At 71.3% G+C, this 113,122-nt stretch carries 99 protein-coding genes and 4 pseudogenes (2 of these 103 only partly in view); 48 read left to right on the top strand and 55 right to left on the bottom strand.

Annotated elements, in window-relative coordinates; genetic code table 11:
- A protein-coding gene (locus ACZ58V_RS21065; RefSeq protein ID WP_471291354.1) for a hypothetical protein crosses the window boundary here: on the bottom strand, positions 1-325 show its 5' portion. It extends 866 nt beyond the left edge of the window; the window shows 325 of its 1,191 coding nt (coding positions 1-325); it begins with the start codon at positions 323-325; its stop codon lies beyond the left edge, outside the window.
- A 384-nt stretch (positions 326-709) separates the two neighbouring features.
- Between ACZ58V_RS21065 and ACZ58V_RS21060 the strand changes: the two genes are divergently transcribed.
- A complete protein-coding gene (locus tag ACZ58V_RS21060; protein ID WP_468196203.1) occupies positions 710-1,165 on the top strand; it encodes a group II truncated hemoglobin in 456 nt (151 codons plus the stop codon).
- 370 nt (positions 1,166-1,535) lie between these two features.
- Here ACZ58V_RS21060 and ACZ58V_RS21055 read toward each other — a convergent pair whose 3' ends face one another.
- Entirely contained in the window at positions 1,536-2,405 is an 870-nt protein-coding gene (locus ACZ58V_RS21055; protein ID WP_471291351.1) for an NAD-dependent epimerase/dehydratase family protein, read from the bottom strand.
- Positions 2,406-2,770: 365 nt separating this feature from the next.
- Between ACZ58V_RS21055 and ACZ58V_RS21050 the strand changes: the two genes are divergently transcribed.
- The gene (locus ACZ58V_RS21050) at positions 2,771-2,959 is read left to right on the top strand and encodes a hypothetical protein (protein ID WP_471291349.1); all 189 of its coding nucleotides are present in this window, start codon (positions 2,771-2,773) and stop codon (positions 2,957-2,959) included.
- 86 nt (positions 2,960-3,045) lie between these two features.
- Complete coding sequence (locus ACZ58V_RS21045; protein ID WP_471291347.1) at positions 3,046-3,630, top strand: S1 RNA-binding domain-containing protein; 585 nt, start codon at positions 3,046-3,048, stop codon at positions 3,628-3,630.
- Between the two features lie 274 nt (positions 3,631-3,904).
- Here ACZ58V_RS21045 and ACZ58V_RS21040 read toward each other — a convergent pair whose 3' ends face one another.
- Positions 3,905-5,041 carry a PP2C family protein-serine/threonine phosphatase gene (locus ACZ58V_RS21040; RefSeq protein ID WP_471291345.1) on the bottom strand — a complete coding sequence of 379 codons (1,137 nt, stop codon included), beginning with the start codon at positions 5,039-5,041 and terminating at the stop codon, positions 3,905-3,907.
- 185 nt (positions 5,042-5,226) lie between these two features.
- Here ACZ58V_RS21040 and ACZ58V_RS21035 point away from each other — a divergent pair, with 185 nt between their 5' ends.
- Positions 5,227-7,968, top strand: coding sequence for a SpoIIE family protein phosphatase (locus ACZ58V_RS21035; RefSeq protein ID WP_471291343.1), 2,742 nt, complete (start codon positions 5,227-5,229; stop codon positions 7,966-7,968).
- 158 nt (positions 7,969-8,126) lie between these two features.
- Here ACZ58V_RS21035 and ACZ58V_RS21030 read toward each other — a convergent pair whose 3' ends face one another.
- A complete protein-coding gene (locus ACZ58V_RS21030; RefSeq protein WP_471291341.1) occupies positions 8,127-9,371 on the bottom strand; it encodes a PucR family transcriptional regulator in 1,245 nt (414 codons plus the stop codon).
- Positions 9,372-9,685: 314 nt separating this feature from the next.
- On the opposite strand from ACZ58V_RS21030, the gene ACZ58V_RS21025 reads away from it, so the two are divergent.
- On the top strand, positions 9,686-10,534 hold the full coding sequence (locus ACZ58V_RS21025) for a DUF4394 domain-containing protein (RefSeq protein ID WP_468196602.1): 849 nt from the start codon (positions 9,686-9,688) through the stop codon (positions 10,532-10,534).
- A gap of 84 nt (positions 10,535-10,618) precedes the next feature.
- Here the strand turns inward: ACZ58V_RS21025 and ACZ58V_RS21020 are convergent.
- Both ACZ58V_RS21020 and ACZ58V_RS21015 read right to left on the bottom strand, forming a co-directional pair.
- Positions 10,619-11,046: pseudogene (locus ACZ58V_RS21020) on the bottom strand (transposase); the annotation flags it as partial.
- 160 nt (positions 11,047-11,206) lie between these two features.
- On the bottom strand, positions 11,207-11,611 hold the full coding sequence (locus ACZ58V_RS21015) for a type II toxin-antitoxin system PemK/MazF family toxin (RefSeq protein ID WP_031080431.1): 405 nt from the start codon (positions 11,609-11,611) through the stop codon (positions 11,207-11,209).
- Between the two features lie 209 nt (positions 11,612-11,820).
- Here ACZ58V_RS21015 and ACZ58V_RS21010 point away from each other — a divergent pair.
- Positions 11,821-12,547, top strand: a pseudogene (locus tag ACZ58V_RS21010) (transposase family protein); the annotation flags it as partial.
- 112 nt (positions 12,548-12,659) lie between these two features.
- Here ACZ58V_RS21010 and ACZ58V_RS21005 read toward each other — a convergent pair.
- Both ACZ58V_RS21005 and ACZ58V_RS21000 read right to left on the bottom strand, forming a co-directional pair.
- Positions 12,660-13,490, bottom strand: coding sequence for a nucleotidyltransferase domain-containing protein (locus tag ACZ58V_RS21005; protein ID WP_471291339.1), 831 nt, complete (start codon positions 13,488-13,490; stop codon positions 12,660-12,662).
- A gap of 132 nt (positions 13,491-13,622) precedes the next feature.
- Positions 13,623-14,424: pseudogene (locus ACZ58V_RS21000) on the bottom strand (IS5 family transposase).
- 209 nt (positions 14,425-14,633) lie between these two features.
- Between ACZ58V_RS21000 and ACZ58V_RS20995 the strand changes: the two are divergent.
- Entirely contained in the window at positions 14,634-15,536 is a 903-nt protein-coding gene (locus ACZ58V_RS20995) for a DUF5134 domain-containing protein (protein WP_468196184.1), read from the top strand.
- Between the two features lie 194 nt (positions 15,537-15,730).
- Here ACZ58V_RS20995 and ACZ58V_RS20990 read toward each other — a convergent pair whose 3' ends face one another.
- The 3 genes from ACZ58V_RS20990 to ACZ58V_RS20980 form a co-directional block, all read right to left on the bottom strand.
- Positions 15,731-16,594 carry a F510_1955 family glycosylhydrolase gene (locus ACZ58V_RS20990; RefSeq protein WP_468196182.1) on the bottom strand — a complete coding sequence of 288 codons (864 nt, stop codon included), beginning with the start codon at positions 16,592-16,594 and terminating at the stop codon, positions 15,731-15,733.
- A 130-nt stretch (positions 16,595-16,724) separates the two neighbouring features.
- Positions 16,725-18,161: an MFS transporter gene (locus ACZ58V_RS20985; RefSeq protein WP_471291336.1), complete on the bottom strand. Its 1,437-nt coding sequence runs from the start codon at positions 18,159-18,161 to the stop codon at positions 16,725-16,727.
- On the bottom strand, positions 18,158-19,651 hold the full coding sequence (locus ACZ58V_RS20980; protein WP_471291334.1) for a DHA2 family efflux MFS transporter permease subunit: 1,494 nt from the start codon (positions 19,649-19,651) through the stop codon (positions 18,158-18,160). Before ACZ58V_RS20980 ends, ACZ58V_RS20985 begins: the two co-directional genes overlap by 4 nt.
- A 194-nt stretch (positions 19,652-19,845) precedes the next feature.
- Here ACZ58V_RS20980 and ACZ58V_RS20975 point away from each other — a divergent pair, with 194 nt between their 5' ends.
- Positions 19,846-20,493 (top strand): TetR/AcrR family transcriptional regulator, encoded by a 648-nt coding sequence (locus tag ACZ58V_RS20975; protein ID WP_468196174.1) that lies wholly within the window; start codon positions 19,846-19,848, stop codon positions 20,491-20,493.
- Between the two features lie 32 nt (positions 20,494-20,525).
- Here ACZ58V_RS20975 and ACZ58V_RS20970 read toward each other — a convergent pair whose 3' ends face one another.
- The 6 genes from ACZ58V_RS20970 to ACZ58V_RS20945 form a co-directional block, all read right to left on the bottom strand.
- Complete coding sequence (locus tag ACZ58V_RS20970; protein ID WP_471291332.1) at positions 20,526-21,746, bottom strand: DUF1015 family protein; 1,221 nt, start codon at positions 21,744-21,746, stop codon at positions 20,526-20,528.
- Positions 21,747-21,828: 82 nt separating this feature from the next.
- Positions 21,829-23,127 carry an MFS transporter gene (locus ACZ58V_RS20965; protein ID WP_471291330.1) on the bottom strand — a complete coding sequence of 433 codons (1,299 nt, stop codon included), beginning with the start codon at positions 23,125-23,127 and terminating at the stop codon, positions 21,829-21,831.
- A complete protein-coding gene (locus tag ACZ58V_RS20960) occupies positions 23,124-24,251 on the bottom strand; it encodes a PLP-dependent cysteine synthase family protein (RefSeq protein ID WP_184842211.1) in 1,128 nt (375 codons plus the stop codon). Before ACZ58V_RS20960 ends, ACZ58V_RS20965 begins: the two co-directional genes overlap by 4 nt.
- A gap of 136 nt (positions 24,252-24,387) precedes the next feature.
- Positions 24,388-24,816, bottom strand: coding sequence for a hypothetical protein (locus tag ACZ58V_RS20955; protein WP_468196168.1), 429 nt, complete (start codon positions 24,814-24,816; stop codon positions 24,388-24,390).
- 800 nt (positions 24,817-25,616) lie between these two features.
- Entirely contained in the window at positions 25,617-25,763 is a 147-nt protein-coding gene (locus ACZ58V_RS20950; protein ID WP_468196630.1) for a hypothetical protein, read from the bottom strand.
- A 29-nt stretch (positions 25,764-25,792) separates the two neighbouring features.
- Complete coding sequence (locus ACZ58V_RS20945) at positions 25,793-26,734, bottom strand: alpha/beta hydrolase family protein (RefSeq protein WP_468196600.1); 942 nt, start codon at positions 26,732-26,734, stop codon at positions 25,793-25,795.
- 142 nt (positions 26,735-26,876) lie between these two features.
- Here ACZ58V_RS20945 and ACZ58V_RS20940 point away from each other — a divergent pair, with 142 nt between their 5' ends.
- The 5 genes from ACZ58V_RS20940 to ACZ58V_RS20920 all read left to right on the top strand — a co-directional run bounded on the left by ACZ58V_RS20940 (position 26,877) and on the right by ACZ58V_RS20920 (position 32,650).
- Positions 26,877-27,269 carry a MerR family transcriptional regulator gene (locus ACZ58V_RS20940; protein WP_471291327.1) on the top strand — a complete coding sequence of 131 codons (393 nt, stop codon included), beginning with the start codon at positions 26,877-26,879 and terminating at the stop codon, positions 27,267-27,269.
- 615 nt (positions 27,270-27,884) lie between these two features.
- Positions 27,885-28,736, top strand: coding sequence for a hypothetical protein (locus tag ACZ58V_RS20935; RefSeq protein ID WP_471291325.1), 852 nt, complete (start codon positions 27,885-27,887; stop codon positions 28,734-28,736).
- Positions 28,737-28,949: 213 nt separating this feature from the next.
- Positions 28,950-29,372, top strand: a complete 423-nt coding sequence (locus ACZ58V_RS20930; RefSeq protein WP_471291323.1) for a carboxymuconolactone decarboxylase family protein — start codon at positions 28,950-28,952, stop codon at positions 29,370-29,372.
- 81 nt (positions 29,373-29,453) lie between these two features.
- The gene (locus ACZ58V_RS20925; RefSeq protein ID WP_471291321.1) at positions 29,454-30,728 is read left to right on the top strand and encodes an MFS transporter; all 1,275 of its coding nucleotides are present in this window, start codon (positions 29,454-29,456) and stop codon (positions 30,726-30,728) included.
- Between the two features lie 533 nt (positions 30,729-31,261).
- Complete coding sequence (locus ACZ58V_RS20920) at positions 31,262-32,650, top strand: MFS transporter (RefSeq protein WP_471291319.1); 1,389 nt, start codon at positions 31,262-31,264, stop codon at positions 32,648-32,650.
- Between the two features lie 57 nt (positions 32,651-32,707).
- Here ACZ58V_RS20920 and ACZ58V_RS20915 read toward each other — a convergent pair whose 3' ends face one another.
- The 4 genes from ACZ58V_RS20915 to lnt all read right to left on the bottom strand — a co-directional run bounded on the left by ACZ58V_RS20915 (position 32,708) and on the right by lnt (position 37,743).
- Positions 32,708-34,654 (bottom strand): helix-turn-helix domain-containing protein, encoded by a 1,947-nt coding sequence (locus ACZ58V_RS20915; RefSeq protein WP_471291317.1) that lies wholly within the window; start codon positions 34,652-34,654, stop codon positions 32,708-32,710.
- Between the two features lie 79 nt (positions 34,655-34,733).
- Complete coding sequence (locus tag ACZ58V_RS20910) at positions 34,734-35,534, bottom strand: 3-hydroxybutyrate dehydrogenase (protein WP_471291316.1); 801 nt, start codon at positions 35,532-35,534, stop codon at positions 34,734-34,736.
- Between the two features lie 54 nt (positions 35,535-35,588).
- Entirely contained in the window at positions 35,589-36,068 is a 480-nt protein-coding gene (locus ACZ58V_RS20905; protein WP_468196151.1) for an NUDIX hydrolase, read from the bottom strand.
- Positions 36,069-36,135: 67 nt separating this feature from the next.
- Positions 36,136-37,743: an apolipoprotein N-acyltransferase gene (lnt, locus tag ACZ58V_RS20900; protein WP_471291314.1), complete on the bottom strand. Its 1,608-nt coding sequence runs from the start codon at positions 37,741-37,743 to the stop codon at positions 36,136-36,138.
- A 311-nt stretch (positions 37,744-38,054) separates the two neighbouring features.
- On the opposite strand from lnt, the gene ACZ58V_RS20895 reads away from it, so the two are divergent.
- On the top strand, positions 38,055-39,083 hold the full coding sequence (locus tag ACZ58V_RS20895) for an O-antigen ligase family protein (RefSeq protein WP_468196598.1): 1,029 nt from the start codon (positions 38,055-38,057) through the stop codon (positions 39,081-39,083).
- A gap of 39 nt (positions 39,084-39,122) precedes the next feature.
- Here the strand turns inward: ACZ58V_RS20895 and ACZ58V_RS20890 are convergent, their stop codons facing one another.
- Together ACZ58V_RS20890 and ACZ58V_RS20885 are read right to left on the bottom strand one after the other, a co-directional pair.
- Complete coding sequence (locus ACZ58V_RS20890) at positions 39,123-39,674, bottom strand: hypothetical protein (protein WP_468196147.1); 552 nt, start codon at positions 39,672-39,674, stop codon at positions 39,123-39,125.
- Between the two features lie 112 nt (positions 39,675-39,786).
- Complete coding sequence (locus ACZ58V_RS20885) at positions 39,787-40,572, bottom strand: glutamate racemase (protein ID WP_468196145.1); 786 nt, start codon at positions 40,570-40,572, stop codon at positions 39,787-39,789.
- Positions 40,573-40,611: 39 nt separating this feature from the next.
- On the opposite strand from ACZ58V_RS20885, the gene ACZ58V_RS20880 reads away from it, so the two are divergent.
- Complete coding sequence (locus ACZ58V_RS20880) at positions 40,612-41,805, top strand: glycosyltransferase (RefSeq protein ID WP_471291311.1); 1,194 nt, start codon at positions 40,612-40,614, stop codon at positions 41,803-41,805.
- Between the two features lie 22 nt (positions 41,806-41,827).
- On the opposite strand, the gene ACZ58V_RS20875 is transcribed toward ACZ58V_RS20880, so the two are convergent.
- Entirely contained in the window at positions 41,828-43,108 is a 1,281-nt protein-coding gene (locus tag ACZ58V_RS20875; protein ID WP_471291309.1) for a TerD family protein, read from the bottom strand.
- Positions 43,109-43,404: 296 nt separating this feature from the next.
- On the opposite strand from ACZ58V_RS20875, the gene ACZ58V_RS20870 reads away from it, so the two are divergent.
- The 4 genes from ACZ58V_RS20870 to ACZ58V_RS20855 all read left to right on the top strand — a co-directional run bounded on the left by ACZ58V_RS20870 (position 43,405) and on the right by ACZ58V_RS20855 (position 48,153).
- Entirely contained in the window at positions 43,405-43,836 is a 432-nt protein-coding gene (locus tag ACZ58V_RS20870; RefSeq protein WP_189730607.1) for a DUF6643 family protein, read from the top strand.
- 42 nt (positions 43,837-43,878) lie between these two features.
- Positions 43,879-44,772: an MOSC domain-containing protein gene (locus ACZ58V_RS20865; RefSeq protein WP_471291307.1), complete on the top strand. Its 894-nt coding sequence runs from the start codon at positions 43,879-43,881 to the stop codon at positions 44,770-44,772.
- Positions 44,773-44,879: 107 nt separating this feature from the next.
- On the top strand, positions 44,880-45,485 hold the full coding sequence (locus tag ACZ58V_RS20860) for an Rv1733c family protein (protein ID WP_471291305.1): 606 nt from the start codon (positions 44,880-44,882) through the stop codon (positions 45,483-45,485).
- A 232-nt stretch (positions 45,486-45,717) separates the two neighbouring features.
- Entirely contained in the window at positions 45,718-48,153 is a 2,436-nt protein-coding gene (locus tag ACZ58V_RS20855; protein ID WP_468196131.1) for a right-handed parallel beta-helix repeat-containing protein, read from the top strand.
- On the opposite strand, the gene ACZ58V_RS20850 is transcribed toward ACZ58V_RS20855, so the two are convergent.
- Entirely contained in the window at positions 48,123-50,513 is a 2,391-nt protein-coding gene (locus tag ACZ58V_RS20850) for a hypothetical protein (protein WP_471291303.1), read from the bottom strand. The two genes, ACZ58V_RS20855 and ACZ58V_RS20850, sit on opposite strands and share 31 nt — an antisense overlap.
- A gap of 291 nt (positions 50,514-50,804) precedes the next feature.
- Between ACZ58V_RS20850 and ACZ58V_RS20845 the strand changes: the two genes are divergently transcribed.
- Together ACZ58V_RS20845 and ACZ58V_RS20840 are read left to right on the top strand one after the other, a co-directional pair.
- A complete protein-coding gene (locus ACZ58V_RS20845; RefSeq protein ID WP_471291301.1) occupies positions 50,805-51,635 on the top strand; it encodes a DeoR/GlpR family DNA-binding transcription regulator in 831 nt (276 codons plus the stop codon).
- A 63-nt stretch (positions 51,636-51,698) separates the two neighbouring features.
- Entirely contained in the window at positions 51,699-52,166 is a 468-nt protein-coding gene (locus ACZ58V_RS20840; RefSeq protein WP_468196125.1) for an SRPBCC family protein, read from the top strand.
- Between the two features lie 16 nt (positions 52,167-52,182).
- Here the strand turns inward: ACZ58V_RS20840 and cds1 are convergent, their stop codons facing one another.
- Positions 52,183-53,307: an L-cysteine desulfhydrase Cds1 gene (gene cds1, locus ACZ58V_RS20835; RefSeq protein WP_468196122.1), complete on the bottom strand. Its 1,125-nt coding sequence runs from the start codon at positions 53,305-53,307 to the stop codon at positions 52,183-52,185.
- Positions 53,308-53,703: 396 nt separating this feature from the next.
- On the opposite strand from cds1, the gene ACZ58V_RS20830 reads away from it, so the two are divergent.
- Together ACZ58V_RS20830 and ACZ58V_RS20825 are read left to right on the top strand one after the other, a co-directional pair.
- On the top strand, positions 53,704-54,027 hold the full coding sequence (locus ACZ58V_RS20830; RefSeq protein ID WP_189730591.1) for a hypothetical protein: 324 nt from the start codon (positions 53,704-53,706) through the stop codon (positions 54,025-54,027).
- A 183-nt stretch (positions 54,028-54,210) separates the two neighbouring features.
- Positions 54,211-54,753: an ATP-binding protein gene (locus tag ACZ58V_RS20825; protein WP_468196119.1), complete on the top strand. Its 543-nt coding sequence runs from the start codon at positions 54,211-54,213 to the stop codon at positions 54,751-54,753.
- A gap of 61 nt (positions 54,754-54,814) precedes the next feature.
- On the opposite strand, the gene ACZ58V_RS20820 is transcribed toward ACZ58V_RS20825, so the two are convergent.
- Complete coding sequence (locus tag ACZ58V_RS20820) at positions 54,815-55,105, bottom strand: SHOCT domain-containing protein (protein ID WP_468196117.1); 291 nt, start codon at positions 55,103-55,105, stop codon at positions 54,815-54,817.
- A 160-nt stretch (positions 55,106-55,265) separates the two neighbouring features.
- Here ACZ58V_RS20820 and ACZ58V_RS20815 point away from each other — a divergent pair, with 160 nt between their 5' ends.
- From ACZ58V_RS20815 to ACZ58V_RS20805, 3 genes are read left to right on the top strand one after another with little or no spacing between them, the layout of a single operon-like run.
- Complete coding sequence (locus ACZ58V_RS20815; protein WP_468196114.1) at positions 55,266-55,829, top strand: TetR/AcrR family transcriptional regulator; 564 nt, start codon at positions 55,266-55,268, stop codon at positions 55,827-55,829.
- Positions 55,830-55,839: 10 nt separating this feature from the next.
- Positions 55,840-56,418, top strand: coding sequence for a DUF4865 family protein (locus tag ACZ58V_RS20810; protein WP_468196112.1), 579 nt, complete (start codon positions 55,840-55,842; stop codon positions 56,416-56,418).
- Entirely contained in the window at positions 56,415-57,323 is a 909-nt protein-coding gene (locus ACZ58V_RS20805) for a phosphotriesterase family protein (protein WP_468196110.1), read from the top strand. Before ACZ58V_RS20810 ends, ACZ58V_RS20805 begins: the two co-directional genes overlap by 4 nt.
- A gap of 18 nt (positions 57,324-57,341) precedes the next feature.
- Here the strand turns inward: ACZ58V_RS20805 and ACZ58V_RS20800 are convergent, their stop codons facing one another.
- From ACZ58V_RS20800 to ACZ58V_RS20785, 4 genes are all read right to left on the bottom strand, one after another.
- Positions 57,342-57,764, bottom strand: a complete 423-nt coding sequence (locus ACZ58V_RS20800) for a PPOX class F420-dependent oxidoreductase (protein WP_468196108.1) — start codon at positions 57,762-57,764, stop codon at positions 57,342-57,344.
- Positions 57,765-57,776: 12 nt separating this feature from the next.
- Positions 57,777-58,667: an NAD(P)-dependent oxidoreductase gene (locus tag ACZ58V_RS20795; RefSeq protein WP_468196106.1), complete on the bottom strand. Its 891-nt coding sequence runs from the start codon at positions 58,665-58,667 to the stop codon at positions 57,777-57,779.
- A gap of 116 nt (positions 58,668-58,783) precedes the next feature.
- Positions 58,784-60,022 (bottom strand): ROK family protein, encoded by a 1,239-nt coding sequence (locus ACZ58V_RS20790; protein WP_471291297.1) that lies wholly within the window; start codon positions 60,020-60,022, stop codon positions 58,784-58,786.
- Between the two features lie 36 nt (positions 60,023-60,058).
- On the bottom strand, positions 60,059-60,703 hold the full coding sequence (locus tag ACZ58V_RS20785) for an alpha-ketoglutarate-dependent dioxygenase AlkB family protein (protein ID WP_468196099.1): 645 nt from the start codon (positions 60,701-60,703) through the stop codon (positions 60,059-60,061).
- 68 nt (positions 60,704-60,771) lie between these two features.
- On the opposite strand from ACZ58V_RS20785, the gene ACZ58V_RS20780 reads away from it, so the two are divergent.
- Complete coding sequence (locus ACZ58V_RS20780; protein ID WP_468196595.1) at positions 60,772-61,902, top strand: methyltransferase; 1,131 nt, start codon at positions 60,772-60,774, stop codon at positions 61,900-61,902.
- Here ACZ58V_RS20780 and ACZ58V_RS20775 read toward each other — a convergent pair.
- Together ACZ58V_RS20775 and ACZ58V_RS20770 are read right to left on the bottom strand one after the other, a co-directional pair.
- Positions 61,892-62,752 (bottom strand): class II fructose-bisphosphate aldolase, encoded by an 861-nt coding sequence (locus ACZ58V_RS20775; protein WP_471291295.1) that lies wholly within the window; start codon positions 62,750-62,752, stop codon positions 61,892-61,894. The genes ACZ58V_RS20780 and ACZ58V_RS20775 overlap by 11 nt on opposite strands.
- 36 nt (positions 62,753-62,788) lie before the next feature.
- Positions 62,789-63,670, bottom strand: coding sequence for an SIS domain-containing protein (locus ACZ58V_RS20770; protein WP_468196094.1), 882 nt, complete (start codon positions 63,668-63,670; stop codon positions 62,789-62,791).
- Positions 63,671-63,787: 117 nt separating this feature from the next.
- Here ACZ58V_RS20770 and ACZ58V_RS20765 point away from each other — a divergent pair, with 117 nt between their 5' ends.
- Together ACZ58V_RS20765 and ACZ58V_RS20760 are read left to right on the top strand one after the other, a co-directional pair.
- The gene (locus ACZ58V_RS20765; protein WP_382829843.1) at positions 63,788-64,567 is read left to right on the top strand and encodes a DeoR/GlpR family DNA-binding transcription regulator; all 780 of its coding nucleotides are present in this window, start codon (positions 63,788-63,790) and stop codon (positions 64,565-64,567) included.
- A gap of 69 nt (positions 64,568-64,636) precedes the next feature.
- A complete protein-coding gene (locus tag ACZ58V_RS20760; RefSeq protein ID WP_468196092.1) occupies positions 64,637-66,454 on the top strand; it encodes a glycoside hydrolase family 15 protein in 1,818 nt (605 codons plus the stop codon).
- A 3-nt stretch (positions 66,455-66,457) separates the two neighbouring features.
- Here the strand turns inward: ACZ58V_RS20760 and ACZ58V_RS20755 are convergent, their stop codons facing one another.
- Entirely contained in the window at positions 66,458-67,420 is a 963-nt protein-coding gene (locus ACZ58V_RS20755) for a hypothetical protein (protein ID WP_471291293.1), read from the bottom strand.
- 190 nt (positions 67,421-67,610) lie between these two features.
- On the opposite strand from ACZ58V_RS20755, the gene ACZ58V_RS20750 reads away from it, so the two are divergent.
- Both ACZ58V_RS20750 and ACZ58V_RS20745 read left to right on the top strand, forming a co-directional pair.
- Entirely contained in the window at positions 67,611-67,823 is a 213-nt protein-coding gene (locus ACZ58V_RS20750; protein WP_189730559.1) for a heavy-metal-associated domain-containing protein, read from the top strand.
- Positions 67,824-67,825: 2 nt separating this feature from the next.
- On the top strand, positions 67,826-70,081 hold the full coding sequence (locus ACZ58V_RS20745) for a heavy metal translocating P-type ATPase (RefSeq protein ID WP_471291290.1): 2,256 nt from the start codon (positions 67,826-67,828) through the stop codon (positions 70,079-70,081).
- A 9-nt stretch (positions 70,082-70,090) separates the two neighbouring features.
- Here the strand turns inward: ACZ58V_RS20745 and ACZ58V_RS20740 are convergent, their stop codons facing one another.
- Entirely contained in the window at positions 70,091-70,747 is a 657-nt protein-coding gene (locus ACZ58V_RS20740) for a class I SAM-dependent methyltransferase (RefSeq protein ID WP_468196083.1), read from the bottom strand.
- 163 nt (positions 70,748-70,910) lie between these two features.
- On the opposite strand from ACZ58V_RS20740, the gene ACZ58V_RS20735 reads away from it, so the two are divergent.
- On the top strand, positions 70,911-71,609 hold the full coding sequence (locus ACZ58V_RS20735) for a phosphatase PAP2 family protein (protein WP_468196080.1): 699 nt from the start codon (positions 70,911-70,913) through the stop codon (positions 71,607-71,609).
- A gap of 61 nt (positions 71,610-71,670) precedes the next feature.
- Here the strand turns inward: ACZ58V_RS20735 and ACZ58V_RS20730 are convergent, their stop codons facing one another.
- The 8 genes from ACZ58V_RS20730 to ACZ58V_RS20695 form a co-directional block, all read right to left on the bottom strand.
- On the bottom strand, positions 71,671-72,123 hold the full coding sequence (locus tag ACZ58V_RS20730) for a phospholipase (RefSeq protein ID WP_468196078.1): 453 nt from the start codon (positions 72,121-72,123) through the stop codon (positions 71,671-71,673).
- A 116-nt stretch (positions 72,124-72,239) separates the two neighbouring features.
- Positions 72,240-72,833: a hypothetical protein gene (locus ACZ58V_RS20725; protein WP_468196075.1), complete on the bottom strand. Its 594-nt coding sequence runs from the start codon at positions 72,831-72,833 to the stop codon at positions 72,240-72,242.
- A gap of 5 nt (positions 72,834-72,838) precedes the next feature.
- Positions 72,839-73,699: a carbohydrate ABC transporter permease gene (locus tag ACZ58V_RS20720; protein WP_468196073.1), complete on the bottom strand. Its 861-nt coding sequence runs from the start codon at positions 73,697-73,699 to the stop codon at positions 72,839-72,841.
- Entirely contained in the window at positions 73,696-74,634 is a 939-nt protein-coding gene (locus tag ACZ58V_RS20715; protein ID WP_471291287.1) for a carbohydrate ABC transporter permease, read from the bottom strand. The genes ACZ58V_RS20720 and ACZ58V_RS20715 overlap by 4 nt, the downstream gene beginning before the upstream one ends.
- Positions 74,631-75,914, bottom strand: coding sequence for an ABC transporter substrate-binding protein (locus tag ACZ58V_RS20710; protein ID WP_471291285.1), 1,284 nt, complete (start codon positions 75,912-75,914; stop codon positions 74,631-74,633). Before ACZ58V_RS20710 ends, ACZ58V_RS20715 begins: the two co-directional genes overlap by 4 nt.
- A gap of 62 nt (positions 75,915-75,976) precedes the next feature.
- Positions 75,977-76,738: a cupin domain-containing protein gene (locus ACZ58V_RS20705; protein ID WP_471291283.1), complete on the bottom strand. Its 762-nt coding sequence runs from the start codon at positions 76,736-76,738 to the stop codon at positions 75,977-75,979.
- Positions 76,732-77,658: a DUF6807 domain-containing protein gene (locus ACZ58V_RS20700; RefSeq protein ID WP_189730539.1), complete on the bottom strand. Its 927-nt coding sequence runs from the start codon at positions 77,656-77,658 to the stop codon at positions 76,732-76,734. The genes ACZ58V_RS20705 and ACZ58V_RS20700 overlap by 7 nt, the downstream gene beginning before the upstream one ends.
- Complete coding sequence (locus ACZ58V_RS20695) at positions 77,655-78,779, bottom strand: Gfo/Idh/MocA family protein (protein WP_471291281.1); 1,125 nt, start codon at positions 78,777-78,779, stop codon at positions 77,655-77,657. Before ACZ58V_RS20695 ends, ACZ58V_RS20700 begins: the two co-directional genes overlap by 4 nt.
- A 340-nt stretch (positions 78,780-79,119) precedes the next feature.
- Between ACZ58V_RS20695 and ACZ58V_RS20690 the strand changes: the two genes are divergently transcribed.
- Positions 79,120-80,661 (top strand): alpha/beta hydrolase, encoded by a 1,542-nt coding sequence (locus ACZ58V_RS20690; protein ID WP_471291280.1) that lies wholly within the window; start codon positions 79,120-79,122, stop codon positions 80,659-80,661.
- 274 nt (positions 80,662-80,935) lie between these two features.
- On the opposite strand, the gene ACZ58V_RS20685 is transcribed toward ACZ58V_RS20690, so the two are convergent.
- Positions 80,936-81,685: a response regulator gene (locus ACZ58V_RS20685; RefSeq protein ID WP_468196059.1), complete on the bottom strand. Its 750-nt coding sequence runs from the start codon at positions 81,683-81,685 to the stop codon at positions 80,936-80,938.
- Between the two features lie 250 nt (positions 81,686-81,935).
- On the opposite strand from ACZ58V_RS20685, the gene ACZ58V_RS20680 reads away from it, so the two are divergent.
- From ACZ58V_RS20680 to ACZ58V_RS20670, 3 genes are read left to right on the top strand one after another with little or no spacing between them, the layout of a single operon-like run.
- Positions 81,936-82,919 (top strand): Bug family tripartite tricarboxylate transporter substrate binding protein, encoded by a 984-nt coding sequence (locus ACZ58V_RS20680; RefSeq protein WP_382830263.1) that lies wholly within the window; start codon positions 81,936-81,938, stop codon positions 82,917-82,919.
- The gene (locus tag ACZ58V_RS20675) at positions 82,916-83,455 is read left to right on the top strand and encodes a tripartite tricarboxylate transporter TctB family protein (RefSeq protein WP_468196057.1); all 540 of its coding nucleotides are present in this window, start codon (positions 82,916-82,918) and stop codon (positions 83,453-83,455) included. Before ACZ58V_RS20680 ends, ACZ58V_RS20675 begins: the two co-directional genes overlap by 4 nt.
- A 1-nt stretch (position 83,456) precedes the next feature.
- On the top strand, positions 83,457-84,950 hold the full coding sequence (locus ACZ58V_RS20670) for a tripartite tricarboxylate transporter permease (protein WP_468196054.1): 1,494 nt from the start codon (positions 83,457-83,459) through the stop codon (positions 84,948-84,950).
- A 79-nt stretch (positions 84,951-85,029) separates the two neighbouring features.
- Here ACZ58V_RS20670 and ACZ58V_RS20665 read toward each other — a convergent pair whose 3' ends face one another.
- The 7 genes from ACZ58V_RS20665 to efeU all read right to left on the bottom strand — a co-directional run bounded on the left by ACZ58V_RS20665 (position 85,030) and on the right by efeU (position 95,085).
- Positions 85,030-86,955: a DUF2264 domain-containing protein gene (locus ACZ58V_RS20665; protein WP_471291277.1), complete on the bottom strand. Its 1,926-nt coding sequence runs from the start codon at positions 86,953-86,955 to the stop codon at positions 85,030-85,032.
- 22 nt (positions 86,956-86,977) lie between these two features.
- Positions 86,978-88,045, bottom strand: a complete 1,068-nt coding sequence (locus ACZ58V_RS20660) for a LacI family DNA-binding transcriptional regulator (RefSeq protein ID WP_471291275.1) — start codon at positions 88,043-88,045, stop codon at positions 86,978-86,980.
- Between the two features lie 31 nt (positions 88,046-88,076).
- Positions 88,077-89,726, bottom strand: a complete 1,650-nt coding sequence (locus tag ACZ58V_RS20655) for an extracellular solute-binding protein (protein WP_471291273.1) — start codon at positions 89,724-89,726, stop codon at positions 88,077-88,079.
- 27 nt (positions 89,727-89,753) lie between these two features.
- Positions 89,754-90,641: a carbohydrate ABC transporter permease gene (locus ACZ58V_RS20650; protein WP_468196045.1), complete on the bottom strand. Its 888-nt coding sequence runs from the start codon at positions 90,639-90,641 to the stop codon at positions 89,754-89,756.
- Positions 90,638-91,492 (bottom strand): ABC transporter permease, encoded by an 855-nt coding sequence (locus tag ACZ58V_RS20645; protein ID WP_471291271.1) that lies wholly within the window; start codon positions 91,490-91,492, stop codon positions 90,638-90,640. The genes ACZ58V_RS20650 and ACZ58V_RS20645 overlap by 4 nt, the downstream gene beginning before the upstream one ends.
- 231 nt (positions 91,493-91,723) lie before the next feature.
- Entirely contained in the window at positions 91,724-92,995 is a 1,272-nt protein-coding gene (gene efeB / locus ACZ58V_RS20640) for an iron uptake transporter deferrochelatase/peroxidase subunit (RefSeq protein ID WP_471291748.1), read from the bottom strand.
- Positions 92,996-93,045: 50 nt separating this feature from the next.
- Positions 93,046-95,085: an iron uptake transporter permease EfeU gene (gene efeU / locus ACZ58V_RS20635; protein WP_471291269.1), complete on the bottom strand. Its 2,040-nt coding sequence runs from the start codon at positions 95,083-95,085 to the stop codon at positions 93,046-93,048.
- 199 nt (positions 95,086-95,284) lie between these two features.
- On the opposite strand from efeU, the gene ACZ58V_RS20630 reads away from it, so the two are divergent.
- The 6 genes from ACZ58V_RS20630 (at position 95,285) to ACZ58V_RS20605 (ending at position 103,649) form a co-directional block, all read left to right on the top strand.
- Positions 95,285-98,548 carry a CHAT domain-containing protein gene (locus tag ACZ58V_RS20630; protein ID WP_468196039.1) on the top strand — a complete coding sequence of 1,088 codons (3,264 nt, stop codon included), beginning with the start codon at positions 95,285-95,287 and terminating at the stop codon, positions 98,546-98,548.
- 4 nt (positions 98,549-98,552) lie between these two features.
- On the top strand, positions 98,553-99,176 hold the full coding sequence (locus ACZ58V_RS20625) for a DUF6338 family protein (RefSeq protein WP_468196037.1): 624 nt from the start codon (positions 98,553-98,555) through the stop codon (positions 99,174-99,176).
- The gene (locus tag ACZ58V_RS20620) at positions 99,173-99,358 is read left to right on the top strand and encodes a hypothetical protein (RefSeq protein WP_468196034.1); all 186 of its coding nucleotides are present in this window, start codon (positions 99,173-99,175) and stop codon (positions 99,356-99,358) included. Before ACZ58V_RS20625 ends, ACZ58V_RS20620 begins: the two co-directional genes overlap by 4 nt.
- A 131-nt stretch (positions 99,359-99,489) precedes the next feature.
- A complete protein-coding gene (locus ACZ58V_RS20615) occupies positions 99,490-100,599 on the top strand; it encodes a GDSL-type esterase/lipase family protein (protein ID WP_471291267.1) in 1,110 nt (369 codons plus the stop codon).
- Positions 100,600-100,649: 50 nt separating this feature from the next.
- A complete protein-coding gene (locus ACZ58V_RS20610; protein WP_471291265.1) occupies positions 100,650-102,281 on the top strand; it encodes a cellulase family glycosylhydrolase in 1,632 nt (543 codons plus the stop codon).
- Positions 102,282-102,497: 216 nt separating this feature from the next.
- Positions 102,498-103,649 (top strand): acyltransferase family protein, encoded by a 1,152-nt coding sequence (locus ACZ58V_RS20605; protein WP_471291264.1) that lies wholly within the window; start codon positions 102,498-102,500, stop codon positions 103,647-103,649.
- A 33-nt stretch (positions 103,650-103,682) separates the two neighbouring features.
- Here ACZ58V_RS20605 and ACZ58V_RS20600 read toward each other — a convergent pair whose 3' ends face one another.
- Complete coding sequence (locus ACZ58V_RS20600; RefSeq protein ID WP_471291262.1) at positions 103,683-104,270, bottom strand: XRE family transcriptional regulator; 588 nt, start codon at positions 104,268-104,270, stop codon at positions 103,683-103,685.
- 87 nt (positions 104,271-104,357) lie between these two features.
- Here ACZ58V_RS20600 and ACZ58V_RS20595 point away from each other — a divergent pair, with 87 nt between their 5' ends.
- The 3 genes from ACZ58V_RS20595 (at position 104,358) to ACZ58V_RS20585 (ending at position 106,446) form a co-directional block, all read left to right on the top strand.
- On the top strand, positions 104,358-104,984 hold the full coding sequence (locus ACZ58V_RS20595; RefSeq protein ID WP_471291260.1) for an SAM-dependent methyltransferase: 627 nt from the start codon (positions 104,358-104,360) through the stop codon (positions 104,982-104,984).
- A gap of 22 nt (positions 104,985-105,006) precedes the next feature.
- Complete coding sequence (locus ACZ58V_RS20590) at positions 105,007-105,504, top strand: DinB family protein (protein ID WP_468196022.1); 498 nt, start codon at positions 105,007-105,009, stop codon at positions 105,502-105,504.
- Positions 105,505-105,996: 492 nt separating this feature from the next.
- Positions 105,997-106,446, top strand: a complete 450-nt coding sequence (locus ACZ58V_RS20585; RefSeq protein ID WP_468196021.1) for an SRPBCC family protein — start codon at positions 105,997-105,999, stop codon at positions 106,444-106,446.
- A 52-nt stretch (positions 106,447-106,498) separates the two neighbouring features.
- Here ACZ58V_RS20585 and ACZ58V_RS20580 read toward each other — a convergent pair whose 3' ends face one another.
- The 3 genes and pseudogenes from ACZ58V_RS20580 to ACZ58V_RS20570 all read right to left on the bottom strand — a co-directional run bounded on the left by ACZ58V_RS20580 (position 106,499) and on the right by ACZ58V_RS20570 (position 110,203).
- Positions 106,499-106,915 carry a diadenosine tetraphosphate hydrolase gene (locus ACZ58V_RS20580; RefSeq protein ID WP_468196591.1) on the bottom strand — a complete coding sequence of 139 codons (417 nt, stop codon included), beginning with the start codon at positions 106,913-106,915 and terminating at the stop codon, positions 106,499-106,501.
- Positions 106,916-107,021: 106 nt separating this feature from the next.
- A pseudogene (locus ACZ58V_RS20575) lies at positions 107,022-108,025 on the bottom strand (IS5 family transposase).
- Positions 108,026-108,097: 72 nt separating this feature from the next.
- The gene (locus ACZ58V_RS20570; RefSeq protein WP_471291746.1) at positions 108,098-110,203 is read right to left on the bottom strand and encodes an alpha-galactosidase; all 2,106 of its coding nucleotides are present in this window, start codon (positions 110,201-110,203) and stop codon (positions 108,098-108,100) included.
- A 133-nt stretch (positions 110,204-110,336) separates the two neighbouring features.
- Here ACZ58V_RS20570 and ACZ58V_RS20565 point away from each other — a divergent pair, with 133 nt between their 5' ends.
- The 3 genes from ACZ58V_RS20565 to ACZ58V_RS20555 form a co-directional block, all read left to right on the top strand.
- The gene (locus ACZ58V_RS20565) at positions 110,337-111,374 is read left to right on the top strand and encodes a LacI family DNA-binding transcriptional regulator (protein ID WP_359895592.1); all 1,038 of its coding nucleotides are present in this window, start codon (positions 110,337-110,339) and stop codon (positions 111,372-111,374) included.
- Between the two features lie 73 nt (positions 111,375-111,447).
- Positions 111,448-112,779: an ABC transporter substrate-binding protein gene (locus ACZ58V_RS20560; RefSeq protein WP_471291258.1), complete on the top strand. Its 1,332-nt coding sequence runs from the start codon at positions 111,448-111,450 to the stop codon at positions 112,777-112,779.
- A gap of 2 nt (positions 112,780-112,781) precedes the next feature.
- Positions 112,782-113,122, top strand: partial view of a carbohydrate ABC transporter permease gene (locus ACZ58V_RS20555; RefSeq protein WP_471291257.1) — the 5' portion only. Its footprint extends 580 nt past the window's final position; only the first 341 of its 921 coding nucleotides appear in the window; it begins with the start codon at positions 112,782-112,784; the stop codon falls past the right edge of the window.

Raw genomic sequence — 113,122 nt, 5'->3', positions numbered from 1 at the left:
CGAACGGACGGTACAGCAGCACCGGACGGTTCGCCCGGGCGCGCTCCCGGCTGATCAGGTCGGAGGCCGGCTGGCCGGAGGGGAAGACGACGTCGTATCCCTCGTAGTCCTGCTTGGCGATCTCACGCGAGCCCATGTTGGTGATGTGCACGCGGAAGCCGTGCTTCATCAGCAGCCGCTCGACCACGGGGTCCTGGAAGAAGTCCCTCTTCGAGGCCATCTTGGCCTCGATGGTGACCACCTGCCGCAACGGCAGCAGCAGGTTCCCGGAGGACACGAGCAGGACCAGCCCGACGACCGGGACGGGCAGCGCCGACGCCAGCACTCTGCGCAGGCGTCGGCGCGGGGGTCTGGTGACGGTTAACCGCGGCTCTTCGGCAGCCGGTCTGTTCGCGGGTCTGTTCGCGGGCACCTGCGTCTCCCCCCGTGACACCTGCGTTCTCCCCCCGTGGGCCCGGGCCAGGATCGTCGGTGTTGCCGGTGTACCCCGAACGGTCCTTCCCGGAACGTCGGTTGACCCGATCCGCCAACTCCCGAGTACACGCCGTCTCCGTCGCCCTTCAAGACCGCCTCACCCCCGAACAGCGCCACCTTCCTACCTCTTGATCCCGAACGCGTAGTACGGATGTTCGGACACACACCGAGGTGGGGTGCGAGCATGGGACACGTTGGTCTGACCGGCGTGACGCTATCGACGGGGATGAGTGGCATGAGCGAGCGCACTGGATCTTTGAGCGAGGCCATCGGTGGGACGGAGGTCCTTCGCCGGGTGAGCAACACCTTCTACGACCGGGTCCTGGCCGACCCGCTGCTGGCGCCGGTCTTCGCCGATTTCACCCGCACTCACATCGAGCACGTGGCCATCTGGCTGGACGAGGTCTTCGGCGGCCCAGAGGCGTTCACCCAGGAACTGGGCGGCCATCAGGCCCTGCTCCGCTCCCACCTCGGACTGGCGATCACCGAAGAACAGCGCCTGCGGTGGATGGAGCTGATGACAGAGGCCGTCGACAAGGAACTCCCCGACGACGACCTGCTGCGGCAGCAAGTGATGGCGTACTTCGACTGGGGCACGAAGATCGCCCGATCCGTCTCGGCCGACCCCGACGACACCGACCTGGGCGACCCCGGTCCCACTCCCCGCTGGGGCTGGAAGGGACTGTCCTAGCAGCAGTGCGCGTCCTCGGCGGGCGCGAGCCACTGGGCCGGCGAGGGGCACCATGTGGTCGATTTCCAAACCGGGCCTCTGGATGAGGACTTCAGCGCGCGTGTTGCAGCCGTGGGACGGGTTGTTGCCGGCGTTCCAGCGGCGGAACGCGGGACTCGGTCCCAGCGGCAGGCTGTCGACGGCATCGGACAAGGGCCGTGTCTCCTCGGGTGGGCCCCGGCTGGGCTCGTGCGGATGCCGACGGTGCGCCTGTTGCTCGTCGGCGCGACGGCATCGGGCCTGCTCCTGCATCGCCAACCGGCGGAAGCGCACCAGTCACGGGCCGAGGAAAGGGCGTCCCAGGCCTGCTCCACCGGTGAAGGGAGAGTGGTCAGCCGGCCGTGCGGGCCTCTGCCATCAGTGCCGTCACCCCGCGGCGGGGGCGATAGCCGAGGACCGCGCCCGCCCGCTCCGACACGTACACCCGGTCGATCGACGTCGGCAAGGTCCATCCGTGCCGGCCGAACCCGGCTGCCACCTCAGGGGCCCGCCGCGTGATGAGCGCGGCCGGATCGTGCCGCAGCCGCCCACGGTCCTCGATCCGCCACGGATACGGGCCGGCGATGTTCAGGACCCCGGCCGCCTCCTGGGGGCCCAGGACGGCGAGCAGGTGAGCCTCTGTCACATCGGCTAGGTCGACCCCCCGGTGGAGCCGGTGCCTGGCCTGGACCGCCGGCGGTTCGGGGAAACACCGGGCGATGCGCAGACACACCGTGCGCATCGCGCCCGCCGCGGAGAGCACCAGGTCTTCGGCCGCGAGTTTTGTCTCGTCGTAGATGTCGCGCGGCCGGCAGGCGACGTCCTCGGTGACCCAGACCGCCTCGTCCACCGGCTCCAGCGCGTACCCGTACACCGAGGTCGAGCTGGTGTAGACGAAACGGCGCACGCCCGCAGCGGACGACGCGTCCAGCAGGTCCCGGGTCGCCCCGACGTTGATCTCGCGGAACTCGTCGTCCGGGCGCACACCGACGTGAGGCGCGTGCAGGGCCGCCGTGTGGACGACCGCCCCGGCCCCGGACAGTGCGTGGCTCCACGCCCCAGGGTCACGCAGGTCCGCCACCACGGACGTGTCGGGCGACGGCAGACGATCGACACCGACGACCGAGCGGCCCGCAGCCCTGAGGCGGCGCACGATGGCCGAACCGACCAACCCCGCGGCCCCGGTCACCACGACATGCCTCGACTGCTGCGACTTGAACACCTCCCCTGGCCGAGCTGGACGGCACGGCACACCGCCTTGAGCGTAGGCCCTTCACGGTGCGGCTTCGCCCCCACCCGGGCCTGGGACCAGCCAGTAAAATGCCGGTAGCCGATTGCGGGTGAAGCAGGTGGCCAGCTGCCCGCCCGCGACGCCGCCTCGGACGGCATCACGATCCTGCTTCTCCTTGGGGGATCCGCGTACCGTGCACGCGGCGATGCCCTGGTGGAGCAGCAGGCCGAGCTGGCCGGGCCGGACAGCTGGACGTGGACGAGCCGGCTCGCCACGATCCGGGCGGAGCAGGGCCGGGTGCGGGAGGCACAGGGAGTGGCCGAGCATGCGCTGGGGCCCTGTACCCCCGCTCCGGTGTGGCGGCGCACGCCGAGCACGAGCTGGGCACCGGCCGCTCGGCCGTCGACTTCCTGGACCGGTGGCTTGCGGCCGACCCGCAGGCGCTGCAGTTGCGGCACCTGAACTGGCATGCCGGTCCGGGCAGCCACACGCGTCACCGTCGGCACCGACCGCGCCAGGGCGGCGACGTCCAGGCGGGGCCGTGACGGAGCACGACAGACCGCGAGTGGAGCGCGCCGACCTGCGAGTCGTACGTCCATCGAACTCCGTGATACCGGGTTAGGCTCCGCCCATGTCCGAGTCCGCCCCCGATCCTCGTCTGCAGTCTCTGCTCAACAACCTCCGGCCGGGTCCCGTGAGGAGCGTGACGGTCGCTGGGTTCGACCGAGCAGACGTCCTTGTTCTCCTCGGGGAGCCGGGCGAAGAGGGCAGCGAAGTCGGCCGCATTCCCCAACATGAGGTGTCGATCCGTCGCGCTGACCATCCGTCTGAGATCTTCAAGGTGGGCCAGCAGATCGAGGCCGAGGAGATCGGACGCTGGCGAGGGCAGTTGAACTTCTCGGCCCGTGCCTGCGAGAACCCAGAGCTACGCACCTTCCTGGTGGCCATTCAGCCTGGACAGATCGTCTCCGGGACGGTGTCGGGGGTTCACGACTTCGGAGTCTTCGTCCATCTCGACGGCGAGCCCGACCGGCTCTGCACTGGATTCATCCGCGTGCCCGACCTGACGTGGTCCCGAATCGATCACCCCTCGGATGCGGTCGAGGCCGGTCAGCGGATCACCGGTGAGGTGATCGTCTCTGAGACGCGTAGTGGCCAGGTCACGATCTCCTTGAAGGCTCTTCTGGAAGACCCCCTCGTGCGGTTCGCTGACTGAACAGGTCATGTCCTTGACGGGACCCTGCCTCGCACTCCCTCGGCACCGTCATGGTGCCGATGCCCCCGCCAACTCAAGCGCGTCGTCACGGCCGGCCTCATCGGCACCACCATCGAGTGGTACGACCACCCATTCGAACTGCGCCAAGACCCAGGGCTTTGTCTGATCGCGGCGTCCGAGCCGGCACCGTGACCTCAGTGCGCCGGTAGACGCCAACCGGGCGGCCCCGGGTGTACACCATCCCCGAACCGGTCCGGTATCCCGACGCCGGGATTCAGCCCTCGGCTCCGACGAATGCCCGATCCCGCTCGGTGGTGCGCCTCAGCGCGAGGGCCGCGATGTCGTCACCGAGCCTTCCGCCGCTGTGCCGGAGCAGATCCCGGTGCAGCTGGTCGAGCAGCTCGCGGGGGTGCTCCGTATCCTGCTGCCGCATCCAGTCCGGCAACGGGAAGAACCGGCCGGTGTGGTCCCGGGCCTCGGATACGCCATCCGTGTAGAGCAGCAACTGCTCGCCCGGGGCGAAGGCGACGATGTCGACCCAGTAGCGGTCACCGATGAGCGCTGCGAGGTTGAGGGGCGGGGAGGGGAGGGTGGGCTCCAGGACCCGGACGTTCCCGCAATGCTCGATCAGCGGTGGGGGATGTCCGCAGTTGAGAAGTCGCAGCCGGTCGCCACCGTGCGGGATCTCGGCGAGGAGAGCAGTGGCGAAGTGCTCGGGCTGGTCCTGGACGGGAAATGCGGCGCTGTGGCGCGTGACGGTGGTCTCCAGGCGGTGGACGATGCCCTGCAGGTCGGGCTCGTCGTAGGCGGCCTCCCTGAAGCAGCTGATCACCGCCGAGGCCGCCCCCACTGCGGACAGGCCCTTGCCTCGTACGTCGCCTATGAGCAGCCGGACTCCGTACGGTGTACCGATCGCCTCGTAGAAGTCGCCGCCGATCCGGGCCTGTTCCTGGGCTGCCAGATACAGCGACTCGATCTCGATGCCCTCGATGCGGCGTGGCAGGGGGCGTAGCAGTACCTTCTGGGCTGCGTCGGCGACGAGGCGGACCTGGAAGAGCATCTCCTCCCGCTGAAGTCGGACATGACTGCCGTATGCGGCCGCCAAGGTGACCGCGATGATCGCGGCCGATGTGTACTGCGTCCCCAGATCGGTATGGAAGAAGCTGAGGACGATCATGAGCAGGAGGCAGAACGCCCCCAGCACCATCGTGGGGAGCACGGGCCACATCGCGGCCGCAAGGGCGGGCGCGGCGGGCAGAAGGCGGCTGAAGGCGATCTCCCTGGGTGTGGAGAACGCGAGGGCGGCGATGAGAACGGTCAGGACCAGGGGCGACAGCCTGGCAGCTTCCCATCGGCCGCTGTAGGCAGGGCGACGGCGCCACAGCCGTGCAGGCGTGATCACAAAAAGCATCATATCGACCTAATTGGTCACAAGGCGCGGGAGGATCATGCGTCGCACGCGAGATTTTGCGGCGGCCCGTCACGCCCGGAGAGGCCGAGGCCACGTGACGCACGACCGCACAGATGTTCGAGATCAGCCGAACCAGGATCGCGCGCGCCCTGGCCACTTGGGATCACCGGTGTTAGAAAGGTCGCATGGCGAGTCTTTTCGCCCGTTTTCAACGCCTATCGGTTAAGCGTCTGATCAGCAAGAGCACGCGGAGCGTAGCCGGGCAGGTGTTGATTTTCCAGGTGGCTCTGGTGGTGCTGCTCGTAGCCTGCGGTGTCTTCGCTCTCATTCTGCAGTCGGAGCGGGACACCAGCGCCGAGGCAAGGCGCCGCTCCACGGCCGTGGCACAGACCTTCGCGCACTCGCCGGGTGTCCTGGCGGCATTGCAGACCCCGGACCCCAGCAAGATCCTCCAGCCGCTCACCGAAGCGGCACGCCGGGCCGCCGACGTCGACTTCATCGTGGTCATGGACACCGAGGGCATCCGGTACACGCACCCCTTGCCGGACCGCATCGGAAAGCGGTTCGTGGGTGAGATCCGACCGTCGCTGGCGGGGAAACTCTACGTGGAGAGCGTCGACGGCCCGCTCGGTCGTGAGGTGCAGGCCACGGTGCCGATCGAGAACGCCGACAGCGAGGTCGTGGGGATCGTCTCGGCCGGGATGCAGGTCAAGAACGTCGAAAGTCAGTTGACCCGGCAACTGCCGATCATCCTGGGCGCGGGGGCCGGAGCGCTCCTGTTGTCCATCGGCGTGACGGCACTGCTGGGCAGGCGGCTGCGACGGCAGACACACAGCCTGGCCCCGGACGAGATGACCCTGATGTACGAGCACCACGACACAGTGCTCCACTCCGTTCGGGAAGGGGTGCTGATCGTGGCCGCCGACGGGCGGCTGATGCTGGCGAACGACGAGGCCAGACGACTGCTGGAGCTGCCCTTGGACATCGAGGGGCGGCGCGTCTCGGAACTGCCGGGACTCGATCCCGAGACGAAGGCGCTGCTCACCTCCGGGCGCGAGGCCACCGACGAGGTGCACCTTGCGGGAGAGCGGCTGATCGCGGTCAACCAGCGGCCCACAGGTCGCGAGGGTGGCCCCAGGGAAACCGTGGTGACACTGCGCGACTCCACCGAGCTGCAGGCGGTGACGGGCAGGGCGGAGGTGGCACGGGAGCGGCTCAGGCTGCTGTACGACGCCGGACTCCACATCGGTACCACCCTGGACGTACTGCGCACCGCCGACGAGTTGGCGCGGGTCCCCATTCCCCGCTTCGCGGACTTCGTCACCGTGGACCTGGCCGACGCGGTCCTGCACGGCGAGGAGCCGGCCCCCACGGGGACGGACATGCGGCGCGCGGCCGTGTCCGGCATCGTGGACAACCATCCGCTCACCGAACAGGGCCGGCTTTTCGACTATCTTCCCTCCACACCGCAGGCGCGCGGCTACGGCAGCGGCCGCTCCCAGTTGGTGAGCGATCTGCCGACCGCCACGGGCTGGCGCGTGCAGGACCCGGAGCGGGCCAAGGCGATCATCGACTACGGCATCCACTCCCTCATCACCGCCCCCATCCAGGCCCGCGGCGTCGTGCTGGGCATGGCCACCTTCTGGCGCACGCGACAGCATGAGCGCTTCAACGAAGAGGACGTGTCGCTGGCGGAGGAGTTGGTGGCCCGTGCCGCGATAAGCATCGACAATGCCCGCCGCTACACCCGCGAGCACGCCCTGGCAGTCACCCTCCAGCGCAGCCTGCTGCCGCAGGCCATGCCCGAGCAGAACGCCCTCGACATCGCCTACCGCTACCTCCCCGCCCAGTCGGGCGTGGGCGGAGACTGGTTCGACGTGATTCCCATGCCGGGCAGCCGGGTGGCACTGGCCGTCGGCGATGTGGTCGGCCACGGCCTCCACGCCGCCGCCACGATGGGACGGCTGCGTACCGCGGTGCACAACTTCTCCGCCCTCGATCTGCCACCCGACGAGTTGCTGAGCCATCTGGACGACCTGGTCGGAAGCATCGACCAGAACGAGACGGCTCAGAGCGCGGCGGGCGTCGTGGGCGCCACCTGCCTGTACGGGATCTACGACCCCGTGACGCGCCGCTACGTCATGGCGCGGGCGGGGCATCTGGCGCCCGCGCTGGTCCGGCCCGATGGGACCGTCACTTTCCCGGACGTGCCCGCCGGTCCACCCCTGGGCCTCGGTGGCATGCCGTTCCAGACCGCGGAGCTGTGCCTCGCTGAGGGGACCCAGCTCGTCCTGTACACCGACGGCCTCATCGAGGATCGCAGGCGCGACCTGGACGTGGGAATGGGGCTGCTGCGCGATGCGCTCACCGGCCACCCCGGCCGGCCGCCCGAGGAGACCTGCCAGGACGTGCTGGACAGGGTGCTCCCCGAGCGTCCCAAGGACGACGTCGCCCTGCTCGTCGCCCGCACGCGGCAACTGCCGCCCGACCGGATCGCCGACTGGGACGTACCACCGGATCCCGCCGCCGTCGCGGGTATGCGCGACGCCGTGTCCCAAAGGCTCGGAGCGTGGGGCCTCTCAGAGTTCGGCTTCACCATGGAGCTCATCCTGAGCGAGCTCATCACCAACGCCATCCGCTACGGATCCGGGCCGATCCACGTGCGGCTGATCCGCGACCGTACGCTGATCTGCGAAGTGGCTGACGGCAGCAGCACCTCACCGCATCTGCGGTACGCCGCGTCGACGGACGAGGGGGGCCGGGGCCTGTTCCTGGTGTCGCAGATGGCTGAGCGTTGGGGCACCCGGTACACCCCGCAGGGCAAGGTGATCTGGGCCGAGCAGGCCCTGCCCGATGTCATACAGCGGCCTGCCCCGAGTCCGGCCGACGCGGACACACCCCTGGACGACGAGGCAGCCGACCCGTGATTCAGGTCGTTGCGCAGGCCGTGGTCGGCGCGGTGGGGGTAGCCGCCGCGGGTGCGGGCGGTCTCGACGGCGTCCGATCTCCGCGCGAGCGGAGGTGACCCGGTGCACAGCGGTCCGAGACCCGTGGCCTGTCACCGGACCGGCGCGCCCGACGCGTTTCAGCGCCATGCTCCCGACAGGTGCCGGGTGACCACGGCACTGAAGGTGCGCACGCCTCGTGTCGATCCGGGGTCGACACCCGTGAGCTCACGGACCCGGCGCAGGCGGTAGTCCAAGGTGCGGGTGTGGACGTTGAGCGAGGTCGCCGTGGCACCGCGGTGCATGTCGTGGCGGTAGTACGCGTCGAGGGTGGTGAGGAGGTCGGGACCGGTCTCCAGGCGGCGGGCCAGTGCGCGGAGCAAGTCGTCGACGAGTGGCACGTCCGCGACGGCGAGTTCGACGAAGACATCGGCCAGGGTGTGCGGCCGCAGCCGGACGGATGCCCGGCGCAGCGGGGCTGCCCGGCTGATCCGGCGGGCGCGGTCCAGAGCGTCGGCCAGCTCCGGCAGCGGTGCGACGGATGTGCCGACGGCGCAGGGGCGGCCGAGGGCCTGGGCGAAGTCCTGTACGAGGTCCGGCAGGTGGTCGGGGGTGAGGTCGGGTGAGAGGTCGGGAACAGCGTGCGACGGTGCGCTTTCCGCAGCCTCGGGGCCGGAGAACAGCGGAAGCAGGGTGATCAGCTCACCGCTCCCGTCGCCGCTCTCCGGTCCCCACATGATCGGCGCACGGTGGCTCTTCACGAGCGCCCCGATCTCGCTTTCCAGGAAACGATCGATGGTGGGCCGGTCCGGAATACGAAAAACCGTCACCGCGTAGCGGTCCGGGAGTTCCATCTCGACGGCTGCGGCGAGTTCAGCCGAAATCGGATCTCCGTTCAGCAATGACCGGGTCAGCAGGGCGACCTGCTCGGTGTACGGCATTCGGCGGCGCAGTACGCGTACGAATCCCTGGCGGTAGGAGGCGATGCCTCGTTCGCCCTGGGGAGCGAACCAGGTCATCATGCGCATGAGTTCGTCGACGCCGCCGGCGCGCTGGGCCTCGGTCGCCTCGTTGATCTCACGCAGCATGAGGGCGGTGTGCACGCGCAGCACCCGCTGCCGCGCGTCGAGCGGCATCCCGGCACCTGCCCGCAGCTCCCCCATCGACGCGATGTAGCTGAGATCGTCTCCGCTCAACTCGCTGTTCTCCGGTGCGAGTTCGACGGTACGACGCCGGAACCACATCGAGTGTTCCAGCGTCTCGGCTCGCGCCCGGGAGTTCTTCTCCAGGAACCCGAACTCCGGGATCTCACGTGCGTATATCTCGACCTCACGACGGGCGTTGGTCGACGCCTGCCGGGCCAGCTCGGCGAAGAGGCTCCCCATGAACGCGAGCATGCCATTCAGGACAAGCGGGCCGACAGGGGGGATCCGGACGGCGTTCATCACTCCGCGCAAAACGGCGGCAGGTGTGTCGACAGGGCCTTTATCACAGTGCGCAAAATTCCCGGATCGGGGTGTTTCCGTCAGGCTTTCTACTTGTGAGGGAACTGTGAAGCGGCCTTAATGAGAACCGCCTTCGGCATGACTGCGGTGATCAATACAGGCAGGAGCAGGGGGATTCGCAGCCAGGCGCCTCGAATGGCGCTCGCTCAAACGGGAGGGAAACTCCGATGACAGCAGACACGAGAAAGAGAATCATGGCCGCGGTCGCGGTCGTGGTCACATCGACGGCGCTCATGCTCGGCGCACCCGGCACCGGCTCGGCCGCCCCCGCCGCCACGCCCAGCCTGCGCGCCTTCGGGATCAGCGGTGATGGCACCCTGATGGCCACGTTCACGACCGACCGGCCGCAGGTCCTCGACTGGGTCAGGGTCGTCACCGGCCTCAGCGGCGACACAGGCCTGATCGGGATCGACTTCCGGGTGCAGGACGGCCTCATGTACGGCGTCGGCAACAAGGGCGGCATCTACACGATCAAGACCCCGCCGACCACCACGGACGTGGTGGTCACCAAGGTGTCCCAACTGCAGTACGCGCTGCACGGCGCGAACTTCGGCGTCGACTTCAACCCCGCGGCCGACCGCCTGCGCGTGATCAGTGACAACGGCCAGAACCTGCGGCACAACCTCAACGACCACAGCACCATCCAGGATCTGAACCTCACCACCCCGCCGATCGAGGGCACGACCAAGGGTGTCTCGGCCGCCGCCTATACGAACAACGACCTCAACGCGGCCACCGCGACCACGCTCGTCGACATCAACACGACCACGGACCAGGTCGTCCTCCAGTCACCGGCGAACAACGGCACGCTCGCCCCGACCGGCAGCCTCGGCATCGACGCCGGAATCAACGCCGGCATGGACATCTACAGCACCCTGTCCGGCGGGAAGACGGTCGACAACGCCGCTTTCGCCTCCCTCACCCCGTACGGCGCCAACACCCCCTCGCTGTACGGCATCAACGTCTTCACCGGCCAGGCCACCTCCATCGGCCAGTTCCCGCTGAACATCACGGACCTGGCCGTCTCCCTCACCGGATCCTGATCCCCGGTCCTCGCCGCGGCCCGGCCACCGCCGGCCCGCGGCGAACCGGCGCCACCGTCGACGGCTCGGGCCGGTCATGTGATCGCCATTCAGGTAGGTGATCAGGTGGATCTTCGAGCGTACTTGCCCCGGTCGACAGGATTCGGACCAGTCAGGTCCCCCTTTTTCAGGGCCCGCATGTTCACCGAGTCGATCGCGCAGCGGGACCAGTCCAACTCGCCGCGGGAGCCGAGCTCGTCGAGTACCAGGCGGTGCAGCTTCGCCCATACCCTGGCCTTCGTCCACTCGGCAAAGCGCCGATGAGCCGTCGCGCCCGACGGTCCGAACGACGCTGCCGGCAACTGCTGCCACGTGCAGCCCGACGTGGCCACGAACACGATCGCCGCCAGCACCTCCCGGTCGCCATGCCGACGCCGACCACCGCCCTGAGGCCGCGACGGCGCCTCCGGCACCACCCGCTGAAACAACTCCCACACATCATCCGGCACCAGCCGCTCAACGATCCCCACCACGGCCGACAGCCTACTGAGTCAACCAAATGAGATGACGTCTAAGTACTCAAGCCGTAGATCGTGATCTCGATGGTGAGGGGCGTCGAGGCGGCAGGTGTCCAGCGTGGATCATCTCGCCCGGGATCGCCCATGCCGTCGCGGGCGTCGGCTCCTTCTCCGTCTACCCGAGTTCACCGCGACGGAGGGCGTCCCTTATCTCGCTGAGCTTCGCGGTCGTTGCCGGGGTCCGCTCCTGTGCTTGTTCGGCGAGTCGGAGGGCATCGTCGATCTCGCTGAGCTTCCTGGAGGACAGGACGGCCGCCCGCTCTATCAGGTCGTCCCGGGACACGGTGGTCAGCCAAGTGCACGGGGTGAAGCCCGGACGCGGGAACGCGAGCCGCAGCACGCCTTCGAGCGGCAGCCCTTCACCGGCGCCGACCGTCACTTCGATGCCCAGACCGCTGATGTCGAGGCCCGCCGGAGCGACGACCTGCATCACCTGGAACCCGGACGCGTCATCTCCTGACAGCAGTACGACCAACCTCCGCTCGTCGAACTGGACCCACCAGACTTCGCCACGTTGCACAAGCCCTCCGATACACAGGACGGCAGGCAGACGCTGCGCGACCTGACGCGGTGTGGAGACGGGTGCGGCCACCGTTGATCATCGGTGTGTGAAGACAAACGATCACGCGGTGGCCGCAGGTCACAGCGTAGACCCTGCCTGCTGGCAGGAGGCGTTCGAGGGCCTGATGAGCCGGATGGCGGGACGCTTCACACGGGTCGAATCCCGACGCCGGGCCCGAGGTCTACGGCGACAACCCGAGGCTGCGCACCGCGCTGGAGGAACGCGGCACCGGCTACGTCCTCGCGGTGGCCTGGTCGCACGAAGTCACCACAGGCGCCGGGAGGTTTCGCGCCGACATGTTGGCCAGGAAGGTGCCCAAGAGGGCCTGGCAGAAGCTGTCCGCAGGGGCCGGAGCCAAGGGCCACCGCTTCTACGACTGGGCCGTCATCGACCTCACCGATCCCCGGCCCGGGAGCCGGCAGCTGCTGATCCGCCGCAACCGCAGCTCCGGCGAACGTGCCTACTACCGCTGCTACTCGCCTGCCGCAGTGCCGCTGACCACCCGGTGCGCGTCGTTGGATCAAGGTGGCGGGTCGAGGAGTAACGAGAAGTACGCCGCGCTCGTGGAGATGGCCGTTCTTCCAGTCCGGCAAGGGCCTGGCGGCCCTGGACGAGCACCAGGTCCGCCGCTACCCGTCCTGGTCCCGCTGGGTCACCCTGGCCATGCTCGCGCATGCCTTCCTCGCTGTCCTCCGCGCGAACGAACACGAGGGTCATCCCTCGCCCGACGAGCTGATACCGCTCACTCGTGACGAGATCCAACAACTGTTCATCACGCTCGTCAACCGGACCGTCTTTGACCCTGTCCACCGACTTCGCTGGTCCGTCTGGCGACGCCGCCACCAGGCCCGATCCCAGACCAGCCACTACCGGCGTCAAGCCGCTCAAGCATGAAGATCACGATCTACGGCTGTAGTATCAGAGGTGATCTCAATTGGCGTTGTGGGGCGGCCGGGGCCGCCAGGCTGGGGCCACCGGATGAGTGCGGTGGCCCAGCCGGATGTGGTCAGCGAGGGCCGTTCAGGCGGCTGCTGATTTGTTCGTGGAGTTCGTGCGGCAGGTGGGTGGTCCAGCGGTCGGCGGCCTCGGCGGCCAGGTCGCGGCTCCAACGCCAGCTGTTGCGTGCCGCCGTGCGCACGTCCTGGTCGCGGGCGGCAGCCGTGGTGGCGACGTAGCGATGACGGTCGGTGTCGGGCAGGTCCTGTTCGAGCGCGCGGCTGGGGGTGAGCCAGTGGGCCGTGCTGTTGCGCAACAGGCGGCAGAGCTGCAGTTGCTGGGGCGCGATGACGGTGTGCAGCAGGGCATGGGCGCGGGCGATCTCGCCGCGGGCCAGTACGTGGGCGAGCATGAGCGTCCAGTTGGTCAGCTCGTCGGTGAGCTGCTGGGCGGTGGTCACCGGCTCGGGCGGCTGGAAGGTGGCCAGCTGCCGGGCCGCCTGGATGAGCCGGCCGGTGCGGTCGAGCAGGACGGCGTCGTCGGGGCGGGGTAGGTGCACCATGCCTTGCCAGGTGGGGACTTCGTCGATGCCGGGACCGGCGGGGGTGAGGTGAAACTCGCCGCGCATCAGGTCGTCGAAGACGACGGCGAGGATGCCGTACATGTTGGTGTAGGAGAGCTGGAGCGGTGCGAGCTGTGCCAGGAAGCCGGGGCCGTCGAAGTCGGCGAGGCGGTCGTCCTGGATGTAAAGGTATGCCTCGATGTCGGAATGTGCGTCGGCCTCGCCCACGGTCCACGAGCCGTAGAGCAGTACGCCCTCCAGCCGGGTGTCGGTGTGGGCGAGCTGTCGCAGGCGTGCGATGCGGTCGTCCAGAGCGGAACGGGCAGAGTGAACGGACATGGTGTGGTCGTGTCTCCTGAGGTGAGCGTGCGGGCACGCTGACGGAGCCCGGCACCTGCCGGGCGAATGTCTGTGGACCGTCGCGGCCCGCTCAGGAGAAGTTGCCCATGATCGAGATCATAGGGGGACGGCTCAGCCGCCAAGTCGGCGGAAGCAGATCAGGGTGGCCGCGATACCGGCGAAGGCCAGGAAATGCTCGGCCTGACGTTCGTAGCGGCGGTGCAGGCGACGGCACCCAGACAGCCACGCCACCGTTCGCTCCACGGTCCACCGGTGGCGGCCCAGCTTCTGGGAGGACTCGATGCCTCTGCGGGCGAGGCGCGGGATGATGTTGCGCAAGCGGAGCCATTTCCGCAGGTGGTCGTAGTCGTAGCCCTTGTCTCCATGGAGCTTGCGGGCCGCCGGCGGCGGGGCCCGCGCCGGGAACGGATGGGAGATATGCCCCGTACCAGGGGTTCAAGTCCCTGGCTGTCGTGCGTGTTCGCGGCGGAGATACCGATCGAGAGGGGCAGACCGGTCCGCTCGGTGATCAAGTGGATCTTTGAACCCTTCTTGCCGCGATCTACGGGATTCGGACCCGTCAAGTCCCCCCTTTCATCGCGCGCATGTTCACCGAGTCGATGGCGCACCGCGACCAGTCCAGCTCGCCTCTGGCGCCGAGCTCGTCCAGGGTCCAGGACCAGGCGGTGGAGTTCCCCCACACACGGGCCCGGCTCCACTCGGTGAAGCGGCGGTACACGGTCGGCCCAGACGGGCCGAAGCCCGGCGGCAGCTGCCGCCACGTGCAGCCTGTCGTGGCCACGAACACTATGGCCGCCAGCACCTGCCGCTCCCCATACCGACGTCGGCCCCCACCCTGCGGCCTCACCGGAGCGACCGGCACCACCCGCTGGAACAACTCCCATAAAGCGTCCGGCACCAGACACTCCACCATCGCCATCACGGCACCCAACCTAACGATCCCGCCAGTTGAGACGACGTCTTAACCGCACTGACACCCAGAGAGGAAACTCCCGCTCGCTGAACACCGCTTGGCCCCACTACGTACTGAGGGCATCCACAGGTGACAGCCATAGGACGACCCACGTCGACGCGCCCGCTAACCGCCGCGCACGCGACGGCCGGTCGATGCGGAGGGCAGCAATGGGAAGTCCGGCTCTGACGTGGACGCTGGCGGCCGTCTCCGTACTCGTGACTGTCGTGAGCGCAGCCCGGCTCGCCGCGGCGGACAGCGGAGAGGCCCGGTTCGCGGCCGGAGGCGACGTCGTCATGGCCGGTGGCATGGCCGCGATGTTCCTTCCCGCGACGGCAGCCAGCTTCGGAGACCACGGCTTGTGGTGGGTCACGGCCTTCACCACCGTCGGCCTCGGCGGTGTGGCCCTGTCCGTGCGCCACGCCCGGCTGCACGGCTGGCAACACGGTCGCCGCTGGGCACACCACGTCATCGGCAGTGCCACGATGGTGATCATGACGCTGGCCATGCCTGGCACCGACTCCGCGCCGGCTCTGGCTCTGGGCGGGCACTCGATGGCGGGCATGAACCACGGACATGGCCAGGGGTCCGCCGGGACGTCCGACGCCTCCGAGATGGTGGGCCACGCCGGGATGGAGGGCATGGAGCACTCCTCTGGGATGACCTCGCACGACATGACGGCCGGCGCCGCCCACAGCGCTGCGGCGGGAGGCTCCGCTTCTGTGTGGCGTGCCGTTCTGTTCGCTCTTGCCGTGTACTTCCTGCTATCGATCGTCGCGTCCGTCTGGGCACGACTGCGCGGCACGTATCGGCAGTCGGGTGCGGGCCGCGGCGCGGGAAGGGGCCGCTGGGCACGGCGGCTTCTCGCCCTGCCCGACGCGATCGTGGTGTTCGTCGCGTCCCTCGCCCTTTCCGTATGGGACAAGGCCCGGCCAGGAGGGAACAAGCGCCGGGCACACGCGGCAGCAGGCAGCCGCCGTCGCCCGCCGGGTACGTCACCGGGCGCAGCGCTGACGGCCCACATCGGCATGGGCGGCACAATGTGCGCCATGCTCGTCATGATGGCCGGCTGACGCCTCCGTCGCCCCGACTTCCCTACGTCACTCATTGCCGTGAGGCTGCGGACTCCGCCCGGGCGTCCCGCCCGGGGTGTATGACTCACAGGCCGAAGCTCCTGCGGACAGTCCCTGGAACCATCGGGGCACCGCAGGGCGTACGTGCACGCCGGAGACTCCGGTAGGGAGTCTCCTGCGTGGGGAGATACCGCTCAGTGGGCGCCGCTCGTCTCGACGGCGAGGCGCTTCGTGAACGCATTGCCGCCGTCCTTCGACTCGTACACCCCGGTCTGGGTGGCTGCCAGGATGTGCTCAGCGTCGACGGCGGTGAGAGCCTGGGGCTGGCCGCCCGGCACGGTGGCGGCCTTCTTCCAGGTGCTGCCGCCGTCGCTGCTGCGGTGTACGCCGCCGGAGGTGTCGATGCCGTACAAGGCGTCCTTCGCCGCCCAGGAGAGGAAGGCCATCACGGGCTTCTCACCCTTGGCGAAGGTGCTGCCGCCATCGGCGCTCCGGGCTACGCCGTCAGCGGTGGTGGCGAGCACGATGTCGGGTTCCTGCGGGCTGACCGCGATGTCGATGGCTTCCACCCGCGCGCCCTCCTTCCAGGAGACGCCGTCCTTGGTCGTGCGCACCAGACCGTTGGTGGAGTCGTAGCCGTAGACCGTGCCGTGGGCGAAGTCCAGGGCGTGGAAGTCGGACTCGCCGGACAAGGACAGGGACTTCCAGGTCTTGCCCGCGTCGGTGCTCTTGATGAGCCCCTTGTTGCCACCGGAGGTCGGGTGGCCGCTGGCGTAGAAGGTCTTCGCACCGGCCACGGTGAAGCCCATGAAGTCGTCCTTGCTGTTGCCGACCAGCTCCGGCTCCCCCTCGGCGTCGGGGGTGTAGACGCCTTCGTGGGTGGCGACGTACAGGCGCTGGTCGGCGGGGTCCAGACCGAGACCGTGGATGTGGCTCACGGTCCTCCCGGACGCGGTGGAGCCGGTGGAGTCCGAGTCGTCTCCACTGTCGGAGCAGGCAACCGGGGAGAGAGTGAGAGCCAGGGCCGTGGCTGGCATGGCGGCAAAACGCTTGTTCATGATTCCTCGCGGGCGTGCGTGCGCACCGGAGCGGCGACGGCCGATCGCGGTGACGGTAGCAAGGAGGATGACCGCCCGGGCTCCTCGGGCGCGCTCCTTGGAGCCAGCCAGGTGTGGAAAGGGGCTCTGGTCAGTGCACATGCGGGCCACCCGTCGACTGCGGTTTGCCTCGCGGGACAAGCCCCAGGGACACGACGGCGCCGATAGCGGCCGCCACGGCGCACACCGTGAACGCGTCGCCGAAGCCTTCCACCGAGCCACGCTCGAAGCCGGAGGCTGCGACGGTCGAGACGACGGCGACGCCGACCGAGCCACCCACCTCGTGGAAGGTGTTGACGACTCCCGAGGCGAGCCCTGCCTCCCGGTGCCCGACCATGCCCAGAGCGGTCGTGGTGGCGGTGACGAAGACCGCGCCGAGGCCGAGGGAGGCGATGACGAAGCCTGGCAGAAGCCCGCCGTACACACCGCCGGTCTCGGACAACCGGGTCAGTGGGATGGTGCCGACGACCGCGACGGCCATGCCGGCGACGGCCGTCGGACGGCTGCCGATCCGGCCCACGAGCCGGGAGGCGAGGTGGGCACCGATACCGGTGCCCACGGCGACGGGCAGGAAAACCACGCCGGTCTTCAGTGCACTGAAGCCGCGGATGTGCTGGAGATAGATCGACCCGAGGAAGAAGTACGCGATCAGCAGGCCCGTGGCGATCAACATCAAGAACGCTCCCGCCAGCACCGGCCGCCGAGTAAACATCCGCAGGTCCATCAGTGGGGCGCGACTGGTTCGTTCGACCCCCGCGAAGGCCGCGTATGCGACCGCCGCACCTGCCAGCGGCAGCAGGGTCGAGGCGGCCGCCCAGCCGGCGTCCCCCGCTTTCACCAGGCCGTAGATCAGGGCGGCCGTACCCGTGGTGACGAGGAGCGCACCAGGTACGTCGAGCCGCGCGGGCTGCGGGGCCCGGGCCGGCACGAGGGCGGGCAGGGCGACCAACAGGAGCAGTCCGACCGGCACATTGACGAAGAAAGCCCACTGCCAGCCGGGACCGTCGGTCAAAGCCCCGCCGAGGAGCACGCCGGCCGCCGAACCGGTGCCGCCGATCGCCGCCCAGACACCGAGGGCCTTGGTGCGTTCCGCACCGTGGAAGGTCGTGGTGACGATGGACAGCGCTGCCGGGGACAGCAAGGCCGCGCCGACGCCCTGGCCGATCCTGCCACCGAGCAGTGCCGGGGCGCTCTGGGCCAGACCAGTGACCAGTGAGGCGGCGGTGAAGAGAGCGAGGCCGACGAGCAGGGTCCGGCGGGCGCCGAGAGCGTCGGCGAGTCGGCCGCCGAGCAGCATCAACCCGCCGAAGCAGAGGGTGTAGGCGGTGACCACCCAGGTCAGCGTCTCCCGGCCGAGGCCGAGGTCGGCCGCCATGTCGGGCAGGGCGACGTTCACGACGGTGACGTCGAGGATCAGCATGAACTGGGCGAGGCAGATCAGTGCGAGGGCTGCCCAGCGTCGCAGGTCGGCGGGCGGAGGAGTGTCGTGTTCGGCCATGTGCGGGGCACCGGCTGCGGAGTGGGTCATGACGAGTCCTTCTGGTGCGTTGTTCCGGTCGTGTCCGCGCCTCGGGACGGCGCGAGGAGAAGGGCGAGGAGCACACCTGCCGCCGTGACGCCTGCTCCGGCGGACATCGCTGCTCCCATGCCGTCGACGAAGGCATGGCGGGCAGCTTCGGCGAACGAGGCTCCGGCCTCGCCGGGCAGGCGTTCGGCGAGTGCGAGCGCGGTGCCGAGGGAGTCCTTGGCGGATTCCAGGAGTCCCTCGGGAACAGGGACAGGGGTGGCTTCGAGTCCGCTGCGGTAGCGGTCGGAGAGCAGGCTGCCCATGACCGCGACTCCGGTCGCCGCTCCGAGTTGTATGGCGGCGCTGTTGGTGGCCGAGCCGACGCCGAGGTCGGTTTCCGGCAGCGAGCCGACGATGGCGTCGCTGGTGGCGGTGATGACGAACCCGGCGCCCGCTCCCAGCAGCAACATCGCCACAAGCGCCAGGTCGTAGCCGTCCGTTGCCTCGGTGGTGGCGAGCACCGCGGCGGAGGCGGAGAGTAGGGCGAGCCCGCCGGCCGATACCGTACGCATGCCGAGGCGCGGCGCGAGGACACCCGCCAGCGGGCCGGCGACCAGCAGGGCGAGCGCGGCGGGGCCGAGCCGCACTCCGGTCTGCCCGGCGCTGTACCCGAGCACGAACTGGAAGTGCTGTACGGCCACGAAGAGCGTGCCGATCAGCGTGAACGCTCCCAGCAGGACCAGCAAGTCACCAGCCGCGAGCGCACGGTGCCGGAAGATCCGAGGCGGCAGCATCGGCGAGGCGGACTTGCGCTGCCAGGCGACGAAGGCGGCCAGCAGGAGGGCGCCCGCCGCGAAGGCGGCCTGCACTGCGGGGCTCGTCCAGCCGCGGTCGGGCCCCTCGATGACTGCCCACAGCACACTCGCCACGGCCACGACGGACAGCAGTGCCCCGGCCGGGTCCAGCCGTCCGCTCTCGGGGGCGCGGGAATCGGGCACCACGAGGGCGGCGGCGATCAGACCCGCGATACCTATGGGGAGGTTGATCAGGAACACCGAGCCCCACCAGTAGTGGCTCAGCAGCCAGCCGCCCACCATCGGCCCGATCACCGTCCCGACGCCGACGGCCGCCGACCAGATGCCGATCGCCTTGGTGCGGTCGGCACCGCGCGGGAATACGTTCCCGATGACGGCGAGCGTGGCCGGCATGATCAACGCCTCGCCGACACCCATGGCTCCACGCGCTACCACGAGGGTGGTGACCGAGCCGGCATAAGCGGCAACCACGGACGCCACCGTGAACAGCGCCAGCCCCGACATGAAGATCCACTTGCGGCCGAGCCGGTCCGCCAGACTGCCGCAGAACAGCACCAGACTGCCGGACATCAGCGCATAGCTGTCGACAATCCACTGCAACTGGCTGGTGGAGGCGCCGAGCTCACCGACGAGGGTCGGCAGGGCGACGTTCAGCACGGTGGTGTCGAGCCCGACGACCAGCAGGCTCACGCTCACGACGGCGAGGGTGAGCCATCGCCGGACCGGCGGGTCGCCAGTCTGTGGTGAAGCGGTCACCGGATGAGTCACAGAAGGCACGGGGTCCCCTTTCGCGCGCACGGCCTTGCTCGACCGGCGTTCCGATCTGAACCGTACCGTTCAGTTCATATGAACTCAACAGTTCAGTTCAGCTGAGTGCTAGGGTCGAGGTCATGAGCGTGGACAGCGTCAAACGGCCCCCCAGCGGGCCCCGCGCAGAGCTCAAGCGGCAGGCCATCCTGCGGGCCGCCCGCGAGCTGTTCCTGCGGGAGGGCTTCGGCGTGGGAATGGACAGCATCGCCGCCGAGGCAGGCGTCTCCAAGGTGACCGTCTACAACCACTTCGGTAGCAAGGAAGCCCTGTTCACCGCGGTGATCACGACCGCGCTCGACGAGCCGCTCGCCGGAGAGTCGTCGGCCGCGCTGGAGGGCCTGGCCGAAGCCGGGGACCTGCGGGCCGCCCTCGTCGAGGCGGCCCGCACCTGGGTCCACGCCGTCCGCACCAACCACGAGGTCACCGCCCTGCGCAACCTCGTCGCCGCCGAGCTCCACCGCTTCCCCGAGCTGGGCGAGGCCTGGAGACACCGCGGCACGGAAAGCCACCACCCCGCAGTCGCAGGCGCCCTGCGCACCCTTGCGGATCAAGGCCGACTCGTGATCCCCGAGCTACAGGTGGCGATCATCCAGTTCTACGGGCTTCTGGTCTTTCCCCACATGGTCTTCAGCTCCTACGGCACACATATCGACGAGGACCTGACCGACCGTCTCATCACCAGCGGCATCGACATGTTCCTGGGCCACTACAGCCCACAGAGCACATAGCGGCACGCCCCGTCGAGACCACCGAAACGGCGCTACGACAGGCCCAGCACGCGCATCGCCAGACCGGCCGTCGGCTTGGGACCGAACGAGGTGGACTTCCGGGGCAACAGCACGCCGGCACCGGCCAGTTCCCACACCGTGTCCTGACTGATCGCCGGCATGAGGAGCGCGCTGCCGCTACCAGGAGCGGACACGGCAGCCGTGGCCTGGCGGATGTCGTGGAAGTACGTCACGGCACCGGGCAGGTCGGGCACGGACCAGGCGTGGCGGAGCAGCAGGTGGTCGCTGACGGCAGCGGGGAGCTGCGCCCACTGGCTGGGACGATCCGCCAGGGCTTCTTCCAGGGCTCGAGGATCAGGATGTGTGATGCTCCAGGCCTCTCCCCCGCCGGTCAGTATGAGTTCGCCGGGCTCGGGCGGATGCGGTCCTCCTGGCAGCGGGAGTACTCGGGCCACTTCGGCCGCGTTGCGTGCGGCTTTCTCCGGTTCCAGTGCCGGCAGCAGTCGATGGATCGCGGAGAGCCGAAGCGGAGACGTGACGGTATCGACCAGGAGAGCGAGGCTGCTGGTCCACGGGCCTGCCGCATCGCCGCTCAGCTGGAGGCAGGCGGCGTGGCGGTGGTGGCCATCAGCGATGAGTGCCTGCCGTACGGACAGACCACTGACCAGACGGGCGAGTTCCGCGGGGTCATCGCAGGCCCACAATATGTGGGTGATCTGTCCGGTCCGGGCGACGGCGACAGGCGTTCGGCGGGTGGTGTGGTCCACGAGCTGTGCGGTCGTCGACTCTGTGCCTCGGTGGGCCAGCAGCAGCGGCTCCAATTGGGCGCGCAGCCCTGACATATGGGCGGCGCGCTGCCTGACCACACGAGCCGACACCTCTTCGTGCGGCAGCAGTTGTCCCGCCTGGCGTGGCAGCAACAGGTCGCCGATGAGGCCACGTTGGAGGATCCGGGCGCCACGCTGTTGCTGGTAGACGTACAGTGCGGGCCGCTCGTCCCGGCGGAGTACGCCGCGTCGCAGCCAGCGCGCCATTTCGCATGCGGCGCCATGCGGTGCGTCCGCGTACAGCAGTCGCGCCACGTGGTGCGGGTGGCGTCGGAGCGCGCGGACCCGGGCTGGGTGAAGGTTGTCGTGGGGCGAGGCGAGGAGCTCGGACGGGTCGCCGACACGGTCCGCGTCGTAGCGCACTGCCCGGAAGGGGCGGAGCTGCAACGGGGTCGGCTCGGGGAAGGGCACCGCAGGAGCGGGCATGAATGACTCCTGAAAGAGGGCAGAGCCCAGTAGGGGCGGGGCACCGTGTGGTGCCCCGCCCCTGGGCCGGAGGGTTGGTGGGTCAGACGGTCGCGGCGAGCGGCTCGGAGGCCGGCGGCGCCAGTCGGCCGGTGCGGTGCAGGCCGTACAGGGCGGCCGCGCAGGCCAGGCCGAGCGCGCACAGCGTGATCCAGGGCAGCGCGGGCAACCCGGCCGCGCGGGCGGCGTCGAGCGCGGCGCCCGTGCCGAGGTTTCCGACGGTGATGCCGATGCCGCAGATCGTGTTGTACAGCCCGTAGTGGGTGGCGACGAGGCGGTCACCGGAGAGGCGGACGATGGTGTCCATCTCAAACGGGTAGGCGATCATCGTGCCGATGGCCAGCAGCAGCGCGGCGAGCGTCGGCGGAACCGCCGCGAGCAGCCACAATCCGACCCCTGACTCCGGTACCGGCACGGCGGTGGCGAGCAGTAGGGGCACGAAGGCCAGCCCCATCGCTGCCAGTCCGCGCACGAGTGCCTGTCCTGGCTCGTACCGCGCCTTGCACCACGCCGTCACTCGCGTCTGACCGAGGATCGTGGTCAGCCCGGAGACGGCGAAGAGCATCGCCACGGCCGCCGTGCCGGACTCCCCGTCGCCGCCGAGCCGGCGCACCTCCAGCGGCAATGCCAGGTAGACCTGGAAGGACAGGACGTAGGAACCGATCATGGCGATGGAGAAGAGCAGGAACGGCCGGTTGGCGAGGATGCCGCGCCACTGGACGAGCACACCCTGGCCGGCGTGAGCGTCCTGCCGCTTGGCGTCCTGTGACCTCCTGGCGGGCAGCGCGCGGATCTGTACGACGCTCAGCAGGGCGAAGATCCCGGCGGAGACCAGGCAGGTGATGCGGAAGTCCACGCCGGTCAGCACCATGCCGGCCAGCGGGCCGAGCAGAATGCCTGCCTGGTAGAACACGTTGAACAGGGCGAACGCCTCGACCCTGCGCTCCCCCGCGTCGGCCGCGAGGTACGCCCGCACGGCCGGGTTGAACAGCGCACCGGCCAGCCCGGTGGCCGCGGAGGCGGCGAGCAGGGCGGGCAGGGAGTCGACGAGTCCGAGCGTCGCGAAGCCGAGGGTGCGCAGCACGCACCCGGCGACGATCAGCGGCTTGTAGCCGAACCGGTCGGCGAGCGTGCCCCCGACCAGGAACATGCCCTGCTGGCTGAAGTTCCGTACGCCGAGGACGAGTCCCACGATCCAGCCGGCCAGCCCGAGCGTTCCGGAGAGGTGGGCGGCCAGATAGGGCATCAGCATGTAGAAGCCGAGATTGATGGTGAACTGGTTCACCATCAACAGCTGGACGCTGCCTTCGTACGAACGGACCTGGGTGAGCAGCCCCTTCACCGGTCCTCCTCCGAAGCGTCGGCCTCGACATCCGATCCGCCCTGGGCGCCTTGCAGGGTGAGGGGATCGACGACCGTGGTGCACCGGGTCCAGCGGGTGACCTCCTTCTCGTCCAGGCGGCCGAGCAGCTCCGGTTCGGGTGACGGTGGCGACTCCAGCAGGCCGTGGGCGGCGCAGTAGTCGTCGTCGTAGACCGTCCCCAGGTAACGCTGCGGACCGTCGGGGAAGATCGCGACGATCCGTGCGTCCGCCGGCATCGTCCGGGCCAGCCAGCCGGCCACCAGCGCGACCGCGCCCACGCTCCAGCCACCGGTGGCGTAGTGGGAGGCGGCCAGTTGGCGGCACGTCCACACGGCCTCGTGCGGGGCGACCCAGTGCACCTCGGAGAAGTTCTCGTAGGCGACGTTGCGGGGGTAGATGCTGGAGCCGAGGCCGCGCATCAGCCGGGGCCGGGCGGGCTGGCCGAAAATCGTGGAGCCGATGGTGTCCACGCCGACGACGGTCAGCTCGGGGTAGAGCTGGCGCAGGACACGGGAGACGCCGGCCGAGTGGCCGCCGGTGCCGACGCTGCACACCAGCACGTCGATGTGGCCCATCTCGGAGGCGAGTTCAAGAGCCAGCGGTGTGTAGGCGGCGACGTTGTCGGGGTTGCTGTACTGGTCCGGGCACCAGGAGCCGGGGTGCTGCGCCAGCAGCCGCTGCACGCGCTCGCGGCGGGCCTGCTGCCAGCCGCCCGTGGGATGAGGCTCGGAGACGACGTTGACTTGGGAGCCGTACGCGGTCAGCAGCCGGGTCATGGACAACTCCAGCCCCGGATCGGTGACCAGGGTGACCGGATGGCCGTACACCATCCCGGCCAGGGCCAGCCCCAGGCCCAGGGTGCCGCTGGTGGACTCGATGATCCGTCCGCCGGGCCGCAGGTCGCCACGGGCACGGGCCCGCTCCACCATGTGCAGCCCGGGACGGTCCTTGATGCCGCCGGGGTTGAAGCCTTCGAGCTTCGCCCAGAAGCCACGCCCGGTCGGGGCCAGCGGCTCCGACACCCGCAGCAGCGGGGTGTTGCCCACCAGCCCGGACAGGGCGGACCGGCCGGAGGAGGTCGCGGCCTTGGTCAATGACTGCATGTCTTTGTGTTCACTCTCGCTCGATGAATACCTGTGCGGTTCATCTCGCGCGTCCTGGTCATGGGCGGACGATGCGTCCGCGCTCAGGCCATGGGCACGCGGCAGCCGTGAAGTCGGTCGGCTGCGAGCAAGTGGTCTAGATCCGCCACCGCGACGTGCGAGCGAGCGCCGCGCGGCCGGTGCGTGCGCTCCGACGTCTACGGCGGTCGCGCCACAGGAGGGGTTTCCCGGCCACCACGGACACGGCAAGGAGTACGACGGCCATCGCGCCGAGGGCACGTTCCTCGGCCGGCTGGGCCGCGGTGCGCACGATCACGTCCGCCGCACACTCCTCGGCCCCGTGGGGAGCGTGGGGGCCGTGAGGGTCCTTGTCCGCTGCCGTCGCGGAGAATGCGGCGGGCACGGACACCGACTCGTGCGTCTCCTCAGATACGCCGTGCAGGACGGCGCAGAGCACGAGCGCCATCACGAGGGCGCCGCGGATCGCCGAGACGAATCGGCGGGACGACGGTGAGCCGCATGGGGTCCGTAGGGCGTGCGAGGGCGTACGGGAATGGGTCGACACAGGTCCTCCGCGCTGCTGCCACGTCTCCGGCAAGTCGGAGTGAGGCGCAGACATGGGTGGGGGCAGGACGGCTTCGACGAACGGGACGACCCATCATGAGTCCGGGGCAGGACGCTCGTCGCGCGGTACCAGCCGAACCGGTGACATCCGGCAGGCCGGTTGGAGGGACTGCGTACCTCTAGACCTGCCGCACCACGGAGGCTGCTCTGAGAGCCACGGGAGACTCACCGTCCATGGGCCCACCAGCGGTCGGCCCTCGAACGGTCGAGGCGTCGTAGGAACTGGTCGATTCGCGAACCGACGCTGCAAAGCAGGGCGATACCAGGGCAGAAGCCTGCTGAGGCTGTCCGGATACGCAGTGCTCGCCAGGATGTGACGGCCCATGGCTCCCATGGTGATCGTCGGCATCCGCGGCGGACAGCGTCGGCGCGACGCCTGCATCGCGAACGCCGCCGTCCGACGGTGCGGTGAAGGCCGTTGCGCTGGTGGAGAGGTGTCCCTTGACACTGTCCACGTGCACGCCGTGCGTCACGAGGACGCCGAACAGGAGCACGGCCATGGCCAGTACGCGCAGCAGCGGACCCGCACCAGAGCGGGTCCTGACGATGCGCCAGGGCGACCAAGCCGTAATCATGCCGTGATCCTAGCGGCTCTCTGGAGGTGATCGACCACCCGTGCCGAAACACTGGGTTAACTCGTCAGATGAAAGGCTTGTTTGCTGCGGTGAGTGCTCAGGCGACCTGATCCGGCCGCCGTATTGGGGAGCAGCCCGCACCGGAACTGGGTGAGGGCTGCGCGCCTCAGTGTGCGTGCCCCGGCCTTTCCTCGGCCGACTCTGCCTGTGAGGGCTGCTCGGACTCGGCCACCGCGCCGCCCGCATGCACCGTGAAGGCTGCCGAACGGACCTTGCCCTCGTGCCGGAAGTCCAGGAACAGGCGGTACGCCATCGTGTGGCAGCCGGATCTGGCGAGGGTGGCTACTTCGACTCCAGTCGTCCCAGCGGGTGGGAGTCACCGGCGAGCGCGGCTTGCGCCGTTTCCCAGTCGGTGTGGTCGATGCCGGTGACGTGGCGGAGGTAAGCGAGGGTGACTTGCCGGACGAGGGCGACGCGGCCGGGATGTTCGTCGGTGGTTTCTGCTGCCGCGTAGCCCGCGATGCCGCCGAGGGAGTGCTGGCCGCCGTAGACCGTCAGCAGGCTCTTGCCGCTGGGGCTCAGGGTGTACGGATCGGTCGTCCAGGACGGTCCCCGGGTGGAGAGCGGGAGTTCGTCCTTGTCCCCGGCAACGACGAGTCCGGGCGCGGTGATGTGGGAGAAGTCCTGGCCGAGCAGCCAGGGAGCGCTCTCGAGGGCGAAGGGGGTCAATTCGTCGCCGCCCTTGCCGGCGGTGGCCAGCTGGACGCTGGCCATGACCCGGCGGTCGGACATGTCCTGCGCGATGCCTGTCGTCGGGTCCGTGACACGCAGGCCCACGAGGACACCCGCGGTCTGACCGCCGAAGGAATGCCCTGCCGCGACGATGCGGCTGCGGTCCACCCGGCCGACCAGGGCGGGTACGGACGCCTCCAGGTGATCGAGTTCGTCGAGGATCTGCTTCATGTCTTGCACGCGGTAGCGCCACATGTGGGGCTTGCGGGGATCGTCAGCGGGGATACCGAAGCGCTTGGAGTCGAGGTGCGTGGCCTGGATCACTACGAAACCATGGGACGCCCAGTGGTCGACCAGCGGCGCGTAGCCATCCAGATGCGAACCGAATCCGTGCGCGAACAGCACGATCGGCAGATTCGTACCAGTGACCGGTGCGGAAACGCGTACGGGCAGGTCCTCGCCGCGATACGGCGCGGGAAGCACGACCGGCTTGACCGACACAGTCGGGGTGAACGGGGGGTCCGTGAGGCCGGTCATCTGGCTCGCGGTCATTCTCGCGTACTCCTTCGTTCGGGCCTTCGTGCGCCAGGAGAGGAACCGGGAGAGCCCCGTGGTGAGGCGCACGTCGGTTACGCTAAAACCTGACGTTGACGTCAGAGGCAAGTCGCGTGACGGAAGTCGCACAGGAGACGAGATGCGCGTCGGAGAACTCGCCGCCCGGACCGGCGTCAGTGTCCGGGCCTTGCGCTACTACGAGGAGCAGAACCTGCTCAGCGCCGAGCGCAGTTCCAGCGGCCAGCGCCACTACCCCGAGAGCGCGGTCGACCGGGTCCAGCTCATCCAGCAGCTGTACGCCGCCGGGCTGTCCAGCAAGACCATCGCCGAGCTCCTGCCGTGCGTCATCGACGGCCGTGCCACACCCGCCCTGCTCGAGCGGCTGGCGACGGAGCGCGGTCATGTCGACCAGCACATTACCGATCTCCTGCACGCCCGGGACCGGCTCGACTCGGTCATCACCGCCGCCACCAGCAACATGCTCACGGGCATGCCCTGCCGACGGAAGGCCGGAGTCCACATCCAGCGCTGACGGACGATGAGGGGCGTCGATTCGGCCGCGAGTCGTGCGTCGGCGCGACGGACGTCCCCGCGGCGCCGTCCGCGGAGGCGGCAGCCCGCGATGCGTCCTGCCAAGGCGGGTTATACGCGGACCCCTACGTATCCTCGGGCTGCGGGCTCCGGCGCCTTGATCCCCTACACCACCTCGCGGGACGCCATCCGTCAGGCCTGGGCCCGTTGAGCTGCTTGGCGTCGTCGTGCACCAGTGGCACCCACGTCGGTTGCAGCCCGCCGCGTGGCTCCTGGGCACCGTAAAGCGGCGATGCAGCAGAGCAACGCCTACCAGCCGCCGGCAAACCCGAATCCGGCTGCCGGCACGCCGGCCCACCACTGATGGGACGGCAGCGCCGGCTGTCGCTCGTCGGTAATGCACTGGCCCTTCAACCGCGCGCCAACCACCGCAAGGGCAGCTGCGCCGACACGCCGACGCCACGAGGCTGGCGGACAGAGGCCTCTGGTGAATCCACTCCTGCAAGCCGTCTCGCGGAATTTTGACCATGGAGGAAATACCCCCGGGGGGTATATGGTTACGGGCAACGTCCTGAGCGGACCACGCCTGAAGGCGCATAGGACCATGGGAGATGTCATGAGCGATCACTTCGGCCACGACCAGGCCAACCACGGCGTCCACGGCGTCCACGGCGGAGCCCAGCCCGGTGGCCTGTCAGTCTCCGAGAACGGGTACACGCTCGAGCTCGACTCGACGATCCTCACCGCCGACGTGCAGCCAGTCAGCTTCCGGGTGATCGGTCCCGACGGGCAGGCGGTGACCGAGTTCACGCCCGAGCACGAGAAAGAACTGCACTTCATCGCCGTCCGGCGCGACACGACCGGTTTTCAGCACGTGCACCCGGTGATGGACGAGAAGGGCACCTGGAGCGTCGAACTGGCCCTGGAACCCGGGGACTGGAGATTCTTCGCCGACATCCACCCGGTCGGCCACGACGGGACCATGACGCTGGGGATCGACGTCGCGGTCGCCGGGACGTACGACCCGCAGCCGCTCCCCCAGGCCACCTGGATCGCACAGATCGGCGAGTACACCGTCACGCTCGACGGCGGACTCCTGCCCGGCGAGCCGAGCGAGCTGACCCTCACCGTCAGCCGGAACGACCGCCCCGTCACCGACCTGCAGCCCTACCTGGCCGCGTACGGGCACCTGGTAGCACTGCGGGTCGGAGACCTTGGCTACCTCCACGTCCATCCGGAGGGCGAACCCGGTGACGGCACCACCGCGCCGGGACCCGAGATCGCCTTCATGGCGGTCGCGCCTTCGGCCGGCACCTACCGCCTGTACTTGGACTTCCAGCACAACGACGTCGTCCGGACGGCTGAGTTCACGGTTCAGACCACCACGACCACGCCCCGCTCAGACGCGACCTCTCAGGCCGCACCCGGGCACAGAGGCGACCACCACAGCGGCCATGCACACCACTGACGCATGACGGCCGCCGATCGCCTGCCACGGCACACGGCACACCCAAGGTGCGCTCACCTCATCGAGCCCACCGCCCCCGCCCATCTCCTCCATCGGAAGGAGCGCCATGCCCCGCCTGACCCGACTCACGCCCGACACGGCGGTCGGCGCCTCGCGCGACCTCCTCGCCGACCTGGTCTGCCGCCATGGCCAGATCGGTGACAGGTCTCCACGATGGCGCACTCGCCGGCCGTGCTGGGCGGCTACCTCCAGCTGAGCCGCGCCATGGGACGAGCCAAACTCGACCGAAGGATCAGCGAACGGATCTCGATCGCCGTCCAGGCCCTGCAGGGATGCAGGCTGTGCCTCGACTCGCATGTCAATGCCGCCCGCGCGATGGGAGTGGACGAGGAGGAGATCGAGCGAGCCCACACGGGCACCTCGGCCGATCCCGCGATCGCGGCGATCATCATCCTCGCCCTCCAGATCTATCGCGAGCCGACGTCGATCACCGACGAACAGGTCATCGCGCTGCGTGAGTACGGCTACAGCGACCGCGCGATAGCCGACGTCGTCGGCGTCGTCGCACTCAACATCCTCACCGGCGCCTTCAACCTGCTCGCCGGTCTCACACCCGAAAGCGACACCCGTGCCTAGGGACATCCCCGCCTGTACTCGCGGGGCACGGCCTCCACCCCGAGCCCGTGCCCCGCCGCATGGATACGGAAGGAACCAGCCATGCGCCTGTTCGCCGTCCGCGACTACCGTCACCTGTTCAGTGCCCAAGTCATCGCCCTGTTCGGTACCGGACTGACCACAGTGGCCCTCGGGCTGCTCGCCTACGACCTCGCCGGTCCGCGTGCCGGCATGGTCCTCGGTACCGCCCTGACCATCAAGATGGTCATGTACGTGGCCATAGCCCCTCTGGCTGCCGCGTACGTCGACCGACTCCCCCGGAGAACCCTCCTGGTCCTCCTCGACGTGGTCCGCGGTGCGGTGGTCCTGGCACTGCCGCTGGTCACCGAGGTCTGGCACATCTACGTCCTGATCGGCCTGCTACAGGCCGCCTCCGCGGCATTCACCCCGACGTTCCAGGCCGTCATCCCCGACATCGTCACCGACGAGTCCGACTACACACGTGCCCTGTCCGCGTCCCAGGTCGCCTCCACCATGGAGAGCCTGCTCAGCCCCCTGCTGGCAGCTGTCGCCCTGACGTTCATCAGCTTCGGCTGGCTGTTCCTCGGCACCTCCGCCGGGTTCCTCATCTCCGCCCTGCTCGTCCTCTCGACGCGCATCCCCGACGCCCGCCCCAGCACCCACACCAAGGCGTGGGACAAGGCGGCAGCAGGGATCAGGACGTTCCTCAGGACACCGCGGCTGCGCGGCATCATGGCGCTCAATCTCGTGGTTGCGGCGGCAGGGTCGATAGTCGTCGTGAACACCGTCAACTACGTCCGTGACGAGCTCGGCGGCTCGCATTCGGACGTCGCCTGGATGCTCGCCGCCTCCGGCACCGGAACCCTCCTGGCCGCCCTCACACTCCCCCGCGTTCTCGACCGGATCGCTGCCCGCACCGTCATGATGACGGGCGCCGGAGTCCTCGTGGGCGGCACGACCGCCGCGGTGACGCTCATCGCGGCCGGTCTCACCACCTGGACCGGTACGGCGATCATCTGGACCGTCGTCGGCATCGGCATGGCACTGATCATCACACCGACCGGCAAGGTCCTGCGCGCCTCCGTCGGACGGAACGCGATCCCCGAGGCATTCGCCGCCCAGTTCTCTCTGTCGCACCTGGCCTGGCTGATCACCTATCCCGTCGCGGGGTGGCTCGGCACGAACACCGGCTTCACTCTCGCCTGGTCCTTCCTCGCGGTCCTGGCCGGGGCGGGAGCAATCGGTGCCCTCCTCCTATGGCCGCGCCACGACGAACGAGGAGCCATGACCACACTCGCGGCACCCGACCGGCATGCGCCCAGCAAGGACCGGTCCGCCCTGGCCAAGGCCGCGTGAAGCGCCGCGTACAGCGCCCTGACTGTCTGCGTCGTGCACAGCACTTGCCGCTGGCCAGACACACCGAGAAGGCCGTCACCGGTCTGACGGAAGCGGCAGACGCTCCCCCGAAGACGGATGCCATCTGGCCCGACCTGCACATCACGTACGGCGGGATCCAGCCCGGGCGCGCCCCCGGACGGACCCCGCCTTACGTGTTCTCGCGGCTCAGGCAGCCACTGTTGGTGCATGCGAGCCTAGAGCAGCGGCGCCATGTCAACTGTGGTCACGATCGCAGCACAGGGTCGGCCGCTCGCGGAGATGCCCCTGTGGCGAGGCGTCACTGCCCCCTCTGGGTGGATTTACGCAACATGGACTCTGTCTGATCAGCCACCGATGAAGCCCTCAGGACGGCCCTTGAAGCACTGGCATGGGGGCGACACGCACACCCCGCCCGCGAACTATGTAGTCCCACCACATGTGCGCCTGACCTGCATGTTTCTACCGTGTGCCGACACGTACCCGTCCCCACCGCACACGAGGAAGTGGCGCCCATGGCCTCCGCAGCAACCGCTCCCCCGCCCCAGGGCAACCTCAAGCGCATCGTCGCCGCCAGCCTCATCGGCACCACCATCGAGTGGTACGACTTCTTCCTCTACGGCTCGGCCGCCGCGCTCGTGTTCAACAAGTTGTTCTTCCCGGACTCCGATCCCCTCGTCGGCACGCTGCTGTCGTTCCTGACGTACGCGGTCGGATTCGCCGCCCGGCCCCTCGGCGCGCTGGTGTTCGGGCACTACGGCGACCGGATCGGGCGCAAGAAACTGCTGGTGCTGAGTCTGCTGTTGATGGGCGGAGCGACCTTCGCGATCGGGCTGTTGCCGACGCACGCCACCATAGGGACGGCCGCGCCGGTCCTGCTCACCGTGCTCCGGCTGGTCCAGGGGTTCGCACTCGGCGGTGAGTGGGGCGGTGCCGTGCTGCTGGTGTCGGAGCACGGGGACGCGCGGCGGCGCGGGTTCTGGGCATCGTGGCCGCAGACCGGCGCACCGGCGGGGCAGTTGCTCGCGACCGGTGTGCTGTCCCTGCTGACGGCCGTCCTGTCGGACGCCGCGTTCGGCAGCTGGGGCTGGCGGATCCCGTTCCTGCTCTCCGGGGTACTGGTGATCGTCGGTTTGTGGATTCGTCTGTCTGTCGATGAATCGCCGGTCTTCAAGCAGGCGTTGGCGCAGGTCGAGGCCCGCAAGGCGGACCGGGCCGCGGAGGCGGAGAAGCTCCCGCTCGTCGCCGTGCTGCGGCACCATTGGCGTGACGTCCTGATCGCTATGGGCGCGCGCATGGCGGAGAACATCAGCTACTACGTGATCACCGCGTTCATCCTCGTCTACGCCACCACCTCGGCCGGCGTCTCCAAGCAGACGGCGCTCAACGCGGTGTTGATCGCCTCGGCCGTGCACTTCGCCGTCATCCCGGCGTGGGGCGCGCTCTCCGACCGGATCGGTCGTCGTCCCGTCTATATGGTGGGTGCCGTGGGTGTCGGGCTGTGGATGTTCCCGTTCTTCTCGCTGATCGACACCGGCGGCTTCGGCAACCTGATCCTCGCCGTCACCGTCGGGCTGGTGCTGCACGGGGCCATGTACGCCCCCCAGGCCGCGTTCTTCTCCGAGATGTTCGCGACGCGCATGCGCTATTCCGGAGCGTCCATCGGCGCGCAGTTCGCCTCGGTCGCGGCGGGCGCGCCCGCCCCGCTGATCGCGACCGCGCTGCTGGCCGACTACGGCAGCTCCACGCCGATCGCCCTGTACGTCATCGCCGCCGCCGTGCTCACGGTCGTGGCGGTGGCGGCGGCCAAGGAGACCCGCCACCGGGACCTGGCGGACGTCGCCCCTGACGCCGACGCGGACCGGACGACGGCCGCCCCGGCGGAGGACGCCCGGACGATCTGACTCTCCAGGATCCTGTCGGCCCAGCCCCCGTACGTCCGTGCCGGCCACGTACGGGGGTCAGTGCTGTCCGGGCTCCGACAACCGGTGCAGACGCAGGGCGAGTTGGATCTCCAGGGCGCGGGCCGGGGTCTGCCAGTCGTCGCCGAGGAGGCGGCCGACCCGCTCCAGGCGCTGGGCGACCGTGTTCACATGGACGTGCAGCTCGTCCTTGGTGCGGGCAGGGCTCATGCCGCAGGCGAAGTACGCGTCGAGGGTGCGCAGCAGTTCGGTGCCACGTCGTCGGTCGTACGCCACGACCTGGCCGATGGTGCGCTCGACGAAGCCGGGTATGTCCCGGTCGCCCGCCAGGAGCAGTCCCAGGAAGCCGAAGTCCTCGGCGGCGGCCCCGTCCCCGGAGCGGCCGAGCAGCCGCAGGGCGTCGAGGCAGCGCCGGGCCTCCGCGTAGGCCGTGGCCACGGTGTCGGTGCGGGTGGCGAGGTCCTCGGCGGGTGCGGAGGCACCGACGGTGACCGGTGTGTGGACCGCTGTGCCCAGCTGCCGGGCGGCGCGGCGGGCCAGGTCGGTGGCGCTGTCGCCGGGGCCGAGGGGCAGCAGCAGGACGGTGCCGCCGTCGCGTGCGGCGGCCAGGCCGTGCCGGGTCGCGGCGAGATGGGACGCCGCGGCCGCCAGGCGTCTGCGGGCGTCCGCCTCCTGGTCGGCGTCGGCCACGCCGCCTTCGAGACGCGCGGCCAGCACCACGTGGACGGCGTCGAGGTCGGCGTGCAGACGGGCCGCGCGCTCCCGCAGCAGGCGCGGGTCACGGTCGCGGGCGTCCAGCAGGTCGTCCAGCAGTTCGCCGCGTACGCGCTGTTCGGCCTCGGCGGCGGACCGGCGGGCGAGGAGGAGCAAGGAGGTGACCATGGCGGCACGCTCCAGGGTGCGCTGGTCGACGGGGTCGAGCCCCGGGTGGCCCCGCAGCACGAGGGCGCCGAGCAGTTCCCCGCCGGCGGCGACGGCTGCGATCCAGTCGTCCTCGAACCGCACGGCGTGCCCGTCCGCGCGAGACGATTCCAGGGCCTCGGCCGGTGTGGCGGCGGACTCGGTGAAGACGACCGTGCCGTCGAGGACCTCGGAGACCGCGGCGGCCACGTCGTGCACCCCGCCGCCGCGCAGGACCAGTTCGGCGAGCCGGTCGTGGACGTCGGAGGCCCGCTCGATGACGCCGCTGCGGTCCCGGATGATCTCGTTGGCGAGCTCCAGGTCGGCGAGGGCCGACCGGGTCTCGGTGAGCAGGTTGGCGGTGTCGATGGCGGCCGCGGCGAGGGCGGCGAAGGAGCCGAGCAGGGCGATCTGCTCGCGCTCGAAGACCCGGGCCCGGCGGTCCGCGGCGAAGAGCACGCCGATGACGTGGTGCCCGAGCATCAGCGGCACGCCGAGGATGGCCACGAGCCCCTCGTCCCGCACGCCCGCGTCGATGGTGCGGGTGTGCTGGAAGCGGTCGTCCTTGAAGTAGTCGTCGGTGACGTACGGGCGTGCGGTCTGGGCGACCAGGCCGCCGAGTCCCTCCCCCATGCCGAGCCGCAGTTGCTGGAACCGGGCCGCGACCGAGCCCTCGGTGACCCGCATGTGGGTGTCGCCTCTCGCCGGGTCGTTCAGGCTGAGGTAGGCGACGTCCGTGCCCAGCAGCGACCGGGCGCGCTGCACGATCGCCTGGAGCACGGCGTCGAGGTCGCGCAGCCCGGCGAGGTCGTGGGCGGTCTCGAACAGGGCGGACAGCTCGGCCTCGCGCCGGCGCCGTCCCTCCAGCTCCGTCCGCACGCGCAGAGCGAGCGGCTTGGCCCGCTGGAGCGCGGCGACCCACTCCGCTGACCGTCCTTCGGCGCGCGCGAGCAGCACCGGCTGCTCGTAGGCGTCGGCGGAGGCGCCCCGGGCCAGCAGCTCGAGGAAAGGCGTCTCCGGGTCGGCCGCCGGTGCTTCGGCGGTTCCGGCGGAGCGCTCGGCTGACTGCACGTGATCGCTGGACATGCTCACAGGATTCACCATGACCGGGCCGTCCCGTCAGCCCTGTGGATAACCCAGGAACCGACACAGCCGGGCCAGGAAGTCAATGAGCGGTCCAGCCGCCGTCGAGCACGAGCGAGGTGCCGGTCACGAAGGACGCCTGCGGAGCGCACAGATACGCCACGGCCTCAGCGACCTCCTCCGGTTCGATGAGCCGCTTGACGGCACTGTCCTGCAGCAGCACCTCGGACAGGACGCGTTCCTCGGGGATGCCGTGCGCCTGCGCCTGGTCGGCGATCTGCTTCTCGACCAGTGAGGTGCGCACATAGGCGGGGTTCACACAGTTCGAGGTGACACCGTGGGGTGCGCCTTCCAGGGCGGCGGTCTTGGAGAGTCCCTCCAGTCCGTGTTTGGCGGCCACATAGGCCGACTTGTAGGCCGAGGCGCGCAGCCCGTGGACGGACGACACATTCACGATGCGGCCCCACCCCTGGCCGTACATGTGGGGCAGTGCACCGCGGATGAGCCGGAACGGTGCCTCCAGCATCACGGTGAGCACCAGGTGGAAGGCGTCGGGCGGGAACTCCTCGATGGGGCGCACCAGCTGGAGCCCGGCGTTGTTGACGAGGATGTCGGTGCCCGCGGCGGCGAGTTCGGCGGCGTCCAGGTCGGTGAGGTCGAGGACGTGCGGTTCCACGGTGCCCGCGAGGTCGTGGCCCTGTTCGGCGAGCGTCTCCAGGCCCGCGGCGTCCCGGTCGACGGCTCTCACCTTGGCCCCGGCGGCCGCGAGCCGCAGCGCGCAGGCGCGGCCGATGCCGCCGGCGGCGCCGGTGACGAGCGCGGTGCGGCCGCCGAGGTCGAGCGGGGAGGCGTGGGGGGCCGGGGAGACACGGGGCGCGGTCATGCGTCGACCTTAGGAAGCGCCCCTGCCCGGCCCCATGTGGTCACGCCCCATAGTTCAGCTGGGGGCAGTGGGGTCAAACCATGTGGGGGCGTCCGACACAGCCTGCTTGATCCGGAGCAGGCCGAACTCGTTCAGTTCGGGCAGGGCGTCGATGTCGAACCAGCCCACGTCCAGCGACTCGTCGTCGTTGACCCGTGCCTCGCCGCCGACGGCCCGGCAGCGCAGGGTGATGTCCATGTACTGGCAGGTGTCGCCGTTGTCGTACGTGACGGGGTCGAGCGCCTGGACGAGGACGACCCGCTCGGCGACGCAGTGCACGGCCGTCTCCTCGTGGACCTCCCGTACGGCGCAGGCCGCGGGCTCCTCTCCCGGGTCCGGGATGCCGCCGATCACGGACCACTTGCCGGTGTCGGACCGGCGGTTGAGCAGCACTCTGCCCTCGTCGTCGAAGACGATGGCGGTGACTCCGGGGAGCCAGAGCAGCTGATGGCCGGCCGATGCGCGGAGGGTCCGGATGAAGTCAGGAGTAGCCATGCCGACGACCCTAATCGGCCGGTCGCGGTGTCCCGCGCGATTCAGGCAGCGTGCGACAGGCGTACGGCTACACGTCACCGCTGCGTCGTGCGCGCAGACCGGCGCCGACGGCCCAGCCCAGACCACCGGCCGCGACCAGCACGAGGGCGATCTCCGGCAGGATGCCGAGTCGCGTGGCGGGGGTCTGCGAGGACCGCAGCGGCACCTTCTGCACCAGCGAGTCGGCGACGAACATGCCGGTCTTCTGCGTGATCTTCCCGTCCGGCATGATCATCGCGCTGACGCCGCTGGTCACCGGCACCGTCACGGTCCTGCTGTGCTCGACCGCGCGGACCCGGGACATGGCGAGCTGCTGGTAGGTCATCTCGCTGCGGTCGAAGGTGGCGTTGTTGCTCGGCACGGAGATCATCTGGGCGCCGTCGGTGACCTCGGAGCGCACGGTCCAGTCGAAGGCGGCCTCGTAGCAGGTGACGAGGCCGACCTTGGCGCCGTCCATGGTGAACACGCCCGGCTCGGTGCCGCGGCTGAAGTCCTGGCGGACCATCGCCGTCCAGTTCTTGTTGATCGCGCCGATGAACGAGCGCAGCGGCAGATACTCGCCGAACGGCTGGATCTGACGCTTGTCGTAGGTGTCGACGGGGCCCTTCGCCGGGTCCCACAGGATCTGCTCGTTGTACAGCTTGCCGTCGCGCTCCACCACGCCGCCGACCGAGATGGGCACACCGATGGCCTGGGCCGCCTTGTCGATCACGGCACGGGCGTCGGGGTTGGCGAAGGGGTCGATGTCGGAGGAGTTCTCCGGCCACAGCACGAAGTCGGGACGGGCGACCTTGCCGGCCTTGACCTGCGCGGCCAGGCGTTCCGTCTCACGCGCGTGGTAGTCGAGCACGGCCCGCCGCTGCGAGTTGAAGTCGAGGCCCGCCCGGGGCACGTTGCCCTGGATCGCGGCGACGGTCACGCTGCCGTCCTCGGCCTTGTCGCTGACCAGCGGCCGGGCGGCCACCGCCGCCAGGACCGGGACGCCCAGGCTCAACACGGCAACCGCTGCCGCCATGTGCCGCACGACTCCGGTGGCCCGCCTCTCCAGACCGAGACGCACGGCCTCGTACAGCCCGAAGCCGCACAGGACCACTGCGAAGCCGAACACCGGCGTACCGCCCACCGCCGCGAGCGGCAGGAACACCCCGTCGGCCTGCCCGAACGCGACCTTCCCCCAGGGGAAGCCCTCGAACGGCACGCGCGCGCGTGCCGCCTCTCCGGCGATCCACACAGCGGCTGCCCACACCGGCCAGCCGGGCAGTTTCGACACGGCCGCGACGCCCGCGCCGACCAGTGCGACGAAGATCGCCTCGATGACGACCAGGGCGAGCCAGGGGCCCGGCCCGACCTCCACTCCGGTCCACACCAGCAGCGGCAGCAGAAAGCCGAGGCCGAAGAGGTAACCGAGGCCCAGCCCCGCCTTCCAGCTCCGGCCGCGCAGCACCCAGCCGAAGACGGCGAAGGCCGGCAGGGCCAGCCACCAGAGGGTGCGGGGCGGGAAGCTGACGTAGAGGAGCAGGCCGGAGAGCGCGGCTGCGGCGGGCGGAACGAGACGCCGGGCCCAGGTCCGCGCCCCGGGCGCGTTCCGCGGCTCCAACTGGTCCGACTCGCCGACGGAGGTTGCGGTGACGGTCACTCCCGGAGTCTAAGGCGAGTGACCTTGAGGCCGACAGCGCGGTCCACGAGGCGGCGGCACCACGCCGTGCGGACGGCCACGCGCGGCGTCGCCCGCGTCCGCAGCATCGTTCCTGCTCATTTCGTCACGACACATCCACAAACCGTCCACCAGCGGCTACGGTGTGCCGAAGCCTCAGTCGTGCGGCCCGTGGCGGCCCGTGCGGCCGGGGTCTTCACAGGTCGGGGGCGACGTGGTGCGGGGGGCGGGGCGGGGTGGGTTCACGTGGGCTGACGTCCGCGTCCGGGCTGGACGCGGACGGCGAGAGAAGAATCGTTTCCGATGCGGCGGGCGTCGTGGTGCTGGGGGCTTGCGCCGGCTGGTCCCTGATCACGGCCGCGGTGCACGAGGGCCGGCCCGAGGGCGTGCTCCTCGCGGTGCTGGCCGTGGCGGCCGGGTACGCCGCGGGGCGCATCGGCGGGGCGCTGCTGCCGGTCGGCGCGCCCTGCGCCGGGGCGCTGGCGGGTGTCGCGCTGACCGTGGCCGTTCCGCACCTTGCTCCGGGCCCGCAGATCACCACGCCCCTGGGACACGCCGGGGCCACGGCGGCCGTGCTGACGCTGTCGGCCGGTGCCGCGTGCTGCGCGGCCTGGGCCGCCACCGCTCCGGCCGCCCGGATCGCCCTGCGCCTGCTGGCCGCCGGGACCGCGGTGCTGGCGGCCGTGCTCGGCTCGACCACCGGCTGCGTCACCTGTGTCGCGGTGCTGTTGTGCTCGCTCGCCGCAGGACGCACCCGTCACCGCGGCGCCGGACTTGCCGTACTGGCCGCGGTCGCCGCCCTGGTGACCTGCCTGGCCTGGGCGGTCGCCGCGCGTGCCGTACCGGGCGGGCTCGTGGCCGCCCTCGAAGGGCGGCTGACGCCGCACCGCGTACAGCTCTGGGAGGACGCGTGGCACCTGCTGCGCGAGGACGCCGCCCTGGGAGTCGGCCCGGGCCGCTTCGGGGAGCTGAGCACCACGTCCGCCCAGTCACTGCTGTCCGACGGCAAGCCCCACTCGGCGCCCCTGCAGCAGGCGGCCGAGCAGGGCATCGTCGGCGTGGCCCTGCTGGCGGCGGCGTTCGGCTGGGTGCTGTACGCCCTGTGGCGCGGCCCGCGCCCGACGCCGGTGGTGCTCACCGCGGGCGCGACCCTGACGGCGCTCGCCGCCATCGCCGCGATCGGCAACGCGCTGAGCTTCACCGCGGTGTCGGTGGGTGTGGGCCTGCTGGCGGGCACGGCCACGGCACGCCCCTGGGCCGACGAACAGTCGACCCGCGCCCCGGACACACACCCGCGCGCCGGACGCACCCCTGCCTGGTGACCGGCCGCCCCGGTGATCACGGCCGGCGATCCACAGCGCTCAGTGCGCGGCAGCGCCCGGCTTCGTGGGCCGCAGCCGGGCCTTGATCACCTGGACGGCAGCCTCCGCGTCGTCGACGGTGACCGTGAAGGTGTGTCCGTCCCACATCTCCAGTACGACGCCCTCGCCCCGTCGTACGACCACCGCGGTGCCCTTCTCGGGCCGCCATCGGTAGCCCCAGCCGCCCCACTGCCGGGGGGTGACATGCGCGATGTACGTGGCGCCCGCCACATGGGAGAGCGGGATACGGCGGCGGGGCAGGCCGATGTGGCCGCAGCGCACCTCGAGGTGCTCGTCGTCGACCCGGAGCGCGACGTGCACGAAGGCGAGGGTTCCGAAGAGGACCAGCAGCCCGGCGGCGATGCACCCGACGACGGCCATGACGAGCGGGGCGCCGGGCGTCCACGCCGAGTCGACGGCCAGCTCGATGCCCAGCGCCATACAGGCGGCGCCGACGAGCGCCAGCAGCCACTGGACCCGGTTGGTGGCACGGCCGGTCCAGACATCGGGGTGCGAGTGGGGGGCGTTCTCGCCGTGGGGGTGGTCCCTCATGCATATGAGGTTACTCAGGTTTCGCTCCGCCGGTACCTCGTGGCGGAGCGTGACTGCGCCGACCGGGCGGGCCCCTCCGGCACGGGCGACGGCGGTCGGTGGCCGGTGCCGGTCAGCCGGCGGGCGTGACCGCCTGGAGTATCCGCCCTTCCTCGTACGCCAGGGCCGGCGCGGGCAGCCTGCCCTCGCGTCCGCTCAGCAGCACGGTCAGGGTGCCGTGGGGCGGGGCTCCCGGTGCGGGCTGCTCGCCGAGCCGGCGCAGGGCCTGGGCGGCGACGGCGCCCGCGGAGCCGTGCAGCACGAGGGGCGGGCGGCCGGGGCGCTGGACGGCGGCCCGGATGCGTTCGGCGACCAGTTCGTAGTGGGTGCAGCCCAGGACGACGGTCGTCACCTCGTCGGGGGTCAGCGCGGCGGCGGCGGCCACGGCGGCGTCGATCGCCGCCTCGTCCGCGTGTTCCACGGCCTCGGCAAGGCCCCAGCAGGGCACCTCGGCGACGGGCACTCCACCGGCGAAGTCGCGGATCAGGGCCTTCTGGTACGGGCTGCCGGTGGTGGCCGGAGTGGCCCAGATGGCGAGGGGCCCGCCGCCGGCCGCGGCGGGCTTGATCGCCGGGACGGTGCCGACGACCGGGAGCTCCGGTTCGAGGCGGGCGCGCAGGGCGGTGAGCGCGTGCACGGTCGCGGTGTTGCAGCCGACGATCAGGGCGTCGGGGCGGTGCGCGGCGGCCGCCTCGGCGACGGCCAGGGCCCGCCCGGTCAGGTCCTCCGGGGTCCTCGGGCCCCACGGCATGCCGTCGGGGTCGAGGGAGAGCACGAGATCGGCGTCGGGGCGCAGGCGCCGCATCGCGGCGGTGGCCGCCAGCAGACCGATTCCGGAGTCCATGAGGGCGATCTTCACCCGATCACGATAGACGATGAGCCTTCCCGGGCAGGCCCGGTGGGGCAGACTGCGCGCGTGAGCGCCGTTGTGTGGACTGCCGCTGGATCACTTCTCGCCTGGCTGTGGCTGCTGCTCTGTCAGGGCTTCTTCTGGCGCACGGATGTGCGACTGCCACAGCGCCGGGACCCGGACGCGTGGCCGTCCGTGTGCGTCGTCGTCCCGGCCCGCGACGAGGCGGCGGTGCTGCCCGCCGCGCTGCCCTCCCTGCTCCTTCAGGACTATCCGGGGCGGGCGGAGGTCTTCTTCGTCGACGACGGCAGTTCGGACGGCACCGGTGATCTCGCGCGGGAACTGGCGCGCCGGCACGGCGGGCTGCCGCTGACCGTGGGCTCGCCGGGCGAGCCGCCGCCGGGCTGGGCCGGGAAGCTGTGGGCGGTGCGGCACGGCATCGGCCTGGCACGCGCGCGTGATCCCGAGTATCTGCTCCTGACGGACGCCGACATCGCGCACGCGCCGGACAGTCTGCGGGAGCTGGTGGCGGCGGCCCGTGCCGGAGGGTTCGACGTGGTCTCGCAGATGGCCCGGCTGCGGGTGGAGAGCGCCTGGGAACGGCTCGTCGTGCCGGCCTTCGTCTACTTCTTCGCGCAGCTCTACCCCTTCCGCCGGATCGGCAAGGAGGGGACACGGACGGCCGCCGCGGCCGGTGGTTGCGTCCTGGTGCGGGCGGAGACCGCCGAGCGGGTACGGATCCCGGACGCGTTCCGGCACGCCGTCATCGACGACGTGGCCCTCGCACGGGCCGTCAAGCGCGGTGGCGGGCGCGTCTGGCTGGGGCTCGCCGACCGGGTGGACAGCGTGCGGCCGTATCCGCGGCTGCACGACCTGTGGCGGATGGTGTCGCGCAGCGCGTACGCCCAGCTGCGGCACCACCCCCTGCTGCTGGCCGGAACGGTCGCGGGGCTGGCGCTGGTGTACCTGGTGCCGCCGGTGGCGGTCGTGGTCGGCCTGGCGGCGGGGAGCGCGGCGGCGGCGATCACCGGCGGACTGGCGTGGCTCGTGATGACCGGGACGTACGTCCCGATGCTCCGCTACTACCGGCTGCCGCTGTGGCTCGCTCCTCTGCTGCCGTTCACCGCGTTCCTCTATCTCCTCATGACGGTCGATTCGGCGGTACAGCACTACCGGGGACGCGGCGCGGCCTGGAAGGGCCGCACCTACGCCCGTCCGGAGGCCGTGCCCGACGAGGGCTGACGGCCACCGGTGGGCAGGGTGGTCACTTCCTGCCGGGGGTCCAGTTCATGCCCCACCCGTAGGCGTGGTCGACCGTCCGCTGCGGGCTGACCCCGCGCTCGGGCACCAGGTAGCGCGCCTCCCGCTGGACGACCAGATCGCCGCCGGTGTTGGTGATCAGGGCGAGCGCGCACACGGGCGAGGGGACCGTGCACTCGTCGAGGGAGAAGTCGATCGGGGCGCCGTACTGCGGCTGGAGCGTGACGGTGGCGTTCAGGTCGGCGAAGGAGCGGGCGCCTTCGTAGATGGTGACGAAGACGAGGATGCGCCGGAAGGCGTTCTTGTGGTCGAGATTGACGGTGAGGTTCTCACCGGCCGCCACGGCGCCGGTGCGGTCGTCGCCGTCGAGGTGGATGTACGGGGGCTGGTGCAGCGCTCCGAAGGTGTTGCCGAGGGCCTGTACGACGCCCTTGCTGCCGTCGGTGAGTTCGAACAGCGCGCACAGGTCGAGGTCGAGGTCGGAGTGCATCGCGGCCGGGCGGCCGAACTTGCTGCTCCACCCCGAGAACTGCTTGCGCACCTCCCAGTTGAGGTTCACGTGGAGGGCGCCGGAGGTGCCGCCCTGCTTGGTGAGCGAGACGGAGGGGGCTGCCTTGGTGAGCGTCACCTTGGTCAGGCGGACCGGTGCCGGTGCAGCCGGAGGCGCCGGGGGCGGGGGCGGGGCCGTCGGCCGCGTCATCGGCGGGGGCGCGGCGGGCGGTGGGGGCGCGGCCATGGGCGGTGCCGCGGCCGGGGCGGTCTGCTGCGGTTCGTCCACCGTGATGCCGTACTCGGTGGCCAGCCCTTCGAGCCCGCTGCTGTAGCCCTGCCCGACGGCGCGGAACTTCCAGGCGCCCTGGCGGCGGTAGAACTCGCCCAGCACGAAAGCGGTTTCAGTCGTGGCGCCCGGGTTGTCGAAGCGGGCCATCGGAGTGCTCCGGCCGGCATCCTGGACCTCGATGTACAGGTCCGGGACCTGTCCGAAGGTGCCGCCGTCGGCGGAGGCGGCGAGGACGACGGTCTCGATCGCGGGCTCCACGCGCGTGAGGTCGACGAGGAGCGCGTCGGTCACCCGGCCGTCGGCGTTCCGTTTGCCCTCGTGACGGATGGCGCCGGATGAGTGCGCGGGCTGGTTGTAAAAGACGAAGTCCGCGTCGGAGCGCACCTTCCCGCTTACCAGCAGCAAAGCGGAGGCGTCGGCGTCGGGCACGCCCGGTCCGGTCCGCCAGCCCAATTCCACCCGCAGTGCCGCGGTAGGCACAGGAGTGTTTGAACCTTTCAGCATTTGCATGTCCGCCCCCATCGCGTATCACCGCGCCAGGCACATCCCGGCTGTCCGTCGAGTTCCGTTCGCACAACCTATTCCTCCTGGCCGCGAACTCCCATGAGCCGCCACCGGGAGACCGGTGGCCAACCCCTGGTAACCGGCCCGGAACTCGGCCTTTACACGATCAGAACCCTGTTCGGTGCCCCTTTTTGGCGAGTTCGCTCGCATTGGGGATCCCAGGTCACTGACGACGCGGAAAACAACCCTCTTATCGGTCTCCCCAACCAGCACATCGTTGGCTTAACTTATGTGGCATGACCTCCCCCCGCTCCACCTATGGCGGCGGCTACTACTCCGCCTCCTTCCCGGACACCCCGATCTACGACAGGCTCGTCGCCGAGCGGGGCACCCCGCAGATCGCCCCGATCCGGGTCCCCGCGCAATACGACATGCCCGGCAGCAACCTGCCCGCCCTTCCGTCGGCGCTGCCCGCTCTGCCGGCAGCCCCCTCCCAGCCCGCCTACGGCTATCCGCAGGCGCAGCAGCCCGCCCCGCTCCAGCAGGCGCCCGCTGCGTACATCCCGCAGCAGGCCTCCGCACCGCGCGGCTATCCCGGCCCTCAGCCGCAGCAGCCGCGCCCGGCGGCGCCCGGCGGGGGCTACGAGGCGATGCGCCCCGCGGCTCCCCGGCCCGCACCGGCTCCCTATCAGGACCCGTACAACAACCAGCAGTACCGCGGTTACTGAGCGCTCCCGGGGGTTGTCGGTGCCGACTGGCACGATGGCCCCATGGGGAACGCGCATCTGCACTCGATCCACGTCCATCCGGTCAAGGCGGTCCGGGGCCTGGCGCCCCGGAAGGCCGTCGTGGAGCCCTGGGGGCTGGCCGGAGACCGGCGCTGGGTGCTGATCGACGACGGGGGAAAGGTCGTCACGCAACGCCAGCGGCCGCGCCTCGTGTCCGCCGCCGCAGAACTCCTGCCGGACGGCGGCGTCCGGCTGTCCGCGCCCGGTATGGAGCCGCTGACGGTGCCCGTTCCCCGGCCCCTCGGCACGGTGCCGGTGCAGATCTTCCGCGACAAGGTCGAGGCGGTCCCGGCCGAGGACGAGGCCGCGCACGCCTGGTGCAGTGCCTATCTCGGCATCGGTGCGCGTCTCGTGTACATGCCCGACCCGGCCACGCGCCGCCCCGTCGACCCGGAGTACGCACGGCCCGGCGAAACCGTCTCCTTCGCCGACGGCTTCCCGCTGCTGCTCACGACGACGGCCTCGCTCGACGCCCTCAACACCCTGATCGCGCAAGGCGACCACGCGGACGAGGGCCCGCTGCCCATGAACCGTTTCCGGCCGAACGTGGTCGTGGCGGGCACGGCCGCCTGGGCCGAGGACGCGTGGGCGCGCATCGCCATCGGGGAGGTGTCCTTCCGGGTCGCGAAGTCCTGCGGCCGGTGCGTGGTGACCACCACCGACCAGGGCACGGGCGAGCGCGGCCGCGAGCCTCTGTACAGCCTGGGGCGGCACCGGCGGCTCGGCGGCAAGCTGGTCTTCGGACAGAATCTGGTGCCCCTGTCCCGGGGCACGATCCGGGTCGGTGACCCGGTCAGGATCCTCGATCAGCACGGGCAGGAGGTCTCCGACCGGGGCGGGAACCCCGTCGCGGGCCCGGGCGTTGGCCTTGTGTGAGAAATTCATGAGAGACCCGTGAGAGGTGATTTGGCTCTCTCTTCGACGGGTCCGAGCGTGGAGGGCTCCGCGGGGGGTTATCACGGAGCGGGAAGGGGGTGCGGTCGGTGCGAGCGATCAGCGGGCTCTGGCGCTGGCGGCGCAATCCGCTGTGCCGCGCGACCGATCTGGCCGAGGCCTGGGTGGCGCTGACCGCCCTGCTGCTGATCCTCCTGGTCGTCCCAGTGGCCGGATCCCTCGTCGGAGGCGCCGCCCAGGACACGCTGCAGCAGTCCGTCCGGACGCAGCACGAGGCGCGGCATCTGGTGACGGCCACGGTGGTCCGCAAGCTGGACCGCTCCCCGCTCGACGCCGACCCGGAGACCTCGACGGGCAGGGATCTGCGCAACCGTGTCCTCGCCGACTGGACCGCCCCGGACGGCACCGCGCACCAGGGCCCGGTCCTGGCGGGCCTCAAGGACCCGCGGCAGGGCGACGAGTTCCGGATATGGACCGACCGGCACGGCCGGATGGTGGCCCGCCCGCTCGACTCCGCGACGGCGTCGACGCACGCGGTCCTCGGCGGCATAGGCGCGGCCCTGGCGGCCGGCGGCCTCGTCGAGGGCGGCAGGCGGCTGATCGTCTGGCGCATGGTCCGCCGCAGGTACGCCCGTTGGGACCAGGCATGGGACAAGGCGGGCCCGGACTGGGGCAGGACGGGCACGGGCAGCTGAGGCGGCCTTCCGACTCTGGTCAACCCACCACCCGCGCGCACGCTACGGTGGTCCGGCCGAGACGATCGGCACAACCCGCGCGCGAGCGAGCAGGAGGGGCGCGCCGGTGTCGCTGCCGCGTGCGCGCGCAGGCCCCGAGAGGCCGAGCACGGCCGCGACTCACGACACGGGCTGAAGCGCCCCGAGGGCGAACGAGCCATCAGTACGACCGAGGTGGGGGCACAGCTACACCATGGCACAGGGCACGGTCCAGGTGACGCACACCGGCACGTCGCGGTGGCGGCGCCGCACGGGTGAGTACGCATCGCTCGCCGCTGCCCTGGAGGCCGCGGCCGACGGAGACGTCCTCACCGTCGCCCCCGGCACCTACCGGGAGAACCTCGTCGTGCAGCGCGCGGTGACCCTGCGAGGGCCCGAGGGCTCCCCCGGCTCCGTGCGGATCGCGCCCCTGGACGGGGTGCCGCTGACCGTGCGCGCCTCGGCGGTGGTGCAGGACCTGCATGTGGAGGGCCAGGACTCGGCCGCCCCGGCCGTCCTGGTGGAGGAGGGCACACCGGAGCTGCGGGATGTGCGGGTCGTCACCCGCTCGGCGGCGGGGATCGAGGTGCGCGGCAACGCCCGGCCCACGGTCCGGCGCTGCGCGGTCGACAATCCGGCGGGCGTCGGCATCGCCGTACTCGACGGCGCGGGCGGGGTGTTCGAGGAGTGCGAGGTCGTCGCGGCCGGTCAGTCGGGCGTGGCGGTGCGCGGCGGCGCCCACCCCCGTCTGGAGCGCTGCCGGGTGCACCACACCTCGGGCTCGGGGCTGTCGGTGACGGGGGAGAACTCGGCGCTGGAGGCGGTGGGCTGCGAGATCTACGAGGTCCGGGGCAGCGGGGTGCAGATCACCGGCCGGGCCACCGCACACCTCACGGACTGCGATGTGCACCGGACGACGGCCGACGGTGTCACGCTGGACACGGACGCCGTGCTGACGCTGGCCGACTGCCGTATCCACGACATCCCGGAGAACGCGGTCGACCTGCGCTCGCGTTCGGTCCTCACGCTGACGCGCACCACGGTGCGGCAGTTCGGGCGCAACGGCCTGTCGGTGTGGGACCCGGGCACGCGCGTGGACGCCAACCAGTGCGAGATCTTCGACAGCACGGGCGACTACCCGGCGGTGTGGGTGAGCGACGGGGCCACGGCGGTGCTCGACTCGTGCCGGGTGCACGACGTGCCGGACGCGCTGTTCGTCCTCGACCGCGGTTCGCGCGCTGACGTCGTCGACAGCGACCTGTCGCAGGTGCGCAACACGGCCGTCTCGGTGAGCGACGGCGCGACCGCCCAGCTCGACGACTGCCGGATCCGGGACGCGGCGACGGGCGCCTGGTTCCGCGACCACGGCAGCGGCGGCACCCTCAACAACTGCACGCTGGACGGCACCCAGACCGGCGTCATCGTCACCAAGGGCGCCGACCCCACCGTGGAGCGCTGCACCATCGACTCCCCCGCTGAGGCCGGGGTCTATGTCTCGGCCGGTGGCCGCGGCAGCTTCCAGAACTGCCGGGTGACGGGCAGCGGCGGCTACGGCTTCCATGTGATCGACGGCAGCCGTACGACGCTCAGGAAGTGCCGCACGGAGCGGTGCACGCGCGGCGGCTACGAGTTCGCGGACAGCGGCGCTGACGCGGCGTCCGGGACGGGCCCCGTGGTGGAGGACTGCACCAGCGACGAGAGCGTGGGGCTCAGGGCACCCGCGGCCCCGGAGACGGCCGTGCAGACGGTGAGCCACTCCCCCGGTCTGCTGGGCGCCCTCCCGGAGCAGCGCGCCGAACCGGCGCTGCCGGCCCCGGCCGTGGAGCCCGAGCAGCCGTCCCGCACCTCCAAGGCGGTCCTCGGTGAACTGGACGCGCTGGTGGGCCTGGAGAGCGTCAAGCGCGAGGTGCGCGCCCTCACCGACATGATCGAGGTCGGCCGGCGCCGGCAGCAGGCGGGCCTGAAGGCGGCGTCGGTCAAGCGGCACCTGGTCTTCACCGGCTCCCCCGGCACCGGCAAGACGACGGTCGCGCGGCTGTACGGCGAGATCCTCGCCTCCCTCGGCGTGCTGGAGAAGGGGCACCTGGTCGAGGTGTCCCGGGTCGACCTGGTGGGCGAGCACATCGGCTCGACCGCGATCCGCACCCAGGAGGCCTTCGAGAAGGCGCGCGGCGGCGTGCTGTTCATCGACGAGGCGTACGCGCTGTCCCCCGAGGACGCGGGCCGCGACTTCGGCAAGGAGGCCATCGACACGCTGGTGAAGCTGATGGAGGACCACCGGGACGCGGTCGTGGTGATCGTCGCGGGCTACACGGCCGAGATGGAGCGCTTCCTGTCGGTCAACCCGGGTGTGGCGTCCCGCTTCTCGCGGACCATCACCTTCAGCGACTACGGCCCCGAGGACCTGCTGCGTATCGTGGAGCAGCAGGCCGAGGAGCACGAGTACCGGCTGGCGCAGGGCGCGGGCGAGGCCCTGGGGAAGTACTTCACGGAGCTCCCCAAGGGCCCGGCGTTCGGCAACGGCCGTACCGCACGGCAGACGTTCGAGGCGATGGTGGAGCGCCACGCGAGCCGGGTCGCCCAAGTCGCGGAGCCGAGCACGGACGACCTGACGCTGCTCTACGCCGAGGACCTGCCCGAGTTGCTCTGAGGATCCCCCTCCGGGCCCGGGCAGGGCGGCTCGCCGGGGTGCCGGGGTGATGGCAGGCCCGGCCGCAGCCGGGCCAGCAGCTTGCGGCGCTCCTCGGCGAACGCCGGGTCGGCCTGGTAATCGGAGTGGCCGAGGATCGGCGCGGGCAGCGGCAGCGAGTCCGTGCGGCCGTAGGCGAGTGGGTCCTTCAGAGGGCCGTGGTCGACCTGGTGGCCGCGGTCGCCGGGCAGGCGCATCGGGCCGCCGATGGGGTCGGTGAGCCGGTAGAGGTTGCGCCAGCAGTCGACCTCCCGGTGCAGTGAGCTGAGCGCGGCGGGGCCGAAGTGCGCGGGGAACCAGCGGCCGTAGAGGCGTTCCAGCGGGGAGCCGTAGGTCAGCAGTGCGACACGTCTGCGGGCGGACGGGGCGAGTTGCCAGGCCGCCGCGGCGGCGAGCACGCTGCCCTGCGAGTGCCCGGAGATGACCAGCCGTCCGCCGGTGGTCCGGGTCCAGGTCGCCATCCGCCAGGTCAGGTCGGGCACGGCGCGTTCGGCGTAGCAGGGCGGGGCGAAGGGGTGGGCGGCGCGCGGCCAGAAGGTGCCGACGTCCCAGAGGATGCCTATGGTGCGGCGGGCCGCCGCGTCCTTGTAGGCGCGTCGGCCCCAGGTGACGAACAGTATGAAGCCGAGGCCGATCAGCCAGGAGCCGAGGGCCTGGGCGGTCTCCGCGGCGCCGTGGACGACGGGGTAGGAGCCCTGCGCGGCCTCCCCGGGTGTCTCGTCGGTGGTCAGGGCGCCCACCAGTGCTCCGGCGCCGAGCAGCAGGGTGACGCCTGAGGTGACGGCGACGATGCGGGGTCCCCGGTCGGTGAGCGCCGCCATCGCGCGGGTGTAGGCGATACGGCGGGTCCGGGCGCGGTCCTGGGCCTCGTCCGGGTAGTCGCGTGCCACGGCCTCGCGCTCGTCGCGGGCGAGCTGCCAGGCGCGCCGGCCCAGCCAGCCGAAGAGCACCAGGAGCACCACCATCAGGGGCGGGATGACGGACGCCTGCCAGGTCAGCAGGACCGGTGGGCCGTCGATCGAGGTACCGGTGCCGTCCAGCCAGTCGGACACGCGCTGGGCCACGCCGCCGGACATCACCCCGCCCAGGGCGCAGGCCAGCATCGCGACGGCCGGTCCGCCGAGGCCGCGCAGCACGGCCCGCCGGTCGGGGTCGGTGCGGTGCAGGGTGTGGGCGACGACGGCGAGGACGATCACGAGCAGCCCCTGCACCAGGGCGATACCGCCGAAGGTCATGTCTCCCGGCAGCCGCCCGGCCGACTCCCAGCCGGGGCGTTCCCACCCGGCGTACAGCAGGGCGAGGCCGAGCAGGACGAGCGCGGCGAGCGGCAGGCGTCGTACGAGGCGTTCGTCGAGTTCCCGGTCGAGGCGCCTCTCGCTGCGGCCCCGGCGGCACACGACCCATACCACGGCGACCGCGCAGGCCACGAGGGCCGCTTCCAGGAGCAGGCCCAGGATGTTCAGTGCGGCGGGGCCGCCGGGCTCGCGGTCGCGGCGGGCGGCGGCACTGGCGACCGCGGCCGCGACGGTGATCAGTCCGGCGGCGGTGTGCGCGGCGCGCAGCCGGGCCACCAGCCGGCGTCCGTACCAGAACCCGGGCCGGCCCAGCGCGGTCGGGCTGCCGTCCCCGTCGGGCTCGGGGGCGCGGTCGATCGGCTGCTGGGACTCGTAGTCGCTCCAGGTGCGCTTGGACAGGTACCACAGCAGGGCGGTCAGGGCGGTGGGGACGAAGGCGGCGAGGGCGAGCCTGCGGCCGGGGCTGCTCCACCAGCCGCCGTCCGAGACGGTGGGCGAGAGGAAGCCCAGCCAGGAGTGGCGGTCGGCGCACTCGAGGGTGCCCGCGCACTGCCATGCCGCCAGGTCGAGGGCGACCTCGCAGGCCGCCGCGACGAGCAGCACCGTCAAGGTGAGGCCCGCCAGCCGTACCAGGAGGCCGTAGAGGCGCACCGTGCGTCTTCGGCCGCGGGCGGTCGGGCGCATCCAGTGGGCGAGGTTGACGACCATGAACGGCAGCAGCAACAGCCACAGGGCGCGGGTGCCGTTGCCGGAGGTGAGGTTGCACCAGACGTAGGCCTCGGGCACCGGGCCGTCGCGGCGGTGGGCGTCGGGGCTGGTCTCCGCGTCGACGTCGTCGGCGCGGCGGAAGACGGCCGCGATGTTGTCGCCGGTGATCCGCACCGTCCGAGGATCGTTGAGCATGTCCTGCGGCGTGGTGCCGCCCACGCCGTGGACCAGGAGTTCCAGGGCGGTCCCGGTCTCGCCGGGCCGTCGGGCGGGCTGGTCAGGCCCGCCGGTCGAGACCTGTTCCTGCGCATGTTCCACTGATTCGCACTTCCCCCGTGACACGCCGTCGGCTCTGTCCGCGCGGGCACAAGGATCTCCACTTCCGCGGCGCCGTACACCTCCTGTCACGGAATCTCACCGATCCGTGATGCGGGGAAGCGACGGATGAGCAGCAAGTGGCATGTGCGCGACGAGCGGTCGGTGGCGCCGGCGACTCCGCGACATGCGAGGATGAGACGTCCGCGCACCGGAGCCCGGGGAGAATGTCCTAGTGGGGGCGGGTGTGCTGGGCGAGTCGGACGGCAATGAGGCGAAAGGACCGGAGCGTACGTGAGCGAGAATCAGAACCTCCTCGCGGAGCAGCGGCGATCCCTGATCCTCGACGAGGTCCGCCGCCGGGGCGGTGTCCGGGTCAACGAGCTGACCCGCAAGCTCGGCGTGTCGGACATGACGGTCCGCCGCGATCTCGACGCGCTGGCCCGCCAGGGCGTACTGGAGAAGGTGCACGGCGGCGCCGTCCCGGTTGTCGAGGCGAGTACGCACGAACCGGGCTTCGAGGCCAAGTCGGGCCTGGAGCTGACCGCCAAGGAGGACATCGCGCGGGCCGCGGCCAAGCTGGTCGCGCCGGGCGCGGCGATCGCCCTGTCCGGCGGGACGACGACCTTCGCGCTCGCTCACCAGTTGCAGGACGTGCCGGATCTGACGGTGGTCACCAACTCGGTGCGGGTGGCGGACGTCTTCCACGCGGCGCAGCGCACCTCGGGCCCGCGGCAGGGCGCTGCCACGGTCGTGCTGACCGGTGGTGTGCGCACTCCGTCCGACTCGCTGGTGGGACCGGTGGCCGACCAGGCGATCGCGGCGCTCCACTTCGACCTGCTGTTCCTCGGTGTGCACGGCATATCGGTCGAGGCCGGTCTGTCGACGCCGAACCTCGCGGAGGCCGAGACCAACCGGCGGCTCGTGCAGTCGGCCCGGCGGGTGGTGGTGGTCGCCGACCACACCAAGTGGGGCAAGGTGGGCCTGAGTTCGTTCGCCTCGCTGGAGCGGATCGACACGCTCGTGACGGACGCCGGCCTGCCGGACGAGGCGCGCGGGGTGGTCGTGGAGCATCTGCGGCGGCTGGTGGTGGCCGGGGAACCCGAGGACGAGGCAGACATCTGACGGGCCGCCAGCTAGGGTGACGCTTCCGGTCATCGCCCGTTGCGTGCGAGGAGGGCTTCGCCCATGGCTCACCGTCTGCGCCCGGTCGGGCTCGACTTCGCCGGGACCGCGCCCGTGCGGCATGTCTCCGCGCTGGTGATCTCGGCTCCGGTGGAGGCGGTCTACCGCGCGCTGGCGGACGTGCCCGGCTGGGTCGACTGGTTTCCCCAGGTGACGGCCGCCCGCCCGGTCGACGGGGGTGCGGGCCGCGACATCACACTCAGCGGGGGCGTCCGGTTCCGCGAGTCCGTCATCGCGGCGAAGGAGCCCGAGGTGTACGCCTACCGCGTCGACGTCACCAACATCCCCGGGGTGCGCGCGATCGTCGAGGAGTGGCGGCTCGCGCCGGCCGGCGACGGCACCCGGGTGCGGTGGACCTTCGCCACCGACGGGACGGCGGCGTACCGGCTCGCCATGAAGCCGATACGGATCGCCCAGGCGCGCGCCTTCCGGGATGCCGTCTCGGCGCTGGACCGGAGGCTGGCGGCCTGATGCCGCGGGCCTGGTCTCAGTCGGGCCAGACGCCCGTCTCCAGCAGCGAGTCGATCGCGGCGGTGTACGGCGCGATGTCCAGCCCCTGGGCGGCCAGCCAGGTGTCCGAGTAGTACTTGTCGAGATACCGGTCCCCCGGGTCGCACAGCAGGGTCACGACACTTCCCTGCCGACCCTCGGCCACCATCTCGGCGGCGATCTTCAGCGCGCTCCACAGACCCGTGCCCGTCGAACCGCCCGCCTTGCGGCCGATGGCCCGCTCCAGTGCCCGCACGGCGGCGACACTGGCCGCGTCGGGCACCTTCATCATCCGGTCGATCGCGCCCGGCACGAAGCTCGGTTCCATACGGGGCCTGCCGATGCCCTCGATACGGGAGCCGCAGTCGTACGTGACGTCCGGATCGCCGGTGGTCCAGCCGTCGAAGAAGCACGAGTTCTCCGGGTCGGCCACGCAGACGCGGGTGTCGTACTGCATGTAGTGGATGTAGCGCGCGAGGGTCGCGGAGGTGCCGCCGGTGCCCGCGGTGGCGACGATCCACGCCGGCTCGGGATACCGCTCCAGGCGCAGCTGGCGGAAGGTGGATTCGGCGATGTTGTTGTTCCCGCGCCAGTCGGTGGCCCGTTCGGCGTAGGTGAACTGGTCCATGTAGTGGCCGCCGGTCTCCGCCGCGAGACGGGCGGACTCCTCGTACATCGTGCGAGGGTCGTCCACGAAGTGGCACCGTCCGGAGTGGAACTCGATGAGGCGGATCTTCTCGGTGCTCGTCGTGCGCGGCATGACGGCGATGAAGGGAACGCCGATGAGCTTCGCGAAGTACGCCTCGGAGACGGCCGTCGAACCGCTGGAGGCCTCGATCACGGGTCTGCCCGGCCGGATCCAGCCATTGCACAGGCCATAGAGGAAGAGGGAGCGGGCGAGCCGGTGCTTGAGGCTGCCGGTGGGATGGGTCGACTCGTCCTTCAGGTACAGGTCGATGCCCCACCGCTCCGGAAGAGGGAACGAGAGCAGGTGTGTGTCGGCCGAGCGGTTGGCGTCGGCCTGGACTCTGCGGACGGCCTCTTTCAGCCACGCACGGTAGCCGGCGTCACTGTGGTCGACGTCGAGGGTCACGCCGGTCCGGGTCTGCTGGGGAGTGCTCACGGGGGTGCTCCTAACGCTTCGCGCCGACGGCACGTCGCGCGGCCGACACCTCGATGATAAGCAGCTTCCGCACGCTTCTCACCTGCATAAACGCAGCTTTGAGCCCCCCAAAGCGCCCCCTGGGGCAGAGGCCGGGGCAAGGGGGCGCGCGGTCCCGGGGACGCATTCGCGTGTGTGCTGCGGGCGCCCCCCGGCGAGGGGGTCGCACGTACTGGTGCTCGACGCCGGGTGCGGGCAGACTTCACCGCGGGACCGAGGCCCCGCACGGGGTACCGGCAGGGGTACGAGCACCGCCGGAGCAGGCTTCCGAGGCACACTGGAGCAGTACACGGGCCCGTACCGGGGCGCCGCGGGGAGCGCGGGCCGGTACACCGAGCGCACAAGGGGGCGGGTGGCATGGCGGAGCCGGAGTTCAAGGCCACGGGCGTGCGGATCGGGAAGCGGCTGCGTTCGCTCACCCGGGCCGGACAGGTCCGGATCAGCGACGGCCGGCTCGAGCTGCTGACGAGTTACGGCAGCGAGATCGACAGCGCGCCGGTACAGGCGGTACGCGCCTCCAGGCCCTGGTTCGGCCCCGACGGCCGGGCCACGGCGGATCTCAACGGCAATCGGTACCTGCTCACCCTGGGCGATCACGACCCCGCCCCGGGCGAGCCGGGGCCGCCCGCGGCGCGGCGCTTCATCGAGGCCGTGCGCCGAGCGGCGGGGCGTGGCGACTGAGATGTCCGCGAGTTGCGGTACCTCACCCCCTGCGTCACTCTGGTCTCACGTCACTCTGGGTTTACCGGCGATAACGCTGCGAACCAGCCCGCCGGACATGACAGCGGGCGGCAGTGTCCTGAAGGCGCCCTGCTGGATCCGAACTCCGTGTTCTTCCGGACCTCACGTCGGGGAGTCGCAGCCGTGATCAGCTACCCAAACAGACACTGCACGGTGGAGCTTCAAGCTCTGCCGTCGCGGATCGGCCAGGTCCGCAGAATCGTATCTGCGCAGTTGCGCTACTGGCATCTGGACGCCCTCATCGACCGGGCCTCGCTCGGCGTGACGGAGCTGCTGTCCAACGTCCACCGGCATGCCCAGCCCGACAAGACCTGCACCGTGGAGATAGAGCTGCTCCTCGACCGGCTCACGGTCTCGGTGCACGACCACGACCCGCGGATGCCCGTGGTGGAGGATCCCCAGGACATCGCGCCGCTGGCGACGTGCGGGCGCGGGCTCGCGATGGTGGCCGCCATGAGCGAGAGCTGGGGCGTCCGGCCGGACGGCGAGTCCGGCAAGGTCGTGTGGTTCACCCTGCCGACCTCCGTGGTGGCGGCGCCGACGCGCCGGGCGCGCCGCGCGGTCCTGGACATGGAGAAGCCCGTGCGCAGGTTCGCGGAGGTCGGGCCCTCCCCCGACGGGCTGCGGCCCGACCATGCTCCCGCCCGGTCCGCCGTTGCCGGTTGACCGGGCGGTGACCACCCTTCGCACGGCGGTCACTCCGAGTTGACTCATCCGGTCGGCATGCTCAGGCACCACCGCCCGTGGCCGAGCGTCCGAACTCCTCGTTCAGGACGGACAGTCGACGCCAGTACTCGTCCTCGTCGATCTCGCCGGAGGCGAAGCGGTGGCCGAGTACGGCGATGGGTGAGTCGTGCTCGACGGTGGGCTGCCGCCAGGGGCCGCCCCGGCGGCCTCGCCACACGGTGCGGCGCAGCAGCACGATGCCGCCGCCGATCACCAGCGCCCAGATCAAGGGGAAGAACAGGATCCACGGGCCGGGCCCGCCGCCGTCGCCGAAGTTCGCCAGGGTCTGCATGTCGTCCAACTCCTCGGATCCGTTGCCGCGATGTCCTCTCCGTGCTTCCGAGCATCGCCCCGCAAGGGGCCACCGGTCGTCGTACGGCCGGCGGCAGTCCGCGTACTTCGTGGGAAGTAGGCCTCGACGTCTGTAACTACTGGTATGTACAGTGAAGGGCATGAGCACCTCGGAACGGCTGATCGAGTCCACCCGCGAGCTGCTGTGGGAGCGCGGCTATGTGGGCACGAGCCCCAAGGCGATCCTGGAGCGCGCCGACGCCGGGCAGGGCAGCATGTACCACCACTTCAAGGGCAAGCCCGATCTCGCACTGGTCGCGATCCGGCGGACCGCCGAGGAGATGCGGGCTACCGCCGAGGGAGTACTCGACGGCCCGGGCACGCCGTACGAGCGCGTCGAGGCGTATCTGCGGCGCGAGCGGGACGTGCTGCGGGGCTGTCCGATCGGCCGGCTGACGATGGACCCGGACGTGATCGCGAGCGACGAACTGCGTGCGCCGGTCGAGGAGACCCTGGACTGGATCCGGGGGCGCATCGCCGCGATCGTCGAGGAGGGCAAGGAGCAGGGCCAGTTCGCGCCCTCGCTGGACGGCGGGGAGATCGCGGCGGCGGTCGTGGCCACGGTCCAGGGCGGCTATGTCCTCGCCCGCGCCTCCGGCTCCCCCGCCGCGTTCGACGCGGGGGTGCGGGGGTTGCTCTCGCTGCTGGCACCCCGTCCCGCCTGAGGAGGCTTCCGTGCACGCCATGCAGTACGAACTCACCCTGCCGGCCGACTACGACATGGGCGTCATCCGCGACCGGGTCGCCCGGGTGGGGCGGCTGCTCGACGACTGGGACGGCCTCGGCCTCAAGGCCTATCTGATGCGCGAGCGCGGTCTGCGGGGCTCGCCGGTCAATCAGTACGCGCCCTTCTATCTGTGGAACACCGTGGAAGGCATGAACTCCTTTCTGTGGGGCGGCGGGTTCCAGCGGCTCGGTGACGACTTCGGGCGGCCGTCCGTGCGGCAGTGGACGGGGCTCGCGCACGAGGAAGGGGGCGGATCTCGGGCGCGGTTCGCGGTGCGGAGCCGCCAACGGGTACCTGATGGAGGGCTGTTGGCCGATGTCGTGGCGAACGCGGCGGGCGAGGCCCGGCGGCTGGCCGCGGAGGACGGGGCCCTGCTCGCGGCGGCCGCCGTCGACACGAGCCGGTGGGAGCTGGTGCACTTCTCACTCTGGGAGCACGACACGCCCAAGGCCGACGGTGACGTGTTCGAGGTGCTGCACCTGTCCGCGCCCGGCCGGGACCGGCTGCCCCGGGGGCGCCAGTGGTGAGCGCGATACGCACGGTGCTGGGGGACGTACCCCCTGGAGACCTGGGTGTGTGCGACGCCCACGACCATCTGTTCTTCGGCAGTCCCCGGCTGCCCGGCCAGGAGCTGCGCAGCGTGGCGGCGGCGCGGGCGGAGCTGGCCGCGTTCCGGGAGCAGGGCGGCGGGACCGTGGTGCAGTGGACGCCGTACGGGCTCGGGCGGCGGGCCGCCGATCTGCCGCCGCTGTCCCGGGAGACCGGCGTGCACGTGGTCGCCGCGACGGGGCTGCACCAGGCCGTGCACTACGACGACGACACACTCGCCGGGCTGCGGGGCCGGCTCGCCGACGTCTTCGTCTCCGAACTCACCGAGGGCATCGGGGTGTCGGGGGTACGGGCGGGGCTCGTCAAGGTCGCGGGCGGGTTCCACGCACTGGACGCGCACGCGCGCTGGACCATGGCGGCGGCGGCCGAGGCGCATCACGCGACGGGGGCGGCCATCGCCGTGCACCTGGAGCTGGGCACGGGCGCGCTCGACGTACTGGACCTGCTGTGCGGGGAGTTGGGGGTGCCGCCGCACCGTGTGGTGCTCGGGCATCTCAACCGCTCCCCCGACCCCGTGACGCACCGGCAGGCGGCGGAGTCCGGCTGCTATCTGGCCTTCGACGGGCCGTCATACGCCCACCACGCCACGGACTGGCGGATGCCGGACGCCGTACGGGCCCTCGCCGACGCCGGGTTCGGTGACCGGGTGCTGCTGGGCGCGGACACCACCACGGCCGCCGCCCGCTCGGTGGGCGGCGGCCCCGGGATGCCGTATCTGCTGCGCCGGGTGCGGCACCGGCTGGTCCACGCCGTGGGCGAGGACCTGGTGGGGCGCGTCCTCACGGAGAACCCGGGCCGGGCGTTCGCGGTGGAGTGGCGCTGACCGGCGTGGTCGCCGGGATCATCCTCCGGCCTGGTCGCTGTCCTTCAGCTCGCCCCAGCCGTGCCAGCGGTCGACCTCGATCCAGGCGCTGACCCGGGGGCGGACGCGGTCCGGGTAGGGCTTGCCGATGTAGTGCCGGGCGAGGCGGTCGATGTCGGCCAGGCCCTCGTCGTCGTACATCTCGGTGACCCTGCCGATGAGGGTGACGTGGGTGTACCAGTCGTCACCGGCGAGGACGGTGAGGGTCACGCGCGGGTCGCGGCGCAGGTGCTTGAGGCGTACGCGGCCCTCGTCGAGATTGATGAGAACACGCCCGTCCTTCCACATGTACCAGGTGGCGGTGGAGACCGGCGTGCCGTCGGAGCGCAGCGTGGCCATGACGCACGGGTTGGGCCGGCTCAGCAGGGCGTCGGCCTCGGGCGGCAGCGGCGGCTTGGACATGAAGGGAACCTCCTAGGAGTCGGTCTTCTCGTCGAAGCTGGCGAAGTAGGCGGCGACCATGTCCTCGTCGCCGTGGCCCTGGGCGGCGGCACGCTCCATGCGGGTGGCGGCCGCCTCGGCGACGTCCAGGCGGACGCCGTTGTCCGTACCGGCCCGGACGATCAGGCGGGCGTCCTTGGCGGCGGTGCTCACCGCGAACTGGGGCGGTGTGAGCCGGTCGTCGAGGACCAGCTCGGACTTGGCGCGCAGATAGCCCATGTCGAGCGGGCCGCCGGCGACGAGGTCGAAGAAGCCGTGCGGATCGACGTCGAGGGCCTTGGCCAGCGCCAGGGCCTCACCGGCGGCGGCCGTGACGGCGAGAACCCAGCTGTTGGCCACCAGCTTCAGCCGGGTGGCACCCCCCGCCGCCCCGTCCTCTCCGGTCCACACGGTGCGGGCGCCGACGGCGTCGAAGACCGGCGTCACCCTGTCCCGCCCGTCGGCGGGCCCGGCGGCGAGCACGGTCAGCTGACCGGCCTCGGCGGGCTGACGCGTGCCCAGGACGGGTGCGTCGTAGAAGACGAGGCCGTGCTCGCGGGCGAAGGCGGCCAGATCGGCGATGCCCTCGATGCCGGCGGTGGTGGACTGCACCCACGCGATGCCGGGACGCAGGGCCGGGGCTGCCTCGCGCATCGTCTCCATGGCGGCCGGACCGTCGTAGAGCATGGTCAGGACGACGTCGGTGTCCCGCACCGCCTGCGCGGGCGTGTCGACGATCTGAACGCCCTCGGCGGCCAGCGGCTCGGCCTTGGCACGCGTGCGGTTCCAGGCGCGGACGGTGTGTCCGGCCCGGGCGAGGTTGCGGGCCATGGCCGCGCCCATGATGCCGGTGCCCAGGACGCTCACGGTGAGCTTGTCGGTCATTGCGCGTCTACTTCCTCGGTGGTGCGGTGCGGCGGGCGTACTGCCTGTGAACCAGCCTGCCCGCTCGGGGCTCGCCTGCCCGGGAGCGGCGCGGGCACTCCTACGGGGCATGCCCTCTAGGTCAGCGCCCCGAGCGGATCGTCCAGCACCGGCTGCCACGCCAGCTCGGCCGCGCCGACCAGGCTGTTGTGGTCGAGGGTGCACGGGAGGATGGGGACACCGCCGCTCTGGCCCCAGAGGCTGCGGTCGGCGACGACCGCGCGGAGGCGGTCGGGGTCGGCGTCCAGGAGGGTGCGGTGGAGGCCACCGAGGATGATGCGGTCCGGGTTGAGGATGTTGACCAGGCCGGCGAGTCCGAGGCCGAGCCGGTCGATGAGGGCCTCGGTGGCGGTGCGTACACCCGGGTCGTCGTAGTGGTGGCGGACCAGGTCGATGGACTGCTGGAGCAGGGACACCTCGGGGCCCGGGTCGCGGCCCGCCGCCGTGAGGAAGGCCAGCGGGTCGGTCTCGACGTCCAGGCAGCCGCGGCTGCCGCAGTGGCAGGGGCGGCCCTCGGGGTGCACGGTGAGGTGTCCGACCTCGAGGGCGAGGCCTGAACTGCCTCTGTGGAGGCGGCCGTCGAGGACGAGCGCACCGCCGACGCCCCGGTGGCCGGTGGCCACGCACAGCAGGTCGCGGGCGCCGCGGCCGGCGCCGTGCCGGTGCTCGGCGATCGCGGCGAGGTTGACGTCGTTCGCGGCGAAGGCGGGTCCGTCGATGCCGGCCGCGCGCACCTGCTCGGCGAAGATGTCGCGGACGGGCGCGCCCGCGGGCCAGGCCAAGTGGAGCGGGTTGAGCGCCGAGCCCTCGGGCTCGGCGACCGCGGACGGGACGGCGAGTCCGGCGCCCACACACCGGCGCCCCGTCTCCCGCAGCAACTCGGCGCCCGCCGTGACGACGGACGCGAGCACCTTCGCCGGGTCCGCGTCGACGACCTCGCAGCCGGGCGCGGTGGCGACGATCCGGCCGCCCAGTCCGACCAGCGCCGCCCGGAATCCGTCGGCGTGCACCTGCGCGGCGAGTGCGACGGGGCCGTTCTCGGCGACGGCCAGCCGGTGTGAGGGCCTGCCCTGGGATCCGGCCGCCGCGCCGGGCCGGGCGTCGACCCGGATCAGCCCGAGCGCCTCCAGCTCGGCGGCGACCGCGCCGGCCGTCGCCCGGGTCACTCCGAGCTCGGCGGTGAGGACGGCCCGGGTCGGCGCGCGTCCGGTGTGGACGAGTTCCAGCGCGGGTCCGAGCGCTCCGCGCCCCCGGTCCAGCCGCGTCCTCGAGGTGCTCCCATCCCCCGCCTGCCGGGGGTCCGCCTTCCCGCTCATGAGGGCGAGTCTCCCATGATCCGCCGGGCCGCCGGCCTACAGACCGCTGACCCGGAGCGTGATGTTGAGCCGTCCGGTCAGGCCCAGCCCGGGCGGTGCCGTGCCCCCGTGTACCCGGGGAACGCCGTGGTAGGCGAGCCGGGACGGGCCGCCGAAGACGAACAGGTCGCCGCTGCGCAGCTCGACGTCGGTGTAGGGCCGGGTGCGGGTCTCGGTGTTGCCGAGGCGGAAGACGCAGGTGTCGCCGAGGCTCAGTGACACCACCGGCGCGTCCGACTTCTCGTCGCTGTCGCGGTGCATGCCCATGCGGGCGTCGCCGTCGTAGAAGTTGATCAGTGCGATGTCGTAGGCAGCCGTTGCTGGGGCGCCCAGGGTGTCCTGGACCGCTCGGCGGCCCAGGTCGCCCAGCCACTCGGGGAACGGCTTGACCGGGGTACCGTCGCCGTCGGCCACCGTGCGGGCGTAGGCGTACGGGTACCAGTGCCAGCCCAGACAGACCTGCCGGGCGGTCATCGTGCCGCCGCCGGGGGTGCGGACCGTGCGCAGTCCGGCGGGTGGGCGGGCCCAGTCGCGGCAGGCGTCGAGCAACGCGCGCTGGTGTTCGGCGTCCAGCCAGTCCGGCAGGTGCACCGCGCCGGGTGCCACCTGCGTACGGGCCCTGGGGAACAGCTCGCCGTCCATGCTTCCCATCCTGCCCGACACGGCCTGAGCTGCGGCTCGGCTAGCCTTGACGCACGATGAACGACCGTATGACGACGCCGTGGGGCGAGTTCGCGCTGACCCGTTTCCCCGAGGATCCGCGTGACAGGCTGCGTGCCTGGGACGCTGCCGACGAGTACCTGCTGAGGCATCTGGCGCAGGAGCGGGTCCCGCTGTCGGGCACGGTCGTGGCCGTCGGGGACCGGTGGGGCGCGCTGGTGACGGCGCTCGCGGAGCACCGGCCGACGCAGATCACGGATTCCCATCTGACCCAGGAGGCGACCCGGGCCAACCTGGCGCGGCACGGCGTCGAGCCCGGCGCGGTCGGGCTGCTCACCACGCAGGACCCGCCGCCCGACCGCGTCGACGTCCTCCTGGTGCGGGTGCCGAAGAGTCTGGCGCTGCTGGAGGACCAGTTGCTGCGGCTGGCGCCGGCCGTGCATGCGGGGACCGTGGTCGTGGGCACGGGGATGGTGAAGGAGATCCACACCTCGACGCTCCAGTTGTTCGAGCGGATCCTCGGCCCGACCCGCACCTCGCTCGCCGAGAAGAAGGCCCGGCTGATCTTCTGCACGCCGGATCCCGCGCTGGAGCGGCCCGCCAGTCCATGGCCGTACGTCTACACACTGCCGGACGGCATCGGCCCGGCCGCGGGAGGCACCGTCGTCAACCACGCGGGGGTCTTCTGCGCCGACCGGCTCGACATCGGCACCCGGTTCTTCCTCCGGCATCTGCCGAGCGGCCAGGGGCGACGAGTGGTCGATCTGGGGTGCGGCAACGGCGTGGTCGGTACGGCGGTGGCGCTGGCCGACCCGGAGGCCGAGGTGCTGTTCGTGGACGAGTCGTTCCAGGCCGTGGCCTCGGCGGAGGCGACGTACAAGGCGAACGGCGTGCCGGGGCATGCCGAGTTCCGGGTCGGCGACGGGCTGGCCGGTGTGCCGTCGGGCAGTGTCGACCTGGTCCTCAACAACCCGCCGTTCCACTCCCACCAGGCGACGACGGACGCCACGGCCCGGCGGATGTTCACCGGGGCGCGGCGCGTGCTGCGGCCGGGCGGTGAGCTGTGGGTGATCGGCAACCGGCATCTGGGCTACCACGTCACGCTGCGGCGGATCTTCGGCAACAGCCGACTGGTCGCCGGTGACCCGAAGTTCGTGGTGCTGAAGGCCGTCAAGCGGTAGCCGGGCCGAGGGTCCGGAGGGCTCGGGCCACCGCCCGTGTCATGGCCTCCCGCGCCACCGTGAGGTAACCGCGCGGGTCGACGGCCTCGGGGCGCTCGGCGAGGAAGTCCCGGATGGCACCGGTCAGCGCGATGTTCAGGGCGGTGCCGATGTTGACCTTGGCGATGCCGCCCACGACGGCCGCGGTGAGTTCGTCGTCCGGGACGCCGGAGGAGCCGTGCAGGACGAGCGGGACGTCCAGGGCGGCCGACAGGCGCTTGAGGAGGGCGTGGTCGAGGGTCGCGGTGCGGGTGGTCATGGCGTGGGCGCTGCCGATGGCGACGGCCAGGGCGTCCACCCCCGAGTCGGCGACGAAGGCCCGGGCCTCGTCGGGGTCGGTGCGGGCGCCGGGGGCGTGCGCGTCCAGCGGAGGCCTGCCGCTCTTGCCGCCGATCTGCCCCAACTCGGCCTCGATCCACAGTCCTTGGGCATGCGCCCAGTCGACGGCCGCCCGGGTCGTGGCGAGGTTCTGCGCGTAGGGCAGCCGGGCCGCGTCGTACATCACGGAGCTGAAGCCGGCGTCCGCCGCCTGGTACAGCAGCGCGTCGCTCTGTACATGGTCGAGGTGCAACGCGACCGGTACGGCGGCGTGTTCGGCCGCGGCGACGGCCGCGCGGGCGAGCGGGTGCAGCTGCCCGCCGCGGAACTTGACCGCGTTCTGGCTGACCTGGAGCACGACGGGGGCGTGCACGGACTCGGCGCCCGCGATGACGGCCTCGACGTGTTCCAGCGTGATGACGTTGAACGAGGCGACGGCCGAGCGGGCCGCTGCGGCGCGGGTGACGAGCTCGCCGGTGGTGGTGAGGGGCACGGTGCCTCCAGGGTCAGTGAACGAGGGCCACCGAGGTCAGTGAGCGAGGATCACCGAGCGGGTGAGATGGCGAGGGCTGTCCGGGTCGAGGCCGCGTGAGGCGGCGACCGCGACGGCGAGCCGCTGGGCGCGGACGAGTTCGGCGAGCGGGTCCAGGGCTCCGGCGATCCACAACGCGCCCGTGCCGCGCACCTGTTCGGCGAGACCGTCCGGCGCGTCCCCGAACATCCAGGTCGCGGTGCCGCTCGTGGTGACGCTGATGGGCCCGTGTCGGTACTCCATCGCCGGGTAGGCCTCGGCCCAGGCCAGCGCGGCCTCGCGCATCTTCAGCCCGGCCTCGTTGGCCAGGCCGACGGTCCAGCCGCGCCCCAGGAAGGCGAACTGGGCGCATTCCACCAGGCCTTCGGGCAGCGGCTCCGCCAGGGCGGTGCGCGCGTCGGTGACAGCCGTGTCGGGGTGGAGCCCCAGATGAGCGCGGAGCAGGGTGAGGGCGGTGGTCGCGAACCGGGTCTGTACGACGGAGCGCTCGTCCGCGAAGTCGAGCACGGCGAGCTCGTCGGCCGCCGTCTTCACGGGCGTGTCCGGGTCGGCGGTGATCGCGGTGGTGCGGGTGCGGCCCTTCAACCGGCCCAGCAGGTCGAGGACTTCGGTCGTGGTGCCGGAGCGGGTGAGGGCGACGACCCGGTCGTAGCCCCTGCCGTACGGGAATTCCGAGGCGGCGAACGCGTCGGTCTCGCCCTGGCCGGCGTCCTCGCGCAGGGCCGAGGCGGCCTGCGCCATGAAGTACGAGGTGCCGCAGCCGACGATCGCGACCCGCTCCCCCGCCGCCGGCAACACCTCCGCGTACCCCGCCGCCTCCGACGCGGCGCGTGTCCAGCACTCGGGCTGGCTGATCAGCTCGTCCTCGACATGCGTCATGCCACACTCTCCACTCTGATTGTTCCTGCAAGATATCGCCATCTTTCGAGCAACATCAAGCATCAAGGGAGATCGGGTGCGCTAGGGTCGCCCGGAGATCGAGACGTGGAGGTGCGGATGTCGCGCGACGCCCGCTGGAAGGCGCTGCTGGACCTGCTCGTGGAGCGCGGCCGGCTGGACGTCGAGGAGGCGGCCGGAGAGCTCGGGGTGTCGGCCGCGACGATCCGCCGCGACTTCGACGGGCTGGCCGAGCAGCAGATGCTGGTGCGCACACGGGGCGGTGCGGTCGTGCACGGTGTGTCGTACGAGCTGCCGCTGCGCTACAAGACGGCCCGGCACGCCTCCGAGAAGCAGCGCATCGCCAAGGCGGTGGCGGACCTGGTCGCGCCCGGCGAGGCGGTGGGGCTGACCGGCGGGACGACCACCACCGAGGTGGCGCGGGCCCTGGCCGTGCGCGGGGACCTGACGTCCGGGTCACCCGCGCTGACCATCGTGACGAACGCGCTGAACATCGCCAACGAGCTGGCCGTACGGCCCCAGTTCAAGATCGTGCTGACCGGCGGGGTGGCCCGGGCCCAGTCGTACGAACTGGTCGGGCCGCTCGCGGACGGGGTGCTCGGGCAGATCACCGTCGATGTGGCGGTGCTCGGCGTGGTCGCCTTCGACGTCACGCACGGGGCGGCTGCGCACGACGAGGCCGAGGCCGCGATCAACCGGCTGCTGTGCGAGCGCGCGGAGCGCGTGGTCGTGGCCGCCGACTCCAGCAAACTGGGACAGCGCGCCTTCGCCCGGATCTGCGCGGCCGAGGCGGTGGACACGCTGGTCACGGACACGGCGGCCGACCCGGAGACGCTGCGGCGCTTCGAGGAGGCCGGGCTGCGGGTCGTCACGGTGTGACACCCGGCCCATTCCCCCTCGGCGGGCCTAAGCTGAAATCCAGGCGCTCACCGGGGCAGGGAGGCTGCCATGCGGGGAACAGCGGACGGCCGGCGGTATCTGCCGATCGCCGAGCACGGGCTGATCGGTGATCTGCGCAGCGTGGCCCTGGTGGGGACGGACGGCACGATCGACTGGTACTGCTGCCCGGCCTTCGACGCGCCGAGTGTGTTCGCCTCGATCCTGGACGCGGAGCGCGGCGGCTGCTTCGAACTGGCGGCGACCGTGCCGGCCCGGACCAAGCAGTTCTACTTCCCCGACACCAACGTCCTGATGACCCGGTTCTTCACCGAGGACGGCGTCGGCGAGGTACAGGACTTCATGCCGCTGGACGGCGAGTCGGCGGAGGCCGAGCGGCACCGGCTGATCCGGCGGGTGGTGTGCGTACGCGGCTCGATCCCGTTCCGTACACGCGTGGCTCCCCGGTTCGACTATGGCACCCGGCCGCACACCGTCCGGCTGAACGGTGAGACGGCGCTCTTCGAAGCCGACGGGATGGCGCTCGCGCTGACCGCGACCGTGCCGCTGGAGGCCGACGGGCCGGACGTGCGCGGCGACTTCAAGCTCGGCGAGGGCGAGTCGGCGGTGTTCGCGCTGGACAAGGTCGGCGGCGACGTGACGCCCCGCCGGTGTGCGCACACGGAGGCGGAGGAGCAGTTCGCGGCGACGGTCGCGTACTGGCGGCGCTGGCTGGCGTCGTCACGGTACCGGGGCCGCTGGCGGGAGATGGTGCACCGCTCGGCCCTGACGCTGAAGCTGCTGACGTACGCGCCGACCGGGGCGATCGTGGCCGCGCCGACGACGAGCCTGCCCGAGCGGCTCGGCGGCGAACGCAACTGGGACTACCGGTACGTGTGGGTGCGCGACGCGGCGTTCTGCGTCTACGCCCTGTTGCGGCTGGGCTTCACCGGCGAGGCCGAGGCGTTCATGGACTTCGTGACCCGGCACATCAGCCCGGGCGACGGCAAGCACTCCGGCCCGCTGCAGATCATGTACGGCATCGACGGGCGCACCGACCTGCCCGAACGCACCCTCGACCACCTGGAGGGCCACGAGGGCTCCGCACCGGTACGGGTCGGCAACGCGGCGGCCGACCAGCTCCAGCTCGACATCTACGGCGCGCTGATCGACTCCATCTACCTCTACGACAAGTGGGCCAAGCCCATTTCCAGCGGCCAGTGGGACGACGTCTGCGCGCTGGTGGACTGGGTGTGCGCGCACTGGGACCAGCCCGACGAGGGGGTCTGGGAGACCCGGGGCGGCCGCAAGAACTTCCTGTACTCGCGGCTGATGTGCTGGGTGGCGATCGAGCGGGCCATCCGGATGGCCACCCGGCGCGGGCTGCCCGCCGATCTGCCGCGCTGGCGGGAGTGCCGCGACACGATCTACCGGCGGATCATGAGCCGGGGCTGGTCCGAGGAGCGCCGGGCCTTCGTCCAGCACGAGGACGGCGACGTGCTGGACGCGGCCGTGCTGATGATGCCGCTGACGAAGTTCATCGCCCCGACGGACCCCAAGTGGCTGTCGACGCTGGACGTGCTCACCGAGGAGCTGGTGTCGGACTCGCTGGTCTACCGCTACAACCCGGAGTCCAGCCCGGACGGGGTGCGCGGTGACGAGGGCACGTTCTCCATCTGCTCGTTCTGGTATGTCGAGGCCATGGTGCACGCCGGCCGGATCGACGAGGCGCGCCTCGCCTTCGAGAAGATGCTGACGTACGCGAACCATCTCGGCCTGTACGCCGAGGAGATCAGCCACACCGGGGAGCAGCAGGGCAACTTCCCGCAGGCGTTCACCCATCTCGCGCTGATCAGCGCGGCCTTCAACCTGGACCGGGCGCTCGGCTGAGGCTCAGTGCCCGTGGCCGTCGTCCGCATGCCCCTCGGGGGTACCCGGTCCGTCGGCCGCAGCCCCGCCGGCCCGGACGGTGAACGCCGCCGTGCGGACCTTTCCCTCGTGCTTGAAGTCGAGGAACAGGCGGTAGGAACCGGTGCTGGGTGCCGTGGCCGTGAACGAGACGTCCGGTCCGGGCCGGGTGGTGCCGTCGCCGGGTTCACCGTTGGGGTGGACGTGCAGATAGGCGAGGTCGCCGGAGCGCAGGGCGACCAGGTGGCCGTAGGCGCCGAGGTAGGGCTGGAGGTCGGTGACGGGCTTGCCGGCCCGGGAGACCTTCAGTTTCAGTTCGCTCGCCTTGCCCGGGCGCAGGGCGCCGGCCAGCTCGACGTCGTAGCCGTTGGTCTCGGCCGTGGTGCCCGCCGGCGGGAGTTTCTCCGGCTGGTACGGGCCGGAGGCGGCGAGGTCCGCGCCGAGGGTGAGGTTCCGGGCGTCCTTCTTGGCCGGGGTGAAGTCGGCGAAGACGCGGTAGCCGCCCGCGCGGGGCAGGTCGACGGGGATGCTCCAGGTGCCGTCGGCGGCGCGGGTGGGGTGCAGGTGACGGTAGGTGACCAGGTCGCGTGAGGCCACGATGAGGTGGAGTTCCTTCTCGTGTTCGCGCTGGTAGGCGGTGACGGCCCGGCCGCTGCCGTCCCGGACGGTGAAGCGCAGGTCGGCCCGCTGTCCGGCGGTGACGCGCGGGGTCTCGAGGTCGAGGGTGTAGCCGCCCTCGGAGATCTGGAGTCCGCCGGCCGGGGGCGTCTCGTGTCCGGCGTGGCCGCCGCTCTCCTCCGGCTCCGGTGCGGGCCGGGTGTGCTCGTCCTCGTGTTTCGGCGGGCGGTCGGCGACGACGGGGTCGATGCCCTGTCCGACGCCGTAGGCCGTGCCGAACGTCGCGGCCAGCGCGGCGGCGAAGGTGGTGATCTTCAGTCCGGTGTTCATGGCCGGCGTCTCCTCCAAGAAGCGGGCCTCCCGCTCGGATGCGGGGCCTCCATGCAGTTCACCATACCCCTAGGGGGTATCGAGTCAAGCTGTTCTCGCGCTTGCATCCTATACCCCTCAGGGGTATACAGGAACTCGGCGAGGGATACCCCCGCCCCGTATTCTCCGGAAGCACCCCTAGGAGGCACCGATGCCCGCCACCACCTACGCCGTCGCCGGAATGTCCTGCGGTCACTGCAAGGCCACGCTGACCGAGGCCATCGGCGGGCTGGACGGCGTCAGCGGCGTCGACGTCGATCTCGGCACCGGACGCGTCACCGTCACCAGTGCCGCCGAGCCCGACGACGCCGCGATCGCGGAAACCGTCGACGAGGCCGGCTACGAGCTGACCGGGCGGGTCTGACCATGACCACCGAAACGGTCGGGACCGGCGCCGAAGTGGAGCTCGCCATCGGAGGCATGACCTGTGCCTCCTGCGCGGCGCGCATCGAGAAGAAGCTCAACCGCATGGACGGGGTCACCGCCACCGTCAACTACGCGACCGAGAAGGCGAAGGTCAGTTACTCCGGTGAGGTCTCGGTCGGGGATCTGATCGCCACGGTCGAGGCGACCGGGTACACCGCTCAGGAACCGGCACTCCCCGAGCGGCACACCGAGCCCGCCGAGGAGACCGACGAACTCCGCCCGCTGCGCGAGCGGCTGGTCGCGGCCGTGGTGCTGGCGGTTCCCGTCGTGGCCATGGCCATGATCCCGGCGCTGCAGTTCGAGTACTGGCAGTGGCTGTCGCTCACGCTGGCCGCGCCTGTCGTGGCCTACGCGGCGTGGCCCTTCCACAAGGCGGCGTTCACCAACGCCCGGCACGGCGCGGCCACCATGGACACGCTGATCTCGGTGGGCACCTCTGCCGCGTTCCTGTGGTCGCTGTGGGCGCTGTTCTTCGGCACCGCGGGCACGCCGGGCATGACACACCCCTTCGAGCTGACCATCGAGCGCACGGACGGCGCCGGGAACATCTACCTGGAGGCCGCCGCGGGTGTGACGGCCTTCCTCCTGGCCGGGCGGTACTTCGAGGCCCGGGCGAAGCGCAAGGCGGGGGCGGCGCTGCGGGCACTGCTGGAGCTGGGCGCGAAGGACGTCACCGTACTGCGCGACGAGGGACGTGAAGAGACCGTTCCAGTCGGGGAGTTGAAGGTCGGCGACCGCTTCCTGGTCCGGCCCGGCGAGAAGATCGCCACCGACGGGACGGTCGTCGAGGGTTCCTCCGCCGTGGACGCCTCGATGCTCACCGGCGAGTCCGTGCCGGTGGAGGTCGGCACCGGCGACCCGGTCACCGGCGCCACGATCAACGTCGGCGGGCGGCTCGTCGTGCGCGCCACGCGGGTCGGTGCCGACACCCAGCTGGCCCGCATGGCCCGACTCGTGGAGGACGCGCAGAACGGCAAGGCCGCCGCGCAGCGGCTCGCGGACCGGATCTCCGCCGTGTTCGTGCCGGTCGTGATCGCCCTCGCGCTGGGCACGCTGGGCTTCTGGCTCGGCAACGGCGCCGGTCTGACGGCCGCCTTCACGGCCGCGGTCGCCGTCCTGGTCATCGCCTGCCCGTGCGCCCTCGGTCTGGCCACGCCGACCGCGCTGATGGTCGGCACCGGGCGGGGCGCCCAGCTCGGCATCCTCATCAAGGGCCCGGAGGTGCTGGAGTCGACGCGCCGGGTCGACACCGTCGTCCTCGACAAGACCGGCACCGTCACCACCGGCCGTATGACCCTGCTGGCCGTGCACACCGCCGACGGCACCGACGAGGCCGAGGTGCTGCGGCTGGCCGGGGCGCTGGAGCACTCCTCCGAGCATCCGATCGCCCGTGCCGTCACCGACGGGGCGCTGGAGAAGCTGGGCGGGGCGCTGCCCACGCCGGAGGACTTCGCCAATGTGCCCGGGCTCGGCGTCCAAGGTGTCGTCGAGGGCCACGCGGTGCTCGTCGGGCGGGAGCGGCTGCTCGCCGACTGGGCGATGGAGCTGCCGGAGAGCCTGGCCCAGGCCAGGGCGGCGGCCGAGGGCGCCGGGCGCACCGCCATCGCGGTCGCCTGGGACGGCGAGGCGCGTGCGGTGCTGGAGGTCGCCGACGCGGTGAAGGAGACGAGCGCGGAGGCGGTCGGACGGCTGCGTGCCCTCGGGCTGACCCCCATCCTGCTGACCGGCGACAACGAGGCGGTGGCCCGGTCCGTCGCCCGCGAGGTCGGTATCGCTCCGGAGGACGTCGTCGCCGAGGTACTGCCGCAGGACAAGGTCGAGGTCGTCAAGCGGCTTCAGGCCGAGGGCCGTTCGGTGGCGATGGTCGGCGACGGTGTCAACGACGCGGCGGCCCTCGCCCAGGCCGATCTCGGACTGGCCATGGGCACCGGCACGGATGCCGCGATCGAGGCAGGGGACCTGACTCTCGTACGGGGCGACCTGCGGGCCGCGGCGGACGCCATCCGCCTCTCCCGCCGCACCCTCGGCACCATCCGCTCCAACCTGTTCTGGGCCTTCGCCTACAACGTGGCGGCCCTGCCGCTGGCCGCGGCCGGACTGCTCACGCCGATGATCGCCGGGGCGGCCATGGCCTTCTCCTCGGTCTTCGTCGTGGGCAACTCGCTGCGGCTGCGCACCTTCCGGGCCGCCGTCTGAGAACGAGGGTCAGCGGTGGTGCCACACCAGCGTGTAGCGCCAGAACAGGCGGCGGCGCAGGCGGGCACCGGGCAGGACCGCACGGGCCTCGCGGAGGATCTCGGGGAAGGTCATCTCCGCGGGTCTCGTGGGGGCGGTCATCGAGGCCGGGCGGGGTGCTCTGCGGCCCCGGTTCCTCACCAGGGCCATGACGATGTTGAGCGGGATCGACGCGATGCCGAGAAGGTGGTCGGTGGGGGTCTGTTCCCGGGAGACCCCGACGACGACCAGCGTGCCGCCGGGGGCCAGACGGCCGCGGAAGGCCCTGAGGGTCTCCGTGAACGGCAGGTGGTGGAGCACGGCCACGCAGGTGATGACGTCGTACGACTCGTCGGGAAGCCCGGTCGGCGCGTCGGCCACCGCGTAGGTCACCGGGACCGTCGCCGGGGTCAGCTCCCGCGCCCGGGCCGTGATCGCCGGGTCGGCGTCGATCCCGTGCACCCGTACGGCCCGGGCGGCCAGCAGCCGGGCGAGGTCACCACTGCCGCACCCCACGTCCAGGGCGCTTCCCGCACGCTCGGGGAGTTGCCGCAGGATCCAGCGGTGGAAGTGGGCGTTGTGGTCCCAGGGGCGGGCCGAGTGGAAGCGGTCGAGTGCGCGCAGGGCCCGGTGCAGCGATGACGTCATGCCGCCAGTCCACCAGGTCACCCGGACAGCCGTGCCGGGTCCGGCTCACGGATGGCCGTCCGCCGCGTGGGCACTCGGCGGGTACCGGCCCGCGGGGGCGCCGAGCGTGCGCCCGGCGTGAGCCGGTACCTTGCTGGGGAAAGGCCACTGCGGGGAGAAGCACATGACCGATCCGACGATCACAGACGCGGACGCCCCCCGTCCGCTGCCGGGCGGAGGGAAGCCCGCGAGCGGACCCGGCCGGCTCCTGGCCGCCGTACTCGGCGATCTCAGGGCCGTGGACGGCGCCCTGTACGCGGCGGTGGCCGCCACCCCCACGCCCACGCTCGACCGGACGCTGCGCCATCTGTCGCACGCGGCCGACCACTCCAAGATCTCGTTCGGCATCGCCGCCGCCCTGGCGCTGGCCGGGAGGCGTCCGCGCCGTGCCGCGGTCGTCGGCGTCGGGGCGATCGCCGTGGCGTCGGCCTCCGCCAACCTGCTCGGCAAGCGCCTGGTGCGCCGGGCCCGGCCGGACCGGGAGGCGGCCCGGGTGACGGTGGACCGGCATGTCCGGATGCCCACGTCGGCCTCGTTCCCGTCCGGGCACACGGCGTCGGCGGTCGCGTTCGCCACCGCCGTCGGTGTGGTCCTGCCACCCGCCGCGGTGCCGCTCGGGGCGCTGGCGAGCGCCGTCGGCTACTCCCGCATCCACACGGGCGTGCACTATCCGGGCGATGTGGCCGCCGGTGCGGTCCTCGGCATCGCGAGCGCCGCTGCGGCGCTGGCCGCGGCGGCGGCCACGCCGTCGGCGCGGACCCAGGCGCTCCTGACGGCCGCCCGTTCGTGGCCGCGGATCAGCATCGGTTCCGCGGGCCGCTGAGGCCGTCGGCAGGGCGTGAGGCTGCCGCCCCGCGCCCTGCCCCCACACGACCGACAGGCCCTCAGCCGAAGGCCTTCACCGCCTGGTAGTAGGTCCACGCCGTGCTGTCGCAGGCGTTCTTCGTGCCGCCGGTGTAGGCGGCGCAGATCCGTTTGAGGTCCTCGTAGAAGGCGCTGTCGAGACGGGACTTGTCGGCGCTGAAGGTGCCTGCGGCCTTGTAGTTGCGGTAGCCGAAGTCGTGGCGGGCGCAGGACATCGAGAAGGGGAAGCCGAACGGGTTGTCCGGCGACGAGGAGCAGTAGTCGGTCGACCAGTCGAAGGCGTACGCGGCCCAGGCGGCCTGGTTCGCGCGGGCGGCGGCCCAGGCGTTGTGGCTCGACGCGCTGGTCTGCGTCCAGCTCGCGAGCACCTGGGGCTTGTCGGCGGGGGCGGCACTCGCGAGGGTCGCGGTGCCGACGACGGTGACGAGGGACAGGGTTGAGGCGGCAAGACCGGTGGCGAGTCTGCGGTGCATCCCACACCTCCATGAGGCCGCGGCCCGCCCATCGGGCCGCAGGTTCATGACAAGAGCATCGCCACCTCCTGAGGGTCCTCACACCTGACGTGCCCCAATGCCCCCTTAATTCTTGGCTATTGAACGAGAACGGCAGCCGACCGGCGTACGTCAATGGCCGTGAGCGCGAGGGCCAGCGGCCCCGGGGCCAGGAAGGCCAGGGGCAGCAGCATCCAGGCGCACAGCGCGGCCGTCGCCACGGCGAGCAGGACCAGCCCGCTGCCGCCCACGTCCGCCACGGCGTCCCGGGCGGCCCCGCGCACCGCCGCGCGCCAGTCGGTGAGCGAATCGGGGCGTCCGCAGGCCCGCAGGCCGACGACCGCCGCGCAGGCGCCGATGACGGCGGCGGCCACCGCGAACAGCCGCGCCCCGGGCAGCCCGGCCCCGGCCAGCGCCAGATCGGCCGCGAGCAGCAGCAGACCCGCCAGCGCGATGCCTCCCGCCAGCAGGTCACCGGCCCGGAGCCGCCGCCGCAGCAGGGCGAAGTACCGCCCCGCCGTGACGGGCCGGTCCTGTCCCGCGCCGCGCAGGACGGCGCAGGCCGTCGACAGCGCGGCCGGTGCGGTTACCAGCGGCAGACAGGCCGCCGCCGTGGCGAGGCCGACGCTCAGCACGTCGGCGAACAGGGCCATGCGCGGCCCGAACACCTCACCGGTCTCACGGGTCCGCATCCCGCTCACCCCTTGACTCCGGAACTGGCCATGCCCTCCACCAGGAACCGCTGGAAGGCGAGGAAGAACAGCACGATCGGCAGCAGCGCGATCACCGACAACGCGAACATCGGGCCGAACGCGGAGGTGCTGGAGGCGTCCACGAAGGAACGCAGCGCGAGGGTCAGCGTGAACTTGTCCGGGTCGAAGAGGTAGATGAGCTGGGTGAAGAAGTCGTTCCAGGTCCAGATGAAGGTGAAGATGGCGGTGGTGATCAAAGCCGGCCGGGTGAGCGGCAGTACGACCTGGAAGAAGCTGCGGAAGGGGCCGCAGCCGTCGATCCGGGCGGCCTCCTCCAGCTCGCGCGGCAGGCCGCGCATGAACTGCACGATGAGGAAGACGAAGAACGCCTCGGTGGCGAGGAACTTCGGCAGGATCAGCGGCCAGTAGGTGTTCACCAGGCCGAGCTGGTTGAAGATGATGTACTGCGGGATCAGCACCGCGTGGTGCGGCAGCATGATCGTGGCGATCATGAAGGCGAACAGTGGCCCGCGGAAGCGGAACCTGAGGCGCGCGAAGGCGTAGGCGGCGAGCGAGCAGCTGATGACGTTGCCGAGGACCGCGCCGCCCGCGATCAGCAGGGAGTTGCCGAGCAGCCGCCAGATGGAGACGTCGTTGACGCCGTCCAGGGCGGTGGAGTAGTTCGACCACTCCAGGTGACCGGGCAGCAGGTTCAGGCTCGCGATCACCTCGTCGGCGGGCTTGAGCGAGGTGGCCAGCAGCCAGGCCAGCGGGTACAGCATGACCAGCAGCGCGGCCAGGCAGCCGAGGTGCACGGCGATTCGGCCCCAGCGAACCGGCTTGTGGGAAACGGCGGTCGAGGTCATCGGTTCCCCTCGGAGGCGTAGAAGACCCAGGAGCGCGAGGTGCGGAACAGCACCGCCGTGACGACGCCGATCACGACGAGCAGCACCCAGGCCATGGCGGAGGCGTAGCCCATATGGGAGGCGACGAAGCCGCGGTCGTAGAGGTACATGGTGTAGACGAGGGTCGAGTCGGCCGGCCCGCCCTTGCCCGCGCTGACCGCGAAGGCGGGCGTGAACACCTGGAAGGCCTGGATGGTCTGCAGGACCAGGTTGAAGAACAGCACCGGGGACAGCATCGGCACGGTGACCGACAGGAACTGCCGCCATTTCCCGGCCCCGTCCACCGCCGCCGCCTCGTACAGCTCGGCGGGGATCTGCTGGAGCCCGGCGAGGAAGATGACCATCGGCGCGCCGAACTGCCACACCGTCAGCAGCGCGACGGCCAGCAGCGCGAAGCCGGGCTTGTTGACCCAGCCGCCGGTGCCGAGCAGGTTGTCGACCGTGCCGCCGTCGTTGAAGACCGCCCGCCAGACGAGGGCGATGGACATCGAGGCGCCGAGCAGCGAGGGCGCGTAGAAGGCGGAGCGGTAGAAGGCCTTGCCTCGCTTCATGCCCTTCAGGGCGAGCGCGACGACGAGGGCGAGGGCCAGTTGCAGGGGCACCGCGATGACGACGTACGTCAGGGTCGTCACGACCGAGCGCCAGTAGCGCGGGTCCTCGGTGAACATCTGCGCGTAGTTGCGCAGGCCGACCCACTTCGGCGGATTGAAAAGGTCGTAGTCGGTGAACGACAGGTACAGCGACACGGCCATCGGCAGCAGCGTCAGGACGGTCGCGCCGAGCACCCACGGGGAGAGGAACACCCAGGCGGCGCCCTCGCGTTCGCGCTTGGGGCGGCGCTTCGGGGCGGTGGCGGTGGCGCGCTTCGCCTCCGGGGGAATCGCGGTGGTGGTCATGACCTCAGCTCCGCCTTCGCCTCGGTGACGTAGTTCTCGGCCGCCTCGCGGGGCGACATGCGCGCGTAGGACACCTGGTCGTAGTCGCGCTGGAAGGTGGTCTGCAGGGCGTTGTCGCCCGAGGGCGGGGCCTGGGGCGGGTCCTTGAGCTTTCCGTCGAGGGAGGCCTGGAAGTCGGAGATGGTCTTGTCGAAGTCCTTGAGCTCCGGGCCGATCGCGTCGCGGATGGTCTCGTTGACGGGGATGCCGCGGCCGGCGCCGAGGATCTTCGCGGCCCGCCGGTCGTTGATCATGAAGTCGACGAGCTGGGCCGCTTCCTTGGGGTGGCCGGTGTTGGCCGAGACGCCGAGGAACATGGACGGCTTGAAGTACTGGCCGGGGGTGCCGTCCTCGCCGGACGGCATGGGGGCGAGGGCGACGCCGGTCGGGACGAGGGCGAGGAAACCGCTCGCCGGGGCGTCCCAGTTGGCGTCGGTGACAGACTTGCCGCGGCCGAGAGGGGTGTTCTCGACGGAACCGTCGAGCTGTGTGGTCTGCTCGGCGGGCGAGACGGCGCCCTCGCGGCGCAACCCGTCGGTGAAGGTCCACCAGCGGGTGAGGTCGCCGGCGGTGAAGCCGAGACGGCCGTCCTCGGTGTAGAGGGCCTTGCCCCGGCCGCGCAGCCAGACCTCGAAGGCGTCCTCGCTCTGGCCGGGGTCGGTCGCCCCGGGCTTGCCGGTCTTCTTCGCCAGGGCGCGCATGGTGTCGGCCCACTGGCTCCAGGTCCAGCTCTCACCGGGGAGGGGCACGCCCGACTTCCTCCAGGTCTCGACGTCGTAGGCGACGGTCTCGGTGCCGCGGCCCTGCGGGATCGCGTACTGGACGTCGTCCACGCGGCCGGTGGCGAGCAGTCCCTGGTCGATCTCGGAGGTGCGCAGTACGGACTTCTGCTTCGCCAGGTCGAGCAGCACACCGCCGGAGGCGTACTGGTCGATCTGGCGGTAGTCCAGCTGCATCACGTCCGGCGCGTCACCGCCGGCGGCCTGGGTGGCGAGCTTCTGCTTGTAGGCGTCGTAGCCGGAGAACGACGTCGTGACGTCGATTTCCGGGTGCTGTTTCTCGAACAGCGCGACGGCCTGCTCGGTGCGTGCCGCGCGGTCGGGGTTGCCCCACCACGTGTAGCGCAGCACGACCTTGCCGCCGCCGGCGGATTCCCCGGATCCTCCGCAGCCTGCCAGCACGGCGCACAGTGCCAGTGCGGCGGCCGACGCGCAGAACCCCTTTGTCCTGTGTCCGGGCATGCCGAGGTCACCTCTCCTTTCCTCGGACTTCCTGTTGGCCCCCCTCGGCCCCCCTTGCCGGGTTACTCGCCCTGGTACGGCAGCGTGGTACCTGGCAGGTTGTACTCGTCGCGCCGGCCGCACATGCCGAAGCCGCCGAGCCGGGTGGGGGCTGCCTCGTGGGCGGTGGCCTCGCCGAGGTGGACGGGCTCCCCCGCCTCCAGCGCGTCGAGCTGGGCGCCGGTGCGTTCGGCGGTGGCCAGCGCACCCGCCCGCCACAGCTCGCGCCAGGTGGGAACCTTGTCGCGCACGAGGCGTGCGGCGGCCCGCTGGAACTCCAGGTACGGGCCGTTGGCGCCGGCTTCGAGGGCCTCGCGCAGGACGAGGTAGCCCTCTACGGCGAGGTCCCTGCGGCGCCGGGCGGCCGCCGCCGTCTCGGGTCCCGTGCCGGGCGGCAGTTTCGCCGCGGCGGCGTACTTCCCGGGGTCGGCGAGCACCTCGGGCGGGAAGGTGAACACGGCGTCCCCGGCCTCGGGCAGGCCGCTGTTCTGCATCAGCACGGTGATGCGCAGGTCGCCGCCCTGCACCATGCGGTGGACGGTGCCCGGTGTGAACCAGGCGATGGAGCCGGCCGCGAGGGGGATGTCCCGGTAGCCGTCGGGGCTCAGCGTCTGGACCGCGCCCCGGCCGCCGGTGACGACGTACGCCTCGGCGCACACCAGGTGCAGATGCGGGCTGCCGCCGCAGACGCCGTCGGCGGCCTCCCAGTCGTAGGCGCTCAGATGGGACAGGCCGATCGCGCCGGGCAGCGGGTGCGGCAGGGCGGGCTTCGGGTCGCTCACCACGGCAGGCTCTCCATGTGGGTGCCGACCCGGTCGCGGTCCCAGGCGCCGTCGGCGACGACCAGCCGGTAGCGGTAGGCGAAGGACTCGCCCGGCGGGAGTGCGAACTCCTCGAAGAACGCCCAGGAGAAGGCGACCGTGGGGAAGGGCTCGGCGCGGACGAACCAGTGCGACTCGTGGATCGCGGACGTCTCGTCGAGGTTCTCGGGGGCGTGCGCGAAGACGAGTGTGGAGTGGCCGTCGACGTCGTCGTGCTCGGTGGTGAAGGCGAGCCAGGGGCCCTGGGTGCCCATGAGCTTGCCCGCGTCGGCGTCGGTGTCGGGGGCGAAGACCGTGCCGCCGGTGAAGTCGCGCGGGCCGCGCCACTGCAGTCCGGTGTAGCCGGCCATCTCACGGCCCGCGGTGGTCGGGGAGCCGAAGGCCAGGGGCTCGGACCGGAGGTTGGTGAGGCGGATCGACCAGTCGAGAGCCCAGGATCCGGCTTCCTCGTCCACCGAGTGGACGGTCAGCCCCCGCACCTCGCGGGCCCACTCCTCGCCGCCGTTCTCGACCCAGGTGAGGTTCTCGGTGAAGGCGAGGCGGTCGTCCTCGACCGTGAAGTCCGGGAAGCCGTCGTGCCGCATCGAGCCGACGCGCTCGGGCAGGGGCAGATAGCCCTGGCCGTGGACATAGCAGTTGCCGCCCCAGAAGTTCTGGCCGGACAGATGGCTCGAGGTCATCTGCAGGCCCTTGTGCCAGCGGTGGTCGTTCGGGCGGTAGCCGGTGACCGTGCGGCCGGAGAGGGTGCGTACGGGGTGGGCGTACGGCTTGCGGGACTCGAAGGGATCCGGGTCGGGGCGGTAGACATAGCGGAGGATCTCCGTGCCGCCTGCAGCCGTGACGGCGATGTCCTCGCCGTGGGTGTGGGTGACTCGGATGCTCATGCGCGCTCCTTGGGGGCCCAGTCGGGGTACTGGCCGTGCATGGCCTCGTAGAAGGGGTCGCCGGGGCCGATCTCCCCGGCGCGCACCGAGCGGCCGGTGAACGCCGCCTTGTACAGGGCGGCGGCGAACTCGAGGGTGGCGCGGGCGTCCTGGCCGCTGCCAGGTGGTCGGGTGCCGGTGTCGTAGGCGTCGAGAAGCGTGCCGAGCTGGGCCGTGTGCGAACTCGGCACGTCGTTCGCGGGGGTGCGCCAGGCGGTGGCGCGGTCGGAGGCGACGTGCGGGGCCGGGGTGTAGGCCCAGCTGTCGTTGCTGTGGCCGTACAGGTGGGTGAGCTCGATCGTGGCGTCCGCGCAGTCGACGCGGATGCGGCTCACCTCGTCCGGGGACAGCACGCTGTTCACGACGGTCGCGAGGGCGCCGCCGCGGAAGCGCACCAGCGCGGTGGAGACGTCCTCGCTCTCGGTGTCGTGGACGAGCCGGGCCGCCATGGCCTGGATCTCCTCCCACTCGCCGAGCAGGTGCAGCAGCAGGTCGTACTGGTGGATGCCGTGGCCCATGGTCGGGCCGCCGCCCTCGCTGGCCCACTTGCCGCGCCACGGCACCGCGTAGTACGCGGCGTCCCGGTGCCAGGTGGTCTGGCAGTGCGCGACCAGCGGGGCGCCCAGTTCGCCGCTGGTGATCAGCTCGCGGGCGTGCACGGCGCCGGAGCCGTAGCGGTGCTGGAAGACGACCGCGGCGTACGCCCCGGAGGCCTCCTCGGCGGCGGCGATCTCGTCGTACTCGGCGAGTGACAGGGTGAGCGGCTTCTCGCACAGCACCCAGGCGCCCGCCTTGAGCGCGGCCACCGTCTGCTCCCGGTGCAGGGAGGGCGGTGTCCCGATCAGCACCAGGTCGGGGCGTACGGCGTCGAGCATCGCGCCCATCGAGGTGTATCCGGCGACCTGGTCGCCGGCCAGCTCGCGGAAGGCGTCGAGCCGCTCCTGGTCCACGTCGACGGCGGCGACCAGCTCCACCCGGTCGGAGTGGGCCCGCAGCGCGGGCAGGTGGCTGCCGCTGACGATGGCTCCGGTGCCGACGACGGCCACGCGGCGGCGGGTGGGAGACCCTGGGGACACGGACATGCGGCGCTCCTCGGACGGCCGGTGGACTCACGCTTGGAAAGCGCTTGCACTCGGAAGGTGACCCTAGGCGCGGGACCATGTCTGGACAACCCCCCTGCGGCGACCTGCACAAGGTCTGCGCGAGCGTTCTCCCAGCTTGGGGCGGATATTTCGGCTGTGGTCGCCGCCATGGAAACGGCATTCCCCCGCCTCCTCCCGGGGGTTGGCCCCACCATGAACGGGCTGCCGGCCGGAGTGATCAGACGGCGGTCCTTTCCCTAGCGTTCTGTCGCACAGCAGCCCCTTCCGCATGTCCCTGTGGGACAGCCGAGGGGAGTTTCGCCACAGAAGGGACACCCACGTGTTACCCCGTTCCTCGGCAGCCCCGGGACGAGCCGCCCTGGCGCTGACGGCCGCCGCCCTCGCCCTCACCGTGCTGCCCGCCACGGCCGAGGCGATCCCCGGCTCCGACACCCTCGCCCGCTACCACCAGCAGCACCTCACCTGGAAGAGCTGTGTACTCGGACCGCAAGACACGACCGGCAAGGAACTGGAGCAGGCGGGCGCCCGCTGCGCCGACGTCACGGTGCCGCTGGACTACTCGGACCCCGGCGGCCGCACGATCACCGTCGCGATATCCCGGATCCGCGCCACCGACACCGACCGCCGCGTCGGCCCGCTGCTGCTCAACGGCGGCGGCCCCGGCGGGCCGTCGCTCGGCGACCCGCCGTGGGTGCGCAAGGCGATGAAGGACGTCGCCGCACGGTACGACGTGGTGGGCGTCGACCCCCGCTTCATCGGCCGCAGCACACCGCTGAACTGCCGCTGGCCGACCGGCTCGGCATGGCGCGGGGCGGGTGCGGACCGGGCCGGCTTCGACCGCATGACCGCGTTCTCGAAGGATCTCGCCGAGCGCTGCCGCACCAACGCGGGCGACGCCCTGCCCCACGCCACGACCCGCAACACCGCGCGCGACATGGACGTCGTCCGGGCCGCGCTGGGCGAGCGGCGGATCTCCTACCTGGGCTACTCGTACGGCAGCTACCTCGGCGAGGTGTACACCACGATGTTCCCGAGCCGCACCGGCCGGGTCGTCCTGGACGGTGTGATCGACCCGGACCGCTACGGGCCGAGGCTGCTGCGGGGCGTCGAGCGGGCCAACCGGCACGCGCTGGAGGGGTGGGCGTCCTGGGCCGCCGCGCGCGAGGCGACCTACGGGCTGGGCGGGACACGGGGCGAGGTGCTGGCCGCCGTGGACCGCGTCCGGAAAGCCGCGTCCCGGACACCTCTGCGGCTCGGCGACCACCGGCTGGACGAGCACGTGATGCCCATGGTCGTCTTCAACGGCCTCTCCCAGCACAACGACGCCGCCTACGGTGACTTCGCGCAGGGCGTGCGGGACATGCTGCGGGCGTCCGAGGGGCAGCGGGTCACGCCGTCGCCCTGGCTCGCCGGGGTGCTCGAATTCGTGCTCACGGGCACCGACTCCCCCTACGGCAGCGCGCAGACGGCGATCCTGTGCGGCGACAGGGCCGCGCCCCGTGACCCGGAGGCCTACTGGCGCGATGTCCAGCGCGGCCGGGCACGGGACCCGCTGTTCGCGCCCGTCACGCACAACATCAACCCGTGCGCGTTCTGGGACCGGCCGCGCGAACGCCCGACCACGATCCGCGACGACCTGCCCGCCCTCCTCGTCAACGCCACCGGGGACCCGCGTACCGACCACGACGGCGCCAGGACCGTGCGCGCCATGTGGCCCTCCTCGCGCCTGGTGACGCTGAACGGTGCCGATCAGCACGCGGTGTACGGCGTCTACGGTGCGCCGTGCGTCGACGACACGGTCAACGCGTACCTCGCGACGGGTCGCCTGCCGGCGCAGGACGTCGACTGCGCGGCACGGTAGGACCGCGTCGCTCGTGCGGTCCTCGGGCCGATGGGGGCGAACCTGCGGCCCGTCGAGGCACGGTGGGTCCAAGGCCCTGTTCAGCCCCTAGGGCCTGTCGTTTGGATCAGGTCGCAGGGAATCGGCGGCACCTTGTCAGCGCCGGTGAGCGGGGCCTGGTGCGTGCAGTTGCAAGGCGGAGGAGGGAGTCGATGCGGAGCATCGGCGAGTGACGACAACGCGGCAGATGCGCGTGCCAGGCCCCGCGTCTGCGGCGTGATCCAAACGACAGGCCCTAGGCCCGCGCCTCGCCCCCCGGCCGGAGCGCGGCGGGGCCGCGGAAGCGGTAGCGGCGTTCGGGGCGGCCCGCCACGCCGTAGCGCAGGGAGACCTCCACGCGGCCGACGGTGTGGAAGTGCTCCAGGTAGCGGCGGGCGCTGACGCGGGAGACGCCGGTCAGGGCGGCGCACTCGCTGGCGGACAGGGTGCCGTCCGTCTCGCGCAGGGCCCGTTCGACGAGCTCGGCGGTCTCCACGCTCATGCCCTTGGGCAGGGCGGCGACGGGCGTGGCCCCTCCGGCGGCTCCGGCCAGCACCCGGTCGACGTCGGCCTGGCTGCGCACGACCGTGCCGAGCAGCCGGCCGCGCCGGTCGGCGTAGCGCTCCAGCCGGGCGCGCAGCTCCTCGGACTCGAACGGTTTGAGGAGGTAGTCGACGACCCCGTGCCGGACGGCACCGCGGACCGTCTCGGCCTCCCGGGCGGCACTGACGACCATGACGTCGCAGTCGTGGCCCGCGGAACGCAGCCGGGGGATGACGTCGAGGCCGAAGATGTCCGGCAGGTGCAGGTCGAGCAGCACGAGGTCGGGGCGCAGCGCGTCGGCGGCGGCGACGGCCTGTGCGCCGGTACCGGCGACTCCGACGACGCGGAAGGAGTCGACGCGCTCGACGAAGGCGCGGTGGACCTTGGCCACCATGAAGTCGTCGTCGACCACGAGGACGTCGATCGTGCCGGTGGTGCCGGACGTGCGGGGCTCGCTGGTCATCGGGTCGCTCCTTCCGTGCCGGGGCCGCCCATCATGGCGTCCACCTGTGGTGAGGGAAAGGGATGTGCACGGGTGCGGTCCACGGGGCCGGGGGTGCGCACGGCTGTTCCGGCGACCGCAAAGACCAAAACCTCCGTTGGTTCCGCAAGAGAGACAGCTCGTCGGCGCCCGGGCAGCATGTGGCCCACGTCACCCTCCCCCACAGGGCCTTTACCTACCCGCATCGACGTACCGACAGGTGGTGGCACTCGTGCGCCTGCGCACTCCCCTCGCCCTGCTCGGGGCCGCCGTGCTCGTGCTCGTCGGACCACCGCTGCTGACCACCGGCAGCGGTTCCGAGACCGGCACACAGATCCCGGGCCTGCGATTCATGGTCCCCAACACGCCCGGCGGCGGCTACGACATCACGGCCCGTACGGCCGCGAAGAACGCCGAGGACGCCGGACTGACCCACAACATCGAGGTGTTCAACCTGCCCGGAGCCGGCGGCACCGTGGGCCTCAGCCGGCTGGTGAGCGAGCACGGCAACGGCAAGCTCGCCATGTCCATGGGCCTCGGGGTCGTGGGGGCCGTACGTTCCAACGACGCGCCGAAGACGCTCGGCGACACCACGCCGATCGCCCGGCTCACCGAGGAGCAGGACGTCGTCGTGGTCGCCAAGGACTCCCCGTACAAGACGATCGACGATCTGATCGGCGCCTGGAAGGAGAACCCCGGCAAGCTCCCGGTGGGCGGCGGCTCCTCCCCCGGCGGGCCGGACCATCTCGCGCCGATGCTGATGGCGCGGGCCGGGGGGATCCCGCCGAAGCAGGTGAACTACATCCCCTTCGACGGCGGCGGCGAGCTGCTCGCCTCCATCCTCGGCAACAAGGTCGCCTTCGGTGTCTCCGGTGTCGGCGAGTACCTGGACCAGATCAAGGCGGGCGAGCTGCGCCTCCTCGCGGTCACCGGGCCGAAGCGGGTCGACGGGCTCGACGCGCCGACGCTGCGGGAGGCCGGTTACGACGTGAACTTCACCAACTGGCGCGGCATCGTCGCCCCGCCCGGCCTCACCGACGGCGAGCGGGACAAGCTCGTGCGGCTCGTCGAGGAGCTGCACGGCTCCGACGAGTGGCGGAAGTCCATGAAGCAGAACGGCTGGGACGACGCCTTCCTCACCGGTGACAAGTTCGGCGCGTTCCTCGACGCCGAGGACAAGCGCGTGGTTTCGGTGCTGAAGGAGCTGGGACTGTGACGACGCAGACCGACATTCCCCCCGCCGAGACCGGCGGCGGACGGCGCTCGTGGCTGCGCGAGCACTCCGAACTCGGCGTGTGTGTGCTGCTGCTGGCCCTGGGCGTGCTCGTCCTGACCGACGCTCTCACCATGGACGTCGACATCGCCCAGCGCGGCCCCGTCGGCCCGAAGACCGTGCCGATCGTGGTCGGCGCCGGGCTGCTGGTGATCGCCGCACTGCTCGCCGTGGACGTCCTGCGCGGCGGCCGGGGGCAGGCCGAGACCGGCGAGGACGTCGACCTGTCCGAGCCCGCCGACTGGCGCACGGTGCTGCTGCTCGCCGGGGTGTTCCTCGGCGCGGCCGTCCTCATCGAGCCGCTCGGCTTCCCCATAGCGGGCGCACTGCTGTTCTGGGGCGCGGCGTTCGCGCTCGGCAGCCGCAGGATCGACCGCGATCCGCTCATCGCGGCTGGGCTGTCCCTCGTCACCTACACCGTGTTCAACAATCTGCTCGGAGTGCCCCTGCCCGGCGGTCCGCTGATGGGAGTGCTGTGACATGGATGCCTTCAACTCCCTTCTGGACGGCTTCGGTACGGCCCTCACGCCGATCAACCTCCTGTGGGCCGTCATCGGTGTGCTGCTCGGCACGGCGATCGGCGTGCTGCCGGGCATCGGCCCGGCGATGGCGGTCGCGCTGCTGCTGCCGGTGACGTACGGGCTCGACCCGATCGGCGCGTTCATCATGTTCGCCGGCATCTACTACGGCGCGATGTTCGGCGGTTCGACCACCTCCATCCTGCTCAACACGCCCGGTGAGAGCGCGGCGGTGGTGGCGGCCATGGAGGGCAACCCCATGGCCAAGTCCGGGCGCGGCGCCCAGGCCCTCGCGGCGGCCGCCGTCGGGCACTTCGCGGGCGGCCTGATCGGCACGCTCCTGCTGGTGGCGCTCGCGCCGACGGTCGCGAAACTGGCGGTGGACATCGGCGCGCCGGACTACTTCGCCATCATGGTGCTGGCGTTCATCGCGGTGACGTCGGTGCTGGGCTCCTCCCGCATCCGTGGCCTCGCCTCCCTGCTCATCGGCCTCACCCTGGGCCTGGTGGGCCTGGACCAGATGACCGGCCAGCAGCGCCTGACCTTCGGCTCGCTCCAACTGGCCGACGGCATCGACGTGGTGATCGTCGCGGTCGGACTCTTCGCGATCGGCGAGGCCCTGTGGGTCGCCGCCCATCTGCGGCGCAGGCCCCCGGAGCCGATCCCGGTGGGCCGTCCGTGGCTGGGGCGCGAGGATGTGAACCGGACCTGGAAGTCGTGGCTGCGCGGCCCGTTCATCGGTTTCCCGTTCGGCGCGATCCCGGCGGGCGGCGCCGAGATCCCCACGTTCCTGTCGTACGTGACGGAGAAGCGCCTGTCCAAGCACAAGGACGAGTGGGGCAAGGGCGCGATCGAGGGCGTGGCGGGGCCGGAGTCGGCGGCGTCGGCCTCGGCGGCGGGCACCCTGGTGTCGATGCTGACCCTGGGCCTGCCGACCACGGCGGTCGCCGCGGTCATGCTGGCCGCCTTCCAGCAGTACGGCATCCAGCCCGGCCCGCTGCTCTTCGAGCGCGAACCCGACCTGGTGTGGGGCCTGATCGCCTCCCTGTTCGTCGGCATGGTGCTGCTGCTCGCGCTCAACCTGCCGCTGGCGCCGGTGTGGGCGAAGCTGCTGCGCATTCCGCGGCCGTACCTGTACGCCGGGATCATGTTCTTCGCGGCGGTCGGCGCGTACGCGGTCGGCGGCGAGGTGATCGACCTGGTGATCCTGCTGATCATCGGCCTGATCGGCTTCGGCATGCGCCGCTACGGCCTGCCGGTGCTGCCCGCCGTCATCGGCGTCATCCTCGGCCCGAACGCCGAGCAGCAACTGCGGCGTGCCCTGCAGATCAGCGACGGCAGCGTGACGGGCCTGGTCAACACACCGTTCGCGGTGACCGTGTACGCGGTGATCCTGGTCCTGCTGGCCTGGCCGCTGCTGAAGAAGGCGGTGACGCGGGGGCGCGTGGAGGCCTGACGCGCACCAGGAACCTGAGGGCGTGGCTCATCCGAGCCACGCCCTCTCGGCATCTCTCAGGCATCCCTTACGGCAGCTCTCACGGCGCGACCGACTCCCGCGCGCCGTCCGGAAATCGGATCTCCACTCCCCCGTCGGCCCCGGCCCGTACCCGGGTCCCTTCGACCTGGGCGTGCACCGCGGGGTCGGCGCTGAGCACGACCAGCGTCACCAGGAGGTGGGTGCCACCGGGGTGGGACGGCAGCGTCAGGAGCGGTGTCGCCGAGTGGTGCCCGTACGCGTTGCCGCCCACCGCCGCTACGACCGTGCCCTCGTCGTCGCTCCAGCCGTGCAGGCCGACGAGCGCGCTGGTCAGGCCGTCCGTGCGCCGGGCCAGTGCCGATCCCGGGCCGGTGCGGGGCGTCGGGGGCGCGGTGTCGTCGGCCACGGCCCAGCCGCCCTCGCGCACGGGCGTACCGGGGGGCGCGTCGACGCGGTGCACCCGGACCTCCCAGGGGCCGTGCACCACGCTGACCGTCTCGATGCGGTGCCCTTCGCCACTGCCGGGGAGGAGGGCCCGATGCCAGGAGGCGGCATGAGCGCCCTCGGCGCCGAGGGGGTGGATACGGCCGCGCGGGGTCGGTGTGCCGTCGGGGGCGAGCAGGGCGATGTGGTTGTCGGGGCCCGTGTGCGGTGCCGGAGGGGTCTCGGGGGCCGTGGCGCTGGAGTAGGCGAACCGGGCGTAGTGAGGGCTGTCCTGCGCCTGCGCGGGTGGGGGCGGCAGGCGGTCGCTGCCGTGGTTGACGAGCCGTACGATCCCGTCGGTCGCGGTGGAGTGCAGCAGCCAGCCCGGGGCGGGTAACGCGCGGCGTGCATCGGCCGATTCGACCGGGCCGGGTTCCTCGGTCGCGGTCCACACGGGGTGGTCGGCGGGCAGGAGCAGGCCGAGGAAGGCCTTGCTCGCCCAGTACGGGGAGGCCGGGCCCGAGTACCGCTGGGTGACGGGGAGGAAGGGCCCGTACCAGCCGAGCGTGAGCAGCCCCTGCGCGTCGGGCACGCCCCGCTCGGCGAAGTGCCTGAGCGCGCCGGAGGCGAGGCGGCGGGTGCGGCCGGGCGGCAGCGGAGTGGCGTCGGCGAGAGCACCCGCCCACAGGGGCGCGGTCGTGGCGAAGCGATAGATGAGCGAGCGGCCCTGGTGGACGGGGGCCCCGTCGGCGCCGAAGAAGTGCTGGTGGTCGTGGAGGAACGTCCGCAGGCGTGCGCGGTGGGCCGCCACCGGTCCCGGGTCGGCGCGCGGTCCGGCGACACGGGCCCAGAGCACCGGATACAGGTGCAGGGCCCAGGCGTTGTAGTAGTCGAACTTGCGGCCGTCGCCGTCGGTGTACCAGCCGTCACCCCGGTACCAGTCCTCCAGGCGGGCCAGCCCGGCGTCGATCTCGCGGCGGCTGTGCGGGGCGCCGACGGAGGCGAGGAACTCCTCGGTGATGACCTGGAACAGCCGCCAGTTGGAGTCGTTGACGACCGCTCCGACGAAACCGCCCAGCCAGTCGGCGATGCGCTGCCGTACGCGGTCGTCGAGGCGGTCCCAGATCCACGGGCGCGTCTCGTGCAGGGCGATCGCGAGGGACGCGGCCTCGACCATGGGCTGACCGCGGTCGGTGATGGGCGGCCAGCGGTCGGGGCTGTGCGGGTCGGTGCCGGCGGCGAGCCCGGCCGCGTACCGCTCGATCAGGCCGGGCATCCCCTGGCCGCCGGAACCAGCGATGCGGAAGGCGGCCAGCAGGAAGGAGCGGGCGAAGCCCTCAAGACCGTCCGACCAGGGCCCGGAGTGGCTGGGCGGTCCGGGGAGCCGGTACTGGGCCAGGCCCGGGGAGGCGTAGGGCACCAGGGCGTCCAGGAGGCGGTCGGCGATCGCCTCCCAGTGGGCGCGCGTCCAGCCGGTGAGGGGCGAGGTCAGCGGGTCGGGGGGCGGCAGATGGGGGAGATAGGGGAGGTGCGTCGGGAGCGACACGTGCGGCGCGCTCATGCGGGTGCGGTTCCTCCGTTGGTCACAGGGCACGCCCGGGCGGGGGCGCGCCGACGCTGTCGCGGACGACGATGTGGGTGCCGAGCAGATGGTGGGCCCCGGCGGCGTGCTCGGGGTCGCGCAGCGCGATACGCACGGCGGCGCGGCCGAGTTCCTCGGCGGGGGTGCGGACGGTGGTGAGCGGCGGGTTGAAGTCCTCGGCGAGCGGGATGTCGTTGTAGCCGACGACGGAGATGTCACCGGGGACGCTCAGCCCGGTGTCGGCGATCGCCCGCAGGGCACCGGCGGCGACCATGTCGTCCCCGGCGAAGACGGCGGTGAACTCCCGTGTCCGCTTGAGGAGTTCGGTCATGGCGCGGTGCCCGGCCGCGCGGCCGAGCCCGCAGTCGACGACATGTGCGGCCTCGGGCGGCAGCCCGTGCTCGGCGAGGGCCGCCCGGTAGCCGGTGACGCGGGCGTCGAGGGCGGTGTTGCCGGGCAGTCCGCCGAGGAAGACGATCCCGCGATGCCCGGCCGAGAGCAGATGGGCGGTGGCGGCGCGGGCCCCGGCCTCGTTGTCGAACTCGACGACGAGCGCGGGGATCTCCGGGTCGGGCGCGGGCCGGCCGCAGAGCACGAGCCGGGCTCCGGAGGAGTCCAGGGCATGGGCGTAGTGGGCGACGCGCTCGCGGTAGGCGTCGTCCTCGACGACCCCGCCGACCAGGATCACCAGCCGGGCGCCCTCCTCCCGCATGAGCTGCACGAACTCCATCTCACGCTGGGCGTCCCCGCCGGTGGCGCCGACCACGCAGAGCCAGCCGCGGTCGGCGGCCTCCGCCTCCACGCCCTCGGCGACCTGCGCGTAGAAGGGGCTGGTGACCTGGCGGACCACGACGGCGGCCATCTTGCGGCCGCCGCCGACCAGGGCGCGGGCGTGCGCGTTGGCCACGTAGTCGAGGTCGCGGGCCGCGCGCAGGACCCGGGCCCGGGTCGCGGCCGGCACCGGGTGGTTGCCGCTGAGCGCGCGGGAGGCGGTGGCCGTGGACACGCCCGCCCGCTCGGCGACCTCGCGGATCGTGACCCGCCCCTTGGACACCATGTCGTTCCCCATCCCCCGCGTCTCCTCTTCCGCCCACCGCTGTTCAGGTGTTGGCCGCGTAGTCCTTCGCGTATTCCTCGGCCATTCTGTCGCCGCCCCGGCTCCGCCACTTCTTCACCGTCGCGTCCCACTCGGACAGCGGCAGCCGCCCGGCGATGATCCCGGTGGCGGTGTCGTCGAGGAGGGTCTTGAGGGTGGCGCCCTGGGAGTTGTTCGTCGCGGACTGCAGCCCGAACGAGGCGTTGCGGACGGCGTGCGGTACGACCTTCCGCTGCCAGGCGTGCAGTGCGCGTACGGCGTCGGGCATGCCGGGCACGAACAGCACCTGGGGACCTTCGGCGAGGTACTTCAGCGGCAGGTTGGTGTTGTTCTCCACCTCGCCGAGCTTGGTGTACTCGGGTGAGCCGTCCTTGGCGCGGGTGAAGTGCACGCCCTCGACGCCGTAGTGGACCAGTTCCCACTCCTGGCTGCCGAAGGGCGCGGCGAGGTAGTCGAGGATGCGCAGCAGCAGTTCGATGCGCTCCTTCTTCGCCTGCTTCAGGACGGTGTAGCCGAAAGAGCGGCGGGCGGCGACGATTCCGCCCGGCTCGCCGCCGACGCTGTACGGGAGGGCGGCCGCCGGGCTCATCTTGCCCTGGGACTCACGGTACTTGGGCAGATAGGCGCCGAACCCGTCCTGCATGGAACCGACGGTGCCGTTGTAGTAGAGGGTCGTCAGGTCGATCTGCGAGATGGACGTGGCGTCGGGATGGTAGGAGCCGTTCTTGCGCAGCCGCGCCTGGAACGCGATCGCCGCCTTGTACCGTTCGTCTGCCGCTCCCGGGAGGAAGGTGCCGTTGTCCGTGACGGCCCAGGCCTGGGGCGCGTTGTGGGCGGCGCTGTGGTAGGCGTTACCGAACAGGGACAGGGCGGCGGCGCCCAGCATGTACGTCTTCCCGCGCGTGCCCCGGCGCGCCACGGCGGTGAAGTCCTCGGCCGTCCAGCCCTCCTTCATGCCCGCGTCGGCGAACATGTCCTGGTTGATCCACAGGGTTGAACCGGGCAGCGGGCGCTCCAGCGGGATGCCGTACAGGAGTCCGCCGATGCGGCCCATGTCGCGCCAGGCGTGGGTGGGGATGTTGGCGAGGTTCGGGTAGTCGGCGATCGCGTCGCCCGACAGGTACGGCGTGAGATCCTGGGCGCGCCGCCGCACGAACTGTGCCTCGCGGGGCAGGGTGAAGCCGGAGAACATGTTGATGATGTCGGGCAGGGCGTCGGCGTCGCCCGCCATGACCGTCGCCATCTTCTTCTGGTAGTCGGCCTGGGAGATGATCGTGTACTCGATCTTCACACCGAGCGCTTTCTCGACGGCCGCCCAGAAGCGGTTCGCCGAGGCGGGCTTGGGCGGTGTGCCGAACGAGACGGTCATGACGCGGACGGTGGAGCCGTCACCCGGGGTGCGGGAGACCGACTTGGCCAGGTCGGAGGGGTAGGACGTGTATCCGGCCTGGACGCCCTCCTCGGTGGGGGCGAGGTCCGGCTTCGGGCCGGTGGCGGGACGGTGGGCCGGCCAGGGGGCGAGCTTCTTCCCGGCGTTGGAGACGTCGCCGTCGCCGGAGCCTGAGGAGCAGGCGGTCAGCAGACCGGGGACGGAGACGGCGGCACCACCGGCGGCCACGGAACGCAGCAGGGTGCGTCGGGACATGCTGGGCATGGGTGAATCACCTCGTGTCGGCTCGAGTCAGCTCTTGATGGCGCCGGTGAGCACGCCCTTGGTGAAGTACTTCTGCAGGAAGGGGTAGACCAGCAGGATCGGCACGGTGGCGATCACGAGCACCGCCATCTGCACGGTCTGCGGAGCGGTGACGGTCGCCTCGCCGGTCGTCGCGTCGGTGAGTCCGGCCCCGGCCACCACATAGGTGCGCAGGACCTGCTGGAGCGGCCAGTGGTCGCTCTCCAGGTACAGCGAGGCGTAGAACCAGGAGTTCCAGTAGGCGACGGCGTAGAACAGGCCGACGACGGCGAGCGCGGCCTTGGACAGCGGCAGCACCACCGACACCAGCACCCGCCAGTCCCCCGCCCCGTCCAGCCGGGCCGCCTCGTACAGCTCCTCGGGGATCGACTGGAAGAAGCCGCGCAGCACGACCAGGTTGAACACGTTGACCAGGACGGGCAGCACGAGCGAGGCGTACGAGTCGAGCAGGCCGAGCTCCTTGACGAGCAGGAAGCTCGGGATCATGCCGGGCGGGAAGAGGAACGTGAACAGCACCAGCAGCAGCACGGGCTTGCCGCCGAAGACCCCCGGGCGGGACAGCGCGTAGGCCAGCGTCACCGTGCAGGCGAGGCTGAGCAGGGTGCCGACGAGGGTCACGCCCGCGCTGACGCCGAGGGCGTGGGTGACGATGCCGCCGTCGAAGATGTCGCGGTAGGCGTCGAGGGTGGGCTCGCTGGGCCACAGCACCCAGCCGCCGTTGTCGACGACCTCCTGGGTGGAGGCCAGGGACGTCGACACGATCACCAGGAACGGCACGCACACCAGCAGCACGACCGTGGCCAGGGCGAGCGCCTTCGCGGTCTGGGTGAGCGGCCGGGGCTTCTCCATCCAGCCGGGCCGGGCGGACGCGCTCACCGGTAGACCCCCTGTTCTCCGAGGCGATGGGCGACCTTGTTGGCCGCGTAGACGAGCAGGGCGCCGACGAGGCCCTTGAACAGGCCCGCGGCTGCCGCGAAGCCGTAGTCGCCGCCGACGATGCCCTGGTAGTAGACGAAGGTGTCGATGACCTCGGCGGTCTGCGGTCCGACCGCGTCGCGTTGCAGCAGCATCTGCTCGAAGCCGACGGAGAGGATGTCGCCGAGCCGCATGATGAGCAGCAGCACCACGACCGGGCGGATGGCGGGCAGGGTGACGTGCCAGAAGCGCCGCCAGGGTCCGGCGCCGTCGATGGCGGCCGCCTCGTACTGCTGCTCGTCGACCTGGGCGAGCGCGGCGAGGAAGATGATCGTGCCCCAGCCGGCGTCCTTCCAGATGACCTGGGCGACGACGAGCGGCTGGAAGGCGTCCGGGTTGCCGATGATGTCGACGGTGTGCAGACCGGCCCCGCTGAGGCCGCTGTTGAGCAGGCCGGTGTCCCCGAGCAGTTGCTGGAACAGCGCGACGACGATCACCCATGAGATGAAGTGCGGCAGATACGCCACCGACTGCACGAACCGGCGCACCGAGCTCCAGGTGAGGGTGTGCAGCAGCAGGGCGAGACCGAGCGGCACCGGGAAGTAGAAGACCAGCTGGAGGACGGCTATCCAGAGGGTGTTGAGGACCGAGTCCCAGAACGCCGCGTCCTCGAACATGCGCTGGAAGTTGCCGAGCCCCACCCAGGGGCTGCCCAGGAGGCCGTCGAACGGCACGTACTCCTTGAACGCGATGACGTTGCCGGCGAGTGCGCCGTAGTGGAACAGCAGGAAGTAGGCCACACCAGGCAGCATGAGCAGAAACAGGGCCCGGCTCTGAAAACCTTTACGCTTGCGCTGCACCCCGTCGGAACCACGGCGAGAGGGGCTCACCCCCTTCGCACCTGCTCGTTCCCGTAAGGCAGTTGCCACGGCTCCCCCTCACCTCGGCCTGTCCGGTGAAGGGAAGTTAAAACGCTTTCACTACGCGGTCAACACTTCTGACACAGCCGGGACTTCACGCCCCGCCGTCACGCCTTCACGCCTTCACGCTGAGAGCAGCCCTCGGCCGAACCAGTCGGAGGAGGAGCGCACGCCGGGCAGGGCGAAGAAGTAGCCGCCACCGGTCGGGGAGATGTAGTCGACGAGGGGTTCGTCGATCAGCCGGGTCTGGGTGGCCTCGAACTGGCGCCGTACGTCCTGCTGGTAGCAGCAGAAGACCAGGCCCATGTCGAGGTTGCCGACGGTGTCGACGCCCCGGTCGTAGTTGTAACCGCGGCGCAGGATGCGGGAGGTGCCGGTCGCCGTGGTGCGTGGGTTGGCGAGGCGGATGTGCGCGTCGAGCGGGATGGCCGTGCCGTGCAGGTCCTTGGCGTAGTTCGGGCTGTCGGTCTCGTGGGCGCCGTCCAGCGGGGCCCCGGTGTCCTTGCGCCGGCCGAACATCAGCTCCTGCTCGGTCAGCGACACCCGGTCCCAGAACTCCACGAGCATCCGGATGATCCGGATGACCTGGTAACTTCCCCCGGTGGCCCAGCCGGGTTCGCCCTGCCCGTCCCCGACCCACACCAGGCGGTGCATCTCGCGGGCCGACGCGACGTCCGGGTTGGCTATGCCGTCCTTGAAGCCCAGCAGGTTGCGCTGGGTGCCGCTGGGACGGGGCGTGTTCTGGAAGCCGTCGACGCGCCACCGGATCTGCATCGCGCCCCGGGTGTGCTTGGCGATGTCGCGCAGCGCGTGCAGCACGGTGTCCTGGCGGGCCGCGCAGATCTGCAGCGACAGGTCGCCGTGGCACTCGGCCGGGTTCAGGTTGTCGTTGGGGAAGGTCCGCATGGGCGTGAGCCGGCGCGGTCTGGCCTCGGCGAGTCCGTACCGCTCGTCGAAGAGGGAGGCGCCGACACCGACGGTGACGGTGAGCGCGTCGGCCGGGACGACCGGGCCGAGGATGCCGTTGTCCGAGGGCGGGGCGCCGACGCCCAGGTCGGCCGGGGTGCCGCCGGAGGTGAGGAAGCGCGCCCGCTGCGTCAATGTCCTGAACAGGTCGGCCAGTTCGGCACGGCCGTCGGCGATGACGTCGAAGGAGACGAAGGCGGCGGCCGACTGCGCGGGGGTGAGGATCCCGGCCTGGTGGGTTCCGTGGAAGGCCACCGGGGCGGCGTTCGCCCCCTCGGCCGCCCGGGCGGTGCCGCCGCTCTCGGCGAGCGCGATTCCTCCCCCGGCGAGGACCGCGCCCGCGGCCCCGGCGCCCAGGGCCGTCTTCACGAAGGAGCGGCGGTTGGCGGGGGCGGGGCAGCCCGGCGGGGGCGTGTCGGCGGACGGCATGGGGGCGTTCCCTTCGGCGGCTTCTGCGGGGCGGTGCGGGTGGTCGGTGCTCACGCGGACTTCCTGATCTCGAGCAGGTCCGGCACCGGCGAGAGGTCTTCCAGGAGTTGCCCGGTGGCCCCGTCGATCCGGGCCCCGGCGGCCGGGGTGAGCCGCTCGACGGGGGTCCAGCCGGCCCCGTGGTGCTCGGAGTCCAGCAGTTTGCGCAGCCGCGCGAGGTCCGCGTCGACGGTGGAGAGCAGGTGCGGGGCACGGGTGGTGAGCAACGGCCTCAGTACGGCCAGCAGTTCACGCGTCCCGGTGAGGTTGGCTTCGGCGGTGGCCAGACCGGTGCCGCTGCCCTGGTCGGTGTCGCCGGTCAGCTCGAACTGAAGGGTGTTCTCCAGGATCTCGTGGGCGCGCAGGGGCAGGTCGGAGGGGTCGAAGTCCTGGTGCGGGAAGGCCCTTCGCAACCCGGCGGCATCATCGGCGAGTTGCCGCGCCGGGCCCTTCAGATCACCGGCCGGCCGGTCGTGCCACAGCCCGTACTCGATCCGGTGGAAGCCGGTGAACTCCTTGTCGTGGACCCCGCCCGGCAGACCGTCGGGCCTGCCGTTGATCTTCTGGTCGAAGTCCTCGAAGGTGCCGTAGGCGGCGCCGAGGGAGGCGTAGGTACGGTGCGCGGTCAGCCAGTCGGTGCGGGCCGTGTCCAGGTGCCCGGCACGGATGTCGTCGCTGAGCTTCCGGGTCTGGGTGACGAGGGTGGCCAGACCGCGATTCACGTACGCCTTGTAGGCCCGCAGCGGCGCGGCGAGATCCTGTGCGGAGACGGGGACGACAGCCGTGGCCGCGCTGCCGCCGCCGACCCGGACCGCCCGGGAGGTGACGGCCTTGCCGTCGGTGGGCACACAGCGCCAGGCGTACGTACCGCCCGCCACGGTGGCGACCAGGTCCCGGGTGGTGCCGGGGGCCAGACCCTCGATCTCACCGTAGACCGCGCCGGTGGCCGGGCTGATGAGGTACACCTCGGACGTCTGCTTCCCCGTGTTGCGCATCAGGAAGGTCCGCCGCCCCGGCGCGGGCGCGGTGAAGCCCTGTCCGCAGTCCGCCTCGGAGACGGCCACCGTCTCTCCGCCGGAGGGCTTGGGACGCGCCAGGGCGACGACCAGGCCGGCCAGGAGCCCGGGGACGGCGACCACGGCGACGGGGAGGAGCCAGCCGGGGCGGGTGGTAGTGCGTGCGGGCGCCGGTGCGGGCGGGCGTGCTTGCGCGTCCCGTGTCGGGGAGGCGGGTGGGGCGACTGCCCTGACTCCCCGCACGAACAGCGTCATCACCACGCCGAGATACCCGACGTACCCCACCACCTGGAGCCAGGTCATCGTCGGCGTCAGATTGAGCACGCCCTGGAGCAGGATGCTGTACCAGGACCCGGCGTCGACACCGCCGCTCAGGTCGACGGCGTACGCCGTACCGCCGGGCAGCACCCCGCCCTCCTGGAGGTCGCGCAGCCCGTAGCCGAGCACGCCCGCGGCGATCACGATGAGGACGGCGCCGGTCACGGTGAAGAAGCGGGTGAGGTTGATGGACAGCACCCGCCGGTAGAGCCCCCAGCACAGCACCGCCGCCAGCACGAGCCCGATGCCCGCGCCGGTCAGGGGCCCGGCCGAGTCGTCCGCCGCACGGGCCGTGGTCCACAGGAACAGCGCGGTCTCCAGGCCCTCGCGCCCCACCGCCAGGAAGGAGGTGAGGACCAGGACACCGGCACCCGTGGTCAGCGCGCCGGTGACCTTCTCCTTGATCTCGCCCGCCAGGCCGCGTGCCGAGCGGCGCATCCAGAACACCATCGCGGTCACGAAGGCCACGGCCACGATGCTCAGCGCGCCGCCGAACGCCTCCTGGGCGGTGGTGGAGAGGGAGGCGGCGGTGAAGGTGAGGACCGCGCCGAAGCTCATCGAGAGCCCGATCGCGGCCAGCACCCCGGTCCACACCTGCGGCAACCGGGACTTGGCGCCGGCCCGCACGAGGGTGGCGACCAGCACGGAGACGATGAGGCCGGCTTCCAGTCCCTCTCTCAGCCCGATCAGGAAGCTCGGAAACGCGTCGTCCCACATGTACTGCGACCCTCCCGAGACTCCGCCCCGGCCTACCGCTCAAACGGGTTAACCAAGGCATGCCTAACTGACGCCGACCATCATGACCTCGACTCTTTGGGCATCTGGTCATGAATGCCTCATGACCCGGCAAAGGTCGAACGACGTTCGAACCTATAGTAGTGATGACCGAGTGTGATGAATCGACTACACGAGCTCCATGCGGGTGACGGGGGAACAAGTGCTGCCGCAAGACGGTCTGTTCGAGGCGGTCATGCGCCGCCGGGCAAGTGACGGCGCGCCGGAACGCTGGCGCAAGGCCCTTGCCGGCTCCGCCGCCCCTCCCCTGCGGTTGCGGTGGGCCTGCCGGTCCAACCTGTTCGCCACGATCACGCCGCCCGTCGCGGTGCCCCTGCTGCCGACTCTGCCCGCGCCCCTCTTCCCCCTCGCCATGGTCTGCGCCGTACTGATCTCGCTGCGGATGGCGCTGAGCACCTGGGCCACCCGGGAGTTGCTCCGTCCGGCTCTCCTGCGGCGGCGGCTGCGTCCGCTCGCCATCGTCCCCGCCGTCGCGGTCGCGGCCACCCCGGCGGGCGAGTGGCTCGCGGACCTCTGGTCCTCCGCTCCGGTGCTGACCGGTGTCGGCGGAGGCATGCTGCTGGCCGGCGCCGCCGTCCTCGGACTGCTGTCGTCAGCGGCGGCGGCCCCCCATGTGCGTTCCAGGAAGGGGCGGTTGCTGCTGTGGACGCCGCGCGTAGTCCTCGGTCGCGGCAGCATGATGTTCCTGCTCGCCGGGGTGTTCCAGCCCCGCCGTGAGCTGCTGGTCGCCACGGTCTTCGTCCTCGCCGCGGAAGCCCTCGCGGCCTGGGCCATGGTCCGGGCGGACCGCAGCACCCTGTGGCGGCCGGCGTGGGCCCGCCTGCGCGGCGGCAGCGGTCCCGCGTACGACGCCACACTGGCGGCCTGGGCCTTCGACCGTGTGCTCGCCCGGCCGATCGGGCCCGACTACCGGGCCGTCGTCGCGTTGACGACGTACGCCTGGCAGTCCTACCGCGGCGCGCTGACCGAGAAGCTGCCGGACGCCCGGACCGGGTTCCTGCTGCGGGAGGGTGCGCAGGAGGCCCTGGAATGGTTGATCCTGGCCGACAACGCCCTTCTCGCCGTGGAGATGAACCCCGAAGCCGTACCGCACTGGGCCAGGCCCGCGATGCTGCGCGCACACCTCACGGCCACCCTCGTCGTACAGGCCACCGCGATCCTGACCTGGGGCAACCTCGACCAGCCGGAGGAGGCCCACGAGGAGGCGCGGGGTGCGGCGCAGGACTTCACTCTGCTCGGAAAACCGGAGTGGGCGGCGTTGTACAGAGTGTGCGCCGCCGCGGTGAGCGCACGGCGCGGGGACAACCCCAATCGGGCGGCCGCCGAACTGCGCGATCTGCTGCGCGAGCGCACGGCGGCCGGACGGCACGGCGGGCCGGTTCAGCACAACGCGGTTCTGACAGCCGCCATGGTGGCCCACCACGTCACCATGCGGGAGGAGGCGCTCGAACTGCTCGCCTCCCTCCAGGGTCTGCCGGCGAACGCGGGTCTCACCGACCTGGAGACCGACGGAATGACGCCCTGGGTCGCGGGCGCGCTGTGGGACGCCGCCATCTACGACGTGAACCGCTACTTCGTCGAACGCGACCTCCGGGAAGCGCTGGGCGGGCCGTCGTACTTCCGGACCGCTCAGTCAGCCAAGGGGGTGGAGTTGACGCCCGGAACCGGCAGACGGCTGACCGAGGACGTCCCGGAGATGCGGACGCCGCCGGGTGAGCGACCGGCCGACGTGACACGTCGAGCCCTCGTGGTGCTGGACAGGATCATCGAGCGCTACGGCCCGGACCACCCCTGGACCCGAATCGAGCGGCAGTACATGGGCGCGGGGGAGAGCATGATCGCGCTCGGGGAATCAGTGCAGGGCCTGGATCGGTTGCACGACCAGATCGACCGGAGTCTGCGCTCGCTGGGCAAGACGCCCGCCCCGCGCTCCCCCGCCCCGTCGGGGCCCTCCGGTCTCGCCGCCAAACGTCTCTACGCCGACGAGACGTTGCGCCTGCTGCTGTCCGATCCGGACACGGACAGCGGACTGCGGAAAGCGTTCAACTACATCGAGGACGTACGGGCCATGAAGCTCAGCTCCGACCTGGCCCGGCGCGCCCTGGCCGAGGGGCCAGAGCCTCCACCTCCGTCCCCGTACCAGCGACAGGACCGCCACGCCTCTCCCGCCCGAGCCGTGCTCTCCCCGCAGGCCATCGCCCAAGCCCAGACAGGCAGCCTCGGGCACACGGAGCTGAACCGGAACCGCGGGGTGTCGGACTTCGGGCAAGTGAGTGAGCTGCTCGCCACGGTCGCCCCGGACACGCTCCTCATGGCGTACTGGCACGACGAGGACGCAACGCTCGTCTTTCTGCTGCGCGCCGACCACCCGGCGCCCCGACTCGTCACCATCCCGCACACCCCGGCGGACCATGCCGCACTGCGCGACGCCCTCAGGGGCATCGAACCGGACGGCCGGCGCCTCGCCCCGACACCCTGGGACGCGCCGTTCCGTCCGTTGGTGGAGGCGGCAGTCCGCCACAGCCGTCCCGGGGAGACGGTGTGGCTGGTGCCCGACGCGCTGCTCCACCACGTGCCCCTGCACGCCGTCGGCCTGCCGGACAGCGGTGTCCTGAGCGACCGCAACCCGGTGTGCTTCTCGCCGAGCGCCTCCCTGATGCGACTCTGCCTGGGCGACGCCGCACCACCCACCGCCCCCGCCTGCGCCCTGCTCATCGCGGACCGCACCTCCGAGGACGCCCTGGCCTTCGCCTCCCTGGAGACCCAGGCCGTCACCGCGCACATCCCCGACGCCACCACCGTGTCCGGCAAGGAGGAACTGCTCAGGCAGTTGTCCGCCCGCCCGTTCGACGTGCTGCACCTGGCCTGCCACGGGGAGTTCCGGCACGGCAGTCCCGGGTCGTCCGCCGTCGTGCTGGGCCGGGACGAGGCGCTGACCGCCCACGACGTGGTGGCTCTGCGGCTGCGCGTCGGGCTGGTCACGATCGGCGCCTGCGAAAGCGGCTTGGGCTCCCTCGACCTCGCCGAGGAGCGCTTCGGACTGGTGCGCGCCTTCCTCCAGGCGGGCGCGAGGTCCGTCCTGGCCACGCTCTGGCAGGTGGACGACCTGTCGGCGGCCATGCTGCTCGACGACTTCTACGCCCGTCTGAGCAGAGGCACGCCTCGAGCCGACGCGCTGCGGCAGGCCCAACTCGCCCTGCGCCGGACCCCCGCACGGGAGGTACGCCGGTACTGCCTGTCCCAGCGGCCCAGGGTCATGGCCCCGGCCGAGCGAGAGGAACTGGACCAGGTGCTCGCCGACCTCGACGGACTGCCCCCGGACCGGCTCGTCTTCGACGACCCCTACCACTGGGCGCCCTTCCAGTTGTACGGCGATTGGCGGTGACCGCGTGCCCACGACCTTCCTGCAGCTCGCTGTCGTGATCGTTGCCGTACTGCCGGGCGTGACCTACCAGTTCACCCGGGAACACGCCCGTGGCCCGTCCGTGCGGCACGCCGACCTCGGCGAGCGGCTGCTGCGGGCCCTCGCCGCCTCCCTCGTCCTGGACATCGCCTACGTCCTGGCCTTCGGGAGGGTGCTCACCGACCGGCTGCCGCTGTCGGCGGCGCGTTGGGAGAAGCTTTCCGTCTCACCTCGTCCGGCAGCGGTGCTCGCGCTGCTGCTGCTCATCGTCCTCCCGGCCGCCGCCGCGTGTGCGGTGTCGCTGTGGCAGCGCCGGGGCCGCCCGGCCCGGTATGTCGCCGCCCCCTCGGCCTGGGACCATGTCTTCGCCGGCCTGGGGCCGTGCTTCTTGCGCGCCCGCCTCAAGAGCGGTTCCTGGGTGGGTGGCTGGTATGGGGCAGGCTCCTACGCGTCCTCCCACCCCGCCTCCGCGTACGACCTGTTCCTGGAGTCGGCGTGGCGGCTCGCCCCTGACGGCAGGTTCCTGTCGAGGGTGGACCGGACCCAGGGTGTCTACATCCGCCTCGACGACATCGAAGTACTGGAATTCGTCACCTCGGAGCAGCGATGAACGACGGCATCTTCCGGTCCCGGCCCCGCGGTTACCGGCCGCGCGAGGCGCAGGCCGAGCCCACAACGCCCCCACCCGGCGCGGCCGGTCCGAGCGCCCCCGACACATCGCTCGAACCGGACGACGAGGCGACCACGACAGGCCCGCCGAGCCTCGACGACACATCGGGCGCATCCGCCTAGACGGCTCGCGTTCTCGGCGTGCCGGGCCGCCCCGAGCGGTCGGCCCGGTCCACCCACCTCTTGACGCGTCAATGACAACAATGGCTTGATGTCATGGGAGCGCTCCCACCTCATCCAGGGAAGGGACCACCATGCGCAGTACCCACCGCTCGTCCCCGCACTTACGGATCGTCACGGTTCTCGGCCTCCTGGCCAGCCTGCTCCTCCCCCTCGGCCTGACCGCCGCACCCCGCGCGACGGCCGCCCCGGCCGCGGATCCCGTCCGCGTCATGCCGCTCGGCGACTCGATCACCGGCTCGCCGGGCTGTTGGCGGGCGGTGTTGTGGAACCGGCTCGTGAACAGCGGATACAAGGACATCGACTTCGTCGGCACCCTCCCCACGCAGGGCTGCGGACAGGCACACGACGGCGACAACGAGGGCCACGGCGGCGAGTTGGTGACGAACGTCGCCGACCAGAACCTGCTGCCGGGAAGGCTTGCCGCCACCCGACCGGACATCGTTGTCATGCACTTCGGCACGAACGACGTGTGGAGCAGCATCGCCCCCGACCGCATCCTCGCCGCCTACACCAAGCTCGTGACGCAGATGCGGGCCTCCGATCCGGACATGCGGATCCTCGTCGCGCAGCTCATCCCGATGAACCCGAGCAGTTGCGCGGCCTGCGCACAGCGCGTCGTCGACTTCAACGCGGCGATTCCCGCCTGGGCCCGGGCGACCAGCACCGACCGCTCCCCGGTCACCGTCGTCGACCAGTGGACGGGCTTCAGCACGGCCGCCGACACCTATGACGGAGTGCACCCCAACGCCTCCGGCGACGACAAGATCGCCGCCCGCTGGTACCCGGCCCTGGCGGCCGTCCTCGACGGGGGCGTCCCGCAGGACCCGGGCGACCCCGGTGACCCGGGCGAGGAACCCGGGGCCTGCACCGCACGCTTCCGGGCCGTCTCCTCCTGGCAGGGCGGCTATCAGGGCGAGGTGACGGTGACGAACACGTCGGCCTCCGCCACCTCGGGCTGGACCGCGACCGTCGTACCGGCGGGCGGCGCGCGTCTCACCCAGGTCTGGAACGGCACCCACACGACGGCCGCCGACGGCACGGCCACCGTCACGAACGCGGCGTGGAACGGCGCGCTGGCCCCCGGCGCGAGCGCCACGTTCGGCTTCGTCGCCACCGCCCCGGCAACGGCCGGGACCCCGGCGGCGACCGTCACGTGCACGGCGAAGACCCCGGCCGCCTGACACCCGGCGCGGGCCCGACTGCCCGTCAACTCATCCTCTCTGGAGCCGCTATGAGATCTCGTACCGCATCCGTCCCACGAGTGGCCGGAGTGGCCGCCGCCCTCCTGGGACTCCTGCTCTCCTTACTCTCCTTCAGCACACCGGCACAGGCCGCCCCCACCGGCTTCCGCGTCGAGAACGGCCGCCTCGTGGAAGCCTCCGGGAACGATTTCGTGATGCGCGGCGTCAACCACGCCCACACCTGGTACCCGGGTGAGACGCAGTCGCTGGCCGACGTCAAGTCGCTGGGCGCCAACACCGTCCGTGTCGTCCTCTCCGACGGCCACCGCTGGACCAAGAACAGCGCGCAGGACGTGGCGGGTGTCATCGCCCAGTGCAAGGCCAACCGGCTCATCTGCGTGCTGGAGGTGCACGACACCACCGGCTACGGAGAGGAGTCCGCGGCCGGGACCCTCGACCACGCGGCCGACTACTGGATCGGTCTGAAAGAGGTGCTCGCCGGTCAAGAGGACTACGTCATCATCAACATCGGCAACGAGCCCTGGGGCAACACCAATCCCGCAGGGTGGACCGATCCCACCATCGCCGCCGTCAAGAAGCTGCGCAACGCCGGATTCACGCACACGATCATGGTGGACGCCCCCAACTGGGGCCAGGACTGGCAAGGCGTGATGCGCGCCAACGCCAAGTCCGTCTACAACGCCGACCCCACCGGCAACCTGATCTTCTCGATCCACATGTACAGCGTCTACGACACCGCCCAGGAGATCACCGACTATCTGAACGCCTTCGTCAACGCCAAACTCCCCATCCTCATCGGTGAGTTCGGAGGACCGGCCGACCAGTACGGCGACCCTGACGAGGACACCATGATGGCCGTGGCCCAACAGCTGCGGCTCGGCTACCTGGCCTGGTCCTGGAGCGGCAACACCGACCCGATCCTCGACCTGGCGATCGAGTTCGACCGCACCCGGCTCAGTTCCTGGGGCCAGCGCGTCTTCAACGGCGCCAACGGCATCGCCGCGACCTCGAAGGAAGCCACCGTCTACTCCTCGGGCGGCGGTGACACCACTCCCCCGACCGCTCCCGGCACACCGACCGCCTCGGAGGTGACCTCGTCATCCGTGAAGCTGGCCTGGTCCGCCGCCACGGACGCCACCGGAGTCACGGGCTATGACGTCGTCCGGGTCAGCGGCGCGACCGAGACCACCGCCACCACCACGACGGGCACCTCCGCCACCGTCACCGGCCTCACCCCATCCACCGCCCACACCTTCGCCGTCTACGCCCGTGACGCGGCGGGCAACCGGTCGCCCCGCTCGGCCACGGTGACGGTCACGACCTCCCCCGGCGGCTCACCGTCGGCCTGCGGCGTCGGCTACCGGGTGACGAGCAGCTGGCCCGGCGGCTTCCAGGGCGAGATCGTCCTCCGCAACACCGGCACGTCGGCGATCAACGGCTGGACGCTGCGCTGGACCTTCCCCGACAGCCAGCGCGTCAGCAACCTCTGGGGCGGAACGGCGACGCAGAGCGGCTCCGAGGTCAGCGTCGCGGCGGCCTCGTACACCGCGACGATCCCCGCGGCGGGCTCGGTCACCCTCGGCTTCACGGCCACCCGGTCCACCGCGAACCCGAGTCCCACGGCGTTCGCGCTGAACGGCGGGGCCTGCTCGGTGAGCTGACGCGCCGCGTGCGACGGTGCCGGCGCGCTTCCCGGCGCCCGGTGCGGCGGCACCGTCGCCGTGGCTGTGATCCATACGACATCGCACCGGAAAGCGGTTTACCCGGCCCCGCAGCGGTGAGGCGGCGGGGATGTCTCACCGGCACCCCACTGCCGTCACTCCGGCAAGATGCGCCCGCACCCGTTCCGGTCTCCCCCACCGAGCGCGGGGGGCGTGATGAGCGAGGACACCCTGCGCATGCGCGCCGTCTCGCCGGGCGACGGCGGGCGGGGGCGGAAGGACGCGTCCGAGGCCGCCACCCCCGCGCAGCGGTCCGGGCAGCGGGACGCCTTCTTCGACAACGCGAAGTACCTGGCGATCGTGCTGGTGGCGATGGGGCACTCCTGGGAGCCATTGCGGGACGGCAGCCGGGCGGCGAGCGCGCTGTACATGGTGGTGTACGCCTTCCACATGCCGGCGTTCATCATCATCTCCGGCTACTTCTCGCGCACCTTCGACGCCGGCCCGGGACGCATCAGGCGTCTGATCACCGGACTCGCCGTTCCGTACGTCGTCTTCGAGACGGCGTACACCCTGTTCACCCGGTGGACCGACCAGGAGCCCGACCGGCCGATCAGCCTGCTGGACCCGCTCTATCTGACCTGGTTCCTCGCGGCGCTGTTCATCTGGCGGCTGACCACGCCGGTGTGGCGGCATGTGCGGTGGCCGCTGCCGGTGGCCCTGGTCATCGCGATGCTGGCGACGCTCTCGCCGAACGTCGGCAACGACCTCGACCTGCAGCGCACTCTGCAGTTCCTGCCGTACTTCGTCCTCGGCCTGTGCCTGAAGCCGGAGCACTTCCGGCTGGTGCGCCGGCGCAAGGTGCGCATCCTCGCCGTGCCGGTCTTCGCCGCCGCCCTCGCCGTGGCCTACTGGGCGGTGCCGCGGATGACCGGCGCCTGGTTCTACCACCGCGACAGCGCGGAGGAACTCGCCGCGCCCTCCTGGTCCGGGCCCGTCATGACACTGGTGATCTTCGGCTGCTCGCTGGTCCTGGTGGCCTGCTTCCTCTCCTGGGTGCCCGGGCGCCGGGCATGGTTCACGGTGCTGGGCGCGGGCACGCTGTACGGCTATCTGCTGCACGGCTTCGTCGCCCAGGGGTCCAAGTTCTGGGGCTGGTACGAGCCGGCGTGGATCCACCGGCCCCTGGGAGAGCTCGTCGTCACGGCCGTCGCGGCCGTCGTCGTGACCGCGCTGTGCACCCCGCCGGTACGGCGGCTGTTCCGCTGGGTGATGGAGCCCGAGATGGCATGGGCGTTCCGCCGGGACGCCCGCGATCAGGCCCGGGAACGCAAGGCCGTACGAGAGCGGACCGCCGTACGCGAGTGACGTTCGACGCGCCGCCTGGAACGAGGGGGGCCGCTATCGATGAGCGTCGGTGCGTACGTGCGCACGCACCCCTTGCAGGCCGAACAGGATGAGCAGCTCGACCACGCCCCCGTCGGCGCTGCCCAGCCAGTGGGGCAAGGACGTGTCGAACTCGGCTGCCTCACCGGCCGGCAGTGTCAGATCCCGCTCGCCGATCACGAGCCGCAGGCGTCCGTTGAGCACGTAGAGCCATTCGAAGCCCTCGTGGGTCTGCGGGGTCGGTTCGAGTGGTTCCGGCCGGGCGGGGATGATCATCTTGAACGCGTGCACCCCGCCCGGCCGCCGGGACAGGGGCACGAAGGTCATACCGAACCGCCGGATCGGCTTGAGGTGGATCCGGGGGTCGCCGGTGCGCGGGGCACCGACGAGGTCGTCCAACGGAACGTCATAGGTACGGGCCAGCGGCAGCAGCAGTTCCAGGCTCGGCCGGCGCTGCCCGCTCTCCAGCCGGGACAGCGTGCTCTCCGAGACGCCCGTCGTCACCGCGAGGTCGGCGAGGGTGATGCCGCGGGCACGACGCAGCGCACGAAGCCGCGGCCCCACCCCGTCCAGCACTTCGTCGTCCGTCTTGCGATCCTCCATCGTGCCATCTTGCCGTAACCGCAAGATTCCGTGCCAGGTCGTGGTGTGCCTGGCGAGACTGCGTGCATCCCGACTCAAGGAGCCTTCATGAGCACCACCGATGCGGTCGCGTTCTGGGACGGCGTCTACGCGGCCCGACCGGCAGCCGAGGGCCCGCAGCCGAATGTCCGCCTCACCGAGACGGTGACGGGCCTGCCGCCGGGTGATGTGCTGGACCTCGGATGCGGCGACGGCGGCGACGCGCTGTGGCTCGCCCGCCGGGGTTGGCACGTCACCGCCGTCGACATTTCGGCCGTGGCGGTCGAGAGGCTCGCCGCCCTCGCCCGCGCACACGGCCTGGGCGACCGCGTCACCACCGTGCGGGCCGACCTGCACCGGTCTTGCCCGCCCGGCGGATTCGACCTGGTCTGCGCCCACTATCTGCACACGTCCTTTGACCTGGACCGGGCAACCGTCCTGCGCTCGGCCGCGCAGGCGCTGCGCCCGGGCGGGCGGCTGCTGGTCGTCGACCACGGCTCGGCCGCGCCGTGGTCGTGGAACCAGGATCCCGACATCCACTACCCGAGCCCGCGGGAAGTCGCCGCGGGTATCGACCTGGCCCCGCGGACATGGACGGTAGAGCGGGCCGACGCACCCCGCCGGATCGCGACCGGACCGGACGGGCGCACCGCCGAGGTCACCGACCACGTCCTCCTCATCCGCCGCACCGCCTGAGACGGCAGGAAGGGAGACCACGGTGCCCAGCACATCGCGCCGCGACCGCCGCGACACCCCGCCGCCCCGGACCGGAAGCAACGAGACCGAGGTCCTGCGCGGATTCCTCGACTACCTCCGGAGTTCGATCGCCGCGAAGGTCGACGGCACCGCCGAACCGCAGGTGCGGTCAGCCGCCGTGCCCTCGGGCACGAACCTGCTCGGACTGCTCCACCACCTGACTCTCGTCGAGCGCTCGGTGTTCCTCGGGGACGAGGTCACCGACTGGCAGGCGACGTTCCGAGCCGCGCCGACGGACAGTGCGGCCGATGTCGTCGCCCGCTACCGGGACGCGGTCGAGCGCGCGAACGACGTTCTCGACGGCTGCACCGATCTCGGCGCACCGGTCCCCCGACCGCGGCCGGACCGTCCCGCTCCCAGCATCCGCTGGGCTCTCACCCACATGATCGAGGAGACCGGCCGACACGCGGGCCACGCGGACATCCTCCGCGAACTCGTCGACGGCACCACCGGCCGCTGATCCACCTTCTCCAGGACGGGAACACATGATCACAGCACCACGGCCGTCGCCGCACCGCTTCCCCCGGTCCGCGCACACGGTGGCAACCGTCATGCTCGCCCTCTTCCGCACTGCTAGAACACCTTCCGACACGAGTTCGCCGACGTCGACGGCGTGTCGGCCTTCCCGGACTGGGAGACAGCACGGGCTCACCGGCCGGCTACGACAAAGCCACGCTGGCGCGATAGGTGCACACGCTGATCGCCGATCGGCTGGGGGTGGGTGACGCCCGTGTCGTCGGGCAGGGTCTCGGCGCCGCGGTGGCATTCCAGTACGCCGTCCAGTTCCCCGACACCGCACGCCTCGGCTACCTCGACCTGCAACTCGACTCGATCCGGGGCACCGTGGCCCCGCGCATGACCGACATCGTGCGGGCGGTGGACGTGCCAACGCCTGCCACTGGCTCGTCGCGGAAAACCCTGGGTTCGTCACCACTCACAGGAGCCCCCAGCCATGCACACGTACGACGTCACAGTGACCACCAGCGCCTCGCCGGAACTCGTCTGGAAGCTACTGGTCGACGCCGCGAGTTGGCCGCTGTGGTCCAAGGTGGACAGTCTGGACACCACACGGTCCGTCGGCCTCGACCCCGGCGGCGACGACGGCGTCGGCGCCGTACGCGCCTTCCGAACGGGCCGCACTGTGACCGGGGAACGGCTGACCGAGAAGGTCGAGCGCCGCCTCTTGGCCTACGAAGACGCGTTCAACTCGTCCATGCACAACTACCACGCGCGCATCGCACTGACGCCGACAGCGAGCTCAGGCACGATCATCCACTGGCACGGCGAGTACGAGACGAACTGGCTGTTGCGCTGGTTCATGCCGCGCTACCTCCAGAAGTTCATGCAGGACATGGCGGAAGGTCTGGCCCGTTACGCCGAGCAGTGCAAGTCAGCTCGGTGACGCCTGCGCCACGTCGCGCGCCAAGCCAGGACCCCGGTCGATCTGCTCGCCGTCAGTTCAGCGACCGCAGTTGGTCCAGCTCGTTCCCGATCGCCGTGCGAAGCAAGTCGTGCCGCGGACCGAGTGCGAACTGCTCGTCGCCCCACCTGTCGCGGGGATAGAGCCAAACCGGTTTGCCCACCAACTCGGTCGGCTCCCACTCGAACCGCGGCCATACGTGTGCGTGCAAGAATCCGTCGGTATTGCCCAGGATCTCAAGATTGACCCGCCGGAAAGCCGCGTCCATGCGACGGGATACTCGCTCGACTGCTTCCCCGAGCTGGTCCATGTCGGAGAGGAAGGCCAGCCGCTTCCCCCTGGGCAGGTCCGACAGTCTCTCCACCTGGGGATCGTCCACCAGCAGCACCGAGTAGCCCGGCAGGAACTGCACATCGCCGATCACCGCGAACCCCGCGTTCAAGCGCCGCAGTACAGAGGGGTTTTCACCTCGCAGAGCACTCCCGATGCGCTCGACCCGCCAGTCATCACCCGGCCCCTTCGAGCGCGCCGGACCTAGGGCCTGTGTGATGTTGTGATCAGCCAGTTGCCTTCAGGAGGCCGTCGATCCAGATCATCGAGGCACGGAGGTGGAGGCCGGCGAGGTAGCTCTCGGGCGTCTTGTCGTATCGAGTCGCGATACCGCGCCATGCCTTCAACTTGTTGATGAGCCGCTCGACGGTGTTCCGCTCCTTGTAAAGATCGCCGTCGTGGCGTGTGGGGCGGCCGCCCCGGCGGCCCTTCTTCTTCCGGTTGGCGGACTGGTCCTTCTTCTCCGGGATGACTGCCTTGATGCCGCGTTTCCGCAGGTAAGAGCGGTTAGCGCGGGACGAGTAGGCCTTGTCCGCGGCGACAGCGTCGGGCCGGGTTCGAGGACGGCCGAGAGGCAGACGGACCCGCACCTTCTGCAACACGGGGACGAACTGCGGGCTGTCGGCGGCCTGTCCTGCGGCCAGGACGAGCGACAACGGACGGCACTTGCGGTCCGCGGCGAGATGAACCTTGCTCGTCAGCCCACCACGGGATCTGCCGAGCAGGGCTTGGTTCAAGCGGAGCTTGCGCCCTCGCCTGATACGCCGCCGCTCTTCCCGCTCGGGGCCGTCCCTGCCGTCCTGTCCGTTCTGTTCTGGCGGGCCGCCCCCTTTTGCCGGGCCCGCTCCTGCTCGGCGGCAGCTTCTTCAAGGGCGTCCATAACCTCCTTGCCGATGCGCATCCCGGCGGCGTCGTGGTGGGCGCGGGCAGTGGTGGAGTCCACGCTGACCAGGGATAAGTCCGTCTGTCCCCGGCGGGCGGCCTCCGCGATCATGCCTTCCAGAAGAGCAGAGAAGACCCCGGCGTCCCGCCAGACACGAAAGCGGCCGTAGACCGTCGGCCACGGTCCGAACTCGGAGGGCATCTCGCGCCACTGGGCGCTGGAGCGGAACCGCCAGATCACCCCTTCGAACTGCTCCCGCAGCCGTTCGGGGTATGGGCCGTACTCGCCTATCGGCAGATACGGCTCGATGAACTCCCATTGCTCGTCGCTGAGTTGCCTACGTGTCACACCCAGCGTCCTACCAGGTCCTGCCCCCGCAAGGGACCAAAACCCGAGATTGATCACGACCTCACACAGGCCCTAGCCGTCCCACGTCAGCCGAACCAGCAGCACGCCGGGCGCACGCGGCACCGACACCGCCAGTCCGGCCCCGTCCCAGGTGGCCCGGCCCGCCTCCGGGGAGGACGGGTGCAGGACGTCCGCGCGGACGGGCCGGTCCGCCAGGTGCCGGAGGGGGACGTGGAGTTCAGCCGGTCCGCCGCGGCGCCAGACCGAGACGTAGGCCGTGCGGTCGCCGGGGACCCTGAGGCCCAGGGCCAGCCACTCGTCCGTCCAGCCGGGCAGGCCCAGCGGCCAGAAGGGCAGGGCCTGTGCGAGGTCGCCGCGGATCGACTTGTAGACCGCGACCGCGTCCCGTACGAGGGCCAGTTGGTGTTCCGACATGTGGTTCAGATGGCCGGAGAGATGGATGCGGCCGAGCAGGGCCCCGCCCAGGGTCCAGGAGATCAGGTCGTCGTCGAACGTCGGCTGCGGGTAGGCCCAGACGGCGCCCTGCTCGGGCGGGACCGCGGTCGGAGCGGCGGCGGCGATGGGCGCGTAGCGCAGCGGGTCCTGCTGGTCGCTGGTGGACTGGAGCTGGGCGACGGCCAGGGTGGCCCCGTCCATGCGCATGCCGCCCGAGGCGCAGTTCTCGACGACGAGGCCGGGGTGCCGGTCCAGTACGCCGGAGAGCCAGTCCAGGTAGGCGTGGGCGTGGCCGAGCAGCCCCGCTCCCGGCGCGAGGTCGCCCAGGGCCTGGGTGCCGGGGTCGACCACGATGTTGTAGTCCAGCTTGAGATAGCCCACGCCCCAGTCGCCGACGATCCGGTCGACCGTCTTGTCGAGGTGGGCGCGGGCGGCCGGATGCCGCAGGTCGAGCTGGTGGCGGCCCTGTTCGGTCAGGCGCACGCCGTCGCGCTGGAAGAACGCCTCGGCGGGAAGCTCGGCCGCGACCGGGCTGCGTACCCCGACGACCTCCGGCTCCAGCCACAGCCCGGGCACCATGCCGCGCTCCCGGATCCGGTCCAGGACCGCCTGGATGCCGCCGTCGGGGAAGCGGCGCGGCGAGGGCTGCCAGGCGCCGACGCTGTCCCACCAGCCGCGGGTGTCGTCGTCGTACCAGCCCGAGTCGACGCAGAAGTACTCCGCGCCGGCGTCGGCGGCGGCGTCGATCAGCGGCAGCAGTTTGGCCGTGGTCGGGTCGCCCATGAGGGTGTTCATGTAGTCGTTGAAGACGACGGGGAGGGCGGTGTGGTCCGGGTGGGGGCGGCGGATCGCGCGGCGGTAGGAGGTCAGGGCGCCCATCGCGGCGTCGAGGCCGGAGCCGAGTGCGAGGGCCCCGGGCACGGTGGTGAACTCCTCACCGAGGGCGAGCCGGACCCGCCACTGGTGTTCCGCGTCCGTGGGGCCGTTCAGCGCGAGGTACGTGCCGTGTGCGCGCTGGCCGACGTCCCAGCGCCAGCCGGCCGGGGACTCCACCTGCCACACCCAGGCCCGGCCGCCGTCCCGCTCGGTCAGCGCCCCCATGGCCAGATGGCCGTCGGTGGGCCAGCTGCCGCGCCCGGTCAGGGCGAGGGCGGCCCGGCTGTCGTGCTCGTGGACGTCCATGTTGATGTCGGCGACGGCGGCGCGCAGCGGCTCGGCGTACCAACGGCACTCGGCGAGCCAGTCGTTGCGGGCCCGGTGGACGTCGAGGGCGTCCGGGGCGGGCAGGCCGCCGAGCAGCAGGCTGCTGACGGACTGGACGACCAGGGGCTCCCGGCCCTCGTTGCGCAGCCGGACGCGGGAGCGCAGGACGGGCAGACCGGTGGGTGACGTCAGCTCGGCGAACGCCGTCAGGCCGGTGCCCGGATCGTGGAGTTCGACGGTCAGCCAGTCCCAGCCGTCGCGTCTGCCCGTGCGGTGGGCCCGGTAGGCGAGCCGCGCGCCGAAGGCCGTGCCCGTGAAACGCGGGCCTGACCAGCCGCTGCCGTGGCCGAGGGCGGTGAGCTCCACGAGCGGGAGCGCCGAGGGCGGGGCGGCGGGGTTGTCGTCGTCGGGGTGGGTCAGACCGACCAGCCGCAGAGTCCCGTCGGCGGCGACGGCGAACCGTGCCCGAAGGGCCTCATGTCCCCAAGTGAACTCGTCCTGCCGCTGGTTGGAGGCCATGTGCGCCGCATCCGCCGTGCCGGTCAAGGTGCTCCCCCTCCTGACCCCGCCCCGTTCTCCGGGAGCGGCGGTCCGCGTGAATCCCTCGTTACGGTCTCTTGACGACCCAAGTGTGACCGGTCACAATCCTCGCATGAATGTGACCGGTCACACAAGGCGCCCGGCGAGCATCAGGGACGTCGCGACCGCGGCGGGGGTCTCCTACCAGACGGTCTCGCGGGTGATCAACGGCCATCCGAGCGTGCGGCCGTCCACCCGGGAGCGGGTGCTCGCCGCCATCGACGAACTGGGCTTCCGCCGCAACGTCACCGCCCACGCTCTGGCCAGCGGGCGCAGCCGGGCCGTGACCGTGCTCACCGCGAACACCACCCACTACGGCTACGCCTCGATCCTCCAGGGCATCGAGGAGGCCGCCCGCGCCGCGTCGTACGCGGTCGGGATCGGGGTCCTGGAGTCCGCCGACGACGCGGCCGTCGCCGCGGAGGTGCAGCGTGCGGCGGACGCGGGCGGCGGGCTCATCGTGATCGCATACGATCCGGCCGGTGTTCGGGCGCTGGGAGCCGTGCCCGCGACGCTGCCGGTCGTCGGCGTGGTCGAGACCCCGGCGAGCCCGCCCGGCGGCGACCGCCCGTGGGTCTGGACCGACGACCGCGAGGCCGCCTACCAGGCGACCCGGCATCTGCTCTCCCTCGGCCACGAGACCGTGCACTACGTGGCCATCCCGTCCAGCACCCGCCGCACCAGCGCCCGCACCAGCGGCTGGCGGCAGGCGCTGAAGGAGGCCGGCGCCCCGGAATCCCGTCCCGTACAGAGCAGTTGGGGACCGGCGGGCGGTCACGCGGCAGGGCTGAAGCTGGCGGGCGACCCGTCCGTCACCGCGATCCTGTGCGGCAACGACGACCTCGCGCTCGGCGTGCTCCGGGCCCTGCACGAGGCCGGCCGCTCGGTGCCGGGCGAGGTCAGCGTGGCCGGTTTCGACGACGCCCCGCACTCCGCCTTCCTCACACCGTCCCTGACGACCGTACGCCTGGACTTCACCGGCCTCGGGCGGTCCGCGTTCGCCCTGCTGCACGGGGTGCTGGAGGAGTCGGCGCAGGTCGCCCCGCATCCCGTGTCCGTGCCCGAGCTGGTGGTGCGGGAGAGCTCGGGGCCACCGCCCGCCGGTCACTGAACACCGCTCATCCGCCCAGCAGTTGTGAGTCCCGCCACCTGAACCTGAACCACCTGCTCCGGAAAGGCACGAGATGAAGAGAAGAGCTCTCCCCGCGCTGGCGCTGATATGCGCCGCCGGCCTGGCCGCCACCGCGTGCAGTGACCCGACCGCCGGGGACTCCGGTGACTCCGGTTCGGGCGGGAAGAAGGCGGAGGTCAACCCCACCGCCCGCCTCGACGGCGTGAAGCTGACCATGTGGACCGCGCAGAACACGGTCAACGCGCCCAAGCAGGTCATCGACGCCTTCGAGAAGGCCACCGGCGCCAAGGTCGACACCCAGGCGATCCCGGACCTCTACGAGCAGAACGTGCCGACGAAGCTGGCGTCCGGCGACCGCCCCGACCTGATGTTCTGGCAGCCGTCCATCTCCACCCTGCCGTTCATACAGCCGAAGCAGAACCTCCTGCCCCTGGACGGGGAGCCGTGGGAGGCCAAGCTCGGCGGGACCGAGAAGTCGCTCGGCATGATCGACGGCAAGCGGTACGCGGCGATCGTCACCAGCCCCGCCATGCTCGGCGTCTACTACAACAAGGACGTCTTCAAGCAGGCGGGCATCGCCGAGAAGGACTTCCCCAAGTCCTACGACGAGCTGCTCGCCCTCGGCCGCAAGGTCGTCGACAAGTCCGACGCCGCCGCCTTCTACGAGGCAGGCGGCGACAAGTGGCCGCTCCAGTGGCAGATGCAGGTCCAGCTCACCGACCTCGACCAGCAGTGGTGGGCCGATCTCAACGCGGGCAAGAAGAAGTGGACCGACCCGGTCGTCGTCGGCGCGATCAAGAAGTACAAGGAGAAGCTGCTCGACGCCGGGCTCGCCCAGAAGAACTACCGGACGGGCACGTTCACCGGGCAGGCCGACGCGCTGTGGAAGGGCGAGGCCGGCATGGTCCTCAACGTCACCTCCTTCCAGAGCCAGTTGCAGGCCAAGTACTCCACCGCCGAGATCGACAGGAAGATCGGCTGGTTCCCGGTCGCCAACTCCTCGGCCACCGGCCTGTACTCCCCCGACCAGACCAACGGTGTCGTCGCCTTCAAGACCGGTGACGACAAGCGGCAGAACGCGGCCCGGCAGTTCCTCGCCTTCTGGCTCGGGCCGGACTACCCGGACTACATCAAGACGATGAAGATCCCGTCCGTGCAGCCGTCCGTGCCCACCCCCGGCGGACTGCCCGAGACGTCCAAGGCCCAGGTGGCGGCCCTGCCGAAGGCCATCGGCGTCTTCCAGGCCAAGGCGATCGTCGCCCCGGACACGCATCTCTACCTGGCCGACATGATCTTCGGCAAGAAGAGCCCGCAGCAGGTCGCGCAGGCGATCCAGGACCAGTTCGCGCAGGTGGCCAAGGCCCAGGGCGCGCCCGGGTTCTGACGATGGCGGACACGGTCGTACGTACCCAGCCCGCGCCGGTCAGGGGCGCGCCGAAGAAGGTGGGGCGGCTGCCACGCGCGGCCGTGCACCACCCCTGGTGGTTCGCGCTGCCCGCGATCGTCGTCTTCGCGGGCTTCTTCCTGGTGCCGAACCTGCTCAACTTCTACTACCCGTTCACCAACTGGTCCTCGTACCACGCGGACATCGCCTTCACGGGCCTGGACAACTTCAAGACCATCGCCGAGGACGGCTCGCTGCTGCGGGCGATCCGGACGACCCTGGTGTACGCGCTGCTGGCGGCGCTGTTCCAGAACGGCTTCGGGCTCGTGCTGGCGCTGCTGCT

It is taken from the genome of Streptomyces sp. NPDC040589 (genome assembly GCF_055594445.1).
Note: the sequence above shows the minus strand (reverse complement) of the source record. Positions and strands in the feature narration are given on the sequence as shown.

Excerpts from the sequence above, each read along its gene's own strand:
- ACZ58V_RS21060 (WP_468196203.1), top strand. The coding sequence starts at position 710 with ATGAGCGAGCGCACTGGATCTTTGAGCGAGGCCATCGGTGGGACGGAG.
- ACZ58V_RS21045 (WP_471291347.1), top strand. The coding sequence starts at position 3,046 with ATGTCCGAGTCCGCCCCCGATCCTCGTCTGCAGTCTCTGCTCAACAAC.
- ACZ58V_RS21040 (WP_471291345.1), bottom strand. The coding sequence starts at position 5,041 with ATGCTTTTTGTGATCACGCCTGCACGGCTGTGGCGCCGTCGCCCTGCC.
- ACZ58V_RS21035 (WP_471291343.1), top strand. The coding sequence starts at position 5,227 with ATGGCGAGTCTTTTCGCCCGTTTTCAACGCCTATCGGTTAAGCGTCTG.
- ACZ58V_RS21030 (WP_471291341.1), bottom strand. The coding sequence starts at position 9,371 with ATGGGGAGCCTCTTCGCCGAGCTGGCCCGGCAGGCGTCGACCAACGCC.
- ACZ58V_RS21025 (WP_468196602.1), top strand. The coding sequence starts at position 9,686 with ATGGCCGCGGTCGCGGTCGTGGTCACATCGACGGCGCTCATGCTCGGC.
- ACZ58V_RS21005 (WP_471291339.1), bottom strand. The coding sequence starts at position 13,490 with ATGTCCGTTCACTCTGCCCGTTCCGCTCTGGACGACCGCATCGCACGC.
- ACZ58V_RS20995 (WP_468196184.1), top strand. The coding sequence starts at position 14,634 with ATGGGAAGTCCGGCTCTGACGTGGACGCTGGCGGCCGTCTCCGTACTC.
- ACZ58V_RS20990 (WP_468196182.1), bottom strand. The coding sequence starts at position 16,594 with ATGAACAAGCGTTTTGCCGCCATGCCAGCCACGGCCCTGGCTCTCACT.
- ACZ58V_RS20985 (WP_471291336.1), bottom strand. The coding sequence starts at position 18,161 with ATGACCCACTCCGCAGCCGGTGCCCCGCACATGGCCGAACACGACACT.
- ACZ58V_RS20975 (WP_468196174.1), top strand. The coding sequence starts at position 19,846 with ATGAGCGTGGACAGCGTCAAACGGCCCCCCAGCGGGCCCCGCGCAGAG.
- ACZ58V_RS20970 (WP_471291332.1), bottom strand. The coding sequence starts at position 21,746 with ATGCCCGCTCCTGCGGTGCCCTTCCCCGAGCCGACCCCGTTGCAGCTC.
- ACZ58V_RS20960 (WP_184842211.1), bottom strand. The coding sequence starts at position 24,251 with ATGCAGTCATTGACCAAGGCCGCGACCTCCTCCGGCCGGTCCGCCCTG.
- ACZ58V_RS20950 (WP_468196630.1), bottom strand. The coding sequence starts at position 25,763 with ATGGCGTACCGCCTGTTCCTGGACTTCCGGCACGAGGGCAAGGTCCGT.
- ACZ58V_RS20945 (WP_468196600.1), bottom strand. The coding sequence starts at position 26,734 with ATGACCGCGAGCCAGATGACCGGCCTCACGGACCCCCCGTTCACCCCG.
- ACZ58V_RS20940 (WP_471291327.1), top strand. The coding sequence starts at position 26,877 with ATGCGCGTCGGAGAACTCGCCGCCCGGACCGGCGTCAGTGTCCGGGCC.
- ACZ58V_RS20935 (WP_471291325.1), top strand. The coding sequence starts at position 27,885 with ATGAGCGATCACTTCGGCCACGACCAGGCCAACCACGGCGTCCACGGC.
- ACZ58V_RS20930 (WP_471291323.1), top strand. The coding sequence starts at position 28,950 with ATGGCGCACTCGCCGGCCGTGCTGGGCGGCTACCTCCAGCTGAGCCGC.
- ACZ58V_RS20925 (WP_471291321.1), top strand. The coding sequence starts at position 29,454 with ATGCGCCTGTTCGCCGTCCGCGACTACCGTCACCTGTTCAGTGCCCAA.
- ACZ58V_RS20920 (WP_471291319.1), top strand. The coding sequence starts at position 31,262 with ATGGCCTCCGCAGCAACCGCTCCCCCGCCCCAGGGCAACCTCAAGCGC.
- ACZ58V_RS20915 (WP_471291317.1), bottom strand. The coding sequence starts at position 34,654 with ATGTCCAGCGATCACGTGCAGTCAGCCGAGCGCTCCGCCGGAACCGCC.
- ACZ58V_RS20910 (WP_471291316.1), bottom strand. The coding sequence starts at position 35,534 with ATGACCGCGCCCCGTGTCTCCCCGGCCCCCCACGCCTCCCCGCTCGAC.
- ACZ58V_RS20905 (WP_468196151.1), bottom strand. The coding sequence starts at position 36,068 with ATGGCTACTCCTGACTTCATCCGGACCCTCCGCGCATCGGCCGGCCAT.
- ACZ58V_RS20890 (WP_468196147.1), bottom strand. The coding sequence starts at position 39,674 with ATGAGGGACCACCCCCACGGCGAGAACGCCCCCCACTCGCACCCCGAT.
- ACZ58V_RS20875 (WP_471291309.1), bottom strand. The coding sequence starts at position 43,108 with ATGCTGAAAGGTTCAAACACTCCTGTGCCTACCGCGGCACTGCGGGTG.
- ACZ58V_RS20870 (WP_189730607.1), top strand. The coding sequence starts at position 43,405 with ATGACCTCCCCCCGCTCCACCTATGGCGGCGGCTACTACTCCGCCTCC.
- ACZ58V_RS20865 (WP_471291307.1), top strand. The coding sequence starts at position 43,879 with ATGGGGAACGCGCATCTGCACTCGATCCACGTCCATCCGGTCAAGGCG.
- ACZ58V_RS20855 (WP_468196131.1), top strand. The coding sequence starts at position 45,718 with ATGGCACAGGGCACGGTCCAGGTGACGCACACCGGCACGTCGCGGTGG.
- ACZ58V_RS20840 (WP_468196125.1), top strand. The coding sequence starts at position 51,699 with ATGGCTCACCGTCTGCGCCCGGTCGGGCTCGACTTCGCCGGGACCGCG.
- ACZ58V_RS20830 (WP_189730591.1), top strand. The coding sequence starts at position 53,704 with ATGGCGGAGCCGGAGTTCAAGGCCACGGGCGTGCGGATCGGGAAGCGG.
- ACZ58V_RS20820 (WP_468196117.1), bottom strand. The coding sequence starts at position 55,105 with ATGCAGACCCTGGCGAACTTCGGCGACGGCGGCGGGCCCGGCCCGTGG.
- ACZ58V_RS20815 (WP_468196114.1), top strand. The coding sequence starts at position 55,266 with ATGAGCACCTCGGAACGGCTGATCGAGTCCACCCGCGAGCTGCTGTGG.
- ACZ58V_RS20800 (WP_468196108.1), bottom strand. The coding sequence starts at position 57,764 with ATGTCCAAGCCGCCGCTGCCGCCCGAGGCCGACGCCCTGCTGAGCCGG.
- ACZ58V_RS20795 (WP_468196106.1), bottom strand. The coding sequence starts at position 58,667 with ATGACCGACAAGCTCACCGTGAGCGTCCTGGGCACCGGCATCATGGGC.
- ACZ58V_RS20790 (WP_471291297.1), bottom strand. The coding sequence starts at position 60,022 with ATGAGCGGGAAGGCGGACCCCCGGCAGGCGGGGGATGGGAGCACCTCG.
- ACZ58V_RS20785 (WP_468196099.1), bottom strand. The coding sequence starts at position 60,703 with ATGGACGGCGAGCTGTTCCCCAGGGCCCGTACGCAGGTGGCACCCGGC.
- ACZ58V_RS20780 (WP_468196595.1), top strand. The coding sequence starts at position 60,772 with ATGACGACGCCGTGGGGCGAGTTCGCGCTGACCCGTTTCCCCGAGGAT.
- ACZ58V_RS20770 (WP_468196094.1), bottom strand. The coding sequence starts at position 63,670 with ATGACGCATGTCGAGGACGAGCTGATCAGCCAGCCCGAGTGCTGGACA.
- ACZ58V_RS20765 (WP_382829843.1), top strand. The coding sequence starts at position 63,788 with ATGTCGCGCGACGCCCGCTGGAAGGCGCTGCTGGACCTGCTCGTGGAG.
- ACZ58V_RS20760 (WP_468196092.1), top strand. The coding sequence starts at position 64,637 with ATGCGGGGAACAGCGGACGGCCGGCGGTATCTGCCGATCGCCGAGCAC.
- ACZ58V_RS20755 (WP_471291293.1), bottom strand. The coding sequence starts at position 67,420 with ATGAACACCGGACTGAAGATCACCACCTTCGCCGCCGCGCTGGCCGCG.
- ACZ58V_RS20750 (WP_189730559.1), top strand. The coding sequence starts at position 67,611 with ATGCCCGCCACCACCTACGCCGTCGCCGGAATGTCCTGCGGTCACTGC.
- ACZ58V_RS20745 (WP_471291290.1), top strand. The coding sequence starts at position 67,826 with ATGACCACCGAAACGGTCGGGACCGGCGCCGAAGTGGAGCTCGCCATC.
- ACZ58V_RS20740 (WP_468196083.1), bottom strand. The coding sequence starts at position 70,747 with ATGACGTCATCGCTGCACCGGGCCCTGCGCGCACTCGACCGCTTCCAC.
- ACZ58V_RS20735 (WP_468196080.1), top strand. The coding sequence starts at position 70,911 with ATGACCGATCCGACGATCACAGACGCGGACGCCCCCCGTCCGCTGCCG.
- ACZ58V_RS20730 (WP_468196078.1), bottom strand. The coding sequence starts at position 72,123 with ATGCACCGCAGACTCGCCACCGGTCTTGCCGCCTCAACCCTGTCCCTC.
- ACZ58V_RS20725 (WP_468196075.1), bottom strand. The coding sequence starts at position 72,833 with ATGCGGACCCGTGAGACCGGTGAGGTGTTCGGGCCGCGCATGGCCCTG.
- ACZ58V_RS20720 (WP_468196073.1), bottom strand. The coding sequence starts at position 73,699 with ATGACCTCGACCGCCGTTTCCCACAAGCCGGTTCGCTGGGGCCGAATC.
- ACZ58V_RS20715 (WP_471291287.1), bottom strand. The coding sequence starts at position 74,634 with ATGACCACCACCGCGATTCCCCCGGAGGCGAAGCGCGCCACCGCCACC.
- ACZ58V_RS20710 (WP_471291285.1), bottom strand. The coding sequence starts at position 75,914 with ATGCCCGGACACAGGACAAAGGGGTTCTGCGCGTCGGCCGCCGCACTG.
- ACZ58V_RS20700 (WP_189730539.1), bottom strand. The coding sequence starts at position 77,658 with ATGAGCATCCGAGTCACCCACACCCACGGCGAGGACATCGCCGTCACG.
- ACZ58V_RS20695 (WP_471291281.1), bottom strand. The coding sequence starts at position 78,779 with ATGTCCGTGTCCCCAGGGTCTCCCACCCGCCGCCGCGTGGCCGTCGTC.
- ACZ58V_RS20685 (WP_468196059.1), bottom strand. The coding sequence starts at position 81,685 with ATGACCAGCGAGCCCCGCACGTCCGGCACCACCGGCACGATCGACGTC.
- ACZ58V_RS20670 (WP_468196054.1), top strand. The coding sequence starts at position 83,457 with ATGGATGCCTTCAACTCCCTTCTGGACGGCTTCGGTACGGCCCTCACG.
- ACZ58V_RS20665 (WP_471291277.1), bottom strand. The coding sequence starts at position 86,955 with ATGAGCGCGCCGCACGTGTCGCTCCCGACGCACCTCCCCTATCTCCCC.
- ACZ58V_RS20660 (WP_471291275.1), bottom strand. The coding sequence starts at position 88,045 with ATGGGGAACGACATGGTGTCCAAGGGGCGGGTCACGATCCGCGAGGTC.
- ACZ58V_RS20655 (WP_471291273.1), bottom strand. The coding sequence starts at position 89,726 with ATGCCCAGCATGTCCCGACGCACCCTGCTGCGTTCCGTGGCCGCCGGT.
- ACZ58V_RS20645 (WP_471291271.1), bottom strand. The coding sequence starts at position 91,492 with ATGCTGCCTGGTGTGGCCTACTTCCTGCTGTTCCACTACGGCGCACTC.
- efeB (WP_471291748.1), bottom strand. The coding sequence starts at position 92,995 with ATGCCGTCCGCCGACACGCCCCCGCCGGGCTGCCCCGCCCCCGCCAAC.
- efeU (WP_471291269.1), bottom strand. The coding sequence starts at position 95,085 with ATGTGGGACGACGCGTTTCCGAGCTTCCTGATCGGGCTGAGAGAGGGA.
- ACZ58V_RS20630 (WP_468196039.1), top strand. The coding sequence starts at position 95,285 with ATGCGGGTGACGGGGGAACAAGTGCTGCCGCAAGACGGTCTGTTCGAG.
- ACZ58V_RS20620 (WP_468196034.1), top strand. The coding sequence starts at position 99,173 with ATGAACGACGGCATCTTCCGGTCCCGGCCCCGCGGTTACCGGCCGCGC.
- ACZ58V_RS20615 (WP_471291267.1), top strand. The coding sequence starts at position 99,490 with ATGCGCAGTACCCACCGCTCGTCCCCGCACTTACGGATCGTCACGGTT.
- ACZ58V_RS20610 (WP_471291265.1), top strand. The coding sequence starts at position 100,650 with ATGAGATCTCGTACCGCATCCGTCCCACGAGTGGCCGGAGTGGCCGCC.
- ACZ58V_RS20605 (WP_471291264.1), top strand. The coding sequence starts at position 102,498 with ATGAGCGAGGACACCCTGCGCATGCGCGCCGTCTCGCCGGGCGACGGC.
- ACZ58V_RS20600 (WP_471291262.1), bottom strand. The coding sequence starts at position 104,270 with ATGGAGGATCGCAAGACGGACGACGAAGTGCTGGACGGGGTGGGGCCG.
- ACZ58V_RS20595 (WP_471291260.1), top strand. The coding sequence starts at position 104,358 with ATGAGCACCACCGATGCGGTCGCGTTCTGGGACGGCGTCTACGCGGCC.
- ACZ58V_RS20585 (WP_468196021.1), top strand. The coding sequence starts at position 105,997 with ATGCACACGTACGACGTCACAGTGACCACCAGCGCCTCGCCGGAACTC.
- ACZ58V_RS20570 (WP_471291746.1), bottom strand. The coding sequence starts at position 110,203 with ATGGCCTCCAACCAGCGGCAGGACGAGTTCACTTGGGGACATGAGGCC.
- ACZ58V_RS20565 (WP_359895592.1), top strand. The coding sequence starts at position 110,337 with ATGAATGTGACCGGTCACACAAGGCGCCCGGCGAGCATCAGGGACGTC.
- ACZ58V_RS20560 (WP_471291258.1), top strand. The coding sequence starts at position 111,448 with ATGAAGAGAAGAGCTCTCCCCGCGCTGGCGCTGATATGCGCCGCCGGC.